Origin of the sequence: Catenulispora pinisilvae (assembly GCF_015356865.1) — a bacterium.
Taxonomy (GTDB): domain Bacteria; phylum Actinomycetota; class Actinomycetes; order Streptomycetales; family Catenulisporaceae; genus Catenulispora; species Catenulispora pinisilvae.
In genome coordinates, this window is sequence record NZ_JAAFZA010000013.1 from 1 (window position 1) to 90,848 (window position 90,848).

Here is a 90,848-nt window from a genome sequence, read left to right on the forward strand (position 1 = left end):
CGGTGGGGGTGGGGGAGGGCCAGAGCCAGGGCCAGAAGGCGGCTGAGACGGTCAGGCGGATGCGGTTGCCCTGGTCGAAGGCGTGGCCGGTGGCGAACAGGGGGATGGTGACCTGGTACGGCTGGCCGGGGTGGAGGGCTTCTGGCTCTTCGTGGCCGGTGCGGTGGGTCAGGTTCAGGGCGCCGGTGGTGACCAGGCGGGAGGCGCCGTCGGGGGTGACTTCGCAGAGGCGGACGGCTAGTTGGGCGCTGGGCTGGTCGGCGTCGACCAGGAGTTCGACGGTGGCCGGGCCGAGGATCTCCAGGCGTGCGGGGAGCGGGCAAGAGGTGAAGGTGTGTGAGCGGCCGTCGTCCGCGCCCTGGTCGCCGGGGCGTCCGGCCAGGTCGCCGAACTGCAGGACGTTGCCGGCCGCGGAGCCGATCGCCAGGGGTGAGCGCAGGACGGCTTCGTCGCCGGTGGCGGTCAGGGAGCCGGCGGTCGGTTCGTGCAGGTGCAGGTGGCGGCCGATCAAACGACAAGAGTGCCGGTCCTGTTTTTCCGCGTTCGGTGGGGGCCAGGTCGGTTCGACCACCCAGCGTCCCGGGCGTTCGTCCAGGTCTGATCCGAATGGCGCCGGGTCCGGCATCCAAGCCCGTAGTGCGGGCAGTTCTTCATCCTGGTCCGCGTTTTCGCGGAGGAATCGGTCAAACCATTTCAAACATTCGCCGATGAAATCCATCGCCGGTCCGGGGCTCGCCTGGTGCGGATATGTATGGGCCCAGGGGCCGATCAGACCCTTGACCGGAGTGCCCAGCGGGGTGAGTTCGTCGAGGAGGCGGAACACCGCTCCGCGGTAGGGATCGGCCCAGCCGCCGACCGCCAGCACCGCCGCCTTGATGCCCGAGGGATCCTCGATCACCGAGCCGTGCTTCCAGTAGTCATCACGCCTTTGATGGGCCAGCCACGTGCCGATATAGGACGGAGTCCGGTCCATCCGCCGGAACCATTCGGCGCGCCAGCCCGGGCCGACGACGTCCGGGTCCGGCGGTCGCGCGTTGTAGCAGAGCATTGTCGAGGCCCAGGGCAGGGCCTCGGAGGCGACCAGTGATCCGCCCAGGTGGTGGACGTCGTCCGCGTAGCGGTCGTCGGTGGAGCAGACGGTGATAATGCATTTCAGTTGGGGCGGGGTCAGGGCTGCGACTTGCAAGCCATTGAAGCCGCCCCAGGACTTGCCGATCATCGCCACGCTGCCGTCGCACCAGGGCTGCGCGGCCAGCCATTGCAGGATCTGGAGCGCGTCGTCCTGCTCGGTGGGGTGGTACTCGTCGAGCATGATGCCCTCGGAGTCGCCGCTGCCGCGGTTGTCGACCCGGATCGCCGCGTAGCCGGCCGCCGCGAAGGCCGCGTGCAGGGTCAGGTCGCGGGGCGCGGTGCCGTCGTTCTTCCGGTAGGGGATGTATTCCATTACCGCCGGCTGTGGCTCCTCGGTGTCCGCCGGCAACCAAATACGTGCCGACAGCCGTACGCCGTCGCGCATCGGAATCCACACATGACGCAGGACGCGGACCGGGTGGCTCATGTGTTCCAAAGTTCCACCCGGAAAGCGCACCGGCTTGCGAGCCTCACCCATTCGGTGCTCGCTTTCTGTGACATTCGGTGCATGACGGACACCGAGCAGGGCGAGCACGACGAGCAGGAGACCGGCGGCGCGCGCAAGCGGCCCTTCCCCAGCGCGATGACGGTGCTGGCGATCGTGACCGTCCTGGTGTGGATCGCGGCGTTCTTCATCCCCAGCGGGGAGTACCAGAAGAACGAGGCCGGAAATCCGGTCCAGGGCACCTACCACCGCATCTCCTCCCCCCTGTCCTTCGGCGGCCGGCTCAGCAACCTGGCGATGTCGCCGGTCAACGGTTTGTACGGGCTCCTGGACGCGAAGAGCGGTCAGGTCTCCACCGAGAACGACGGCTCGCTCTACGGCAGCGTCGGCGTGTTCTTCTTCGTGCTGGCCATCGGCGCCTTCATCACCGTCCTGTTCGCCACCGGGGCGCTGGACACCGGCATCGGCCGGCTGGCGCACCGGCTCCGGGACCGCGGGGCGCTGCTGATCATCGCGATCATGGCGGTGTTCGCGCTGCTCGGCTCGGTCGAGGGCTGGTCGGAGGAGACGCTCGGCTTCTACGGCCTGATCGTGCCGCTGTCCTTGGCCCTGGGCTACGACCGGATGGTGGCCGTGGCCGCGATCCTGCTCAGCTCCGGCGTCGGCGTGTTGTGCTCGACGGTGAACCCGTTCGCCATCGGGGTCGCCTCCGCGGCCGCCGGGATCTCCATCGGCGACGGCATCGTGCTGCGCGGCCTGATGCTGGTGGTGCTCACCGCGGTGACGATCGCCTTCGTGGTCCGCTACGCCTCGCGGGTGCGCGTCACCCCGGACCGTTCGGTGGTCGGCTTCCTGCCGGGTGACCACGATGTGGCGGCCGAATCGGCCGACGAGCCGGAGCCGTTGACCGGAACGCAGAAGGCCGCGCTGGCGGTGACCGGCCTGACCTTCGCGCTGATGATCTTCTCGGTGATCCCGTGGGCCTCGGTGATCACCGGCAAGTCGGACGCGGCCGCCTACTCCTGGCAGCTGGACTGGTCGTTCCCGCAGCTGGCCGCGATGTTCCTGCTGGGCGGCGTGGTGATCGGGGTGGTCGGGCGGATGAGCGAGGCCAAGCTGTCCGGGACCATCATCTCCGGGGCCGCCGACTTCATCTCGCCGGCACTGGTGGTGGCGCTGGCCCGGGGGATCACCGTGATCATGAACAACGCGAAGATCACCGACACCGTGCTGCACGCGCTGGAGGGCGCCGTGCACGGCACCACCTCGGCGGTGTTCTCGATCCTGGTGTTCGTCGTGAACCTGCCGCTGGCGTTTCTGATCCCGTCGACCTCCGGGCACGCCACCTTGGTGATGCCGATCATGGCGCCGCTGGCCGCGTTCGCCAACGTGCCGAAGTCGTTGGTGGTCACCGCCTGGTGCGTCTCCAACGGCTTCATGAACCTGTTCGTCCCGACCAGCGCGGTCATCATGGGCGGGCTGACGCTGGCCAAGGTCGGCTATGACAAGTACATCCGGTTCATCCTGCCGTACCTGGCTGTGATGTTCGTCTTGATCTGCGGCTTCCTGGCGGCCGGTGCGGCGATCGGTTAGCCGGGAAAGTTCTCACCCTAATGGGGTAATCCCCGTCCCTCGGGTAGCGTACGGTCCATGCTCGATCTCTTGCATGGCGCCGACGGGGTTGACCGCTTCGATCTGGCGGCGCTTCCCTGGTGGCGGATCTGCCGTGTCGACGCCGTAGCCCCGGGTCAGGGGCCGGTCCAGTCGTTCCTCGACGAGTTGTGCAAGGCGTTCGCCGACCAGGGCCACGAGGTGGGCCGGCCCATCTCGGTGGCCGGCGCCGGCAAGCGCGCCGAGCTCGACGTGCTGCTGGTTCACATACCCGTGCCGGCCGGTCCCGGCTCGCTGCTGGACCGGGTGGTCGAGCAGTACCCGCCGCTGATGGTGAGCCTGCGGCGCACCGGCGACGTGCGCGGCGGGGTGCGGAACCTGGTCGGGGTGTTCGAAGTCGACGAGCCGCTGGCCGCGGCCAAGCACCTGGAAGTGGTGCAGCTGGCCCGGGTGCTGATGGCCCGGGTCGGGGCGCCCAAGACGCTCTTCGTGTATCCGGATCCGGAGACCGGCGAGATCCTGGAAGCCACCCTGTGCACCATGGAGGGCGGCCACCCCTCCGTGACCACCGATGTCGTGCGCGACATCCGCGACCGGCTGGTCGCCGCGGCCTGTGCCACCGAGGTCAACGACCGGCTGGACCGGGTCCCGGACTCGGTGCCGACCGCCTCCTTCGAGGCCGCGGCGTCGCCGCGGGTGCTGGTCACCGCCGGGCGCCGGATGGGCCGGCTCGGCCTGCTCCCCCCGCCGCACCGGGTCTCCGACTACGTGTCGGTCACCATGGCCGCCGCCTACCAGCGCTACCTCGGCATCAAGGGGTTCAGCGAAGGCATGATGTTCGTCTTCGACCCCGACCTGCAGGCGCTGGTGGTCACCGCGTCCGGCAGCTTCGAGGTCGACAAGCGAGACCTGCGGCCTGAAGACGTCGTGGTCGTGGACCACCAGCTGGACGGCGGCCGGCTGCGGCTGCTCGAAGTGGGTGGCGCGGGGCAGAAGGGACCGTCGGTCGAGGCCTGGGAAGTGTGCTCGCTGATGGCCGCGGCCCCGAAGATCAAGGTGAGCAAGGACGCCGGCGGTATATGGCGCCCGGACCCGAACGGCACCGTCGAGGTGCCCTCGGTGCGCGGCGGACTGCACGCGCACGTCGGGGTCGACGAGGCGGACGAAACGCTGATCGAGAGCATCGCGCCGGACCGCGCCCTGTACCCCTACGGCTTCGGCTGCGGGACCGACCTGATGGTGGACGTCGCCGCCGCGACCGTGCGGCGCTCCCAGGCGATCAACGACGCCGCCGACTCCCGCTCCTACGTGCGCTGGCAGATGCTCTACCACGGCGAGATGGCGCTGGAGCTGTGGACGCCCGACGTCCCCGACGAGCCGCTGACCGGCCTGCTGGACCTGTTCGACCCGGCCGGCCGCGCGGCGATCGCCTTCCGTACCGACCACGTCGACCAGCCGGTGTGACGATGAAGCAGACGTATGCCAGAGCCCTGGTGACCGGGGCGTCGTCCGGGTTCGGCGAGCACTTCGCGCGGCAGCTGTCCGCCCGCGGCACGGCGCTGGTGCTGGTCGCGCGGCGCGGGGAGCGGCTGGCGAAGCTGGCCGCCGAACTGGGCACCGAGACCGAGGTCCTGCCCGCCGACCTGACCGACCCGGCCGGGCTGGCCGTGGTCGAGCAGCGCCTGCGGGACCCCGCGAAGCCGGTCGACCTGCTGGTGAACAACGCCGGGGTGGGGCTGACCGGCGAGTTCGCCAAGATGCCGGTCGAGGGCCAGGTCAACCACGTCGACCTGAACGTCACGGCCCTGCTGCGGCTCAGCCACGCCGCCTTGCCGCGGATGATCGAGGCCGGCCACGGCGGCATCCTCAACCTCTCCTCGCTGGCCGCCATCTCGCCGACGCCGCGGGCCGCGACCTACGGCGCCAGCAAGGCGTTCGTCCTGGCGTTCAGCGAGAACCTGCACCGGGAGACCCGCCGCCACGGCGTGCACGTCACGGCGCTGGTGGCCGGCCCCTCGCCGACGCCGCTCACCGACCACGGCTTCGAGAACCGGCTGCCGAAGCTGTTCTGGCAGTCGCCGGAGTCGATAGTCGCGCGCGGGCTGGCCGCGGTCGCGGCGGGCAAGCCGGTGCGGATCTCCAGCCGGGTGCTGGCGCTCGCGACGATCACCGGGTCCCGAATGCCCCGGTCGTTCCAGTACCTGCTGGGAGATCTGACGATCGGCTCCAAGTGACGCCGAACAACGCGTAGATCTGCGGCACCAGGTCGCCGCCGCTGAAGTTCTCCGGCGCCCCGCCCTGCGGGGTGACGGTGACCTCGTCGCAGCCGACCGGGTTCGCGTCCACCGTCGCCTCCCCCGGCAGCGTGATCCGGACCCGGGTGCCGTCGTCCATCGCGCAGTGCCGGGTTCCCGGGATCGGCGGTTGCAGGGCGTTGAGCAGGTCCACGACCTTGTGGACTACCGCCGGATCGGTGCTCGTCTTCAGGACGGCTTCGGCGGCGGGCAGCTGCTGACGCGGGTTCAGCTGGTTCGTGGTGACCACGGACACCGACGTCGCGCCGTAGCCGAGCAGCGTCGACTGGTCCCGCAACGGATTCCAGACGACCGAGGCGTCGAGCCGGATGACCGTTCGGCCGTCCGGACCGCTCTGCGGCGTCACGATCAGCGAACTCTGCGGGGTCGGGTAGGAGAAGGTCAGGAAGCTCGGTCCGACCGAACCGCTGCCCGATCCGGACCACGACGATCCGGTCGGGGGATGGGCCCATACCCACGCCAGTACCTGATCCGGTGATTCCGGGCTGTAGTACCAGGCGACGGCCGTGGCCTGGGTCGCCGCGGCGGACCGCAGCGGCGGGCCCTGCAAACCGGACGGCACCGGATCGGGCCGGGTGGAAGCCTTGGTCGTGCCCGGCGGCGTTTGGAACGTGGTGACGATCCGGGCCGCTTCGCGCTGGGCCGCCACTTCGTGCGGATCGTTCGCCGAGGACAACGCCGCCGGCGCCGCCGCCGAATCGCCGCCGGGCGCCGCCGAGCCGGCCGAGGAAGCTGATGAGGCCGAGGAGGCCTGAGCCCCGGCCGCCGCCCCGGCGGCGACGGCCACCGCCGCCAGTCCCATGCCGATCCAGCCTCGGGCCGGACGCCGTCGTGTCCCTGATTGGCCGGCCGGTCCGCCGGCGGATCCGCGTCTGTCCATGAAACTTCGACGGGGCGCGCAGCCGATTGGTTGCACGCCCCGTCGAGATCCTTTTGCCCGGTTATTGCTGCCCGCCCAGACCGCCGATGAAGCCGCCGGTGAGGCCGCCGTCCAGGCCGCCCGGCTGGCCGCCGGGGCCGCCGGTGGTCTGGCCGGGCGGACCCGTCGTCGGCGGCGGTGTGGGCTGGGTCGGCGGCGGGATGTCGCCGGGCAGCTCCGGCATCGAGAAGGCGGGCACCGTGGTGCCGGCCAGCGCGCCGTTCATCGCCTCGCCCCAGATCGGCGCGGCCAGACAGCCACCGCAGACCGCGGGGTAGTACTGGCCGTGGATCTTCACGTTCACCAGGCCCTTGTCCCCGGCCTTGGGCGAGACCTCGCCGACCCAGACCGCGGCCGCCAGGTTCGGGGTGTAGCCGTCGAACCAGGTCATCAGGCGGCTGTCGTTGGTGCCGGTCTTACCGGCCGCCGGACCCGAGAAGTAGTCGCGGATCTTCGAGGCGGTGCCCTTGTCCACCACGCCCTGGAGCATCCCGGACAGCTGGTCGGTCAGCGACGGGTCGATGGCCTGGCGGCAGTCGGGGGTGGCGACCGGGTACTGCTTGCCGGAGGTGTCGGTGATCGAGGCGACCGCGGTCGGCTGGCAGTACACGCCGTGCGCGGCGAAGGTCGCGTAGGCGTTGGCCATCGCGATCGGCGTCACCTGGTTGGTGCCCAGGGTGAACGAGCCGACCTGCTGGAGCCGCTTGCCGGTGCCGTCGTCGCTGTCGATGGTCAGGCCGGCGGCCGCGGCCAGCCGGGCCGGCTCGCAGATGCCGGTCTGCTCCTCGAGTTTGACGAAGTAGTTGTTGACCGAGTTCCACAACGCGCTGGTCATGGTCTGCGGACCCGCCTCCTGCTGGGTCTCGTCGGTCGGTTTCCAGGTCTTGTCCTGGGTGAAGCCCGCCGGGTTGTCGCAGACCGAGAACTTGCTCTGGGTCTCGTCGATTTGGTACGGAAGGTCCTGGACGTACTGCGGGGTCAGCCCCTTCTCCATCGCGGCCATCGCGACGAAGGACTTGAAAGTCGAGCCGGCCTGGTACCCGTTGCCGCCGCCGTGCGAGGGGTCGGCGGCCAGGTTCAGATAGGTCTCACCCTCGCCGGTACCCATGTTCCGGCTCTGCGCCATGGCCTTGATCTGGCCGGTGCCCGGCTGGATCATCGCGATCGCCGCGCCCGGCTGGTCGGTGGCCAGGACGTTGTCGTTGACGGCCTTCTGGGCGGCCGCCTCCATCTTCGGGTCCATGGTGGTCTTGATGGTCAGACCGCCGCGGTTGAAGAAGGCCGCGCGGTCGGCCTTGGTCTTTCCGTATATCGGGTCGTTCAGGATCTCCTGCTCGATGTACTCGCAGAAGAAGGCGGAACTGCCCGAGGCGTAGATGCACCCCGAGTGCTGCGGTTGCAGGTTCAGCCCCAGCGGCATCGCCTTGTAGGCCGCGGCCTGCTGCGGGGTGATGTAGTGGACCGTCGGGTCGGCCATCCGGTCCAGCACCGTGTCGCGCCGGTCGGTGGCGGCGATCGGGTGCTCGGCCGGGTCGTAGGCGACCGGGTTCTTCAGCATCCCGATCAGGGTCGCGGCCTGCGGCACGGTGAGCTGGCTGGCGTGCACCCCGAACCAGCGCTGGGCGGCGGTCTCGATGCCGGAGATGTTCTCGGCGAACGGCACCAGGTTCAGGTAGCGCTCCAGGATCTCGTCCTTGGAGAACTTCTGCTCCACGGCGATCGCGTACTTCAGCTCGCGGATCTTGCGGGCCAGCGAGTCGCCGGTGGCGTCGGCGTACTTGGCCTTGTCGTTGCCGGCTTCCAGCACCAGGACGTTCTTCACGTACTGCTGCGCGATCGAGGACCCGCCCTGGTTCGACCCGCCGAGGTCGGAGACGAAGGCCCGCATCGTGCCCTTGATGTCGATGCCGCCGTGCTGGAAGAACCGGGAGTCCTCGGTGGCCACCAGGGCCTGCCAGACGTTGGGGCTGATGGCGTTGAAGGGCACGATCACCCGGTTGCCGAAGTCGCCCCAGACGGTGGCGATCACCGAGCCGTCCGAGGCCAGGATCTGCGAGCGTTGCGGCAGGTCCGGGGTCTTCAGGTCGTCCGGGATGTCCTCGAAGTGGTCCGATGCGCTCTTGGCGGCCAGCCCCGCGGTGCCGACGAAGGGCAGTGCCATCCCGGCCACCAGCACGCCGGCCAGCGCACTGATCATCAACAGGCCGAACAGGGCGCGCAGGGGACCGCTGCCGCGGAAGGGCCGGGGCGGGTGCGAAGCCATGGGGGACAGACTACGACGTCAACCTCGGCCCAGGTGGGCCGGTAGCAGTCCCCGGGTGAACGCGTCCGGCGCCGGTGGGTGCGGCATCTGCGGCGATCTAGTCACAAAGGACCATAGGAATTGAGTACATCGGGGACTGTTGCGCTCTCGGGATCTTCCGTATTGTGCTGATTGGCTGCCGAGAATGACCCTTCCACCAGCGCGGACGTGTTTCGGGCCCGACCCCCCGGTCGGTCCGGGGGCGGCCGACGCCGGCCGGCACACCAGCAGCGTCCGGGTCCGCGGACGCCGACGGTGCGCGGTCGGTGGGGTTGGTAGGGGAAGGGCCGCTGTCGGCTCCGCCGTTGGGGGAGCTCGATCTTTGCGAGAGGACGGCACCGGCGATGAGCTGGGTAGAGGACTGGACCGTTGTGGCGGCGTGCCGCGGCATGGATCCGGATGAGCTGTTCGTGCAGGGAGCAGCTCAGAACCGGGCGAAGACCGTGTGCTCGGGGTGCCCGGTGCGCACCGAGTGCCTGGCCGACGCGCTGGACAACCGCGTCGAGTACGGCGTCTGGGGCGGGATGACCGAGCGGGAGCGGCGCGCGCTGCTCCGGCGGCGTCCCGAGGTGCGCTCCTGGCGGCAGTTTCTGGAGGCCGCCAAGGAGCACTACGAGCGCAGCGGAGCCGAGCGGAACGGAGGCGACCTCAGCACGACCGAGGTCGACCCACGGTTCGCCACCGCGGCCGCGCAGGCCGCGATCCCGCGGCAGCGCAGTGAGGCCGGTTCGTTCGGCCGGGCCTGAGCACAATCCGCGGGCGCACTGGCAGCGATGATCGTGCGGGCCCTGACGGGCCCGCTCACCTCCTGCCTATCCTCAACCCTCGGCGTTGAGGTATTCCAATTGGGCCCGCACCGACATCTCGGCCGCGAACCGCACCGCCGGGTCCACGTCGGCGTACACCCGGGCCACCACGTCGTCGGCGCTCCGGTCGCCAGCCGCCAGCGCCGCCCGCACCTGCTCCAGCCGCTGCCGGCGGTGCTCCAGGTAGAAATCGACGACGCCCAGCGCGTCGGCCGGCACCGGGCCGTGGCCCGGCAGCACGGTCTCGACCTCGTGCGCGGCCGCCAGATCGCGCAGCCGGCGTAGCGAGTCCAGGTAGTCCCCCAGCCGCCCGTCGGGATGGGCGACCACGGTCGTGCCCCGGCCCAAGATGGTGTCGCCGGTCAGCACCGCGCGGTCGTCGGGCAGGACGAAGCACAGGCTGTCGCCGCTGTGGCCCGGGGTGGCGACCACGTCCAGCCGCAGCCCGTCCATCGCCACCACATCACCTCCGACCAGCCCTTCGTCGCCCAGCCGGAACTGCCGGTCCAGTGCGCGCACCGGGGCGCCGGTCAGCTCGGCCAGTCGCGGTGCGCCCTCGGAGTGGTCGAAGTGGCCGTGGGTCAGCAGGATCAGCCCGATCCGCAGGTCCCGTTCCTCGGCCGTGGCCAGGACCAGCCGCAGGTGCTCCTCGTCGAGCGGTCCCGGGTCGACGACCACGGCGCGGCCGGCTCCGGGCTCGGCGAGCAGCCAGGTGTTGGTGCCGTCCAGGGTCATCGGGTTCGCGTTCGAGGCCAGGATCAGCGTCGCGCGCTCGGTCCCGGCTTCCGGGTGGACCCCCGGCTTCATCAGGTCGGTCATCCTCGCCCCGCCGTCACAGTTCCCATTCCAGATGCCAGTTGCCGTCGTCGTGTTTCCGGACCGTGGCCATGATCGGCTTCAGCGGCCGGTCGGCCGCACTGGCGACCGCCTCCTGCGCGGTGCCGAAGCCGTGCACCTCGCGCAGCGTGGTGACGGTCGGCGGCAGCATCAGGGCCCGGCCCGCGATGTGGTCGTCAATAGCCTGTCGGGGCTGCATCCAGATGGTTGATTCGGTCTCCCCCGACACGTCTCGGGTCCGTTGCCCGGCCGGCAGCGCCGCGACGAAGAACGCGGTGTCGTAGCGCCGGGGCTCGAACTCCGGGGTGATCCAGCGGGACCAGCCGCCGAGCAGGTCGGTGCGCAGCACCAGTGAGCGCTTGGCGAGGAACCCGGCCAGCGATGTTTCCCGTGAAACCAGGGCCCGCCGGTCGGCCTCCCAGCCCTCGTCCGTGGTGTCGGCGACGACGGAGTGCTCGTCGGCCCCGGCGAACAGCACTCCGGACTCCTCGAAGGTCTCCCGGACCGCCGCGCACAGCAGGGCCCTGGCCTCGGCCTCGTCGCTGCCGAACCGCCGGGCCCACTGGGCGGCCGACGGTCCGGCCCAGGCGATGTCGGCGTCCGCGTCGCGCGGATCCACCCGGCCGCCGGGGAAGGCGTAGAAGCCGCCGGCGAAGGACATCGACGCGGCCCGCTTGAGCAGGTAGACGTCCGGCGGGGTGTCCGCGCAGTCACGGAGCAGCACCACGGTCGCGGCGTGTTTCGGGGGGACCGGGCTGAACTCGCCGCGCTCGTAGGCGGCGATCTGCGCTTCCCAGCCCTCCGGCACTTTCGCGCTGAGCCGGCTGCCGGTCGGGGCTATGTAGTCCCCGCCTTGCTGCGACATGCGTTTCCCTTCCCTAGACGATTGATTCCTGGGGGTACCGGCGCGAAACGCAAAACTGCTTGTCAGCTGGCGGTCCTGCTAGCCGGAACCCCCAGGAATCAATCGTCTAGCCTGGTCCCCCGCCGGTTCGGTTCAGACCTCGACGGTCAATTCGACCTCGACCGGCGCGTCCAGCGGCAGCACCGCCACGCCGACCGCCGAGCGGGCGTGCCGGCCGGCCTCGCCGAACACCGCGCCGAGCAGCTCGGAGGCGCCGTTGACGACCCCGGGCTGACCGGTGAAGTCCGGCGCGCTGGCCACGAACCCGACCACCTTCACGACCCGCTTGACCTTGGCCAGGTCGCCGATCTCGGACTTCACCGCGGCCAGTGCGTTCAGCGCGCAGCGCTGCGCCAGGGCCTTGGCGTCCTCCGGGCTGACCTCGGCGCCGACCTTGCCGACCATCGGCAGCGCGCCCTCGACCATAGGCAGCTGACCGGAGGTGTAGACCAGGTTGCCGCTGCGCAGCACCGGGATGTAGGCCGCGACCGGGGCGGCCACCTCGGGCAGCTTCAGGCCGAGCTCGGTGAGCTTCTCTTCGGGGTGGGTCATGTCTTAGGACTCCGTCGTCTTCGGACGCTTCAGGTAGGCGACCAGCTGGTCCGGGTTCGGGCCCGGGACCACCTGCACCAGTTCCCAGCCGTCCTCTCCCCAGGTATCGAGGATCTGCTTGGTGGCGTGAACCAGCAGCGGCACTGTCGCGTATTCCCACTTGGTCATGGGGCAAGCCTAAGGGGCGCCGGAGTAGAGACCCGCTACTGGCTCATATCGGCGGGGAGCTGCTGGCCCGTGGCGTTCGTCATCAGGCAGGAGACCTGGTCGTCGGGGGTCCAGTCGCTGGGCAGGTTCTTGCCGTCCCACAGGTTCTGGCTGGGGATGAGCGCGTAATAGGTGTACTCGCTGTTCTTGGGGGCGGTCCACGACTGCGTCATCGCCCGGTCGGACCAGCACAGCTGCCGTGCCAGGCTGGTCAGCTCGGCCACCCCGGGATAGGGGACTTTGGGGCTGTCGGTCGAGCCCGAGACATAGTCGAACGTGGAGCTGATGAGGTCGGTCTGGAAGTAGAGCTCCAAGTCGTGCGACTTCGTGCAGTCGCCGTTCTGGTACGTCGGGGTGCCGGGCATGAACGGCGGGCCGCTCATGCAAGTGTTGGTGCTGGTGATCTGCAGGCTCGGGAAATCGGCGCCCGGCCCGCCGAGTGTGTACACCTTCACTGCGTCAGAGGGTTGAGCTTCGGCCTTCTGCGCCTGCTTCTTGCCCGAACTCGATCCCGTGCCGTACCCGGCGAAGCCCGCGACCGCCGCGGTGACCAGCACCGCCGCCGCGAACGTCCCGGCGATCCTGGCCCAGGACCGCTTCGCCGCAGGAGTCACGGCTATGCCCGCCGCCGCCCCGTTCTCCGGCGGCGGTCCGCCGATGCTCATCGTCGCCGTGGGTGTCCCGTCGGCCGGCATGACCATCGTGCCCTGCGGCATGGCCTTGGTGCTGTCCGCGGCCGCGGCGTCTAGCAGGGTCCGCACCTGCGGCGCGGTCAGCCGACCCGCCGGCGAGATGGCCAGCATCCCGGAGATCGCGGCGGCCAGCGGGCCCTGCACGTTCGTCAGGTAGGGCACCTCGTTCAGCACCGCGCCGAACGTCGCGGCCGTGGTGTCGCGCTCGAACGCGGGCTTGCCCTCGATCGCGAAGTACAGCACCGCGCCGAGCGACCACAGGTCCGAGGCCGCGCTGGCCTCCTGGCCGGACAGCCGCTCCGGGGCCAGGTAGGCCGGGGAGCCGATGACCGCGCCGGTCTTGGTGAGCGTCGGATCGTCCACGGCCTGGGCGATGCCGAAGTCGGTGAGCTTGGCCCGGCCGTTCTGGCCGACCATGATGTTCGACGGCTTCACGTCGCGGTGCACGATCCCGGCGCCGTGCGCGGCCTCCAGCGCGGAGAGCACCTGGCGGCCGATGTCGGCCACGGCGCGCGGGGACAGCGGGCCCGAGCGGCGGACCAGCTGGGCCAGGGTCGGCGCCTCGACCAGCTCCATGACGATGAACACGGAGCCGTTGTCGTGGACCACGTCGTAGACGGTCACCACGGACGGGTCGTTCAGCCGGCCGGCGGTGCGGGCCTCGCGCAGGATGCGCTGTTCGAATTCGGCCCGCTCAGAGGTGGTGACCCCGTCCGCGAGCCGCATCTCCTTCACCGCCACCGGCCGGGCGATGACCCGGTCCTCGGCCCGCCACACCACGCCCATGCCGCCCCGGCCGAGCTCCGTGCGCAGAACATAACGCTCTGCGATCACCCGCTCCGGTGGCGCCAGTTGCTCGGTGTCGACGTCGTCGCTCATCTGTGGGCCCCCCTCGGCCAAGTTCCCTGATAAGCATCAGCCATACAACGCCCGCCCACACTAGCGCCAGGGGTAGACCGTCCCAGGAGTGTGCGCCGCATGGTTAGGCTGGGGCCATGAGCCGACCCTGGCCGCCGGAGTGCCGCCTGCACATCGTCACCGGAAAAGGCGGTACCGGGAAGACCACGGCGGCCGCGGCGCTGGCCCTGGCGCTGGCCGAGGGCGGGGGCCGGGTGCTGCTGGTGGAGGTCGAGGGCCGGCAGGGGATCGCGCAGCTCTTCGACACCGCGCCGCTGCCGTACGAGGAGCGCAGTATCGCGATCGCGCCGGGCGGCGGCGAGGTGTTCGCCCTGGCCATCGATCCCGAGCAGGCGCTGCTCGAGTACCTGGACATGTTCTACAAACTGGGCCGGGCCGGGAAGGCGCTGAAGAGGTTCGGGGCCATCGACTTCGCGACCACCGTCGCCCCGGGCATGCGGGACGTGCTGCTCACCGGCAAGGCCTGCGAGGCGGTCCGGCGCACCGCGGCCGACCGGCCCGGGGCCGCCTTCGCCTACGACGCCGTGGTGATGGACGCCCCGCCGACCGGCCGGATCACCCGGTTCCTGAACGTGAACACCGAGGTCGCCGGGCTCGCCCGGGTCGGCCCGGTGAAGAACCAGGCCGAGGCGGTGATGCGGGTGCTGACCTCGCCGCAGACCGCGGTCCACCTGACCACCGTGCTGGAGGACATGCCGGTGCAGGAGACGCTGGACGGCGTCGAGGAGCTGCGGGCCGCCGGTCTGCCGGTGGGCGCGATCCTGGTCAACATGGTCCGCACCGCGCACCTGACCATCGGCAAGCGTGCGGCGGTCAGCACGGCGGCCGAGAAGCGGGTCGCGGCGCTGCTGCGGCCCTACGGCATCGATACCGACGAGACCCACGCGCTGGCGGTGCTGGGCCGCGAGCACGCCGAACGGCTCACCTTGGAAGAGGTCGAGCGGCGCGCGCTGGACGGGGCCGGGCAGCCGGTGGTCGAGCTGCCGCAGATCGGCGGCGGCATCGATCTCGGAGGACTCTACGAGCTGGCCGCGGCGCTGTCCGCGGCGGCGGCGATCGGGGAGGCGGCGTGAGCGGGACCCCGAAACGGCTGGACGTGGACGGCCTGCTGACCGATCCGGCGACCTCGATCATCGTGTGCTGCGGCTCCGGCGGCGTCGGCAAGACCACCGTCGCCGCGGCCCTGGCCCTGCGGGCCGCCGAACAGGGCCGCGACGTCGTGGTGCTGACCATCGACCCGGCCCGCCGGCTGGCGCAGTCGCTCGGCCTGACCGAGCTCGACAACAACCCGCGCGAGGTCGAGGGCGTCCAGGGCGCCGGGCGGCTGTTCGCGATGATGCTCGACATGCAGCGGACCTTCGACGAGATCGTCGAGAACCACGCTGATCCAGAGCGTATCGAGCAGATCCTCCAGAACCCCTTCTACCAGTCGCTGTCCGCGGGCTTCTCCGGCACGCAGGAGTACATGGCGATGGAGAAGCTGGGCCAGCTGCGCCGCACGGGCGAGGAGACCGGCAGCTGGGACCTGATCATCGTCGACACCCCGCCCAGCCGCTCCGCCCTGGACTTCCTGGACGCCCCCAACCGCCTGGGCAGCTTCCTGGACGGCAAGCTGATCAAGGTGCTGATGGCCCCGGCCAAGGCCGGCGGCGGCTTCGCCCTGAAGGTGTTGGCCTCGGGCTTCTCCATCGCCACCATGGCCTTGAACAAGTTGCTCGGCTCAGGGCTCCTGCACGACGTTCAGACCTTCGTCGGCGCCCTGGAATCGATGTTCGGCGGCTTCCGCCAGCGCGCCGAGGAGACCTACCAGCTCCTCCAAGCCGAGGGCACGGCCTTCCTGGTGGTCGCCGCCCCCGAACCGGACGCCCTGCGCGAGGCCGCCTACTTCACCGAGCGCCTGGCCGCCGAGAACATGCCGCTGGCCGGTCTGATCCTGAACCGGGTCCACCCGGTCACCGTTCCGGAGCTGTCGGCCGAGAAGGCCCTGGCCGCGGCCGAGGAACTGGACGCCGACTCCGCCGACCCGCGCCTGGCCGCCGGCCTGCTGCGGCTGCATGCCGAGCGGGTCCGGCTGGCCGCCCGCGAGCGGCGGCTGGCCGAGCGGTTCACGGCCTCGCAGCCGGGGGTCGCCGTGGCCGAGATTCCGGCTCAGTCCGGGGACATCCACGATCTGGACGGGCTGCGGCTGGCCGGGGATCTGCTGGCCGGCTGAGCCACCGGCTCAGGTTCCCTGAGCACCGGCTCAGGTTCCCTAAGCACCGGCTCAGGTCCGCCGATCCGGCGGTATTCGGCCCGGCCCACCCCACGGCGGCCGGGCCGGATTGGGCCAACCAACAAAACCAACGCGGGTCCTACCGTGATCGCTGGCTCAGCCGCTCCACATTCGTCAGCACCACGGCCCGTGCCTCAAGCCGCAGCCAGCCCCGGCCGGCGAAGTCGGCCAGGGCCTTGTTCACCGTCTCGCGGGAGGCGCCGACCAGCTGGGCCAGCTCCTCCTGGGTCATGTCGTGGGCGACGTGGATGCCGTCCTCGGCCGGGGTGCCGAAGCGCGCGGACAGGTCCAGCAGCGCCTTGGCCACGCGCCCGGGGACGTCTGAGAACACCAGATCGGACATCGAGTCGTTGGTGCGGCGCAGGCGCCGGGCGATCGCGCGCAGCAGGGCGCGGGCCACGTCGGGGCGGGTGGCCAGCCAGGGGGTCAGTTCGTCCGAGCTCAGGCCCAGCAGGGTGGAGTCCACCAGGGCGGTGGCGCCGGCGGAGCGGGGGCCGGGGTCGAACAGGGACAGTTCGCCGAACATCTCGCCCGGGCCCAGGACCGCGACCAGGTTCTCCCGCCCGTCGCCGCTGGTGCGGCCGAGCTTGATCTTCCCGCGCAGGACCACGTACAGCGAGTCCCCGGGGTCGCCCTCGTGGAACAGGAGCTCACCTCGGGCCAGCTCGATCTCGTTCATGGAGGCGCGCAGCGACGCCGCCGCGTCCACGTCGAGCGTGGCGAAGAGGGGCGTACGGCGCAGTACGTCGTCCACGGATATCTCCTCTTAAAAGGCAGTGCTGTTCCGAGACCAGTGTGACGCAGGGAGCGCCTGCGCAGCACGCCGGGTCCGGCTATTGTGCGATGTCCATTAGACCGTATGAGTAGTCATCTCCACGAAAGCGTCCGTACCAACGCGTCCAGGGCCCGCGGGTAGGCGGCCTCGGTGGGGGAGCCGAAACCGACCACGATGCCCTGCGGACGTGGGGCGGAGCTCGCAAAAGTGTTCGGCGTGTGCCACAGTCCGCCGAGTCCTTCGAGCTCGAGATCGAACTCCGCGGCGCGCCGCAGGACTTCCTCCTCACTCATCCCGGCCGGCTCAAGTCGGACCAGAGCGTGCAGCCCGGCCGCGATGCCGCCGAGCGCGAAGCCGGCCGCCGGCCGCCCGGCCCGGGTGTGCAGCCGCTCGGCCAGCAGGTCGCGGCGTCGGCGGTAGCGCAGGCGCGCGGCCCGGATGTGCCGGTCGTAGTCGTGGGAGGTGATGAACTCCGCGAGCGTCACCTGGCCCAGCGCCTCGGACTGGTGGTCGGCGTGCAGCTTGGCCTCGGTGACCGGGCCGATCAGGTGCTCCGGCAGCACCATCCAGGCCAGCCGGATCCCGGGGCCGAGGGTCTTCGAGGCCGTGCCCAGGTAGACGGTGCGCTCCGGCGCCATGCCCTGCACCGCGCCGACCGGCTGCCGGTCGTAGCGGAACTCGCCGTCGTAGTCGTCCTCGACGATCAGGCGCCGACCGTCGCGGGCCCACTCCACCAGGGCCTGGCGGCGCGCCGGGTGCAGGGTCGAGCCGATCGGGTACTGGTGGCTCGGGGTCACGATCGCCGCGCCGACGTCCCGGTACCGGCGCCCGGACAGCAGGTCGACGCGGGCGCCGTCGTCGTCGACCGGCAGCGGGAGCACCTGCGCGCCGTTCGAGCGCACCACGCCGTGGAACAGCGGAATGTACGGGTCCTCCATCGCCACCACGCCGCCGAGCACCTGCCCCAGCAGCGCCAGGCCCTGCACCGCGCCGGAGACGATGACGATGCGCTCGGGGTCGGCGAGCACGCCTCGGGCCCGGCCCAGGTACTCGGCCAGCGCCCGACGCAGCTCGACCCGGCCGCGCGGATCGCCGTAGCCGAAGACGTCGTTCGGGGCGGCGTTGAGCGCGCGTCGGCCGGCCCGCAGCCAGGCGGCGCGTGGGAAGTGCGACAGGTCGGGGGTGCCTGGCCGCAGTGACAGGGCGAAGGGCCTGGCCGGGGCGCCACCAGGCCGGCTCACCGATTCCCCGCCCGACCCGAGCGGTGTGGTCGACAGGGCCGGAGCAGTCGGATGCGCGGGGGTGGTCGCGGGCGCCGCGCGTGGCGAGCCACGTTCGACGGCTCCGGCTCCGGCTCCGGCCGCGGCCTGCGCCACCCGCGTCCCCGACCCCCGCACCGCGACCAGCTGTCCCTCGGCGACCAGCTGGTCATACGCCGCGGACACCGTCCCGCGGGCCAGCCCGAGCTCGACCGCCAGCGTCCGGGTCGAGGGCAGCCGGGTCCCGGCGGCCAGCCGGCCGTCCCGGATCGCCTCGCGCAGCGCATGCTCCAGACCGACCCGGCGGCCGGAGGCCGGGTCGACCGACAGGTGCAGATCGACGTCCAAAGTGGACCAGTATTCAGCCATCAGATTGGATCCTAACAACGGTCCACAACCCGCGTACCGTCATAGTCATGACAACGAACACAGCAGTCAACGAAGCAACGCAGCCCACCGAATACGTGAAGCCCGCCGTCCGTCTCGCCGTCGACGACCTCGCGCCGGGGATCGCGAAGGCGATGAACGGCCTGGAGCGGGCCGCCGGCGAGTCGGGCATCGAGAAGCCGCTGCGCGAGATGGTGAAGCTGCGGGCCTCGCAGATCAACGGCTGCGTCTACTGCGTCGACATGCACTCCCGCGACGCGGCCGCCGGCGGCGACACCTGGCGCCGGCTGAACCTGGTCGCGGTCTGGCGCGAGGCCCCCTACTTCACCGCCCGCGAGCGCGCGGCGCTGGCCCTGACCGAGGCCGTGACCCGGCTGGCCGACAGCGAGGTGTCCGACGCGGTGTGGAACGAGGCCGCGGCGCACTTCGAGGAGAAGGAACTGGCCGAGCTGGTCTGGCACATCGGGATCATCAACCTGTGGAACCGGCTCGGGGCCACCGCGCGGCCGTGGGAGCTGTCCGGCGGCGCGCAGGACTGAGCGTGGTGTGCAGCAACAGCCGGTGAGCCACGGGGCTCATCGGCTGTTCGCCGTCACCAGACCCGATTCGTAGGCCAGCACCACAGCCTGGGCCCGGTCCCGCAGCCCGGTCTTGGTGAGGATCCGCGAGACGTGGGTCTTCACCGTCTGCTCGGCCAGGACCAGATCGGCGGCGATCTCCTGGTTCGACAGGCCGCGGGCGATCAGCCGCAGGACGTCGAGCTCGCGCGGCGTCAGGGCCGAGACCGCGGCCGGGTTCCGCTGTTCGACGGGTCGGCGCGACGCGAAGTCGGCGATCAACCGCCGGGTCACCGACGGTGCCAGCAGCGCGTCGCCGGCCGCCACCACCCGCACCGCGTGGATCAGTTCCGCGGCCGGCGCGTCCTTGAGCAGGAAGCCGCTGGCCCCGGCCCGCAGCGCGGCGTAGACGTAGTCGTCCAGGTCGAACGTGGTCAGCATCAGCACCCGGGGCCGGTCCGGGCCGTCGGCCAGGATCCGCCGTACCGCCTCCAGCCCGTCCATGACCGGCATCCGCACGTCCATCAGCACCACGTCCGGCTCGTGCTCGGCCACCTCGGCGACCGCCTGGGCCCCGTCGGCGGCGTCGCCGACCACCTCGATGTCGGGCTGGGAGGCGAGCAGCGCGCCGAAGCCGGCCCGGACCATCGCCTGGTCGTCGGCGATCAGGACTCGTATGCTCACGCTTCGCTCTCCAGCGGCAGGGTGGCGGTGACGGCGAAGCCGCCGTTCGCGGTCGGTCCGGTCTCGAGCTCACCGTGCACCAGGACGACGCGTTCGCGCATCCCGGTGATGCCTTGGCCGTCGGTCTGGTCGGTCTGGTCGGCCTGATCGGTCTTCTGGGGAGTCGGCCGATCAGCCTTCTGATCGGCCTCGGAATCTTCCTCGGGAACTTCGTCGGTTTGGGTCTCGTCCGCGGCCTGCTGAGAGTCCCCCGCCGGCGGCCCGTTCCGCACCTCGATCCGCACCTCCTCATCGGTGCGCGCGATCCGGACCGAGACCTCGGCCCCGCCGGCGTGCCGCCGGGCGTTCGACAGCGACTCCTGCACCACCCGATACGCCGTGACCCCGATCAGCGGCGCGACGTCCTCCAGGCCGCCGGACACGTCCAGTCCGGCCCCGGCCTCCTCGACCAGCGCGGGGACGTCGGCCAACCGCGGCTGCGGCGCGGTCTCGGCCTGCGTGGCGCCGACCCGCAGCAGGCCGAGGATCTTCCGCATGTCGTTCAACGCCTCGCGGGAGACCGCGCTGATCGAGCGGAACTCCGCCTCGGTCTCAGCGCTCTGCCCCGTGATCCGGAACGGTGCGGTCTCGGCCTGCACCGCGATCAGCGACATGTGGTGCGCCACCACATCGTGCAGCTCGCGACCTATGCGGGCCCGCTCCTCCAGCAGCGTGCGGCGGGTGCGCTCGGTCTCGGTCAGCTCCTCCTGCACCGCCAGCGCCTGCCGGGCGTCGCGCCGGTCGCGCAGCAGTTCCAGGCCGCCGATCGCCAGGGCCGAGCCGGCCACGACGGCTCCGAGGCTGGGCCCCAGGCCGTAACCCGGGCGGACGGCTTCCAGGAACAGCGTCATCAGGAAGTACGCCCCGGCCAGCTCGATCGTCCGGCGCCGCCCGACCTCCAGGCCCGCGACCACCAGCGCGGCCAGCACGCACAGCTGGCTGGACGGCGACCACGGCCAGACGGACCAGGGCAGCGGCATCCCCACGACCGAGGCCAGGGCCGCCCCGGCGAGCGCACAGGCCGCGAGGGTGGCGGCGAACGCGGTGTGCGGCAACCGCCGGCACCACAGGATCGGCAGCGCGCGGATGATGGCGAACAGCCACGCGAACGCGTCCTCGGCGCCGGCCCGCCACACCGCGTGCGCCTGGTCGAAGCGCTGGTGCAGATCGGCGTGCCCGTAGACGACCAGGCCGGCGACCACGGCCGCCACCGTCAGCAGTTCCCTGCGGTTGAACCCGAGCCCGTCCGCGCCGCCGCGCGCGGTCCGCGGAGCCTCCGTCACGGAGGTCATTGTTCTCCTGTCCCCGGCCATGGGTGGAAGATCCGACGCTGACGACAGTAGGTTCACCACCGCCGTCGCACGTCACACCGGGGAGCCAAGCTCCGGGTAGTACCGGGGTAGGGGGTCGGCCTGGGGCCGGTCTCGCGATCGCGCTCGCGGGCGCTTTCGCGGTCAGTCCCGCTTGCCGACGTCCATCTTCGTCACGGCCAGGACCGCCACCAGCACCACGATGATCCCCAGCAGCACCAGGCTGACCGGCCCGGTCCCCCACGCCAGACCGCCGCGCTTGACCGACACGCCCATCCAGTCGGCGAACGAGGCGCCGAACGGCCGGGTCGCGACGTAGGCGAACCAGAACGCGACGATCCCGTTCAGCCCGAGCTTGTAGGCCACCGCGGGCACCGCGAACAGCACGGCGAACATCACCCCGGAGGAGAAGTATCCGAGCTTCAGGGTGGTGGCGGTCAGGTCGCCGACCGCGGTGCCGAGCGCGAACGTGGTGACGACGGTCAGCCAGTAGAACAGCTCGCGGCGCGGGGTGGTGATGCTGTGGATCGACAGCGTCCCCTCGATCCGGTACCAGAGAACGAAGATCGCGGCGAGCGCGACGGCGAAGAACGCCGTGGAGACCGCGTAGGGGACGCCGAAGGCGACGTGCAGCACGTCGGCGCACATCGTGCCGAACACGCTGACCATGACGACCGCGGCCCAGTAGATCCAGGCCGAGTAGCGCGGGGCCTTGAACTGCACCCAGATCACCCCGGCCAGCACCAGCCCGGACAGCGAGACCATGATCTTCGGGTCCCACTTCTGGTTCAGGAAGTCCGAGGTGGTCTCGCCCATCCCGGTGGTGAGGATCTTGGTGACCCAGAAGATCAGCGTGACCTCGGGGACCTTGCTCAGCGCGGCGGTCGGTGCCGAACCCCGGCGCGCTGATCCGTCCGCGCGCCGCCCGGTCAGTTCAGTCGTCATGGCCGTCGATCATCCCAGAAGCCGGCGGCCGGGACCCGGGTTGTCGGCAATCTGTTACACGATGTAGCAGAAATTCGCCGAGCCGCCCTTTCCCTGGGCCGGCTCGGCGAACGACGCCCTTGGAATCCGCCGCTTCACCGAGCGTGACCGGGGCCCTAACGCACGGCGTCGTGGAGTTCCTCGGCCGTCTCGGCCGTGGTCTGGCCGGCCATCGAGACCGACCGGGTCTCGCGCGCGAAGTACAGCGCCACGATGGTCAGCACCGAGGCCAGCCCCATGTACAGCGTGAGCCACCAGACTGTCTTGCCGCCGTTGTGCTCCAGGATCGCCACGGCGATCAGCGGCGCCGGGGCGCCGGCCGCGATCGAGGCCACCTGGTAGCCGATCGAGGCGCCGGAGTAGCGGACGCCGGTCGGGAACATCTCGGCGAAGAAGGCGGCCTGCGGGCCGTACATCAGGCCGTGGAAGGCCAGGGCGACCGTGATCGCCAGCACCGCCAGCGGATACGACTTCTGATCGACGAGCGCGAAGAAGATCGGGGTCCAGATCCCGATCCCGATCGCGCCGACCAGATACACCGGCCGCCGCCCGATCCGGTCGGACAGCGCGCCGAACACCGGGATCAGTACGGTCTCGATCGCCGCGCCGACCATCACCGCGTCCAGCCCGAACGACTTCGAGAGCTTCAAGTGCTCGGTGATCCAGGTGACCGAGAAGGTGGCGATCAGATAGAAGGAGATGTTCTCGGCCATGCGGGTGCCGAAGGCGATCAGGACCTCGCGCCACGAGGTGCGGAACACCTCCAGGACCGGCAGCTTCGGCGGCGCGCTGTCCTTCTTCGCCTGCGCGGCCCGGAACGCCTCGGTCTCGTTGAGGGACTTGCGCACCTACACGCCGACCACCAGCAGGACCGCCGACAGCCCGAAGGACACGCGCCAGCCCCAGTCCAGGAACGACTTGTCGCTCATGTTCTGCGACAGCAGGATCAGCACGCCGGTCCCGAGCACCAGCCCCAGCGGCGCGCCGGCCTGCGGCCAGGAGGCCCAGAAGCCGCGCCGGGTCTTGTCCCGCTCGGCGACGATCAGCACCGAGCCGCCCCACTCGCCGCCGAGCGCGAAGCCCTGGACCATGCGCAGCGTGGTGAGCAGGACCGGGGCCCAGGCCCCGATGGACGTGTAGCCGGGGACGAACGCCATGCCGGTGGTGGCGATCCCCATGATGACCAGGCTGACCATCAGCGTCTTCTTGCGGCCGACCCGGTCGCCGATGTGGCCGAACACCACACCGCCGACCGGCCGGGCGGCGAAGCCGAGGGCGTAGGTGAGGAAGGACAGCAGGGTCGCCGTCAGCGGATCGCTCTTGACGAAGAAGACCTTCGGGAAGACCACGGCCGCCGCGGTGCCGTAGAGGAAGAAGTCGTACCACTCGAGCGTGGTGCCGACCATCGAGGCGCCGACGACTCTCCAGACGGAGTCGCCGGCGCTTTCGGAGGCGGGGGGTGTGCTGGTGGGGGATTCCGTCATGCAGGGAACAATGGGCTCTTACTCCGCGCTGTGATATGGCTCACATCCCCACAGTCGCGCGCGGGGCGGTGTCGGCGGCCGACACCGGGTTAACCCTGGTGAGCAGCGGTTCCAGGACAAAGGCGAGTCCCGGCCCACCTGGCGGTTGGGCCGGGACTCGCGTTCCCGTGGATCGGTGCGGATCAGTACGGATAGGTCGGATCAGGGGCCTGTGCCTCAGGCCTGCGCGGCGACCAGCGAGCCGTCGCCGACGTTGTCGTCCTCGCCGTCGCCCGGGGTGACCGGCGTCTTGACGTCGCGCAGCACCACGAAGGACACGACGGCCGCGGCGACCACGCCGACCGCGCCGGCGATGTAGGCGATGGACGCCGCGTGGGTGAAGGCGTGCCGGGCCGCGTCGATAACCTGCGCGTTGCCGGTCGAGACGGCCTGGCCCAGCGACTTGCGCGCGGTGCCCTGGACGCTGGCCGGCATCCCGGCGGTGAACCGGCTGGCCACCACCGTGCCCATGATCGCCACGCCCAGCGCCGCGCCGGTCTGCTGCACCGTGTCGTTCAGGGCGGAGCTGACGCCGGCGTGTTCCGGCGGGACCGCCCCCATGATCGCGGTGATCGCCGCCGGCATCGCCAGTCCGGAGCCGGCGCCGAGCAGGAAGAGCCCGACGAACAGCTTGGTCAGACCGTCGTCGATGCCCAGGTTGGCCAGGATCCCGAAGGCCACCGCGCAGATCAGCAGGCCGACGACCATCAGCGGCCGGTTGCCGAACTTCATGCCCAGGCCGGCGCCCAGGGTGTTGAAGATCAGCGCCGCGACGGCCAGCGGGATGAAGCACAGCGAGGCTTTCAGCGCCGAGTAGCCGAGCACGAATTGCAGGTACTGCGTCATCACCAGCAGCAGGCCGCCGTTGCCGATCTGCACCAGGGTCAGCGAGAACGAGCCGCCGGAGAAGTTGCGCTGCTTGAACAGCTGGAGCGGCACCATCGGCTCGGCGATCCGGGTCTCCCAGACGCCGAAGGAGACCAGCGCGACCACCGCGATCGCCAGCGCGATCAGCGTGCTGGGCCGGGCGAAGCCCTTCGGGAGCTCGATGATCACCCAGACCGCGGAGGTCAGGCCGATGATCGAGAGCACCGTGCCGAGCGGGTCGGGCTTGCGCCACGGGCCCTTGCTCTCCGGCATCAGCACCACGGCCGAGATGATGGCCAGGGCCGCGATCGGGATGTTCAGCAGGAAGACCGAGCCCCACCAGAAGTGGCTGATCATCACGCCGCCCAGCACCGGCCCGCCGACCAGGCCGACCATCGCCACCACGGTCCACGCGGCCATCGCCTTGCGCCGCTCGGCCTCGTCGGTGAAGACGGTGATCAGGATGGACAGCGTGCTCGGCATCAGCAGCGCGCCGCCGATGCCCATCGCGACGCGGGCGGCGATCAGCTCGCCCGGATTGTTGGCCAGCGTCGCCACCGCCGAGGCGACGCCGAAGACGGCCAGTCCGATGATCAGGACCCTTCGCCGTCCGAACCGGTCGGAAAGGCTACCGGTGGTCAACAGCAGCCCGGCGAACACCAGGATGTAGGAGTCGAGCACCCACTGGATGTTCTGCGCGCTGGCGTGCAGCGACTCGGTCAGCGCCGGCACCGCGACGGTCAGGACCATGTTGTCGACCACCAGCACCAGCGTGGCCAGGCACAGCACGATCAGGATGAGCCAGCGCCGGCGACCCCCCACCGGGCCGGCCTCGGTACTGGTCCCCATCGCGGGCGCCTCCGTGTTCTCTGACATGTCCCCTCCTCCATGACGCGGACCGGTCTGTCCGGCCGCGCACGCCGTTCGCATCTGCGCACAGTGTGCGCGTCGATGAGAACACCGTACGCCTCTGCGCACGCTGTGCGCAACAGCGAACAGCGTGCGCACTTTTGGGCTATCGTTGATGACGTGAAGTGACACCCTTGCCGTCCTGAGACGAGGAACGCCCGTGAATATCGACAGCGATGACACCGACGACGCCGGCCCGGTTTCCCCCGCCCTGCCCCTGACCTCGGTCTGGACCCGGCCGCAGCGCCGCCAGAAGGAGCAGCTGAGCCGGGAGCGCATCATCGCCGAGACGATCGCGCTGCTGGACGAGGAGGGCATCGAGGCACTGAGCATGCGCGCCCTGGGCCAGCGGCTCGGCGCCGGCGCGACCTCGCTGTACCGGCATGTGGCGAGTAAGGACGAGCTGATCGAGCTGGTGGTCGACGAGGTCTACGGCGAACTGGAGGTGCCCGAGCTCACCGACCCGGCCGGCTGGCGCCTGGCGATGCACGTCACCGCGCACAGCCTGCGCCAGGCCGGGCTGCGGCACATGTGGGTGATGCAGGTGCTGGGCCAGGTGGGGCTCAACTACCTGGGCCCGAACGTCGTCTCGGTCACCCAGCGGGGCCTGGCCATCCTGACCACGGCCGGCTTCGACACCGAGGAGGCGGTCCGGGCGATGAGTTCGGTGTCGTCGTTCGTCGTCGGCATCACGTCCGCCGAGGCCGGGTGGCTGACGGCCCTGCGCCGGCAGGGGATGACCGAGCAGGAGTGGTACCAGAACATGGGTCCGCGGATGGCGGCGGACGCCGCCGATGCCGGGCTGGCGGAGATCTACCTCCAAGAGCTCGAGAAGGACCCGACCGAAGCGCGCCTGGCGAACTTCGTGTACGGGCTCGATCTCATGCTGGACAGCCTCCAGGTCCGGCTGGCCGCCAAGCTCGCCTCCGCCGATGAGAAGGCACAGGCCACCACCGCGTCTCAGTAGGGTTCCGGTATGTCAGAGGAACCATTGCAGTTGCCCCACAACCGCAACAACGCAGTGACCCGTGGCGTGTGGCGCGGCGAGGACGGTCTGATCCACAAGGTCCTGACCCATCGCCGCACCGACGCGCCGCCGCAGTGGGTCTCATCCGCCGACCCCCGGTTCTGGAACTACTGGCGCCGCGAAGCGGACGTCTACATGACCGGCCTGCCCGAACGGCTGGGCCTGGGCGCGCCGAAGCTCGCCGAGGCCCGCGAGCTGCCGGACGGCGACCTCGAGCTGCTGCTCGAGGACGTGGCCGGAACGCACGGCGAGGACCTGACGATGGAAGACATCGCGGCAGTCGCCCGGGCTCTGGGCGAAGCCCAGGGAGCGGAGCGACTGCCGTCGGAGCCGTGGTTCAGCCGGGGATTCCTGGCGGACTACAGCACCACCCGGCCCGCCGATTTCGCGCTGCTCGAAGACGACGAAGCGTGGTCGCTCCCGTTGATCGCCAAGCACTTCCCGCCGGAGCAGCGCGAAGCCCTGGTCCGGTTGCACCGGAACCGTGATCGGCTGCTCGCCCTGATGGCGCGCCTGCCGCGCACGGTCTGCCACCTGGACGTGTGGCCGAACAACGTGATCCGGCGTCCGGACGGCTCGGTGGTCTTGCTGGACTGGGCCTTCCTCGGCGACGGCGCGGTCGGCGAGGACGCCGGGAACCTGGTCCCGGACAGCTTCTTCGACTGGCCGCTGCGCCCGGGCTTCGCCGAGCACCTGCCGGAACTGGTGACCGGGGCCTACCTCGAAGGGCTGCGAGCGGCCGGGTGGAAGGGCGATCCGCGGCTGCCCGTGCTCGGCATCCGCGCTTCGGCGGTGAAGTACGACTGGATGATGCCGTGGTGTCTGCGGGCGGCCCGGGACGATCTCCATCGGGCTTATGGCACCGGGGAGGCCGTCGACCCCGATGCCCGCTATGAGGCCCGCGCCGCCGGTCTGGCGATCTGTGCGCGCTGGGCTGATGAGGCCGTTGAACTGGCCGACTCGCTGGGACTGTAAGCCTTTCAGGGCTTCAGGCTTTAGTCGGGCGCTAGCTCTTCGGGTCCGGCGCGATGATGCCGAACTCCTCGGCCAGTACCGTCCGCACCTCGGCGTCGTCGGCGAGTTCGCGCTTCACAGCGGTGCCGTCCGCCTCGGCGACGGTGAAGGTGCGGGCGTCCAGCTTCAGTTGCCGGTCCGGGAACGTCCGGCAGACGTAGACCCGGGAACTGAATGGCGAGCGCGGGCTGCTGGCGATGTAGTAGTTGATGACCTCGAAGTCCGGGGCGTAGAACGGCTCGACCGTGAACGAGTACTGGTCCTTCCACTCACCGTCCAGGAACGCCCGCAGGATCCGCTGCTCCAGTGGGCCCTCGCCATGGGTGATGCCCAACTGATGCCGGCGTGGCTGGTCGTCGATCTCGCGCTGGAACAGCCCTATCGGGTCGAGCAGTGCGCCCTCGCTGCCGAATCCGACGTCGGTGACGTAGCGGTTCGAGTCCTCGGGTGCCTCGACGAGCAGCAGCATGTGGGTGCGCGGCCGCAGGTCGCCGGGCTTGGCGCCGACCAGCACCCGGCCGGCCAGCAGTGTGATCTTGAAGCCGAGGGCGCGCAGGGCGGCGGCGTAGAGCGTGTTGTGCTCGTAGCAGTACCCGCCGCGGGTGGTGTCCAGGACCAGCTTGGCCATCAGATCGTCCAGGGCCAGGGACGGGACGACGCCGCGGGCCGGGTCCAGGTTCTCGAACGGGATCGCGTAGATGTGCGCGCGCTGGAGGGCGGCGAGCGTGTCGGCGTTCGGAGTGCGGTCGCCGGTGTAGCCGATGCGGGCGAGATAGGCGTCGAGGTCCACGACCCCACGCTACCCGCGCCGCCGCGGTTGGGCGGCGACGGCGCGGATCACGGCCACAGGTCGCGTTGCTACAGGCCCCGTTGCTACAGGCCCCGTTGTTACATACCGCGTTGCACGCGCATCAGGTACTCCTTGCGATCCAAAGGGTTCGCGTCCCAGCGGGCCCGCTCCGGCACCTCGCCCCCGCTGACCGGCGCGAAGTGGTCGAAGGCTGATTCCAATACGCCTTCACCACTGGTGAGCCCGGGGATCCGCTGACCGAGTGCGTGCACCCGCGCGGCCGGTACCAGTCCTTCCAATACAGCGGTCTCACCGGTCACCGTCGTCGACCCCGGCACCGCGCGGAACGTCGCCAGGACCGGGAGCACCGTTCTCAGCAAGGCGCTCGGTGCCTCCAGACGGAACCGGTGCATCGGTTCGCAGACCTCGGTTCCGGCCTTCGCGAGGGCTTCCATCAGGACCAGCGGCGTCAGCATGCGGAAGTCGCCGGCCGTGCTCGACATGGCTTTGGAGAAGGTGCCGTGACTGTGGCTCTGGCGCGGCCAGTAGCCGCTTCGGGTCAGCGTCACCGCCGCGTCCGGGATCTGCCAGCCGTGCAGTCCCGAGCCGAGCGTCGTGTGCACCGTCTCCTCGATCGCGGTGAGGAACGCCGGGATCAGCGAGCCGAGCTCGATCTCCAGCCCGAACGACACGCCCGAACCGATCGGCGCCGGGCCGATCCGCAGCCCGACCGTGGCCAGGAACGGGTTGTCGCCGAGCTTGATCACGTCCAGGCCCTCGCCGACGCCGAGTACCCGCTCGACGCAGATCGGCGTGGTCTCGTGGAAGTCCACCGCGACGCCGTACTCCTCGGCGAGCGTGGTCTGGATGACCTCCTTCTGGACCTCGCCGTAGAGCGACAGCGAGGTCTCGGACCGGGCCTTGTCGTAGCGCAGGCCGATCAGCGGATCCTGCTCGGCGAGCTGCGTCAGCGCGGCGAACATCGGGCCGCGCTCATTCTTGTCGCGAGCCGCGACCACGGTTTCCAGGGTCGGCGGTGCGAAGTAGGCCTCGGCCGTCTTCTCCGATCCGCTGCCGCCGCGCGCACCGAGCCGATCGCCGATCCGCACCTTGTCCAGACCCCGGACGACACCGATCTGCCCGGCGCTGACGACGTCGGTCGGCACCGGTGCGCCGTCCTCGGCGGACAACACCGAGATCCCGGTGACCCGGCCGCTGGGCAGTCGGTCGCGCGTCTTGAGCGCTCCGGTGAACATGCGCACATACGCGATCCGCTCGCCGGTTGCTCCCCGCTCGACCTTGAACACCCGGCCCGAGGCCTTTCCGGTGCCGCCTTCGGTGGAGCGCGGCAACAGGTATCCGAGCCCTGCCATCAGCTCCGGGATCCCGGAGCCGGTGATCGCGGAACCGAAGTAGACCGGAAACACGGTGCCCCGCCGACTGTCCTCGGCCAGCTTCCGCCACAGCTTCAGCCGCCGCAGCTCCGGCACGTCGGAGACGAACCGCGCCGCGCGCGTCCCGGCGTCGGCGACGCCGCCGAGCGGGAACGCGGCCGGCGCCAGCCTCGCCTCGATCTCGGCGAGCACCCGCGCCGGATCGGCCCCGGCCCGGTCCACCTTGTTGACGAACAACACCGTGGGCAGCCCGAGCCGCCGGATCGCCCGCATCAGGACCCTGGTCTGGGCCTGGACGCCCTCGACCGCGGACACCACCAGCACCACGCCGTCCAGCACCCCGAGGGTGCGTTCCACCTCGGCGATGAAGTCCGGGTGCCCTGGCGTGTCGACCAGGTTCACGCCCGTCCCGCCCAGCGGGAACGCCGTGACGGCGGCCTTGATGGTGATGCCCCGGCGGCGCTCCAGCTCCAGGCTGTCGGTCCGGGTGGTACCCCGGTCCACGCTGCCGATCTCGTCGATGACCCCGGCGGCGTGCAGCAGCCGCTCGGTCAGGGAGGTCTTACCGGCGTCGACGTGCGCCAGGATCCCCAAATTCAGATACCGCACCGGTGATTGCGTCCTTCGCGTCGGCAGACATGACCTGGGTGGGCACGAAAGCCGAGCGACGCATGCGCGGTTCCTCTTCTGTCGGGGATGCGGACGGCCCCAGTGCAACATCGCGGGGCCGCGTCCGCAACCGGTTTAAAGGTCACACGACGTTGCGATAGTGCGTGGTCACCCGATGCCGGTCGTCGACGACGTGGAACGCCAGCGCCGGCGGCTGGTCCAGGTGCACCGGCCGATCGCCTTCCCAGGGCAGCGGGATAGTGGACACCACCCCCGGCGCGACCAGCAGCGGCAGCCCGGCGAAGCGGGTGGCGGCCGCGGTGTGCGCGTGCCCGGCCAGGAAGGCGACGACGTTCGGCCGGTCGCCGACCACGCCGGCCAGCCGGTCCTCGCCGAACTGCCGGATCCGGTCGACGAACGGCGCGTTCAGCTCGACCGGCGGGTGGTGGAAGCCGATCAGGACCGGGACGTCGTCCGGGGTCGCGTCCAACTCCGCGGCCAGCCAGCGCAGCGTCGTGTCGGCCAGGTAGCCGTCGTCCTGGCGCGGGATCGAGGAGTCGCAGAGGGCGAGGACGAACCGCTCGGTCCGGTGCACCTGGTTGACCGGCTCGGTCGAGGGCGGGACGCCGAGCAGCGTGCGCCGGAACGCCTCCCGGTCGTCGTGGTTCCCGGGGCAGACCAGCAGCGGGTGCCGGGTCGCCGCGGCCTCGCGGGCACTGGCGTATTCGGCGTCCAGACCGTGATCGGCGATGTCCCCGGTGAGCACGACCAGGTCCAGGTCGGCGGGCAGGGCGTCGAGGTGGTCGAAGACCCGGCGGGTGCGCTCGGCGGCGCGGGGTTCGGAGTCGATGTGGATATCGCTGACGTGTGCGATGACGACTGGCATGGGTCGAGCGTAGACAGCCGGCGCTCTGGGCGGCGTTCGCCAGAGCGCCGACTGCTGTCAGCGGACCACCGTCGGCCGGCTGCTGTCAGCCGACGGTGGTCCGGGTGTGCCGCACGCACCACCAGGCGACGGCCAGGGCGATCACGAACAGCCCGAGGTTCATGCCGTTCTCGATGAGGTGGAAGGTGCCCATCCGGCCGGCCGGTTGGAACTTGACCAGATTGCCGACGATGCCGTGCTGGTGCAGGCAGGCGTTCATGTCGTCCGCGGACCCGCACCAGGTGTCCATCACCTGCATCGGTGAGTGTGTACCGCCGTGGGCGTCCACGAAGGGGACGCTTCCCGAGTTGATGCCCATGTCGTTCGATAACGTGAACACCGGCGGGCCCGAGCGGTCCCGTTTGGCGAGCTGGTATGGCTTCATCACCGTCACCGCGGTCATGAACCGCGGCCGCAGCTGCACCATCCCCACCATGCGCACGATCCACAGCCCGCCGACCACCGCGATCGCCGCGAGCACGCGCCGGGTCGCGGCGCCGGCCGCGATGCCCACCGCGAGCCAGGCCAGTCCCAACGTGAGCGGCAGCCAGCCGCCGGCCTGGAACTGCGTGCCCTCGAAAAGGCTCTCTGAGGTGTAGGCGTGGTACTGGTATGCCAGGTGTTCCGACTCGGCGGCCAGGACCGTGCCCATCGCCGCGATCAGCATGACCATCACGGTGGTCTTGCCGGCCAGCCACTTGCCCCGGCTCACGTCCTGCGACCAGGCCAGCGGCAGCGTGCGCTGTTCGAACTCGCGGGCCAGCAACGGGACGCCCCAGAACACCGCGACCAGCACCGGCAGGAAGACAAGCGAGTTCATCAGGTAGGTGGCGTGCGAGGGGACGGCCTCGGTGTTCTTGCGCTGACACTGCTCCGCTGTCTCGGTCAGGCACTTCGCGGCCATCGACCCGAGATCGGACGCGGTGATCGCCATCAGGACGAAGAAGATCACGGTGATCGCGGCACTGATCACGATCGGCCAGCGGTGCTGGCGCCAGGTCAGCCAGATCAGGCCCTTCACAGCTCCTCCCCGAGACTGCGATTCGGCTTCAGATAGGCGAGTACCAGATCCTCCAAGGTCACCGGCAGCGCCTGCCACGGTTCCGCCACCGGGGTGTCCGCGCCGAGCAGAGTGCGGATCACGAACGTCGACTGCCGCTCGGTGTACTGCGTCTGCACCACCTCGCCATCGATCGGCGGGGTGTCGGCGCGCGGGCCGGTCAGCCGCGTGTGCTGGGCCAGCAGTTCCTCGACATCCCCGTCGAGCCTGCTGTGCCCCTGGCTGAGCAGCAGCAGGTGGTCGCCGACATCGGCCAGCTCGGCCACCACGTGGGTGGACAGCACCACGGTCATGTCGCTCTCGGCCACCTCGGCGAGCAGTTCGCCGATGACGTCGCGGCGGGCGACCGGGTCCAAGTCGGCCAGCGGCTCGTCGAGCAGCAGGACCGAGGGCCGGGCGCCGAGCGCCACGGCCATCGCGACCTGTGTCTGCTGGCCGCCGGAGAGCTTGCCGCAGGGCCGGTCCAGCGGGATGTCGAAACGGCTCAGCCAGGTCAGGGCCCGTTGTTGGTCCCAGGTCCGGTTCAGGTGCCGGCCGAAGGCCAGCATCTCGGCCACCCTGAACGAGCGGTAGAGCGGCTTCTCCTGGGACAGCAGGACCACGCGGCCGTTGACGTGGATCTCGCCCTGGCTGGCCGGCAGGATCCCGGCGGCGATCGACATCAGCGTCGACTTGCCCGCGCCGTTCGCGCCGACCAGCGCGATGACCTTGTTGGCGGGCAGGGAGACGCTGAAGTCCTTCAGCGCCCACAGTTTTCGATATTGCTTCCCGAGACTTCGGGTCTCTATGGCGACCTCGGTCATGGCCGCGCTCCGCTTTCGGAGCTCTGCGGGCCGGCTGCGCCCGCGGACTGGGCCGCCCGCGCCGCGCGCTGCTCAGCCGTCAGCTCCCCCGGCGGCTCCGCGAGCACCGAGTTCATCAGGGCCCGTAGGTCGTCGTCCTCCAGGCCGGCGGTCCGGGCGTCGCCGACCCAGGTGGTCAGGCGGCCGCGCAGTTCGCCCATCACCGCCGGGCCGACGGTGCCGCCGAGCGTGCCGGAGACGTAGGTGCCGGCGCCCTGCCGGGCCTCGACCAGACCGGAGAGCTCCAGCTCCCGGTAGGCCTTGAGCACGGTCGCGGCGTTGACGGCGCAGGAGGTCACGACCTCCCGGACCGTGGGCAGCTTGTCGCCGGGATGCAGCAGTCCGAGCCGTAGGGCTTCGCGGACCTGCTGCACCAGTTGTGCGTAGGCCGGGACGCTGCCGGCCCGGTCGACATGAAAATAGATCATGGAAAGGCTCCCGTCGCGGTAGCGGACGGGAGTAATTGTTGCGGTTAACTAGAACACTAGTCAACCATCACGATGGCCGGGGCGTCTGATCAGGCCAGCGTCGCGACGTCGATGACGAACCGGTAGCGCACGTCCGAGGCCAGCACCCGCTCGTAGGCCTCGTTGATCTGCTCCGCCGCGATCACCTCGACCTCGGCGCCGATCCCGTGCTCGCCGCAGAAGTCGAGCATCTGCTGGGTCTCGGCGATCCCGCCGATCAGCGAGCCGGTCAGGATCCGCTGACGGTTCAGCAGCCGCAGGTGCATGCCGCTCTCCTCCGGGGCGGCACCGACGTTGACCATCACGCCGCCGACGGTGAGCATCGAGAGGTAGGAGTCCATCGGCAGCGGCGCGCTGACCGTGCTCAGGATCAGGTCGAAGGCGCCCGCCAGCTCCTGGAACGTCGCCGGGTCGCCGGTCGCGCGGTAGTCGACGGCGCCGAGCGCGAGGCCGGCTTCCTTCTTCGACAGGGTCTGGGACAGGACGGTCACCTCGGCGCCGAGCGCGTGGGCGATCTTCACGGCGATGTGGCCGAGCCCGCCGAGGCCGACCACCGCGACCTTCTTGCCCGGACCCACGCCCCAGCGGCGCAGCGGGGCGTAGGTGGTGATTCCGGCGCACAGCAGCGGCGCGGCGGTGTCCAGCGGGAGTGCGTCCGGGACGTGCAGCACGAAGCGGTCGGTCACCACGATCTGCGTGGCGTAGCCGCCCTGGGTGACGGTGCCGTCGACGTCGGTGTCGCCGTAGGTCCAGATCGCCTTGACCGAGCAGTACTGCTCCTGGCCGCGCAGGCAGGCGTCGCACTTCCCGCACGAGCCGACCAGACAGCCGACGCCGACCCGGTCGCCGGCCGCGAACCGCGTCACCTCGGCGCCGACCGCCGCCACCACGCCGGTGATCTCGTGGCCCGGCGCGAGCGGGTAGGGGCACGGGCCCCAGTCGCCGCGGACCTCGTGGATGTCCGAGTGGCAGATGCCGGTGTACTTGATGTCGATCAGCACGTCGCGCGGCCCGACCTCGCGGCGCTCGATGATGATCGGCTGGAGCGGGGCGGTCGCGGAGACGGCGGCGAAGGCGTTGACTGGGGGCACGCGATCATCAAACAGCCAGATCGGCGGCGTGCGCCATTCGTGCCGTGTGTGACCGGTCGGCTACGGCCGCGTGGCTGGTGGGAGGCGGTTTCGGTGACCGGGCGGCGACAAGCCCCTGATGCGGTCGGCCAGCCGCTAGCATCGCGGTGTCGGGAGTCGGAGGTGCGGTTGTGCGTGGGGTCGTGATCGGGGCCGTGATCGCCGTCGCGGCGGCTGTTCTGGCGGCCGCCGGGTGTTCCAGCGGGGGCGGATCGACGCTGGATGCGGCAGCGGGAGACGGCTCGCCCGCGACGACTTCCGCGAAGACTTCCGCGTCTCCTTCTACGTCTCCTTCCCTGTCTCCTTCTTCGGGTTCGCATCCGGATTCCGCGACGTCGGATCCTGCCAAGCCTTCCGCCGCCGCACCCGCCGGTTCGGTCACCCCGCCCCCGCTCGGCGTGAAGTGGGACTACCAGATCGGCGGCGCCTATCCCCCGCCGGCCGGTGTCCGCATCGTCTCCCGCGACAGCTCGGCTTCGCCGGCGTCCGGGCTCTACAACATCTGCTACCTCAACGCGTTCCAGGCCCAGCCCGACGCCACCGACTGGTGGCAGAGCAACCATCCGGACCTGTTGCTGAAGACCTCCTCCGGCGCGCCGGTGATCGACCAGAACTGGAACGAGCAGCTGCTCGACGTCTCCACCGACGCCAAGCGCACGGCGATCGCGCAGATCGTCGGCGGCTGGATGGCCGGCTGCGCGGCGAAGGGGTACCAGGGCGTCGAGCCGGACAACCTGGACTCCTACTCCCGCTCCCAAGGCCTGCTCACCGCCGACGACGATGCCGCGCTGGCCACCCAGCTGGCGCGGCTGGCCCATGCCAAGGGCCTGGCGATCGCGCAGAAGAACACCGCGGAGTTCCTGCCGCGCGCGCACCAGATCGGCTTCGACTTCGCGGTCACCGAGCAGTGCGGGAAGTACGGCGAATGCGGCGGCTACGCGAGCACGTTCGCCGACCACGTCGTGGACGTCGAGTACGACGACGCCGGATTCGCCAAGGCCTGCCAGGGCTACGCCGGGAAGATCGCGATCGTGCTCCGCGATCTGGACGTGAGCCCGGCCGGCAGCTCGTCCTACGCGTACAAGACCTGCTGATCCGCCGCCTTCCCGGCGCCGCGGCTCACCACTGGCCGGGCTGGTAGCCCCCGGCCGGGACCCGGGTGATGACGTTCATCCGGTTGTAGGCGTTGATGAGGGCGATCGTCGACACCAGCCCGGCCAGCTGCTCCTCGTCGTAGTGCTTGGCGGCGTTCGCCCACACCTCGTCGGCGACCCCGCCCGCCGCGTCGGCGATACGGGTGCCCTCCTCGGCCAGCTCCAGCGCCGCGCGCTCGGCGTCGGTGAACGCCGTGGCGTCGCGCCAGGCTGCGACCAGGTTCAGCCGCTCGGGCTGCTCGCCGGCGTGGACGGCGTCCTTGTAGTGCATGTCGGTGCACATGCCGCAGCCGTTGATCTGGCTGACCCGCAGCAGGACCAGCTGGACCGTGGCGGAGGGCACGCCCGAACCCTCGGCCGCCCGGCCCGCGGAGTTGATGTGCTTGCTGAACTTCTGGCCGGTGGCGGTGCCGTAGTAGTTGAACCGGGCTTCCATGACTGTGCTCCTTTGGTCTTGTGCGCTGTGCGCTTTCGCTACGTAGACCATCGGAACGGGGGCGATGTGACAGCGGGCTGGACGGTCCGGGTGTGACCTGCGTCACCTACCGTTCGCGGTCAGAGCTCGGCGCCGACGCGGTAGGCCTCCAGTCGCTGGACCAGCGCTTCGGGGTGGGCGAGGGGGAGCAGGTGGCCGCCCTCCATCTCGTCCGGCGCGAAGCCCAGCCGTTCCTGGACGGTCCGGCGCTGGAAGTCCAGGGGGAAGAAGCGGTCGTCCCGGCCCACCAGGTAGCGGATCGGCACGCCGCTCGGCAGGGCCGGCATCGGCGGCGGGCCGAACGGCCGGTCGCTCTGGCCGACTTCGCCGCGCTCCCAGGCCTCGTCCACGATCTTCTCGGGGACGTCGTGGAAGAAGACCACCTTCAGATCGGCGTCGGCCGGCAGTCCGAGGCGCGCGTCGCTCTCCTGCCTGGCCTGCGAATAGCCGGTGGCCTCCCACCATTGGCCGGGCGTCTCGCCTTCCTTCGGGGCCATCGCCGAGAGGAAGACCAGGAGCTTCACCGGGACCCGGTGGGTGAGGGTGGCTCCGGTGAAACTGCCCATGGACTGCGCGACCACGATGAGATCGTCGGCGTTCGCGCGGTCGCCGAGCGCCGCGACGACCGCGTCCGTGTACTGCGGGATCCCCGCCTCGGGGTCGGAGGCCGGCAGGTCCGGGGTGACGACGTCGTGGCCCGCGGCGCGCAGCAGCGGGACCACGCGGTGCCAGAGCCAGGAGTCCGAGGATGCTCCGTGGATCAAGATGTAGGTTGCCATGGGCTCAACGCTAGCCGCGGACTCCGACAAATCCGGCGGTGTGGATCGGTTCATTGTTTGGCGGTCTCGGCGGTCTCGGCGGTCTCAGCGGTCTCGGCCGTCCCGGCCGGCTCGACGCGATCGGCCACGCCAGCCAATAGCGGATCCTCACCCTTCGCGTACCCGAAGCCGTCCGGTCGCATCGTCGCCGGGTCCAGGCCGCGGGCGGCGCCGATCCCCATCGGCGGCATGTCCCCGTACAGGCACTGATACGCCCCCGCGCGAACGGACAGCATCTCGTGCCAGATCCCGATCGCTCCGTTGGAACGCATATAGCGGCTCATGAAGCGGTCCTGTGCCGGGCGGTGCGTGCGGTCCTCGTCATGCGAGAACGCGCGGATGTCTCCGGCGCGCCGCCAGTACTGCACGACTGTCACCTGGCCGAACCACGGACCCCACAGGATGCGGTAGCCGAGGAGTCCGCTGTCGGGGTCCTTACTCAGTTCCTTGAGCATGCGCGGCATGGCGCGGAAGACCGGGACCCAGTGGTGGACCGCCCACCCCTTGTTGATCCGGGCGCCGATCAGCAGGACCGCGATCGGCTCGCTGTTGTCGGCCATGAACCGGCCGCGCATCCGCTTGCGCTGGCTCGGCGCGCCGGGCACGGTCCGGCTCCAGTGCAAGGGCATCGGGTTCTGCATCGGCATCGTGGGACCCCCATCATGACGTGCGCCGGGTGGTGCGGTGGTGAAGGATAGTTGAACTATCCTTGGCGGTCAGGGTAGAACGCGGCGCGACGACTGTCGAGACCGGAATGGAGGGACCGTGCATCTGGCGGAGCTGAGCCGACGCAGCGGCGTGTCGGTCCCGAGCATCAAGTTCTACTTGCGCGAGGGCCTGGTCCCCCCGGGCACGCCGGTCTCCGCACGCAGGGCCGAGTACGGCGAGGAGCACGTGCGGCGTCTCCGTCTCGTCCGGGCGATGCTGACGATCGGGAAGATGTCGGTGGCCCAGGCGCGCGACGTCCTGGCCGTCGCCGACGACCCGGCGTTCACCCGCCACGAGCGCCTGGGCACCGCGCAGTACATGTTGCCCCCGCACGCGGAAGCACCAGCGCAGGATTCTGAGGAACGCGCTGTGTGGGATGAAATCCGCAGCCTGATCCTCGACGAGCTACGAAGGCTCGGCTGGCACTTCCAGGACACGGCCCCCGCGCTCGACATGCTCACGCAGTCCGTGGCGACCCTCGTAGGCCTCGGCTACGACGCCCCGGTAGAGGACTTCCGCCGGTACGCGGCGGCGATCCGCCCCATGGCGGAAGCGGAATACGCGACGATCGCTCAGTTCGAACTGATCGAAGAGGCGCTGGAGGCAACGGTCGCCTACACGGTCCTGGTCGAGCCGATACTTCTGGCCCTACGCCGCCTGGCACATGAGGACGTCTCATCGCGCCTGCGCTATGGATACGGCGACGAACCGGCGCTCTAGGGGTGTTCGGGGTTCGGATTTTTGGGCTGGGGTTTGCGGGGCGGGTTGCGGTCGGCGTGTGGGTTTCAAGGCTTTTTACGGCCTTCGGTAGAAGTTGTGCCGGTTCGGGGTTCGGGGCGGTGGGTGTGTTTGTCGGCTGCCGGTTTTCGTGTTCACGACCCCGCCGCATCTCAGGCCTCTTCATCTCCAGCAGGTCTGAACCAGGGGCTAGATCAAGATCAAGAACCCAAGCAAGATCAACAGCAAGAGCACAAGCAAGATCAAGGTCAAGAACTGTGATGAAGAGCCCGGCGCCTCCGGCGGGGGCTCTCGGCTCCCTCGGGGAACTGGCGCGGTTCCATAGGGTGGCCGGGTCAGGGCCCTGCGCCTGCGGTTTGTGAGGTGGTGCGGTCCGTTCCCCACGGTCGCGTCGTCAGCCCCAAGGGGTACAGCACCGGTGTCCGGGAGTAAAGTCCGCGCGCTTGCGGTCGAGCCTGCAAGCTGCGGTTTTGATAGCGCGAACTTGACTCCCGGCCACCGGCACTGTAGGCAAAGCCCTGCCGACGCGACCGAGGGGAACGAACCGAAAACCGACCGGAGAAGTACAAAACTGGTGGTTCGGTACCGGCGGCCCGGCGAGTTCGGCTGCCGGTCCAGGTGCTGACAACGCGGCAGTCCCGAGGGTGCGCGGTCTGAGTTGGCGGGCGCCGGATCGGCCCGGTTCTTGAAGCCTGCTGCGGGCACAGTTGGTCCCGACCGCACCCGGGCATGTTCTCGACCAGCTGCCCACCGGCCCGTCGCCAGAGCCTCACCGGCAGTGGCATCTTTAAGCCTCGTCCACGGGCCCTTCGGTTGCTTTTCTTCCGGTTGGTTTTCGGTTCGTTCCCCTCGGTCGCGTCGGCAGGGCTTTGCCTACAGTGCCGGTTCTCGGGAGTCAAGTTCGCGCTGTACGCGACCGCCACCTCCACGCCTGACCGCAGCGCGCGGACTTTACTCCCGGGGTTCGGCGCTGTACCCCTTGGGGCTGACGACGCGACCGAGGGGAACGAACCGTAGCCACCTCACAAACCGCCGCCGCAGGGCCCTAGCCGGACCACCCTATGGAGCAGCGCCAGTTCCCCGAGGGAGCCGAGAGCCCCCGCCGGAGGCGCCGGCTCTTCACCAGGGCTCTTGACCTTGCCGTTGACTTTGATCTTGCTGTTGACCTTGCTATTGATCTGGCTCTTGCTGGCTCTTGATCTGGCTCTTGTTTCGACTTGCCGGAGTTGAAGAGGCCTGAGGCGGGGCGGGGTCGTGAACGCGTAAACCGGCAGCCGACAAACACACCCGCCGACCCGAACCCCGAACCGGCACAACCATAACCGAAGGCCGTAAAAAGCTTTGAAACCCACACACCAACCGCAACCCGGCTCGCGAACTTCCCGCGTCGAGAACTCGCCCGCGCCGAGCGCTCCACGCCCCAGAAGCCCAAGCCCAAAAGCCGTCAGCCGTCAGCCGTCAGCCGTCAGCCGACAGCCGACGGCCCACAGCCCAAAAGCTGGTAGAGCGTTCTCGCGGCGCCCCTAGTTGCCCAACGCTTCCCGCACCCCAGGCACGACCTCCTCCGCCCACAACGCGGAGGAACGCTCGACCGGCAGGTCGCCGACAGGGAAGTAGGTGAAGCCGCCCGCTCCGTGCTCCGAGACGGCACCGCTCAGCTCCTCCACCCACTGCGATACCGAACCGCCGAGCCAGCGGCCGTCCTGGTCGCGGGTCGTCGCCAGCGGCGTGGGGGTGATGCGTCCGGGCAGGTTGTAGATCGTGGCGATGTCGCGGGGGTCGCGGCTTACGGCCAGGGCGGCCTCGTCCACGATCGGGCGCGACTCGCGGTAGCGGGAGCTGAGCCAGTCGGCGGCGTGGCCGGGGATCCAGCCGTCGGCGTGGCGGCCGGTGACGGCCAACGACTTCGCGCCGACCGAGCCGGTCCAGATCGGCGGCTCGTTGACCGGTGCCGGTTCGATGCGGTCCAGGTGGTAGAACTCGCCCTTGAAGGTGACCGGGGGCCCGCCGCCGGCCAGCGACCTGATCACGGTGAACGCCTCCTCGAAGGCGCGTACCGCTTCGCCCCCGGTCAGCCGCGGAAAGCCCAGGCGCGTGATGTCGTCCCACGATCCGCCGGCGCCCAGTCCCGTCACCACGCGGCCGCCGCTCAGCACGGCCAACGAGGTGACTGCTCGGGCCAGCATCGGTGCGGGGCGGGTCGGCAGGTTGCTGACATTCACCAGCCCGCTGATGCTCCGGGTGCGCCCCAGGGCGACTCCGACCAGCGAGTAGGCGTCGAGCATCTGGCCCACATAGGGGTGGTCGGACACGGAGAAGTGGCCCAGGGCGGCGCGGTCGGCCGCCTCGACGATCTCCATCGTCTGCTCGACGTCCCGCACCGCGTTCGACACGCCGATCCCGTACTGAACCGCGTTTCCGGCCATGACTGTCTCCGTCCCCAGTAGTTCGTGTAACGAACATACTGGTTCGTGGTGCGTACTTCAAGCGCGCGAAAATGGACGCGCCACGCCGTTCGGGGGGTACGGCGTGGCACGTCCAGTCGGCACGCGGCGGGCGCTGCCCGCGTGAATGCCTGAGAGAACAGGCGCCTGACGAGCTGAATCCGTTACACCTCTATGATCACCTGCCATGATCCTCGGCCCGAAGGTCCTCGAAGCCGCGTTGGCCCGGTTCGAGGCGGAGTACATCGACCCGGAGAAGGCGGCGCGCGCCGCGGCCGAGGTCCGGCGCGCCGCCGACGCCGGTGAGTACGCGCGGCTCGACGGCGCCGCCGCTTGTGAGGCCATCACCAAAGTGTTCTTCGATGCTTGCCGGGACAAGCACCTGCGGCTCATCTGGAGCCAGGAGCCCGAGCCGCTGGAGCACGAGGACGAGGAGGCCGGCGCGGCCATGTTCGCCGCGCTGTGCCGCGAGCACAACAACGGCGTGCGCAAGGTCGAGGTGCTGGACGGCGGCATCGGCTACCTCGACCTCACCTTGATCCCGACGGCCGAGATCGGCGGCGCGACCATCGCCGCCGCGATGCGGCTCGTGGCCGGTACCAAGGCGCTCATCGTGGACCTGCGCGGCACCATCGGCGGGTCCACCGACGGTGTGCAGCTGTGGTGCAGCTACCTGATAGCCGACGCCGACACCCTGCTCACCACCTCGCACTCCCGGGTGAAGGGCACGCGCCAGTACTGGTCGCTGGGCCACCTCGATGCCCCGCGCTACCTCGACCGGCCCGTCTATGTGCTGACCGGCGCCCGCACCTTCTCCGGTGGCGAGGACCTGGCCTACACCCTCCAGGGCCTGAAGCGCGCCACGCTGATCGGGGCCACCACCCGTGGCGGTGCCCACCCCACCGATTGGTACCAGCTCACCGAGCATGTGACGGTGACCGTCCCCAACTGCCGGTCGGAGAGCCCGTTCACCGGGACGGACTGGGAGGGCGTCGGTGTCGTGCCCGAGATCGCGGTGGCGGAAGACGAAGCACTCGCCGCGGCGATCGAGCGGGCGCGGTTGTCGATCCGTGCTGATGCCGATCGTCCCTAACTAGTGAGAGGGTCGAAATCCGGCCCGCCACGAAGGGAACACCGATGGCGAAGTACATGCTCCTCATCTACGGCGACGAGCAGCGCTGGGAGACCATGTCCGCGGCGGAGTCGGCGGAGATCGACGCCGGCCACGTCGCCTTCCAGAAGCGCGCCGGCTCCCGGATCCTGGCCTCGGGCCAGCTGGAACCGTCGTCGACGGCCACCACGCTGCGCGGCACCGGCACTGGCACCGGTGACGAACCGGCGGTGACCGACGGCCCGTTCCTGGAGACCAAGGAAGTCCTCGGCGGTTTCTACCTGCTGGAGGCCACCGATCTGGACGAAGTCGTGGCGCTGAGCCGGGAGTTGGCCGAAGTCCGGCACGCCCACTCCGGGGTGGAGATCAAGCCGCTGGTCCACCACGGCTGACTTGGATGGCCGCGATCGGGTCGGACCGGTGACCGAATCCGAGAAGCCCACCGCCCACGGCAGCGCCGACGCCGGCACCTCTGATGCCGACGTCGGCGCTGCCGTCGCGGCCGCCCACCGCGCGCACTGGGCCGCCGTCCTGGCCGCGACCGTCCGCGTGACCCGCGACCTCGACATCGCCGAGGAGTGCGTCCAGGACGCCTACACCCAAGCGCTGCGCGCCTGGCCGTCGGCGGGCATCCCGGAGCACCCCGGCGCGTGGCTCCGGACCGTGGCCGGGAATCGGGCCCGCGACCTGCTGCGCCGGGAGTCGGTGTGGCGGCGGGCGATGCCGCTGCTGGTCGAGGACGCCACCGTCCCGGGCCCGCAGGACGCGGCCGAACCCCCGGCCGTCGCCGACGACACCCTGCGCCTGATCTTCACCTGCTGCCATCCCGCGCTGTCCCGCGAAGCCCGGGTGGCCCTGACCCTGCGCCTGGTCTGCGGCCTGTCGACGGCCGAGGTCGCCCGGGCGTTCCTGGTCCAGGAGAGCACCATGGCCGCGCGCATCACCCGGGCCAAGAAGAAGATCGCCACGGCGCGCATCCCCTACCGGGTGCCGACCGCCGCCGACCTGCCCGAGCGGGTCTCGACGGTCTGTGACGTCGTCCACCTGGTCTTCACCACCGGCAGCAACGCCCCGGTCGGTGCGGCGCTGATCCGCGAAGACCTGGTCGCCTCCGCGATCGGGCTGGCCCGCACCCTGCACCGGCTGCTGCCGGTCGCCGAACCCGCCGGCCTGCTGGCCTTGCTGCTCCTGATCGACGCCCGCCGCTCCACTCGTACCGCCGACGACGGGCAGCCGATCCTGCTGGCGGACCAGGACCGTTCCCGCTGGGACCGGCCGCTGATCGCCGAGGGCGCCGACCTGCTGACCGAGGCGCTGCGCGGCGGTCCGCCGACCCGCTACGCGGTCCAGGCCGCGATCGCCGCCGTCCACGCGGAGGCCCCCGATTTCCAGGCCACCGACTGGTCCGAGATCGTCGCCCTCTACGACGTCCTGCTGCGTCTGTGGCCCTCGCCGGTCGTCGAGCTCAATCGGGCGGTGGCCATCGGCATGCGGGACGGAGCGCGGGCGGGCCTCGTCGCGCTCGACGAGCTGGCTGCCGAGCCCGCTCTGGCGACGTACCGCTATCTCAGTGCGGCGCGCGCCGACTTCCTCAGGAGGCTGAAACAGTGGCCGCAAGCCATTACGGCGTATGAGGAAGCTCTACTGCTCACCGACAACGAGCCCGAGCGGGCCTTCCTCGCCGCGCGCCTGGCCGAGGTCCGGCGCGCGGCGCGTTCGTAAGGCGTGAGACCTACGGCCTTCGCTACTCCAGAGCGGCGAAAATGCCCGGCTCGTAAGAACCACCCAGCATGTTCGGGATCAGCGACATCCGGTTGGTCGCGTTCATCATGGCGATCAGGCAGATCAGTGTGCCGAGCTGGTCGTCGTCGAACTGCGCGCGGGCCGCGTCCCAGGTGGCGTCGGACACCACTTCGCCGGGGGCGGTGATCCGGGTTCCCTCCTCGGCCAGGGCCAGGGCGGCGCGCTCGGTCTCGGTGAACACCGTGCTGTGCCGCCAGGTCGCGACCAGGTTCAGGCGCAGCGGCGTCTCGCCGGCCGCCGCGGCCTCCTTGGTGTGGATGTCCACGCACCAGCCGCAGCCGTTGATCTGGCTGATCCGGAGCGAGACCAGGTCCTGGAGCGGCTTGGGCAGCGGCGACTTCTCCATCACCTGGGAGGTGGCGTAGAAGCGTTTGGCCAGCTTGGCGGCGGTCGGGCTGTCGAAAAGGTTGAATCGGGTTTCCATGGACACCAGACGCCCGCCGGTCCGGGCCCGTGACGATCAGCGGGTGTGACGTGCATCACTGAAGGGGGCGCGTCACAAAAGCGCGGTCCGCGATGTCTGGTGTGAAAGCACTCGTGAGCGAACAGGTAGGTGCCATCCATGGTTGAACGAACGACGGGCCAGTCCGCGACCGAGATCTTCGTCGCCCACCGGAACCTGCTGTTCACGGTCGCCTACGAAATGCTCGGTTCGGCGGCCGACGCCGAGGACGTGTTGCAGGAGACCTGGCTGCGCTGGACCACGGTGGACCTGGACACGGTCCGGGAACCTCGGGCCTACCTGGTGCGGATCACCACCCGCCAGGCCCTGACCCAGCTGCGCAAGCTGGGGCGGCGCAAGGAGTCCTACGTCGGGCCGTGGCTGCCCGAGCCGCTGCTGACCACGCCGGACGTGGCCGAGGACGTGGAACTGGCGGACAGCGTCTCGATGGCGATGCTGCTGGTGATGGAGACGTTGACGCCCGCTGAGCGCGCGGTGTTCGTGCTGCGCGAGGTGTTCAGCCTGGAGTACGAGGAGATCGCCGAGGCGGTGGACAAGACCCCGGCCGCGGTCCGGCAGATCGCGCACCGGGCCCGCAACCATGTCGGGGCGCGCCGGCCGCGCGGCATCACCTCGCAGGCCGAGGCCCGCGGCGCCACTGAGGCGTTCCAGAAGGCGGTGACGACCGGCGACCTGCAGGGCCTGTTCGATCTGCTCGCCCCGGACGTGGTCTTCATCGGCGACGGCGGCGGGGTCGTGCAGGCCACGCCGCAGCCGCTCCACGGCGCCGACGTGGTGTCCCGGTTCCTGGCCGAGGGCCTGTCCCACCTGCCGGGCTTCGTGGCGATGGAGACAGCCTCCGTCAACGGCGGGCTGGCGGTGATCATGCGGGCCGGCGACACGGTCGACACGATCGTGACCATGCAGACCGAGAACGGGTTGATCACCGGGATCTACGTGATCCGCAATCCGGAGAAGCTGTCGTGGGTCCAGGAGGAGATCGCGATGGCGCGCTGACCGCCGCGGCCTGACGCCTGGCAGACTGCGCCGCATGGGACCTCACGACCGCGGCGCCGCCCCGGATCCGGGCCTGGCGGCGACCTCGGATCTGAACACCCTGCTGCTCCAGGGCGAGAACATGATCGAGCAACTGGGCGCGGCGCACGCCAAGGCCTGGGGTCTGGGCTCGGCCGGCCGGTGGGACCTGGACCAGCAGACCGGGATCATCACGTGGAGGTTCCCGGACAAGACCGCGACCGCTCCGGCGCAGATCCTCGGCAGCTTCAACGCGGAGGCCGAATCGTGGCTGTGGGCCTGGGCGAACGACAGCATCCTGCCGGGGATGAGCCGGGACGCGCGGGCGGTGCGGGAGTGGGGCGAGGCGTACGGCCACCGGGCGCTGACCGAGCCCAAGGTGCACGGTGACGCCAGCACCGCCGGCGCACTGGTCGCGGTGGCGGTGCGGATCACGCGGGCGACCGGCTACTACCGGGGCGGCGACGGCGGCGCCATCCCGATCATCACCTTCGGCCCGGTGACGCTGACCGCGCACGACGGCACTACCCGGACGGTGACCGTCGAGGTCGGCTGACGGCTTGGTCGATCCAGTCGGCCACGGCCTGTTCGGCCAGCCGGGCCCGCTCCGCCGCCGGGGCCTTCTTGATCAGAGTACTGACACGCTGGGCCTGCTCGGTGGTCGGCAGCGAGCCGATCAGCAGCAGCGGCAGAACCAGTCGGCGGGCCAGGAGTTCGCCCTCTGATGTGACCCGCGGGCGCCGCACGACCGAGACGTTGACCCGGACGGCGTGCTCGTTGCCCGGCTGGGCACCAGGCCGGTCCGTTTCGATGGCGGCGTAACGGAATCCGTGCGCGAGATCGCAGGCCGAACACCCGACCGGCCCGCGGCTCAGCCGCTCACCGCACTCGTCACAGGTCAGTCGGTCGTATGCGGCGTCGACGATCCGCCAGTCGTGCCGGTCGGGTTCGGCGACGACCAGCTCGGCCAGCGTTCTCTCCGGGACTTCGTCGGGGTGCCAGCTTTGGAGGAACGCGGACCACTCGTCCTCGATGATGCCGTCCACCAAGGCGCTACAGGCGTCACACACCGACGCGCCGCTGTACTCGTAGCCGCCGCACTCCGCACAGCGCAGCAGGGGTGCGCTGACTGCGGGTCTGGTCATGGACCGCAGCATATTCGCTGGCCACGCCGGATCCGCCGGCATTACGATCGCGCAGTCATCCGGGATCCGCCCACTGGCGATTCCGGCCGCTGCGTCGAGGACGGGCCGTTGTACACCAGCTGAGACGTTCATCGCGTCGATAGGCACGCCACCCCCTGATGGGTCCTCGACCGCACAGCGCTTCCACGCTACCGGTTCAGTTCCGCGTGCCCTTCGGCAGGTCATCGACCTGCGACCGCCCGTTGCCGGGCACCCGTGGGTCGAGCCGGCGCCGCACCCCTTTTCCGGGGTGCCGTGCCGACGTCTCAACGAGATCTCACAGCAGATCGGCCTTCCTGGTGCACGAAAACACCTTCCTCGTGCGCGCCGCCACGCGCTGGCGCGTCCGCCCGACCGACTTCCCGACCATCCGGCGCCGCTGCCGGGCCTGCCCCTCGATGGAGTTCCGGACCCAAGGACGGTTCCGGGTCAACGCGAACCACAAGCTGCTCGACATCTGGCTGCTGGCGCTGTGCGCGCAGTGCGGCGAGACGACAAAGCTGACGGTGCTGGAGCGGGCACACGTCCGCACCATCGATCCGGCGATGCTCAGCGGCTTCCACGAGAACGATCCCGCGCTCGCGGCGCGGCTGCTCACCGATCCGCTGGTGGCCCGCCGCAACGACATGGCGCTGGACTGGACCGACGCGTGGACGCTGGAGATGGATCCCGTGGAGCTGCCGAAGGCCGACATCCTCGATGTCGGCGTGCACTTCACGCACCGCATCCCGCTCCGGGTGACGACGCTCATCGCGACCGGGTTGGAACTGTCGGGATCCGAGGTCGCCAGGCTGATCGCGGCGGGCGGGATCTCCTCCGGGGACAAGCTGACCGGCCGCCGGTCCGGCGACTTCGGTTTCGTGGTCCGCTGGTAGCTGGTGAGCGCGAGGGTCGTGGCTCGATCGGAGATCCCGATCGGGCCACGACCTGTCACAGGGCCCTGATCGGCCCTAGTCCACCAGCTCCAGCACGGTCCCGGCGCCGACGGTCCGGCCGCCCTCGCGGATGGCGAACCCGAGGCCGGGCTCCATCGCGACGCCGTGGCCGAGCTCGACGGTCATCGTGACCCGGTCGCCGGGCAGCGCGATGCCGCCGGTCCCCAGGTCCACCGAGCCGACCACGTCCGTGGTGCGGAAGTGGAACTGCGGCCGGTAGCCGGCGCCGAAGCCGGTGTGCCGGCCGCCCTCGGCGGAGGACAGCACATACACCTCGGCGCGGAACCGGCGGTGCGGCTGGATGCTCTGCGGGGCGGCCAGGACCTGACCGCGCCGGATCTGCTCCCGGCGCACCCCGCGCAGCAACAGCGCCGCGTTGTCCCCGGCCTGCGCGGCCTCCATCGTCCGGCCGAAGGTCTCGATGCCGGTGACCACGGCGGTGAACGCCTCGCCGTACCCGGACACCTCCACCTGCGAGCCCAGGGTCAGGCTGCCGCGCTCGACCGCGCCGGTGACGACCGTGCCGCGACCGGTGATGGTCAGCACGTTCTCCACCGGCATCAGGAACGGGGACTCCAGGTCGCGGACCGGGTCCGGGACCGTGGTGTCCACCGCGGCCAGCAGGTCGAGGATCCGCCGCGTCCACAGCGGGTCGCCCTCCAGCGCGCGCAGCCCGGAGACCCGGACCACGGCCGCCTCCTGGCCGGGGAAGCCCTGTGCGGTCAGCAGGTCCCTGATCTCCAGCTCCACCAGGTCCAGCAGCTCCCCGTCGTCGACCAGGTCGGCCTTGTTCAGCGCGACGACCACGTGCGGGACCCCGACCTGCCGGGCCAGCAGGATGTGCTCCCGGGTCTGCGGCATCGCTCCGTCCTGCGCCGAGACGACCAGGATCGCGCCGTCGACCTGGGCCGCACCGGTGATCATGTTCTTGATGTAGTCGGCGTGGCCGGGCATGTCGACGTGCGCATAGTGCCGCAGGTCGGTCTCGTACTCGACGTGCGCGATGTTGATGGTGATGCCGCGACTGATCTCCTCCGGAGCCCGGTCGATCCGGTCGAAGGCGACGTAGCGGTTGGCACTGCCGGCGCCGGTGGAGCGCTCGGCCAGGACCTTGGTGATCGCCGCGGTCAGGGTGGTCTTGCCGTGGTCGACGTGGCCCATCGTGCCGATGTTCAGATGCGGCTTGGTGCGCGTGAACTGCTGCTTGGACATGCTCAGATCCCTGAAGCTGACGCGGGCGCGCGGCATCGGCGCGGTCCCGCTGAGGGGTCGGCTGATCGACGGCCCGGACGCGCGTCAGCCGCGACGCGCGGGCCGGAGAACCGGTAGGGGAGCCACCCTCCCCGTTCGGTTCCCGCCGGAGGCGGGGAGGGTCAGCTTCGGACGCCGGCGAATGCGGCGGCGATTGCGGCTGCGGCCGCGGTTGCGGCTGCGCAGGCCGCTGCGAAGGCCGCGACGACGGCAGCCGGCACCGGCAGGGCGAGGCCTGCGGTGCTCGGCGCGAAGGTCGTCGGGGACATGCGTTCATGATGGACGCGGATGCGACGGTTGTATAAGGGTTTTCCGCCTCAGACGAGCGCGGCGACCAGCGTCGCGAAGGCGGCGACGAGGACGGCGACCCGGATGTAGTGGAAGCGGTTCCACCGGTTCAGCTGCTCCTTCCAGTCCGCGGGCCGGGTCTCGGGGGTCCACGTCTTGTTCCGGTTGTTGATCGGGACCAGCAGCAGCATCGACATGATGACGCTGACCAGCAGCAGCGCGGCGGCGGTGACGACCAGGCCGGTGCCGTGGTGGTGCCATCTCGCGGCCGCCCAGACCACCATGAGCACGAGCGAGCCGATGTACCAGAACGGCATCAGGGCGCCGAGCATCCGGCCTCCGTGGGCGTGGCCGATCTGGCCGTTGTCGCCGGGGAGCGCGTCGAGGATCCGGCTGAGGATGAAGGCGACGGCGAACTCCACCCCCACCATCACGCCGAAGGCCACCGTGGTGAATATCTGGAGTGCGTGGAACATGGGAGCCTCCCGCTTTTCTAGCGTTGCTAGCTGATGAGGCAACGCTAGTACTGCTGACGCTCGATTGTCTAGCGGTGCTAGGATCGAGTCATGTCGGTCCAGGAACGCAAGCAGCGCGAACGAGCGGAGCGTGAACGCCTCATCGTGGCGACGGCCCGCGAACTCGCCGAGAAGCAGGGCTGGGACGCGGTCACCACCCGCCGCCTCGCCGAGCGCATCGAGTACAGCCAGCCCGTCCTCTACAGCCACTTCCGCGGCAAGCGCGAGATCATCGGCGCGGTCGCCCTCGACGGCGCCACCGAGATGGCCGAGGCGGTGCGGGCCGCGACCTCCGCCGCGGACGGACCGCGGGCCCGGGTCAGCGCCCTGGCCCGCGCCTACCTCGACTTCGCCGAACGCAATCCGGCGGTCTACGAGGCCTTGTTCGACCTCGACGGCGGCCTGGCCTTCGCGCGCGAGGACACCCCGGCACCGCTCAAGGACGCCTTCGCCGCGCTGCTGGAAACCCTCGGCGAGGTCGCCGGGGACGGCGTCGAGCCGGGACTGTTCACCGAGGTGTTCTGGGCGGCCCTGCACGGCTTGGCCACCCTGACCCGGGCCCAACGGCTGCTGCCGGAGCTGGCCGAGCGCAGAGTGGAGCTACTGGTGGACCGGCTCGCCGTGGTCTGACACGGTATCGGCGGCGGTATCGGCGTCGGTGTCGGCGCGAATCCGTCCGCCGCCCCGCCCCGAGGTCGGCCCCAGCCTTAACAGGTTGAGCCGGTTCACGTCGGCGCCGACGGGTGATGACCGCGAGTTCACACGCGCCTCTTAGGTTCATCGGCTTACAGTGGGGTCCATGACCCGAGCCGCGGCGGATGTCTCCGACGGGAAGACAGCGAAGCCGGAGACCCACACGGCGCTGGTGCGCCGCGCCCGCAGGATCTACCGCGAGCTCGGCGAGGTCTACCCCTACGCCAAGGCCGAGCTGGACGCCGAGAACCCGTTCCAGCTGTTGGTCGCGGTCATCTTGTCGGCCCAGTCCACGGACGTGGGCGTCAACAAGGTGACCCCGGCGCTGTTCCGGAAGTACCCGACCCCGGCCGACCTGGCCGAGGCGGATCCGGAGGAGCTGGAGACGATGATCAAGACCACCGGCTTCTTCCACAACAAGGCCAAGTCCCTGCTGGGCATGTCCAAGGCCCTGGTGGAGGACTTCGACGGCCGGGTCCCGCGCAAGCTGGAGCAGATGGTCACCCTGCCCGGCGTCGGCCGCAAGACCGCCAACGTCGTGCTCGGCAACGCGATCGATCCGGAGACGGGCAAGCCGTTCGGCGTCCCGGGCATCACGGTCGACACGCACTTCGGGCGCCTGGTGCGCCGGTTCGGCTGGACCGACCTGGAGGACCCGGTCAAGGTCGAGCACGCCATCGGGGAGCTGTTCCCGCGCAAGGACTGGACGGTCCTGTCGCACCGCCTGATCTACCACGGCCGGCGGGTCTGCCACGCCAAGAAGCCGGCGTGCGGGGCCTGCCCGATCGCCAACCTGTGCCCCAGCCGCGGGATCGGGGAGCAGGACCCGGTGAAGGCGGCCGCTTTGCTCAAGTACAAACCGGGGGAAGGCGGTCTGCCGCTGTGAGCGTTGCCCATGACATGGGAATCCAGATAGCCGATTCGTTGCCCGAGTGGTTGCTCCCGCTGGCCCGGGCCGCCGAAAGCGGGACCGGGCTGGGCCCGCGCTTCAAGCGGCCCGCGGACTTGGCCGGGGAGCCCCGGCGCTCCGCGGTGCTGATCCTGTTCGGCGAGGACCCGGTGCACGGACCCGACGTGTTGTTCGTCGAGCGTTCCAAGACCCTGCGGAACCATCCCGGGCAGCCGGCCTTCCCCGGCGGCGCGGTCGATCCCGGCGAGGGGCCGGTGGCCACCGCGCTGCGCGAGGCCAACGAGGAGACCGATCTGGATCCGGCCGGGGTGCAGGTCTTCGGGATCCTGCCGGACCAGTACGTCTTCCCTTCGGACTTCCTGGTGACCCCGGTGTTGGGCTGGTGGCGTACCCCCAGCCCGGTCCGGGTACGGGACGCGCGGGAGGTCGCCTCGGTGTGCCGGATCGCGGTGCGGGACCTGGTCGACCCGGCCAACCGGATGCTGGTCGGCAGCCCTTCGGGGAACTCCAGCCCGGCCTTCGACGCCGGGCCCTTGCTGATCTGGGGCTTCACCGCCGCGCTCCTGGACGGGGTGCTGCGGGCCGGCGGCTGGGAGCGGCCGTGGGATAGGGAGCGGTTCGAACCGCTGCCGCAGGAGGTGCTGGCGCTGGCGTTCCGCGACCGCGGCGCGCCGGGGGGAGAAGATAAGTAGATGGACATCCTCGACATCCTGCTGCTGCTCGTCGTGGCGGCGTTCGCGGTCTCCGGGTATCGGCAGGGTTTCGTCGTGGGAGTGGTCTCCTTCGCCGGCTTCATCGGCGGCCTGACGCTGGGCTTCGTGCTGGTCCCGACCTTCCTGGACCGCTCCTCCAGCAGTCTGCTGGCCTCGGTGATCGCGCTGTGCGCGGTGCTGGCGCTGGCGGTGGTCGGGCAGGTGCTCGGCTCGATGCTGGGCGCCAAGCTGCGCGAGGCCATCACCTGGCAGCCCGCGCAGCTGGTGGACGCGGTCAGCGGCTCGGTGGTGTCGGTGATCGCGGTGCTGATGGTGGCCTGGTTCCTGGGGCTGGCGCTGTTCACGTCCTCGGTGCCGACCATCAGCGACCAGGTGCGCTCCTCCAGCATCCTCAAGGGCATGACACAGGTGCTGCCGCAGGGCGCCAACCAGTGGTTCAACGGGTTCTCCAACATCCTGAACCGCAACGGCTTCCCGCAGGTGTTCGCGCCCTTCCAGGCCGAGGACCCGGCGAACGTCCCGGCCCCGGACCAGGCGCTGCTGCACAGCCCGGTGGTCGGCGCCGACCGGGCCTCGATCGTGAAGATCCGCGGCCAGGCGCCGTCCTGCGGCAAGGACATCGAGGGCTCCGGGTTCGTCTACGCCCCGGGCAAGGTGATGACCAACGCGCACGTGGTCGGCGGCACCCGCTCGCTGGTGGTGCGGCAGTCCGACAACCGGCAGTACGCGGCGACCGTGGTGCTGTTCGACCCCAAGCGGGACATCGCCGTGCTGGACGTGCCCGGCCTGAAGGCGCCGCAGCTGAACTTCGATGTGTCCGGCAAGGCCAACGACGACGCGCTGGTGGTCGGCTACCCGGAGGACGGCCCGTTCACCGTCGACGCCGCGCGCATCCGCGAGCAGATCACGGCCACCGGCGCCGACATCTACTCCAACGGCAACGTCCGGCGCCAGGTGTTCTCGCTCTACGCACAGGTGCAGCAGGGCAACTCCGGCGGCCCGCTGCTGTCCAGCGACGGCCGGGTGCTCGGCGTGGTCTTCGCCAAGTCGCTGGAGGACAAGAACACCGGCTACGCGCTGACCGCCTCGGAGGTCTCCTCCGACGCCTCGGCCGGCGCCGCCACCGACACTCCGGTCAACACCCAGGCCTGCGCGATCTGAGCCCTCGCCGCCGTTCGGGCGGACGAGGGCACTTCGGCCCGCGGCTGCCCGGGCGGACAAGTCGATCTCAGACTTCTGCCGCCCCGAGGTCCGTCGCGCCTTCCTGATACGTTCATCGCCAGAACCGGAACAGACAACCAGGGGGCGGATCGGGCATGCTCGGGCACTCACACGCGACCAGCGGCGGACTGGCCTGGGCGGCGGCCGCCTCGGCGCTGCCGATGAGCGTCCTGGCCTATCCGGCGATGCACGGCTCGACCGCCCACATCCAGCCCAAGGACCTGCTCTTCGGGACCTTCATCACGGCCGGGGCGGCGCTGCTGCCGGACATCGACCACCCGAACGGCACCATCGCGCACTCGGTCGGGCCGATCACCCACAACCTGTGCAAGGGTGTTTCGAAGATCAGCGGCGGGCACCGGCACGCCACGCACTCGCTGGCGTTCGTCGCCGCCGTCACCTACGGCACCTGGGCCGGTGAGAAGTACCTCGGCCGCTACTTCACCCTCGGCCTGGTGTTCTTCATGCTGGTGCTGGCCGTGCGCGCGCTGAACCTGTGCCCGTCGGGGGAGAAGCTGGAGGCCTACGGGCCCTGCATCCTGCTGGCCGGCGGCGGCACGGTCCTGATGGACCGCTGGATAGTCAGCGCGCCGAGCTGGCTGCCGTTTGCCATAGGACTGGGAGCCCTGACCCACCTGGCCGGCGACTGCCTCACCGACCACGGCTGCCGGCTGTTCTGGCCGTTCACGCTGCGGACCGGGATACCGCTGATCCAGCGCACCGGGAACAAGATGGAGACCTGGTTCCTGGCGCCGGTGATGGCGGTCGGTTGCGCGGTGCTGCTCTACATAAAGACGGCTTCGAAGCCTTAGCCAGCCGGCGATCCAGTACCGGCTATCGATTGCTGGCTGTCGCCATCGGCTGTCAGCTCTTCAGCCAGTCGAGCAGTTCATTCGTGAAACGCATCGGCGCCTCCTCGTGCGGGAAGTGGCCGATGCCCTCCAGCAGCCGCCAGCGGTAGGCGGCGGTGACGTAGCGCCCCGAGCCGCGGGCGACGTGCGGTAGCAGGGCGTTGTCGAGTTCGCCCTGCATGTGCAGCACCGGAACCCGCACCTCGGTGCGCATTCGCTGCGCGAACCGCATCCCGTCCGGGCGGACCAGGGACCTGATGAGCCAGCGGTAGTACTCCAGCGAGGAGTGCGCGGCGCCGGGCACGAGCATCGCGTCGCGGTAGCGCTGCGCCACGTCCAGCTCCGGCCACCCGGTCGCGCCCCACTCCGCGAGCAGCTGCTCGACCAGCATCGCCGCGTCGCGGGTCAGGGCCTTCTCCGGGGCCCACGGCCGCTGCGCGGACCACATGAAGCGGGCCGCGGAGATCTGCTTGGGGTCGCTCAGCAGGCTCTGGCGCAGCCGGCGCGGATGGGCCGAACCGGTGACCGCCAGGCGGTTCACCGCGGCCGGCCGGAAGACCGCCGCGGTCCAGCCGATGAAGGCGCCCCATTCGTGGCCGACGAGCGTGGCGTTGGACTGGCCCAGCGCCCGGATCACCCCGGTGACGTCCATGGTCAGGGTCAGCGGGTCGTAGCCGCGCGGGGTCTTGTCGCTGCCGCCGTAGCCGCGCAGGTCCATCGCCACGGCGCGGTAGCCGGCCTCGGCGACCGCCGGGAGCTGGTGCCGCCAGGACCACCAGAATTCCGGGAAGCCGTGCAGGAACAGCACCAGCGGCCCCTCGCCCATCTCGGCGACGTGGAAGCGGGCGCCGTTCGCGGAGATGTCGCGGTGCGTCCACGGCCCGGCCAGGCGGATCGGATCGGAATCCTGCATGGGTTCAGCCTCCCACGCGGTGCGGGTTCTAAGTTGCCTCGTCCGCCGGTGCGTACGGGTGGCCGGAGGGCAGGGCCGGCCGGCCCGGTCGGTGGGCCTGGTCGGTGGGCCGGGCGGAAATCGGCTCGCTCAGACGGGGCGGCGATGTTGCCATGGAGTATGAGCTCCAATGCTGCGGCCTACCCGGTTCGTCCCATCACCAAGGGCGAGACCGAGGACTTCCACGCGCAACTCAACTTCGCCTTCCACGAGGAACCGCCGGAGGAAATGCAGGACCTGTGGCTGCGCCTGGTGTCCCGGGAGCGGACGGTCGCCGCGTTCGACGGCGACGAACTGGTCGGCACCGGGGGCGACATCCCCTTCGAGCTGACGGTGCCCGGCGGGGTCACGGTGCCGACGGCCGGCGTCACGATGATCACCGTGAAGGCCACCCACCGCCGGCGCGGCATCCTGACCGCGCTGCTGCGGCACCAGATGACCGGCTGGCACGAGCGCGGCGACGCGGCGGTCGCGACCCTGTTCGCCTCCGAGCCCGCGATCTACGGCCGTTTCGGCTACGGGCTGGGCACGCATGCGCTCGCGCTCACCATCCCGCGGGGCGGCGAAGGGCTGTCGGCGGTGCCCGGCAGCGACGGGTTCCAGATGCGGATGCTGGACCCGCGCAAGGCGTACGACCGCTGCCAGGCGGTGTTCGACGCGGTCCGGCTGGGCCGTCCGGGCATGGTCTCCCGCATCGGCAAGGGCTGGGGCGACGTGGCGACGCTCGACAACGAGTTCACCCGGGACGACGCCGGCCCGCTGCGCTGCGTGGTCGCCGAGGACGCCGCGGGCCAGGTGGCCGGCTACGCCCGGTACCAGGTCGAGGCCGACTTCGACAATCCGGCGCGGCCTGACGGCAAGGTGCGGGTCCGGGAGGTCCACGGCCGCGACCTCGCCTCCTACATCGCCGTGTGGCGCTTCCTGACCGACATCGACCTGACCCTCGAAATCCACGCCGAGGTGCCGACCGACGACCCGCTGATGTTCCTGCTCGCCGATCCCCGGCAGTCGGTGCCGCGGGTCGAGGACGTGTTGTATGTGCGGCTCGTGGACGTGGACCGGGCACTCGCCGGGCGGCGCTACGCGGCGCCGGTGGATGTGGTGTTCGAGCTCGCGGACCCGTTCTGTCCGTGGAACACCGGCCGATGGCGGTTGAGCGGCGACGCCGGCGGCGCGGTGTGCACGCGGACCACGGAACCGGCCGATCTGGTGCTCGGGCCGCGCGAACTCGGCACGGCCTACCTCGGTGGCCTCTCGCTCAGCGCGCTGGGCCGGGCCGGGCGGGTCGAGGAGCTGCGGCCGGGCGCGCTGGCGGCGGCGTCGCGGGCGTTTGTGAGCGAGGTCGCGCCGTTCGCGCCCTTCGAATTCTGATCGGTATGTTGGCCGCTATGAGCGACATTACCGAGAAGGATTACAACGGCGTACTCCTGCGGCGGCACCCGGCATCGGGCAACGGCGTGGTCGCGGAGATCGTGCTGAACCGGGTCGGGGCGATGAACGCGATCTCCACCGGGATGGCCGCGGCGATCCGGGACGTCGCGCCGGAGCTGGCCGAGGACCCGACGGTCCGCGCGGTGGTGGTGTCCTCGGCGCCGCCCGCGGTCGAGGGGAAGAACCACGCGTTCTGCGTCGGTGTGGACCTGAAGGAACGCAACGAGATGAGCGATGCCGAACTGGTCGCCACCCGCCCGGCGTTCCGCCGCACCTGGGGCGCCTTCGGCTCGCTCCCGATGCCGGTCATCGCCGCGGTCTCCGGCTACGCCCTGGGCGGCGGCTGCGAGCTGGCCCTGGGCTGCGACCTCATCGTGGCCGACGACGGCGCGGTGTTCGGCCTGCCCGAGGTCTCGGTCGGCGTGATCCCCGGCGGCGGCGGCACCCAGACCCTGGTCCGCCGGGTCGGCATGAACCGCGCCGCCGACCTGATCTTCACCGCCCGCCGGATCGACGCCGACGAGGCCGACCGCTTCGGCATGGTCGACCGGCGGGTCCCGGGCACGTCGACGGCGCGCGCGGCGGCCCTGGAGCTGGCGCAGCAGATCGCGAAGAACTCGCCGATCGGCGTGCGCAACGCCAAGCACGCCCTGAAGACCGGTGCCGACCTGCCGCTGGCCGCCGGGTTGGACGTGGAGGACGGCGCGTGGCGGGCCACGGCGTTCTCGGCGGACCGGGCCGAGGGCGTGCGGGCGTTCGTGGAGAAGCGCTCTGCGGTCTGGCCATAGCGAACGGTGCGGGTGTTCGGCGGAGTTATCCAGATCACGGGTCTCGCGGTGGCTCAGGGTTAGTCGCGGGGCCCGGCGCTTGCTAGCGTCTTGGACGACGGCGTTGTCCGCCGTCCACAACGTGTGCAGCGAAGCCGGTGAGAGTCCGGCGCTGTCCCGCAACTGTGAGCTCCCCGGCGGGGAGCAAGCCAGGTCGCCTCACGCGCTGTGCCAAGGTTCGGCCCTCGCGGTTCGGGGCGGTCCGGCTGTGCGTAACCACGGTCACCCGGGCCGACGCGCGCCGTGCGGGCCGCGGATCAGCCGGAGGAGCTGACCTCGTGCATTCTCGTCCGCACCCCACCCTGACCCGGCGGATCGCCGTCGGTGTCGTCGCGGTCTCGGCGCTGGCGGCCGCCGGCTGTTCGTCCTCGAAGTCGACGCCCGCCGGGTCCGGGTCCTCGACCACCCCGGCCACGTCCAGCAGTGCCAGCGCGGCGGCCTTCCCGACCACCGTCACCGCCAAGAACGGTCCGGTGAAGCTGGCGGCCGCGCCCAAGAAGATCGTCTCGCTGTCGCCTTCGGCCACCGAGGACCTGTTCCAGATCGGCGCCGGCTCCCAGGTGATCGCCGTCGACGACCAGTCGGACTACCCGGCCGACGCGCCGAAGACGACGCTGTCCGGCTACAAGCCGAACGCCGAGGCGATCGCCAAGTACAACCCGGACCTGGTCGTGGTCGCCGACGACAGCTCGCAGATCGTGGAGCAGCTGGGCAAGCTGAACGTGCCGGTCCTGTGGTTCGACGCCGCGAACAACCTCGACGACGCCTACAACCAGATCACCGAACTCGGCACCGCCACCGGCCACGCGGCCCAGGCCGCGACCGAGGTCGGCACCATGAAGCAGCAGATCGACGCGGCGATCGCCGGCACCAAGAAGCCGGCCAGCCCGCTCAAGTACTACTACGAGGTCGGCACCCCGGGGAACTACAGCGCCACCTCCAAGACCTTCATCGGCTCGATCTTCGCCCAGTTCGGCCTCACCAACATCGCCGACCCGGCGGACAAGACCGGCGGCGGCTACCCCCAGCTCTCCGACGAGTACCTGGTCACCTCGGCCCCGGACCTGATCTTCCTGGCCGACACCAAGTGCTGCCAGCAGAGCGCGGCCACCGTCGCCGCCCGCCCCGGCTGGTCGGCGATCCCCGCGGTCAAGAACGCGGCCAAGGGCACCGTGGTCGGCCTCGACGACGACATCGCCTCCCGCTGGGGGCCGCGCCTGGTGCAGCTGGTGCAGCAGATCTCGAAGGCCGTGAACCAGGCCCAGGGCTGAGCCACGACGATGGGGCGCGGAGCGGAACGTGGCACCGGCCCGGGCGCGGGCGGCGATGTCACGCGCCCGGGCGCCGGTCCGTTGGCGGTGGCGGGTGCGAGTGCGGGCGGACCTGCCGAGGTGAATGGCTCGGCGCCGATGCCCGAAACCGGTTCGGCGAGTACCACCGAGGTCGATGCCTCGGCACCGGGGCCGGTGCCCGACTCGGCTGCGGCCGGCGAGCTGGGCGGCGATCTGTCTGCGAATCCTGATCGTTCAGCGATCGATGACCCGGCCACCACCAGTGCCGCCTCCCCTCGCCGGCTAACCCGTCGCCCGGCCCGCCCCACCATCGCGCTCCTGGCCGCGACCGCGGTCCTCCTGCTCGCGGTGCTCGTCTCCAGCCTCGGCGGCGCCGCGGGTCTGCCCGTGCTCGGTACCACCGAGGCGTTGCTCGACAAGCTCCCCTTCGTCGACATCCACACCGGGCTCGGGCCGGTGCAGCTGAGTGTGCTCAATGAGATCCGGCTGCCGCGCGTGGTGTTGGCGACGCTGGTCGGTGCGCTGCTCGCGCAGGCCGGGGCCGCGTATCAGGGAGTGTTCCGCAATCCGTTGTCCGACTCCGGGACGATCGGCGCTTCGGCCGGTGCCGGTATGGCCGCGACGCTCGTCATCGTCTACGGCGGCGGGCCGGAGCACACCGTGGCGGGCATCGGCGCGGTGCCGCTGGCTGCCTTCGTCGGGGCGCTCGGCGGGGTGCTGGCCAGCTACGTGCTCGGCACGCTCGTGGGGCGCGGTGGCACCGCCTCGCTGATCCTCGCCGGCGTCGCGGTCAGTTCGTTCGTGGGGGCGGTGCAGACCTTCGTCATGCAGCGCAGCACCGCGGATGTGCGGCAGGTGTACTCGTGGCTGTTCGGGAGCTTCGCCGCGTCCGACTGGTCCCTGGTGCGGCTGGCCCTGCCCTACGCCGTCATCAGCGTCCTGATCGTCAGTGTGCACGCCCGGCACCTGGACGTCCTGGCTCTCGGTGACGACGAGGCGGCCACGCTCGGCCTGCACCCGGTGCGCACCCGCCTGATCGTCCTGGCGGCGGCCTCGCTGGCCACCGCCACAGCCGTCGCGGTGAGCGGCATCATCGGCTTCGTCGGCCTGGTGGTGCCGCACGTCGTGCGGCGCGTCGCGGGCCCGGGCCACCGGCTGCTGCTGCCGATGAGCCTGCTGGTGGGCGGTGCGTTCCTGGTGCTGGCCGACCTGCTGGCCCGCACCGCGCTGGCCCCGGCCGAGCTGCCGATCGGCGTGGTCACCTCGTTCGTCGGCGCGCCGTTCTTCCTGGTCATCCTGCGCGCGACCCGGGAGCGCGACCGGTGAGCGCGGTCAAGGCCGCCGGGGCGTGGGTGAGGCTGGACCGCAAGCCGATCCTGCGCGGCGTGGACCTGACCGTGGCCGCCGGCTCGTGGCACGCGGTCCTCGGTCCGAACGGCGCGGGGAAGTCCACGCTGCTCAAGGCGGTCGTCGGCATCCTGCCCTACCAAGGCGAGATCCAGGTCGGCGGCGAGGCGGTCGCGAAGCTGGCCGCGAAGGCCCGGGCCCGGTTGATCGCCTACGTCCCGCAGCAGCCGCAGCTCCCCGCCGACATGACCGTCGCCGAGTACGTCCTGCTCGGCCGCACCCCGCACCTGGGGTACCTCGGCGTCGAGTCCCGCACCGACCGCGCGGTCGCGGACGGCGCGCTGGAGCGCCTGGACCTCGCCGGGTTCGCCGGCCGCCGGCTCGGCGCGATGTCCGGCGGCGAACGCCAGCGCGTGGTCCTGGCCCGGGCCCTGGCCCAGCAGGCAGGCGTGCTGTTGCTGGACGAGCCGACCACCGCGCTGGACCTGGGACACCAGCAACAGGTCCTGGATCTGGTCGACGAACTCCGTTCCACCGAGGGCCTGACCGTCATCAGTACCCTGCACGACCTCAGCCTCGCCGCGCAGTATGCCGACGACCTCACCTTGCTGGTCGACGGCGCGGTCGTCGCCCGCGGCACGGCCCGCGAAGTCCTTACCGAGCAACGGATCGCCGAGCACTACGGAGCCCGCGTGCGGGTCTTCGACGACGGCGCCGGGCGCCCCGTCATCCACCTGGTCCGCGATGGCCGACTGGTCCGCGAAAGCCGATCTGGCTAAGGCGAATAAGCAACCTGAGGAACGTCATAGCAGTTCGTGTCCATATCGGGCACCCGGGTCACCCAGCCGCCCTGCCCGCCGTTCGCAGAGTCCTGCCACTGCGCGACGTCGAAGCACGCGTGCGTCGTTCCGGTCGGTGCCTTCACATCGAACTGCGCCGGCGTGATGATCCCGTGCGCGTCATAAGGCTTCCCGGAGTTCATGAACTTCTCGACGCACACCCGCGTCACATCCGCCCCGCACGAAGCCACCGCGTCGGTGAGCCACTGCGCCGAAGCCCAGCCGTCGATCTCCCACTCCGACAGCTTCCCCTGCCGATCCGGGAAGTACTTCGCCATCGCGTCCCGGAACGCCTTCACCGCCGGGTTCGACGTGTCCTCGTAGTTGGCGTCGGAGGAGTTCGCGTACAACAGATTCCGGCACTTCGGCGCGTCCTTGTAGGTCGTGGCGACCGTGGCGTCCCAACTCTGCACGGTCGTGAACTTCGCCTTGATCGGCACCCCGGCGTCCTCGATCGCCTTGCACAGCCGGGCGTTCCCGTCGGTGTCGATGGTGTCGAAGACGACGTCCACGCCCTTGTTCTTCATGTCCAGCGCCGCGGAATCGAAGTCGGCCAACGCAATGTCCAGCTGCTCCGGGACGACCGTGAAGCCCTCCTTGCGCAACGCCTCGGCTTCGTAGGAGGCGTACCGCGCCGAGTCGGCCTGGTTGTACGACACGAGCCCGGCGACGTGCGCGCCCAACACGGTCTTCGCATAGTGCTCGGCCTCAGTGGACGAATACAGCTTCCCCTGCCAGCCGATGCTCTTGCCGTCGCGCGGATAGTCGCTGCCGTATATCGAGTACAGGTGTGGGTACTGGTCGTACGCGTTGCTGATGGGCTCGCCGCCGATGTCCGGCACGTCCTTGGCCGAGACGTAGGACGCGCCGTCGTACTGGAAGATCGAGTTCCCGGCGAACGCGAACACCTTGTCCTGGTCGATCAGCGTGTGCGCGCAGGACACGTCGGTCCCGCCGACACCTTGGTCGTCGCATGTGACGAAGCTGATCTGCCGGCCGTTGATCCCGCCGGCGGCGTTCAGCGCCTTGAAGAACGCCTGCGCGCCGTACATCGGGCCGGAGAAGGTGTCCGGGCCGAGCAGCGAGTCCACCGAATCGATCATCCCGATCTTGATCGAGGCCGGGGTGACGCCGATATCGCTGGCCGGGTTCGCCGAGGCGGCAGCGGTCGAGCCTGCGCCCGGGGCCGCGGGGTTCTGGGAGGTGAAGGCCGAATCCGGCAACCGGGTGCCGCACGCCGCGGATCCGAGCAGCGTCAGACCCGCTCCGAGCACGAAGATCCGCCGCATCGGCCCTCCCGCGAGGTGGTACCGGCATGGAACCGCGTGTGTCAGGACCCGATATCCCTACCGGACCCGGGAAGAGCCTAGCCCGCCTCAGGGATCCACGCTCGTGGTCCCGGCACTGGTCCCGCTGCTGTCCACGCCGCCGCTCCCGGTCGTCACCGAGACCGCCGGCGGGGGCTGGCCGCCGCCGCCAGGGAGCACCACGGTGCCGCTGGAGTGCGCGACCGCCGCGATCCCGGCGACCATGCCGAAGCCCGCGACGCACAACGCCCCGGCCGCCAGGCCGGTGCGCACCCGCTGGCGGTGCCGGATGCGATCGCCGAGGACCTCCACGGTCGCGATCACGTCGTCCAGGTCCGGCAGCCCGGGTTCCCCGGCGGCGAAGGCGGTCCCGATCAGACCGCGCATCGCGTCCTCGCCCGCGGACGCGTCCACCGCGTTCATCCGTGTCCTCCCTTCGCCGACTCCGTGCCCATCGCTCAGACCGCCTGGTGTACAGACGAGTCGAGAAGTCCTTTGAGTTTCGCCAACGCCCGCGCGGTGTCCGACTTCACAGTGTTGGCCTTCATCCCGAGTGCCTCGGCTGTCGCCTCCACACTCAAATCGTCCCAGAACCGCAGCGCCACGACCGCCCTCTGTCGTGGCGAGAGCTGCTTGAGCGCCGCCATCAGCGCCAGCCGGGTCTCGATCTCCGGTTCCTCGACGCCGGAGTCGGGCACCTCGGCGATGGCGACCTCGTGGTTGCGGCGCTTGCGCGACTCGTCGATATACGTGCGCACCAGGACCTGGCGCGCGTAGGAGTCGACGGCCTCCACCGCGCGTACCCGAGACCAGGCCACGAACAGCTTGGCGAGGGTCTGTTGGGTCAGATCCTGCGCCTGGTGCCAGTCCCCGCACAGCAGATAGGCGGTTCGCCGCAGGGCGCCCTGGCGGGCGCTGACGAACTCCCGGAAATCGTCTGTTCCCGACCGCATCCTTAATCAGTGGCCTTCACAAGTGTCGGCAGCGTACTGGGACTGCTAAGTGCCTGGACTGCTCAGGTGGTGCTGGGCCGTGCCGGTGGCGCTGATCAGACAGAAGAGAACGCTAGGCGGCGGGCCGTCAGTTGCCCACGAGCGAGGCGGTCAGCAGGCCGAGCACCGCCGTGGCGGCGTCGGCCGCCGGGCCGGTGTCCGGACCGGTTTCCAAGTCGTAATACCCGGCGTCGTCCTTGGCATACCCGCGAGTGTAGGTGAGCACGACGTACCGGCCGCGGCGCTGTGCCACGACGGCGATCGTCGTCCCGCTGCCGGTGTCCGTGTAGACGAAGACGCCCTGCGAGTTGTCCCAGGACGGCGCGACCTCGCCGATGCCGCCGCCGACGACGGGCTTCTTGTCCGCGGGCCCGCCACAGTTGGCCGCGCTCGGGTCGATCGTCCCCATGGCGCCCACGGCGGTCTGGGCGGCGTCCGCGCTCTGATAGGCGATCGCCGTGCTGACCACCCAGTGCGCGGGGTTGCCGTCGCCGGCCGGGGTGGAGTTCGACCCCGACGGACTCGACGTCGAGGACGAGCCCTTGTGGCTGGAGCTGTGGCCGGACGTGGGGGCCGAAGGCGTCGGCGGCGCCGTCGGCGTCCCGGCCGCGCCGCCGGAGAGCTGGTCGGCCCGGAAGTAGGTGGTGACCGGCTGGAGCGTGGTCTGCTTGGTGTCGATGATGTTCTTCGTGCAGGCCCACGCCTGCTTGAGCAGAATCTTGGACGGGTCGGCGTCGGTCCACGTGGACCAGCTGCTGTCGGTGGCGAACGAGCTGTCCAGCTCCTGCGGGGTGAGCTGTAGCGAGTTCAGGACCTGGACGTCGTTCTCGTTGGCATTGGCGTTGGCGTCCGCCTGGGACTGCGACGCCGCCGCGTTCGCCGCCGCGGATCCGCTCCCCGAGGAGGAACCGGAGCACGCTGTCATCGAGACCGCGGCTAGCACCGAGGCCGCGCCCGCGGCGGCGCAGCGCGAAAACCGCCGAGATATCCGCATGTCGCGGTGCCTCCCCAGACGAGTACTGATGTTCCAACTGATGTTCCAGCTGCTCAAGTTCTCGGCACTCTACACTGCGGACTTTCACGTTGAAGAGGCGTTCCAGGGCAGGTCTACAACACTGTGACCTCAAGGTCACCGGCGGCATACGCGCGGCGCACTTCTTTCTTGTCGAACTTGCCCACCGAGGTCTTCGGGACCGTCTCGAGAAAGGTCCAACGCTCGGGAAGCTGCCATTTCGGGATCAGTCCCGACAGATACTCGCGGAGTTCGCCCGGCGTGGCCTCAGCGCCCTCGCGCAGCACCACCGCGGCCAGCGGGCGTTCCTGCCAGCGCGGGTCCGGGACGCCGACCACGGTCGCCTCGGCGACGGCCGGGTGCGCCATCAGGTGGTTCTCCAGCTCCACCGAGGAGATCCACTCGCCGCCTGACTTGATGACGTCCTTCTCCCGGTCGGTCAGCGTCAGGTAGCCGTCCGGGGTGATGGTGCCGACGTCGCCGGTGCGCAGCCAGCCGTCGTGGAACCGCTCGGGGTCCTCGTCCAGGTAGTAGGCGCCGGTGATCCAGGGCCCGCGGACCTCCAGCTCGCCGACCGCCTCGCCGTCGTTGGGCACGATGGCGCCGTCCGGGCCGGCCAGCCGGGCCTGCACCCCGGCCGGGAAGCGGCCCTGGGTCACGCGGTAGGACCAGGCCCGCTCGCCCTCGGCGCCGGCCGGCGGCTGCGAGACGCTGCCCAGCGGCGAGGTCTCGGTCATCCCCCAGGCGTGGATGATGCGCATGTCGTAGCGCTCTTCGAAGGCGCTCATCAGGGCCGGCGGCACCGCCGAGCCGCCGACCACCGCGCGCTTGAGCGTCGGGATCTTCTCGCCGGTGGCGTCCAGGTGGTTCAGCAGGTCGCTCCAGATCGTCGGCACCGCGCCGGCGAAGTCCGCCCCGGACTCGTGGATCGCCCGCACCAGCGCCGGGGCCTGCATGAACCGGTCCGGCATGACCAGGCTCGCGCCGCTCATCAGCGCCGCGTAGGGGATGCCCCAGGCCATCGCGTGGAACATCGGGACGATGGTCAGGACCCGGTTGGCCTCGTTCAGCTGGAACGACTGCGGCATCGTGACCTGCATCGAGTGCAGGTAGATCGAGCGGTGGCTGTAGACGACGCCCTTGGGGTTGCCGGTGGTGCCGGAGGTGTAGCACATCGCGGCGGCGTCGGTCTCGGCGAAGTCCGGCCAGTCATAGCTCGTGGGTTTCCCGGCCAGGAGTTCCTCGTAGTGGTGGATCTGCTTGCCGGCCGGCGCCAGCGGCGCGGTGTCGCCGGCGCCGACGACCACCACGTGCTCGACCGTCTCGAACCCCGGCAGCACCCGGGCCAGCAGCGGGATCAGACTGCCGTCGACCAGCACCACCTTGTCCTCGGCGTGGTTGGCGATGTACGTGATCTGATCCGGGTACAAGCGGATGTTCAGCGTGTGGAGCACGGCGCCCATGGACGGGACGGCGAAGTACGCCTCCAGGTGCTCCTGGTTGTTCCACATGAACGTGGCCACCCGCTGGTCGCCGCGGATCCCCAGATCGTCGTGCAGCGCGTGCGCGAGCTGCGCGGACCGGGCGCCGACCTCGGCGAACGTGCCGGTGCGCAGCCCGTCGGCGGTGACGGTGTGCACCTTGGAGGCGGAGTAGGCGGTCGAGGCGAACCGCAGGAGCGTCGGGATGCCTAGCGGGGTCTCCTGCATGGTCGAGCGCATCGCTGGCTTCCAGAGGGATTGAGGTTACCGGGCGGTACCCCCGTCAGTCTGCATCGACCTTGGCGGATTTCGGAAGAGGTCCTCCGGCAGGCGGGCGAAGCGGGGCCGGGATGGCGACCCGGGCGTCGCGCAACGCCCCGTCTGTTCGGAGCTTGGCAAGGGCGCGTGAAGATGTTGACTTCACGGTGCCGACTGAGATCCCCATTACCTCGGCCGTCTCGGCTTCCGAGAGATCCTCGTAATAGCGCAGCACCACCACCGCGCGCTGGCGGCGCGGAAGCTGGGCGAGCGAGTTCCAGACCGTGGAGCGCAGTTCGATCTCCGCCGGGCCGGTGTCCTCCCAGACCTGCTCGGGGAGCTGGTCGGTGGGGTATTCCTCGACCCGGCGCTTGCGCCACCAGGAGGTCTGGGTGTTCACCAGCACTCGGCGGACGTATCCGTCGAGCGCGCCTTTGTCCTGGATGCGGTTCCATGACAGGTACGTCTTGGCCAGCGCGGTCTGCAACAGATCCTCGGCGTCGGCGCGGTTCCCGGTCAGGAGGTAGGCGATCCGCAGCAACGCTCCGGAGCGTTCCGTGACATAGCGAGAGAACTCCTGGTCTCTGTCCGCCGTCACGCCCCAACGTTATGCCGAGGAGACGCCGGGATGACAATCGAGGGTTGTCCCGACCGGTGTGGATCTGGAAGTTGTGGGCAGCGCACAGAAATCACGGCTTGTTCTTAGTAGATGCCCTACCGCTGGGCTCCAGTATTGAGTACCGTTTGCGCAACGATCCCACCACATCAGTGGACATTGATCACGTACAGCACAGCGGACACAGCGGCATCAAGGGCCGCCTCATTTCCGAGCTTTTCGAGCCGAGGCGGGCGATACAGGGTGAATAAGAGCAGGGTTCCGGATTCGCACTCCGGAGAACGGTCAGGCAGCCGATGAGCGTCGCGTACGGCGAGCAGCAGAGGAACAGCTCGGCTCTTGGCGCGGCCGGGACCGGCGGACATCGCGAGCTGGAGCGCCAGTACCACGTCGTACTGCAGGACACCCTGGGCGTCCCGGCGCTGGGCTTCCGCGAGGGCACCTGGTTCCGCCTGACCGTGACCGGTCCGCAGCCGCTGCAACTGCGCGGTGCGATCCGGACCTGCCCGCACGCCGCCGGGTCGATCGTGCAGATCGCCTGCTGGTGGATGCGGGAGAACCCGATGCAGCCGCGGTCCCTGGACCTGGCCACCGAGCTGGCGCTGACGGTCGGCGAACTGGTGCGGGTGTGCCCGGCCGACGGGCTCGGTACCACCTCGATGGATCTGCTGCCGATGGCGATGGCCGCGGTGGCGCAGAGCGGTCCGCCGGTGCCCTCGGCGCCGGCGCTGCCGAGCGGGTCGAGCGGGTACTCGGCGGCCGGTTCGGGATTCGGATCGACGCCGGCGCTGGGATCGTCGGCGTCCTCGTCGGCATCGAGCGACGCCTTCGGCGCCAGCCCGGCGTTCGGCTCGCAGAGCGCGCTCAGCAGCTCCGGGTCGTACAGCACCGGCAGCGAGAACCTGTACGGCAGCGGATCGAGCGCGGCGTCCGGCTACGGGGCGAGGAGCGGGTACGGCCAGACGACCGGCGGCTACGGCTCGACCAGTGCCTACGAGTCCGCGAACGGATCGAGCGCCACGTCCACCGGCGGCTACAGCACGCCCAGCACCTACGGCTCGTCGTCGACTGACGCCTACGGCTCCTCGACCAGCGCGTACAGCTCTGGCACGAACAGCTACGGCACGAACGGTTACGGCTCTTCCACGAGTTCTGCGACCGGCTACGACACCGCTTCGAGTTCGGCGGGCGGCTACGGCTCCGGAACGTACGCCACGGTTCCGGATCCGCTGAACCAGTCTTCTTACGCGACGTCCGCAGACCCGCTGGCTCAGAGTTCGTACACGTCCTCGGATCCGCTGGGTCAGACCTCGTATTCGGAACCCAACCCCTACGCGAACTCTCCGGACCCGCTGGGACAGGGCTCTTACTCGACCGGCTCCTACGCGGCCGGCACCTCCTACGACGCCGGCACCTCCTACGCCGCCGGCAGCTCCTACGACGCGGCTCAGACCTCGTATCTGCCCGCCGCCACCGGCGTGAGTCCGGCCGACAGCGGTTGGTTCGAATCCGCGGACGGGACCGGGACCGGGGGGTTCCCCGTGGTGCCGCCCGCCCCGGTCATGGGCCGGCCGGTGCCGAGTGCGCCGCGGCCCGTGCCGCCGGCTCCGGTCTCGGGTCAGAAGCCTTACTCGGGTGCCGGATCCGGCTCGGGTTCGGGACGCGGCTACAACGGCGGCGCGACACAGCAGGCCGCGTTGCCGCCGGCCAACCGCGGCCGCGAGGGCAATCCCCGGGAGAAGCCGGGCGGCGCCGACTGGGAGCCGCGGGCCGCGGCCCCGCGTCGGCCCGTCGCCGGTACCTCGCACCAGCCGCGCCCGCAGCAGCAGGCGGCCGCTCCGCGTCCGGTTCCGGGCACCGGCGCCGGCGGTGGCCAACAGCAGCAGCCGCGTCCGCGTCCCCAGCAGCCCCGCGACGGCTACGGCCGCCCCGCCGAGCCGCAGGATCCGGGCCGTTCCAGCGACCGCAACGGCGTTCCGCCGCGCCGCCCCGCCCCCAACGCGCAGCCGCGGGGGACGATGGGGCGTCGGCCGGCGAGCCGGCCCGGTCGGCCCTCGGACCGGTAGGAACGATCACCGGTAGGAACGATCATCTGACGTCGAGCGGGCCGCCGAACCGAACGGCAGCCCGTCGGCGGCGGTCCGGCATCGGCCAGAGGCTGGTCCAGCGCCGGTCCGGCGACGCGTCCGGCCCCGCGTCCGGCGTCAGCCCAACGCCGCGACCGGCGCGTCCAGCACGTTCAGGTCGACGTTCAGCCGCTTCCCGCCATAGGTCTCGTTGTGGCCGCCCTGGTACTGCTTGATCCGGCGCGGCCCGGGCCAGTACTTGTCGTTGAGGGTCGGGTCGCCGAACAACCGCGGCACCTTGTCCCAGTGCGCGTACCACGCCACGTCCGCGCGATAGGCCGCCCCGCTGTCGTACACCAGCGCCATGTCCGCGATCGCCCCCTGGGAACTGCTGTAGATCCCTGAGACGAACCCGCGGGCGTGCAACTGGTCGGTCCACGCGCTCAGGAACGCCTGGACGTCCTGGGTGCAGCCGGTGTCGTTGCGCGGGTAGTACTCCATGTCGAAGTAGATCGGGCTGCCCGGGGCGATGCCGAAGTGGGCCGCGCGGTTCGCCGCGTCGTTCGCCGCCTCCTGCCCCTGGGTCCAGCGCCGGCTGCGGGCGATCAGCGCCGGGTGCCCGCCGCCGGGGTCCTTCCAGCACGGCGCCTGGAGGCCGACGTAGATCGGGAAGAACTTCCAGCCCTGCTTCGCCACCGTCTGGAGCCAGCCCGGAGTGAGGTTGCCGTCCGGGCAGGCGCGGTCGATGCCGCCGATGTAGATGCCGACCGCGTGGTACGGCGAGGCGCCGGCCCAGGCCTTCATGGCGTCGGTGGACGGGGCCGCGCAGGTGTCGAAACCCAGCCCGTCGTACATCGCGGCGGCCTTGATCGCCCGGTCGGGGACGCGGGAGCGGGTCCGGGGCGCGGTCTCGGGCTGTTCGTCGGCGTAGTCGGCGGAGCTCTTATAACTCCGGGTCCGGGTCACCTTGCCGTCCGAGGCGATCCGCACGGTGTCCGTGCGGCCGACGGCGCCGGCCGGGCAGGTCTGGTCCGGCCCCGGGTCGCCGAGGTACACCGCGTTCCGGTCATACCTGATACAGGTATGCGGATCGGCCGCCAGATCGTGGACCGGCCAACTCACCGGGACCTCGACCGTGCTCCCCGCGAAGCTCACCGTCTTGAGCCCGGACAGCGGACCGACCGCGGCGTAGGCCGCGTCACCGCAGCTCAGGGTCAGGACGGCGGTCAGGACGGTGAGGCGGAACAGGCGCATGACGGACCGCATACCCGCCGTTGTGCCAGTGATCACTCAAAGGAACTCCGGCGGCCCAATCGTCGGATCAGCTGACCGGCCGCTGGCGGAATACCCCTAGGGGGTACAGTGTTGCCGACGATGAGAGACTGAAGTCCGTCTGCGAAGCGGAGGCAGCGATGGCGGAGACCACCTTGGAGGTGCCGGCCGAGTCCGGTCCCCTCAGCGATGTCGAGTTGGCCATCGGCGGCATGACCTGCGCGTCCTGCGCCGCACGGATCGAACGCAAGCTGAACAAGCTGGACGGCGTCAGCGCGACCGTGAACTACGCGACCGAGAAGGCCAAGGTCAGCTTCCCGGCCGACTATCAGCCCGCGGACCTGGTCGCCGTGGTCGAGGCGGCCGGCTACACCGCCGCGCTGCCCGAGCCGCCGGCGTCGCCCGTGGCTGAAGACGGCGAGCCGGCGCCTCTTAAGACGGTGCAGACCGCCGCCGAGTTGGAGGACGAGCGCCGGGCCGTCGTACTGCGCCAGCGCCTGACCACCGCGGTCGTGTTGTCCGTGCCGGTGGTGCTGATGGCGATGATCCCGGCCTTCCAGTTCCGGAACTGGCAGTGGGCCTCGCTGACGCTGTCCGCCCCGGTGGTCACCTACGCCGCCTGGCCGTTCCACAAGGCCGCCTGGATCAATCTGCGGCACCGCGCGGCGACCATGGACACCCTGGTGTCGGTCGGCGTCTCGGCGGCGTTCCTCTGGTCGCTATGGGCTCTGTTCTTCGGCGACGCCGGGATGCCGGGGATGAAGCACGGCTTCGACTTCGCCATCTCCCGCACCGACGGCTCCGGGTCGATCTACCTGGAGGCGGCCTCGGGCGTGACCGCGTTCATCCTGGCCGGGCGGTACTTCGAGCACAAGGCGAAGCGGCGCTCCGGCGCGGCTCTGCGGGCCCTGATGACGCTCGGCGCGAAGGACGTCGCGGTGCTGCGCGACGGCGTCGAGGTGCGGATCCCGATCGGCGGCCTGGCCGTCGGCGACCGGTTCGTGGTGCGGCCCGCTGAGAAGGTGGCCACCGACGGGGTGGTCCAGGAGGGCCGCTCGGCGGTCGACGCCTCGATGCTCACCGGCGAGTCGGTCCCGGTGGACGTCGCCCCCGGCGACGCCGTCACCGGCGCGACCGTGAACACCGCGGGCCGGTTGGTGGTGCGGGCCACCCGGGTCGGCGCCGACACCCAGCTGTCCCGGATGGCGAAGCTGGTCCAGGAGGCGCAGAACGGCAAGGCCGCGGCCCAGCGGCTGGCGGACAAGATCTCCGCGGTCTTCGTCCCGACGGTCATCCTGTTGTCCCTGGCCACCCTGGCCTTCTGGTTGCTGCTCGGTTCCGGCGGCGTCGCGACCGCCTTCGCCGCCGCGGTCAGCGTCCTGATCATCGCCTGCCCCTGTGCCCTGGGCCTGGCCACCCCGACCGCGCTGATGGTCGGCACCGGCCGCGGTGCGCAGCTCGGTGTCCTGATCAAGGGCCCGGAGGTGCTGGAGAACACCCGCAAGGTGGACACCATCGTGCTGGACAAGACCGGCACCGTCACCACCGGCGCCATGGCGCTGGTCGGCGTGGCGGTCGCCGAGGGCGAGTCCGAGTCCGAGGCGCTGCGGCTGGCCGGGGCGCTGGAGCACGCCAGCGAGCACCCGATCGCCAAGGCGGTCGCGGCCGCCGCGGCCGAGCGGACCGGCGCGCTGCCCGAGGTCGAGGGCTTCGAGAACGTCGAGGGCCTGGGTGTGCAGGGCGTGGTGGACGGGCACGCGGTGGTCGTCGGCCGGGAGAAGCTGCTCGCCGAGTGGGCCCAGCACCTGTCCCCGGAACTGGCCGCGGCCAAGGCCGAGGCCGAGGCGGCGGGCCGCACCGCGATCGCGGTCGGCTGGGACGGCCGGGCCCGCGCGGTGCTGTCGGTGGCCGACGCGGTGAAGCCGACCAGCGCCGAGGCCGTCCGCGAACTGCGGGCCCTGGGCCTGACCCCGGTCCTGCTCACCGGCGACAACGAGACCGTGGCCCGCGCGGTGGCCGCCGAGGTCGGCATCGACGAGGTGCTGGCCGAGGTCCTGCCGGTCGGCAAGGTCGAGGCCGTCAAGCGGCTCCAGGCCGCCGGCCGGGTGGTGGCCATGGTCGGCGACGGCGTCAACGACGCGGCCGCCCTGGCCCAGGCCGACCTGGGCCTGGCCCTGGGCACCGGCACCGACGCCGCGATCGAGGCCGGCGACCTGACCCTGGTCGGCGGCGACCTGCGCACCGCGGCCACCGCGATCCGCCTGTCCCGCCGCACCCTGCGCACCATCAAGGGCAACCTGCTCTGGGCCTTCGGCTACAACGTCGCGGCCCTGCCCCTGGCCGCCGCCGGCCTGCTGAACCCGATGATCGCCGGCGCCGCGATGGCCTTCTCATCGGTCTTCGTGGTGAGCAACAGCCTGCGCCTGCGGCGGTTCCACTAGCGATTCACCGGCGGCTCGGCCGGAGCCGGACAGGCCGAAGCCCCGCAGACCCCCCTGGTGTCTGCGGGGCTTCGCTGTGTGCGGTGTGGATCAGGCCTTCGGGTTGTACTTGGTGTTCATCCCGGCGAGCTGGCCGCCGATCAGCGTGGCGTAGTTGTCCTGAGCGAACTGGTCGACCGCCTTGGTCCCGCCGAAGATGTAGGCGTTGGTGGCGTACGGGGCCCAGCCGGCCAGCCACTGCTGCTCCACCGGGGAGATCCCGCTCACCGGGTCCACCAGCAGCAGCGGGCCACCGTTCTGGCCCATGAAGGCACCGCCGGACAGGGCGTCCGGCCAGGTCAGACCGGTGGCGAAGCCGACCGAGGAGGGGCCGACGCCGTTGATCCGTCCCCAGCCGTTGAAGAACGTCTTCGCGACCAGGTACGAGGTGTCATACCGGGTCGCGCCGACCAGGGCGGTGTGCTGGATGCCGACGCTGGTGAGTGCGGCGTCCGCCTGCCCGCCGACGCCGTAGACCGGCGGGGTGCCGTAGGTGGTGTCGTGGGCCTTGACCTGCGCCAGGTAGGCCGCCGTGGAAGCCGGCATCTTCTTGTCGTCGGTCAGCACCACGACGCCGTTCATGGGGCTGTTGTACCCGCCGGACTCCGCCACGGCTCCGGCCGAGAGCGCGTCGGGGGCGTTGTCGCCGGTGGCGACCAGGACCCGGTTCGGCTGGTTCCAGCCGGTCTCGGCGATGGACCGGCCGACCTGCTCGGCGATGGCCACCGAGGTCGCGTAACGGTCGGCTCCGGCGATCCGCTTGACGGTGTACCCCATGCTCTTCACCGCGTTGTACACCGCCGGGGACAGTGCTTGCTCGCCGCCCAGCACGTACACGGTCTTATTGCTGCTTGCCGGGCCGAGCACTCGGGAGATCTCAGCCTTCACCGAGCTGTCCAAGTGGGCGGTGGGGGTGAGCAGCAGTGGCCCCAGCTCGCTGACGGCCAGGGTGCTGCCGCCGAGCGCGTCGGCGAACTGGTCGTCGCGGCTGAGCACGACCGACTGGGCCGCTGCGCCCTTCCACTGGGCCTGCGAGGCGGCGACCGCGGTGCCGATCCGGTCGGCGCCGGCCAGGCGGGTGACCGTGTCCTTGTTCAGCGGCTGGTAGTTCGGCAGGCCGGGCTTGCTCGACTCCTGGCGCTGCCCGCTGCCGTCGGGGGCGATGGACTCCACGTCGTCCGGGACGCCGTTGGTGGCGGTGCGTCCCTCGAACGCGATCCGGGTGCCGTCCGGGGAGAAGGCCGGGAAGAGGTGGTCGCGGGCCTCGCTGGTGATCTGCTTCGGGGTGCCGGCCGGGGTCTGGCTGTCCTGGCCGTTCCACGCGACGGTCCAGATCTGCTCGTGGCCGGCGGAGTCCTTGCGGTCGAAGGCGATGGTCTTGCCGTCGGGCGAGATGGTCGGCGAGGTGCCGTCCGTGGCGGCCAGGATCGGCCCGCCGCTGCCGCGGCCGAAGGAGTCCTGGACCCAGATCTCGTCCTGGTTGGTGGTGGCGTTGTGGTGCTGGAAGACCAGGCTCTGCCCGTTGGAGTCGGGCGCTGTCTCGGTGCCCTTGGGCATCTTCGAGACCAGGGCGCTCAGCGGATCGGTCTCCTTCACCGGGTCGCCGGCCGGGGTGTAGGTCGGGATCGCCGTCAGCTTCGAGACGCCGTTCACCGTCTCGGAGAACACGATGGCCGCGCCGTTGTCGAAGAACGTCGGGTGCGAGCGCGCCACCCCGGGCTTGGCCGGGTCGACGACCAGCGGCGCACCGCCGGGCGTGTTGTGCGTGATGATCGCGCCGCTGCCGTCGGCGTAGACGTACCGGCTGCCGTCGGGCGCGAAGGACCCCATGTCCAGGGTCAGCGGCGAGTTCGCCGGCCCCTGGTAGGTCGCGTGGGCCGCGGCGCCGAACCCGACGACGCTGGCGACGGAGCTGGCGAGGACGGCTGTGGCCGCCAAGGACTTCCTGAACGACGAGCTACGCATGTGCTTCTCCCCTGGGCACGCGGGTTCTTCAGAACCCTGTCACCCCGTACGACGCGGCGCCGGTGGAACGGTTGAGCGGCGTTACCGACTCGTTACAATCCGCTGAGCATCGGCTGGTCTGGCGCTGCGGTCCGGCGGCAACCGACCACCACCGCGGACGCGTCCTCACCGGTAATGCCGTCCGTCGCGGCGTGCTCGGGTAGCCTGGCCCCGCAGTCCACGTCCATAACCGGAGAACCCATGCGTCTATCCCTGGTCGTCCCGTGCTTCAACGAAGAAGCGGTTTTGGCGAGGCTCCACGAGGTTGTCCGTGCTGAGACTGCGGGGATAGCGGACGAGGTGGAGCTGGTCTTCGTCGACGACGGCTCCTCCGACGGCACGCTGGAGCTGCTGAAGAAGATCGCGGCGCAGGACCCCGGGGCCAAGTACGTCTCGCTGAGCCGCAACTTCGGCAAGGAGCCGGCGATGCTGGCCGGCCTGAAGCGGGCCAGCGGCGACGCGGTGATCATCATCGACGCCGACCTGCAACACCCGCCGGAGCTGCTGGGCCGGATGGTCGACCTGCACAAGCAGGGCTACGACCAGGTCATCGCGCAGCGGGGCCGGGAGGGCGACAAGAAGCTCAAGAGCCTGGTCGCCAAGACCTACTACAAGCTGATCAACAAGATGGTCGACGTCGAGCTGGTGAACGGCGTCGGCGACTTCCGGCTGTTGTCCCGGCGCGCGGTCGACGCCCTGCTGGAGATGCCGGAGTACAACCGCTTCTCCAAGGGCCTGTACGCCTGGATCGGCTTCGACTCGGTCACCTTCAATTACCGCAACGTGGTGCGCGAGGCCGGGGAGACCAAGTGGTCCTTCCGGCAGCTGCTGGACTACGGCGTGGACTCGCTGCTGTCGTTCAACAACAAGCCGCTGCGCCTGGCGATCTACCTCGGCTTCCTGTTCTTCAGCATCTCCTTCGCCTACATGGTGTGGATCATCGTGAGGGCGATCTTCTACACCACCACCCCCGGTTACGTCACCACGATCGCGGCCATCGTCGGCATCGGCGGCCTACAGATGTTCACTGTGGGCGTGATCGGCGAGTACGTCGGGCGCATCTACTACGAGTCCAAGAAACGGCCGCACTACCTGGTCAAGGAAACCGAGTCCGGCCCGCTGCGGCACCAGAGTGACTTCTTGGCCATCTCCGGGGACCACCGTTCGGCGCCGACGCCGGTGCGGACCCCGGCGGCCGCGGCCGGGACCCCGGAGCAGCCGCCGCTGGACCAGAGCGACCCGGTCAACGGCGTCCCCGGGGCGCGTGAGCTGAACGGAATCCAGTGACCACGACCGACTCCGGAACGATCGGCGCTCGTCCGCGCCTGTCCGCGCGCAGTCTGCTCCCGCGGCCCGCCGCGATCCGGCGCAATCTGTACCTGGTTCTGGCCTTCGTGATCCCGTCGGTGCTCTACGCGGGGATACTCGCCTCCCGCGGGATCTACCCGTTCGACCCGCACGGCACCTACACGGTGTTCATGAGCGACCTGAACAACCAGTACGCGCAGTTCTACTCGTACTTCGACCAGGCGCTCACCGGGCACGGCTCGCTGCTGTTCACCTGGCGCGCCGACGGCGGCATGAACTTCTGGCCGATCGTCGCTTATTACCTGACCAGCCCGTTCGGCCTGCTGACGCTGTTCGCCTCGGACCACCGGCTGCCGATGATGATCGCCTTCGCCACGGTGCTGAAGCTCGGCGCCGCCGGGCTCGCGATGGCGCTGTTCCTGCGCAAGTTCCGCGGCGAAGCGGGGCAGGGGCGTGACTCGGCGGTGAACAAGGCCGTGATCGTGGCGCTGTCCACGGCCTACGCGCTGGGCGCCTGGTCGCTGATCTACGCCTTCAACGTCATGTGGCTCGACGCGCTGTACCTGCTGCCGTTGGCGCTGCTCGGCGTGGAGCGGCTGCTGGCCAAGGGCCGCGTCACCTTGCTGGCCGTCGCCGTCGGGCTGAACCTGATCATCGACTTCTACACCGGCGCGATGATCGTCGTGTTCGTCTGCATGTACGCGCTGGCCCGCTACGTGGGTGTGCGCGAGCGCTTCGAGCGCGCCGACTTCCTGCGCACCGCCGGGAAGTTCGTCATGGCCGGGGTGATCGGCGGCCTGCTGGCTGCCGCGTTCATCCTGCCGACGTATCTCGGCGGCCTGAAGCAGAAGACCACGTTGCACGCCGCCTCCTCGGGCGCGGCCCCGCCGAAGCCGTTGCTGTCGGTGCTGGTGCGGTTCCTCGGCGGGTCCGCGGATACCGGGCAGCTGACTCCGAACGTGGGAGCCGCGACCCTGATCGTGGTGCTGGTGCCGCTGTTCTTCCTGCTGAAGGGCATCAAGCGGTCCGAGCGGATCGCGTTCGGCGCCATCCTGGCCTTCCTGGTCCTGGCGATGGAGGTCAAGCCGCTCTACCTCCTGATGCACGGCGGCCAAATGCCGAACGCCTTCCCTTGGCGGTTCACGTTCCTGATCACCGCGCTGCTGGCCTTCATGGCCTTCCGGGCCTGGGTCGGCGTCGACTCGGTGAAGCAGATCAAGTGGCTCGGCGCCAGCGCCGTGTTCTGGCTCGTGATCCTGTACTGGGGACGCCAGAGTTACCCGTGGATCATCCGGCCGCGGGTGGCACAGTTCGACGCGCTGATCCTGGTCGCCGGCACCGCGGTGCTCGCCTTCGCGCTGTACCTGCGGGTGCGGCCGGCCGACGAGCCGCTGTCCAAGCGCCTGGCCTGGATGCCCAAGCGGCTGGCCACCCCGAAGGCCGCCGCCGTGGTCGCCGTGGCGGTGCTGGCCGTGGACGCCTCCGGCTCGGCCGAACTGATCGGTCAGAAGTCGATCGGCAAGCTGGGCCCCAGCAACAGCTCGGCGACCTGGTCCAACTGGTACAGCTCGCCCACGACCTCCTACGGGACCGCGCTGTCCTCGCTCCAGCCGAGCAACGACCAGTTCTTCCGGGCCGAGGGCTACGACCAGAACCTGCGCAGCACCAACGACAGCCTGCGCTACGGCAACTTCGGCTTCACCCACTTCTCCTCGCTGTCCTCCGGCAAGCTGCACGAGACGATGCAGGACCTGGGCTTCGCGCACCACGAGGCCGACGTCTGGTCCGCGCACACCGGCGCCACGCTGTTCACCGACGCGCTGCTGGGCTACCAGTACCTGGTCGGCACCACGCGGGAGACGACCGACGGCACCATCGACCGCCTCGACTCGACGTTGCAGAAGACCTACGACAACACCGCCCCGGCCAAGCCGGGCAAGACGGTGACGCCGGACGTCACCACGGTCTACAAGATCAACAGCACGCTGCCGGTCGGCTTCCGGCTCACCGGCCCGGACCTGACGGACTTCACCGCGCCGCTGCCGCAGAACTCACCCTTCGCCGCGCAGGAACAGGCGTTCGGCATGCCGGGCGCGTTCCAGTCGATGTGCGGCAGCCCGACCATCACCGCCAGCCCGGGGGTGACGGTCACGCCCGGCGGCGACGGCACGGTCTCGGTCAAGATCCCGGCCAAGGCCCGCGCCGACAAGCAGCTCTACAGCGACAAGATCGTGTGGCACTGCCAGGCCTCGGGCCCGCGCCAGGTCTACCTGTACGCGCCGAACGCCATGCCGACCGGCCTGTCCTACGCCCGGCTCGACAGCTCGGACCGGCCGGCCCCGCTGAACGTCTCGGACCCCTCGAAGGACAAGACGAACATCGCCTACCCCGGCGGCTTCGACAACGGCTTCCAGGATCTCGGCAGCGTCCAGTCCGGCAGCTTCACGGTCACGATGCTCAGCGATGCCCTGACGCAGGGGAACACCTACAAGGTGCCCGCCAACCCGATCCGCGGCCTGGATCCGACGGCGGTGGACGCGAAGCTGGCGCAGCTGCGCAGCGGCGGCGTGACCGACGTGCACTGGAACAGCACCGGCATTTCGGCCACCACCACCGGCGACAGCGCGGCGACCGTCTTCCTGTCGGTCCCGACCATCCCGGGCTGGTCGGTCACGGTCGACGGCAAGTCGGTGAAGACCACCAAACTGCTCGGCTCCTTCACCGGCGTCCCGGTCCCGGCCGGCACCCACCGGATCTCGATGTCGTTCTCCCCGCCGGGGCTCTACGCGGGTATCGGCGGCAGCACCGTGGGCCTGCTGGCGCTGGGCGGCGTCTGGTGGTTCCAGCGGCGTCGCGCGGCCCATCAGAGCGCTGCCACGCCCGCTGCGGGCCGGGGCGCCGGTGAGTCGGTTCCCCAGGATGTGCTGTCGTGACCAACCTCATCAGGACCCTGGCGAAGAACACGTTCGTCCGTTACGCCTTCAGCGGCGGCTCGGCGCTGGTGACCGAGGAGGTCGTGCTGTACCTGACGCACGGCTTGGCGAAGTTCCCGCTGTGGCTGGCCACCGGGTTGGCGTACCTCATCGCGTTCGGTGTCAACTTCTCCATCAACCGGATGCTGACGTTCGCCGAGCACGGCGCGCGCGACGGCGCGATGCGCAAGCAGACCGTGCGCTTCGCGCTGCTGGTCTCGGTGAACCTGGGCGTCACGCAGGTGCTGATGTACTCGCTGACCGGGGCCGGGGTGAACTACCTGATCGCCAAGCCGCTGTCGACGGTGGTCATCACGCTCTACAACTTCTGGCTCTACAAGCACTGGGTGTTCAAGCCGGAGGGCCAGAGGGCTCAGCCCGGGCTGGCCGAGCCCGGCGAGGTCGCCGGGACCCGGCCCGCGCCGGAGGCCGGCGTCAGCGCTTGAGTCGCGTCAGGGCTTGAGCTGCTTCAGGGCTTGAGTCGCGTCAGCGCGTGAGCTGCGTCAAGGCTTGACCACCCGGTAGCCCAGGTGCACGACCCCGTTGCCGGGACGAACCGATGTCTGCTCCAGCTCGTACGGCGCCCCCTTCAGGTTGTCGAAGAACCGCGTGCCCGCGCCGAGCATCGCGGCCACCAGGTCCACGGTCAGCTCGTCCAGCAGGCCCTCGTTCAGCGCCTGCCGGGTCAGGTCGGCGCTGCCGATGACCACGGTCCGCCCGCCGCCCAGCTCGCGGCCCCTGGCGATCGCGGCGGCGATCCCGCCCTCGGTGACGAAGTGGACCGAGCGGCCCGCGTACTCCCAGTCCGGCGGGACGCTGTGGGTCAGCACCACGACCGGCACGCCGAGCGGGTGGGTGCCGTGCCAGCCCTCGGCCGCCTCGAAGGACCGACGGCCGTAGACGATGGCGCCGATCGAGTCCTTGGCGCCCTGCAGGTCCTGCGCTTCGTCGGCGTCGGTCTTGTACTCCCAGTCGTGGTCGCCGTCGGTCCCGGTGACCACCTCACCCCGGCTGTACCAGCGGAACAGCGTGTCGACGCCGTCGGTGGGGTGGTTGACGAAACCGTCGAGGGACATGGACATGTTGGCGGTGACCGTGCTCATCGGTGACTCCTCTTTGGACGCTTCGGACTGTCTTCAGGAAAGCGTCGAGCGGGCCGCGTCGCATTCGACACGGCCCGCTCGTTTTCCCTGAACTATCTCTGCGCGGCCCTCAGACCTGCGGTTTTGCCAGGCCGAGGGTCAGTGGATGCTCACCAGGTCCCACTGCCCCGGATAGCTGAAGCTGTTGCCCAGCGCCGTCGCCGCGGCCGGCGAGATCGCCGAGGTGCCGCCGACCAGGGTCGCGGTGGTGATCGGGTTGCTCTTGCCGCCGAGGTAGTAGCCGGTCGGACCGGGCAGCACCTTCGGGTCGGTCAGCAGGAGCGGCACGCCGCGGTGCGCGGCCATCGCGCCGCCGGAGAGCGCGTCCGGCCAGTTGGCGCCGGAGGCGACGACCACCGAGGTCGGCAGGTACGAGAACCGGCCGGCGACCGCCGCCGCGGTGCCGTAGCGGTCCGCGCCGAACAGCGGGATGAAGTCCTGCCCGTTCTGCCAGGACGGGAACGCGGTGTGCACCGCGGTCACGGCCTTGCCGCCGATGCCGTACATCTTGGTGGCGTTCGGGTCCAGGCCGTCCAGGTAGCTCCGGGTGGCCTGCGGAAGGTTCGCCCCGTTGCTCAGGACCACCACGGCGCCGTCGTGCGAGATGTCACCGGGCTGCGGGGCCGGGGCACCGGGGGTGATGGTCTGCGCGCTGATGCCGAGCGCCCCGGCTGCCGCCCCGGCCGCCAGCGCGTCGGGGAAGTCGGTGCCGGTGGCCACCAGGACGCTGGAGGGCGGACCGTTGGGCGAGATGGCGTGCGCGATGCTCACGGCGGTGGCGAACCGGTCGTAGCCGGCGATCCGGCGCGGCACGAATCCGTTGGCGGCGATGGCGTTCTGCACGGCCGGGGACAGCGCCTGCGTTCCGCCGAGCAGATACACCGTCGAGCCCGGCGTCAGGATCCTGTGGAGCTCCTTCATCGTGCTCGGGTTCATCGCCTTGGTCCCGGTCAGCAGCAGCGGGCCGTCGGCCTGGGCGGCCAGCGCCGAGCCGCCGAGCGCGTCGGCGAAGGTGTCGTCCCGGCTCAGGACCGCGGCCTCGGCCTGGTCCCGTCCGGGGGTGGCACAGCCGTGGCAGTCGAAGGTGCGCACGCTGGCCAGCACCGCGGTGATGTCCCGGTCGAACCCGGCCAGCCGCTCGACCGTGCCCCGGCTGGCCTGGCCGACGTCGAACCAGTCGGTGTCGATGTTCAGGGTGACGCCGCCGTAGCTCTCGTCGTGGCCGCCCTGCGTCTGGTGCACCCGCTGGTGGTTCGCCCACTGGGACGGCTTCACGTTGGGGTCCTCGGTGGTGTTGGTGTTGTCCCAGGCCGCGATGTCGATCACGTCCGGCGAACTGGCGCCGTAGGCCGCGGACTGGTCCTTGATGCCGGTGCTGGAGCTGGAGTACCACCCCGCGCGGAAACCGTTGCGGTGCAGTTCCTGCGTCCAGCCCTGCGAGTAGGCGATGACCAGCTGGGAGTAGCTGGAGTCGTAGTTCTCCATGTCGTCATAGAGCACCGAAGCCGGCGGGAAACCCAGGCCCCGCGCCAGATTCGCGGCGTCGTCGGCCTCGGCCGAGCCGAGCGCGAAGGCGCTGCCCGTGTTGAGCGTGGTGAAGTCGCTCTGGTAGTTGCCGCTGGCGTCCTTGTACTGCGCCTGGCTTCCCACATACAGCGGCAGGAAGCGCCAGCCGTTCGCGGCCTGGCGGCCCACCCACTGCTTGGTCAGGTTCGCCGTGTTCTGCGGCTTGCACCCCGGCGCGTATCGCAGACCCCCGAGATAGATGCCCACCGCGCGATAGGGCGACTGCAACCAGGCGTCCATCGAGGCGTTGTCAGGAGCCCAGCAGGGATCGAAGCCGGCGCCGGAGTAGACGGTGCTGGGCACCGCCTGCGGCACCGGCGGACTCGCCGTCGCGGTGAGCAGCCAGGTGGCCAGTCCCGCCATGGCCAATGCGGTCGCACAGACCGCTGCCGTGACCCGCTTGGGCCATCGATGGAACAACGCAGACACCTGACTTACACCCCACCCTTGGTTGTGCGAAGCAAACGGCGCGGGCTCGAACGAGCCCGCGCCGCCGCCATCGGCTTATTGCGGCCGCCGGAGGCCTCAGACCGCCGGGTTCGACGGATAGTCCACCCCGCCGGCTCCGGCGATCAGGCCGCCCACCGCCTTATCGACGCTTCCAGGCACCGCGGCCGTTCCACCGAAGATGCCGACCGTCGTGAATTGGCCGTTGTTCTGCTTCAGCCACTGGGCGACCTCGGGGGTGGCCCCGGTCTTCGGGTTCACCAGTAGCAGCGGGCCGTCCAGCTCGCCCATCTCGGCGCCGCCGGACAGGGCGTCGGCCCAGTTCATGCCGGTCGCCAGCCCGGCGGCATCGGCCCCGCCGAAGAAGTACCGCGCGACGAAGTACGAGGTCTCATACCGGTCCACGCCGGACAGCCCGAGGAAGGAGCCGGCCTGGTACCCGGCCGGGATCCAGTGCGAACCCAGCGCCGTGGTGGCCTGCCCGCCGATGCTGTCCAGCTCGATGAAGTTCGCCGGCTTGGAGTGGTCCGCGTTCAGGTTGGTGCGGGCCAGCAGCGGCGCCAGGTAGTCGGTCGTCGCCTTCGGCATCACCTTGTCGTCGGTGAGCAGCACGACCGCGTTCTTGCCCTGGTGCGCGTTGATCGCACCGGCCGCCGCGCCCGCGGACAGCGGGTCGGCGTAGCCCTCGCCGGTGGCCACCAGCACGTAGTCGGGGGCGGCACCCCCGGTGATGGTGTTCGCGATGCCGACGGCGGTCGAGAACCGGTCGTCGCCGCCGACCCGCTGCACCTTGTAGTGCAGGGCGGCCAGAGCGTTCGCCACGGCCGGGGAGAGCGCCTTGACGCCGCCGAGCACGTAGACGGTCTTCGAGCCGTCGCCGGGGCCCAGCACCCGCTGGATCTCGGCCTGGACCGCACCGTTCAGGCCGGCGGTCTGGGTCAGCAGCAGCGGGCCGCCGACCTTGGCCGCCAGCGCCGAACCGCCCAGGGCGTCGGCGAACTGGTCGGAGCGGGACAGCACGACCGCGTTCGCGTGCGGGCCCGCGGCGCCGGGGGCCGCCCACGCCGACTGGGAGGCCTTGATCGCGGTGCCCAGCCGGTCGGTGCCGGCCAGCCGGATCACGTGGTCCTTGACGTTCGGCTGGAACGCCGGCTCGCCGGCGCTCTTGGCACCGGCGACGATCGGGGTGAAGGTCGTGGTCGCGGCCGCGCTGGCCGGGACGGACATCGTGTCCCAGGTGCCGGGGGAGCCGTACTGGAACACCAGGCTGCCGCCGTCCGGCGTCCAGACCGGGTTCTGGAGGGAGATCAAGGCACCGGTCCGTGCGGTTACCTGGTGCGGGGCGGCCAGTGCGCCGCCGGTGTTGGCGCTGGGCACCGTGAAGAGGTTCGTAGCCGGCTGGGTGGTGGTTTGTGGTGGGGCCCAGATATTGACGTAAGCGACTGTGGCGCCGTTGGGGGACAGAGACGGATTGGTGCCGTTGGCGACGGTGTACGGCACGGAGCCCGGCTTGGACAGGTCCATGACCCGGATCTGGCTTCCCGTGGACGTGTCCTGCTCGAAGACCAGGGTCGAGCCGACCGCGTCGGGGTGCGTCAGGTCCGCGTTCGGGACCTGCAGGAGTATCCGGACGCTCGGCGACCCGTTGCCGTCGGTCTGGAGGCCGTCACCATACGCCGACATCAGCATGGCGTAGCCGCCGTTGGCGCCCTTGGACGACTCCGACCAGACCACCTGCGACCCGCCGTCGATCCACGCCGGGTGGCTGCGGGTGGTGCCGTTGGGCGCCGCCGGGGCGATCATCTGCGCGGCCCCGCCGGGGACGCCGGCCATGACCGCGCCGTCGGTCGGGTCGATCCAGGCCGCCCGGGCCCCGGTCGGCGACCAGGCCAGGTCGTTGGCCTTCGGGGCGCCGCTGACCGCGTACTTGGTCCCGCCGACGTTGGCGGTGCCGCCGGCCGTCCCGCCCCAGTTGCCGGACAAGGTCAGGTTCGCGATCCCGTTCGGGCTCGCCGTCGTGGCGTGCGCCGCCGGGGCGAACATCGAAGCCGCGGCGGCCACCGAGGTGGCTATCGTCGCGGTCAGCGCCAGCGGCCGGCGCGCGGAAGAGTCAGACATGGGTGGCTCCTTGGCCTGTCGTCAGCGCGGCCTGCACCCGCCTACCGGGCACCTCCCCTGAGCCCGCAGACCAGGCATGTCCCCGGCTACGGCATGCCGCAGCGATGACGGTAGGCCATGTGAGCGAATGCGTGCTCTTATCCCCCGACGATACGTAGACAGAAATCATCATTGCGCCCCGGACAGATTCGCCGATTTGCGGCCAACTGGTGGTTCAGGTTCTGATGGGACGCATGACGCATCCTGGGACAGCCGTGACCGAGCCGCTCTCCGGCCTCACGTCAGCCCAGGTCGCGCAGCGGGTAGCGGCCGGCGAGGTGAACGACGTCCCGGCCCGGACCTCCCGTTCGATGTCCGAGATCGTGCGTTCGAACGTGCTCACGCCGTTCAACGCCATCATCGGCGCGCTGTTCGTGATCGAGCTGACGGTCGGGCCGATCCAGGACGCGCTGTTCGGTTTCGTCATCGTCGCCAACTCCGCGATCGGCATCCTGCAGGAGTGGCGGGCCAAGCAGACCCTGGACTCGCTGGCCGTGGTCGGCCAGGCCCGGCCCCGGGTCCTGCGCGACGGCGCCGAGCAGGAGATCGAGGCCGCGCGGATCGTGCTGGGCGACGTGATCGTGCTCGGCCCCGGCGACCGGGTGGTGGTGGACGGCAAGGTGGTGCGCGCCGACGCCCTGGAGGTGGACGAGTCGCTGCTCACCGGCGAGTCCGACTCGGTGCTCAAGCACGGCGCCGACGCGGTGATGTCCGGCTCGTTCGTGGTGGCCGGCAGCGGGGCCTTCGAGGCCACCAAGGTCGGGCACGAGGCCTACGCCGCCAAGCTGGCCGAGGAGGCGCAGAAGTTCACCCTGGTCAACTCCGAGCTGCGCTCCGGCATCAACAACATCCTGAAGTACATGACCTGGCTGATGGTCCCGGCCGGGATCTTGCAGGTGGTGACCCAGCTGCACCGGGCCGGCGGGGTCAAGTCCGGGATCAGCCGCAGCATCGCCGGCCTGGTGCCGATGGTCCCGGAGGGCCTGGTGCTGCTGACCTCGGTGGCGTTCGCGGTCGGGGTGATCCGGCTGGGCCAGAAGAACTGCCTGGTGCAGGAGCTGCCGGCGATCGAGGGCCTGGCCCGGGTGGACACCGTGTGCCTGGACAAGACCGGGACGCTGACCGAGGGCGGTATGGCCTTCGACGAGATCCAGGAACTGCCGGGCGCGGCCGGGGCCGGGGCGGACGTGCCGACGGTGCTGGCCGCCCTGGGAGCGGCCGAGGAACGGCCGAACGCCACGATGCAGGCGGTGATCGAGCGGTTCCCGGGCCCGGCCGCCGGCTGGACCCCGGCCCAGATCGCGCCGTTCTCCTCGGCCCGCAAGTGGTCCGGGGTCACGTTCGCCGACGGCCGGGGCACCTGGCTGCTCGGCGCGCCGGACGTCCTGGGCCGTGGCACGCCGGCCGCGGACGAGGCGGAGAAGCTGGGCGCCACCGGCCTGCGGGTCCTGATGCTGGCCCGGGCCGACGGCCCGGTGGACGCCGTGGCCGACGGCTCGATCGCCCCGGTCGCGCTGATCACCTTGCGCCAGCGCATCCGCTCCGACGCCCGCGCCACGCTGGACTACTTCGAGAAGCAGAACGTCACGCTGAAGGTGATCTCCGGCGACAACGCGGTGTCGGTCGGCGCGGTCGCGGCCTCGCTGAAGCTGCCCGGCGCCGCCGATCCGATGGACGCCCGCACCTTGCCCGAGGGCGAGGCCCACGCCGACGCCTTCGCCGACGACGTCGCCGCGCACTCGGTGTTCGGCCGGGTCACCCCGCAGCAGAAGCGGGAGATGGTGACGGCGCTGCAATCGCGCGGCCACACGGTCGCGATGACCGGCGACGGCGTGAACGACGTCCTGGCCCTGAAGGACGCCGACATCGGCGTCGCGATGGGCTCCGGCGCCGGGGCCACCAAGGCGGTCGCCCAGATCGTGCTGCTGGACGACCGGTTCGCCACCTTGCCGGAGGTGGTCGCCGAGGGCCGCCGGGTGATCGGCAACATCGAGCGGGTCGCGAACCTGTTCCTGGTGAAGTCGGTCTACTCCTTCGTGCTGGTGATCCTGGTCGGCGTCTTCCAGCTCGAATACCCCTTCCTGCCCCGGCACACCACCCTGATCGCCGCCCTGACCATCGGCATCCCGGCCTTCTTCCTGGCTCTGGCGCCCAACTACGAGCGGGCCAGGCCCGGCTTCGTGCGCCGGGTGCTGCGCTTCGCGATCCCGGCCGGCCTGGTCGCCGGAGTCGAGGTCTTCGTCGCGTACTGGGTGGCACGCGGGGAGTCGGACACGCTGGGGGAGGCTCAGACCACTGCGATGGTGTCGCTGTTCGCGTGCAGCCTGTACATCGTGCAGTTGGTGGCGCGGCCGATCGTGTGGTGGAAGATCGTGCTCATCGCCTCGATGGCCTTGTTGTTCGTGCTCTGCGTCGCGGTCCCCTATGGCCGGCACTTCTTCGACCTGCACTTCGGCCCCTGGTACCAGTGGACGACCGGGTTGGTGATCGCGGCGGTGGCCTGCGTCGCGCTGGAGGTGCTGTGGCGGTATCTGAGTGCGCACAGCACCGCCGCGAGGGCGGCACGGGCGGCCGAGGCGGAGTAGCCGCACCGTTTCTCCACAGCACCACAAGCGATTCCGGCCGGCCCGGATCAGCGTAGGACGCCACCGGGACCGGCACTGTCGATACCGCCGGGCGGCGTCCCGGGAAGGACCGGCGGAAGCGTCAGCTACATCCGGCGGCCGTCATCGCGGCCGGGCTGACGCCCGGTGCGATCCCGGCGAGCTTGCACAGCGTGGTGTCGGAGACCTGCCAGTTGCCGGAAGAGGCGTCGTAGACCGCGTCGCCACCGGCGTGCGGCAGCGCCGGCTGGCCGTTGAGCAGGATCGCGAAGTCGACGGTGGCGTGCGTGGGGCTGTCGAAGGTCACGGTGTTGACCTGGATCGACGACTTCTCGCCGCCGGCCGCCGCGGCCAGCGCGGTGAGCAGCGCCTGGACCTTCGCCGCGTTCTGGACCATGGAGGCCTTGGTCGCGGTGCTGATGGTGTTGTCGAAGAACTTGTTGTACGCGTCCTTGACCTGCTGGGTCGCGGCCGCGGGGTCGCTGGGCTGGCCGCCGGCCGGCGCACTGCTGGAACTGCTGCTGGCGGCCGAGGTAGAGGTGGAGCTGCTCGGAGCGCTGGAACCGCTCGAACTGCCGGTGGACGTGCTGCTGCCGCTCGCCGACGGCGAGGATTTGCTGGACGAACAGCCGGCGGCGAGTAGTGCCGCGACGGCGAGGGTGGTGCCGGTTCGGATGAGCCTTGTGCGTCGAGATGTCACGGAGGATCACGCTCCTGAAGAGTATTCCCGGCCTCTTCCACCTGACATACCATCATCTCCAGTAAGGGTCCACAGACACACGAGCCTCATTCGTCGCCGCCGGGAGGTGTGGTGAAGATGTCCCGCCTCGACGATCTTGACCGGCGGAGCCGGGCGGCCCTCGGTGCGGCCCTGGGGTTCGTCGGGGTGTTGTTGCTGGTCGTGGGCTGGTATCTGATCTCCGGCGAGGCGATCGCGGGGAAGCAGCTGCCGTATCTGGCCTCTGCTTCGATACCCGGCGCGGTGCTGGTGGTGTGCGGCTTCGTCTTGGCGGTATCCGGCACTACGGACCCTGATACGGCGCGCAGGATAGCCGAACTGCACGCGTTGCTGACCGAGGCCGTGGACGAGGGCCCGGCCGCGACCGAGCCGACCGCGCCCGATCCGGTGGGGACCGATCCGGTGGAGCCCGAGCCGACCGGGTCCGAGGAGTAGGCGCGCGATGTTCTACGCCGGTCTCGCGATCAACGGACTGGCGATCGGGTGTGTGGCGGCGCTGGCCGCGGTCGGGTTGCTCGCCACCTACCGGGTGACCGGCGTGTTCAACATCGCCTTCGGATCCAACGCGGTGTTCTGCGCCTACGTCATGTGGCAGTGCGTGCGGGTGTGGCACCTGCCGCTGGCCGTGGCGGCCGTGCTGGTGCTGGGGATCGTGGCGCCGGGGGTCGGTCTGGTGCTGGAACGGCTCGTGTATCGGCCGTTGCGGCGCAGCGGCGCGTCCGGGTTGCTGGTGGCTACGCTCGGGGTTCTGGTCCTCCAACTCGGCCTGGTCTTCCTGTTGTGGGGCGGGCGTTCCTACGTCGACGCGCCGTCGTTGCTGCCCGCCGGATCGGTACGGCTGCCGGGGTCGTTGACCCTCCCCTACGCCACCATCGTCGAACTCTGCGTCGTCGCGCTGATCGCGGTGCTGCTGACGTTCCTGTTGCGGGCCACGCGGGTCGGGCTGATGGTGCGGGCCGTGGTCGACGACCGGGATCTGGCCTCCGCGCTGGTCCCCGCCGACCGGCTCGCCGCCGGGGGCTGGGCGTTCGGCTCGTTCCTGGCCGGGGTCGCGGGCGTGCTCTGGGCGCCGATCTACCACCTGGACCCGTACAGCCTGACGCTGACCGTGCTGGAGACGATGGGCGTCGCGGTGCTGGCCCGGCTGACGTCCCTGCCGATCGCGGTGGTGGCGGCGCTGGCGATCGGGATCGCGCAGACCGAGCTGACCGCGGTGCATCCCGCAGCTCGGTGGCAGGGTTTGGTGGACGCGTTCCACACGAACCTGTTCGTGTTGGTGCTGTTCGCGGCGCTGATGGTGTTGCCCCGCTTGGGGATTCGGGATTCCGGTTCGGGCGGCGGGGGACTGCATCGCGAAGGCGCGCGCCGCACGTCCCGGGTCGATCACATCAGCAGGCTGCCACTTGGCGCGCTGTCCTTGGTGCTGGCGCTGCCGCTGTTCTTCGACCCGGCGGATCTGCGGGCCTCGCTGGCCGTCCCGGCGCTGGCCGTGGTCTTCGTGTCGTTGGTGGTCGCCACCGGGTACGCGGGCCAGATCTCGTTGGGACAGGCCGGATACGCCGGGCTCGGGGCGCTGTTCATGGTGAAGCTGGCCGGGGCCGGGGCGCCGTGGCTGCTGGCGCTGTTCCTCGGCCCGCTGTTGGTGGTGCCGCTCGGTTGGCTCACCGGCGCTGTGTTTCTCAATAAAGGCGTCGCCACCCACCGACGCGGGCTCTACCTCGCGTTGGCGACGTTCGCCACGGCCGCCGTGGTCGCGCGCTTCGTGTTCGCGCAGCCGGTGTTCGTCGGCGGCCTGGTGGTCTCGCGCCCGCGCGGCTTCACCGACGACCACTGGTTCTACGCCCTCGAACTCGCCTGCCTGCTCCTCGCGCTGCTGCTGGTCCGCTCCCTGCACACCGGGCCGATGGGGCGCGCGTTGGTGGCGATGCGCGACTCGGAGACGGCGGCCGTGTCCGCCGGCATCGACGTGCGGCTGATGAAGGTGTTCGTGTTCGCCTGCGCGGCGGGCCTGGCCGGGCTCGGCGGCGCATTGACGACGTCGGCGGCGCAGGCGTTCAACCCGACCGACTTCGACCCGGTGCAGGGCCTGGTGTGGTTCGCGGCGGTCGCGGTGTGGGGCGTGGACTCGGCGCTGGGCGCGGTGGTCGGGGCCGCCGCGCTGGTGGCGGTGGACGTCGGGACGGTGTCGGGGGTGTCGAGCCTGCTGATCGGGATCGGCGCGGTGTTGCTGGGGCGGTTCCCCGGCGGGATCGGCGCGGCGGTGCGGCGGGCGGGGGACTGGGCGGTGCGGCCGGTCGAGCGGCCGCTGACCAGGCGGCTGAGCCCGGCCGGGCGCGCGGTGGCGCGTGCGGCGGCCGCGCGGGTACGGGAACGGCCGGTGTCATGAGCGGCGGGCGTGGGTTCAGGGGGATACAGATCAGAGGACTGCGACGCCGGTTCGGCGGCGTGACGGCGGTCGACGACGTGGATCTGGACGTGCCGGCCGGCGCGGTCACGGCGCTGATCGGGCCGAACGGCGCGGGGAAGACGACGTTGTTCCACTGCGTCACGGGCCTGGACGCGGCCGATGCCGGGACGGTGACGCTGGCTCCACATCCTGACCGGCCGACCGTCCTTCTCAGTGGTCTGCCACCGCACGCCCGGGCCCGCGCCGGCGTCGCCTGGACGTTCCAGCGCATCGAACTGTTCGCCGGCCTCACCGTCGCCGAGAACATCCGCGTCGGCGCCGAGAACCGTCGCGGCCGTCCGCTCCTGTCGGGCCTGCTGGGCCTGCCCGACCCGCGCCGCGCCGCCGTCCGCGCCACCACAGTCGCCGTCCTCGAACGCCTCGGCCTCACCCCGCTCGCCGACGTCTCCGCCGGCTCGCTCCCCACCGGCACCATGCGCCTGGTCGAACTCGGCCGCGCGCTGGCCGCCGAGCCCGCCGCACTGCTGCTGGACGAGCCTGCCTCCGGCCTGGACGACCACCAGATCGCGCGCCTCGCCGAGGTCCTGCGCGCCCTCACCGCCGACGGTCTGGCGATTCTCCTTGTGGAGCACGACATTCGCTTCGTCACCGCCGTCGCCGATCGTGCGTACCTGATGGTCGCGGGCCGGGTGCTGCTGTCCGGCACCCCCGATGAGGTGTTCGCGTCCGAGCTGGCCCGCGAGCTCTACGTCGGTGGGTCGTGATGGCGTGATGGGCGGCGGATCCTGATGCTCACCCTCGACGCACTGCGCGTCCGCTACGGCCCGCTGGAGGCGCTGCACGGCGTCAGCCTCACCTTCGCGCAGGGCGAGGTGACGGCTGTCCTGGGTCGCAACGGCGCCGGCAAGTCGACGCTCCTGCGCGCGGTCGCCGGCTACCTGCGTACGTCCTCCGGCCGGATCCACTGGCAGGGCTCCGACATCACTCGCGCCCCGGTCCGCCGCCGCGCCGACGCCGGCGTGATGCTGATCCCCGACGAGGGCGGCGTCTTCCGCACACTGACCGTCCGCGAGAACCTGGACCTGTTCGCCGCGGGCCGCGAGCTCACGCCCGCCTTCGACGCCTTCCCCGATCTCAGGACCCTGTCGCGTCGCCGCGTCGCGCTGCTGTCCGGCGGCGAACAACAGATGCTGGCCCTGTCCCGCGCCCTGCTCGCGCCCTGGCGACTGCTCCTTGTCGATGAGCTCTCGCACGGCCTCGCCCCGGTCCTGGCCACCCGCCTCTACGACGTCCTGGCTGCTCTCGCCACCGCACACCCCGACCGCGCGGTCGTCCTCGCCGAACCCGACCCCCGCGAAGCCCTCGCCCTGGCCGACCGCGTCCACGTCCTGCGCCGCGGCGAACTGGCGGCCACGGGTTCCCCCACCGACTTCGACCCGGCTACCTTGTGACCATGTTGCGTCCTGCAAGCTGTCCCAGACCGGCGGGTGTGAGTCCCGCCTGGGTAAGCACCGGAGCGCCCAGTAGCAGGCCCTGGTTCGTCGGAGAGATCTGGCGGGCTGAGCGGGGTGTCGAAAGC

83 protein-coding genes and 1 riboswitch are annotated in these 90,848 nt (G+C 70.5%); of the genes, 37 read left to right on the top strand and 46 right to left on the bottom strand.

The window, feature by feature from the left end; translation table 11 throughout:
- A partial coding sequence (locus IZR01_RS06090; protein ID WP_228558961.1) for a CocE/NonD family hydrolase occupies window positions 1-1,558 on the bottom strand: 1,558 nt, incomplete at its 3' end.
- An 81-nt stretch (window positions 1,559-1,639) separates the two neighbouring features.
- On the opposite strand from IZR01_RS06090, the gene IZR01_RS06095 reads away from it, so the two are divergent.
- From IZR01_RS06095 to IZR01_RS06105, 3 genes are read left to right on the top strand one after another with little or no spacing between them, the layout of a single operon-like run.
- Window positions 1,640-3,169: a YfcC family protein gene (locus tag IZR01_RS06095; protein ID WP_194899460.1), complete on the top strand. Its 1,530-nt coding sequence runs from the start codon at window positions 1,640-1,642 to the stop codon at window positions 3,167-3,169.
- A 57-nt stretch (window positions 3,170-3,226) separates the two neighbouring features.
- Window positions 3,227-4,651: a hypothetical protein gene (locus IZR01_RS06100; RefSeq protein WP_194899461.1), complete on the top strand. Its 1,425-nt coding sequence runs from the start codon at window positions 3,227-3,229 to the stop codon at window positions 4,649-4,651.
- 2 nt (window positions 4,652-4,653) lie between these two features.
- Window positions 4,654-5,421, top strand: a complete 768-nt coding sequence (locus tag IZR01_RS06105; protein ID WP_194923220.1) for an SDR family NAD(P)-dependent oxidoreductase — start codon at window positions 4,654-4,656, stop codon at window positions 5,419-5,421.
- Here the strand turns inward: IZR01_RS06105 and IZR01_RS06110 are convergent.
- On the bottom strand, window positions 5,354-6,304 hold the full coding sequence (locus IZR01_RS06110) for a hypothetical protein (protein ID WP_194923221.1): 951 nt from the start codon (window positions 6,302-6,304) through the stop codon (window positions 5,354-5,356). The genes IZR01_RS06105 and IZR01_RS06110 overlap by 68 nt on opposite strands.
- Before the next feature lie 139 nt (window positions 6,305-6,443).
- Window positions 6,444-8,684, bottom strand: a complete 2,241-nt coding sequence (locus tag IZR01_RS06115) for a transglycosylase domain-containing protein (protein ID WP_194923222.1) — start codon at window positions 8,682-8,684, stop codon at window positions 6,444-6,446.
- Window positions 8,685-9,067: 383 nt separating this feature from the next.
- On the opposite strand from IZR01_RS06115, the gene IZR01_RS53000 reads away from it, so the two are divergent.
- Window positions 9,068-9,469 carry a WhiB family transcriptional regulator gene (locus IZR01_RS53000; protein ID WP_194894756.1) on the top strand — a complete coding sequence of 134 codons (402 nt, stop codon included), beginning with the start codon at window positions 9,068-9,070 and terminating at the stop codon, window positions 9,467-9,469.
- A gap of 72 nt (window positions 9,470-9,541) precedes the next feature.
- On the opposite strand, the gene IZR01_RS06125 is transcribed toward IZR01_RS53000, so the two are convergent.
- From IZR01_RS06125 to IZR01_RS06145, 5 genes are all read right to left on the bottom strand, one after another.
- Entirely contained in the window at window positions 9,542-10,348 is an 807-nt protein-coding gene (locus IZR01_RS06125) for an MBL fold metallo-hydrolase (protein WP_228558962.1), read from the bottom strand.
- Window positions 10,349-10,361: 13 nt separating this feature from the next.
- Window positions 10,362-11,231: an NUDIX hydrolase gene (locus tag IZR01_RS06130; protein ID WP_194923223.1), complete on the bottom strand. Its 870-nt coding sequence runs from the start codon at window positions 11,229-11,231 to the stop codon at window positions 10,362-10,364.
- Window positions 11,232-11,363: 132 nt separating this feature from the next.
- Entirely contained in the window at window positions 11,364-11,822 is a 459-nt protein-coding gene (locus tag IZR01_RS06135) for a RidA family protein (protein WP_194894759.1), read from the bottom strand.
- Between the two features lie 3 nt (window positions 11,823-11,825).
- Window positions 11,826-11,990: a Sp36 family protein gene (gene sp36 / locus IZR01_RS06140; RefSeq protein WP_194894760.1), complete on the bottom strand. Its 165-nt coding sequence runs from the start codon at window positions 11,988-11,990 to the stop codon at window positions 11,826-11,828.
- A 35-nt stretch (window positions 11,991-12,025) separates the two neighbouring features.
- Window positions 12,026-13,600 (bottom strand): serine/threonine-protein kinase, encoded by a 1,575-nt coding sequence (locus IZR01_RS06145; protein WP_228554693.1) that lies wholly within the window; start codon window positions 13,598-13,600, stop codon window positions 12,026-12,028.
- A 116-nt stretch (window positions 13,601-13,716) separates the two neighbouring features.
- Between IZR01_RS06145 and bagA the strand changes: the two genes are divergently transcribed.
- On the top strand, window positions 13,717-14,712 hold the full coding sequence (gene bagA, locus IZR01_RS06150) for an ATPase BagA (protein WP_194923224.1): 996 nt from the start codon (window positions 13,717-13,719) through the stop codon (window positions 14,710-14,712).
- Window positions 14,709-15,851: an ArsA family ATPase gene (gene bagB / locus IZR01_RS06155; RefSeq protein WP_194894762.1), complete on the top strand. Its 1,143-nt coding sequence runs from the start codon at window positions 14,709-14,711 to the stop codon at window positions 15,849-15,851. The genes bagA and bagB overlap by 4 nt, the downstream gene beginning before the upstream one ends.
- Before the next feature lie 139 nt (window positions 15,852-15,990).
- On the opposite strand, the gene IZR01_RS06160 is transcribed toward bagB, so the two are convergent.
- Together IZR01_RS06160 and pdxR are read right to left on the bottom strand one after the other, a co-directional pair.
- Window positions 15,991-16,665, bottom strand: coding sequence for a Crp/Fnr family transcriptional regulator (locus IZR01_RS06160; protein WP_194894763.1), 675 nt, complete (start codon window positions 16,663-16,665; stop codon window positions 15,991-15,993).
- Window positions 16,666-16,778: 113 nt separating this feature from the next.
- Window positions 16,779-18,314, bottom strand: a complete 1,536-nt coding sequence (gene pdxR, locus IZR01_RS06165; protein ID WP_194923225.1) for a MocR-like pyridoxine biosynthesis transcription factor PdxR — start codon at window positions 18,312-18,314, stop codon at window positions 16,779-16,781.
- A gap of 47 nt (window positions 18,315-18,361) precedes the next feature.
- Here pdxR and IZR01_RS06170 point away from each other — a divergent pair, with 47 nt between their 5' ends.
- A complete protein-coding gene (locus IZR01_RS06170) occupies window positions 18,362-18,871 on the top strand; it encodes a carboxymuconolactone decarboxylase family protein (protein WP_194894765.1) in 510 nt (169 codons plus the stop codon).
- 36 nt (window positions 18,872-18,907) lie between these two features.
- On the opposite strand, the gene IZR01_RS06175 is transcribed toward IZR01_RS06170, so the two are convergent.
- The 6 genes from IZR01_RS06175 to IZR01_RS06195 all read right to left on the bottom strand — a co-directional run bounded on the left by IZR01_RS06175 (window position 18,908) and on the right by IZR01_RS06195 (window position 25,145).
- A complete protein-coding gene (locus tag IZR01_RS06175; protein ID WP_194923226.1) occupies window positions 18,908-19,573 on the bottom strand; it encodes a response regulator in 666 nt (221 codons plus the stop codon).
- On the bottom strand, window positions 19,570-20,904 hold the full coding sequence (locus tag IZR01_RS06180) for a sensor histidine kinase (protein ID WP_194923227.1): 1,335 nt from the start codon (window positions 20,902-20,904) through the stop codon (window positions 19,570-19,572). The genes IZR01_RS06175 and IZR01_RS06180 overlap by 4 nt, the downstream gene beginning before the upstream one ends.
- Window positions 20,905-21,066: 162 nt before the next feature.
- Window positions 21,067-21,867: a COG4705 family protein gene (locus IZR01_RS06185; RefSeq protein ID WP_194894768.1), complete on the bottom strand. Its 801-nt coding sequence runs from the start codon at window positions 21,865-21,867 to the stop codon at window positions 21,067-21,069.
- Window positions 21,868-22,022: 155 nt separating this feature from the next.
- Window positions 22,023-22,754: an MFS transporter gene (locus IZR01_RS50050; protein ID WP_323746926.1), complete on the bottom strand. Its 732-nt coding sequence runs from the start codon at window positions 22,752-22,754 to the stop codon at window positions 22,023-22,025.
- Entirely contained in the window at window positions 22,755-23,390 is a 636-nt protein-coding gene (locus tag IZR01_RS50055) for an MFS transporter (RefSeq protein ID WP_228558963.1), read from the bottom strand.
- Window positions 23,391-23,606: 216 nt separating this feature from the next.
- Entirely contained in the window at window positions 23,607-25,145 is a 1,539-nt protein-coding gene (locus IZR01_RS06195; protein ID WP_194894783.1) for an MFS transporter, read from the bottom strand.
- 220 nt (window positions 25,146-25,365) lie between these two features.
- On the opposite strand from IZR01_RS06195, the gene IZR01_RS06200 reads away from it, so the two are divergent.
- Together IZR01_RS06200 and IZR01_RS06205 are read left to right on the top strand one after the other, a co-directional pair.
- A complete protein-coding gene (locus IZR01_RS06200; protein ID WP_194923228.1) occupies window positions 25,366-26,172 on the top strand; it encodes a TetR/AcrR family transcriptional regulator in 807 nt (268 codons plus the stop codon).
- 9 nt (window positions 26,173-26,181) lie between these two features.
- Window positions 26,182-27,207 carry an aminoglycoside phosphotransferase/kinase family protein gene (locus IZR01_RS06205; RefSeq protein WP_194923229.1) on the top strand — a complete coding sequence of 342 codons (1,026 nt, stop codon included), beginning with the start codon at window positions 26,182-26,184 and terminating at the stop codon, window positions 27,205-27,207.
- Window positions 27,208-27,238: 31 nt separating this feature from the next.
- Here the strand turns inward: IZR01_RS06205 and IZR01_RS06210 are convergent, their stop codons facing one another.
- From IZR01_RS06210 to IZR01_RS06240, 7 genes are all read right to left on the bottom strand, one after another.
- Window positions 27,239-28,036 (bottom strand): arylamine N-acetyltransferase family protein, encoded by a 798-nt coding sequence (locus IZR01_RS06210; RefSeq protein ID WP_194923230.1) that lies wholly within the window; start codon window positions 28,034-28,036, stop codon window positions 27,239-27,241.
- Between the two features lie 98 nt (window positions 28,037-28,134).
- A complete protein-coding gene (locus tag IZR01_RS06215) occupies window positions 28,135-30,039 on the bottom strand; it encodes a GTP-binding protein (protein WP_194923231.1) in 1,905 nt (634 codons plus the stop codon).
- A 142-nt stretch (window positions 30,040-30,181) separates the two neighbouring features.
- Complete coding sequence (locus IZR01_RS06220; protein WP_194894774.1) at window positions 30,182-30,925, bottom strand: metallophosphoesterase; 744 nt, start codon at window positions 30,923-30,925, stop codon at window positions 30,182-30,184.
- A gap of 85 nt (window positions 30,926-31,010) precedes the next feature.
- Window positions 31,011-31,985: an ABC transporter permease gene (locus IZR01_RS06225; RefSeq protein WP_194923232.1), complete on the bottom strand. Its 975-nt coding sequence runs from the start codon at window positions 31,983-31,985 to the stop codon at window positions 31,011-31,013.
- A complete protein-coding gene (locus tag IZR01_RS06230) occupies window positions 31,982-32,827 on the bottom strand; it encodes an ABC transporter ATP-binding protein (RefSeq protein ID WP_194923233.1) in 846 nt (281 codons plus the stop codon). The genes IZR01_RS06225 and IZR01_RS06230 overlap by 4 nt, the downstream gene beginning before the upstream one ends.
- Window positions 32,824-33,294, bottom strand: coding sequence for a GntR family transcriptional regulator (locus tag IZR01_RS06235; protein WP_228558964.1), 471 nt, complete (start codon window positions 33,292-33,294; stop codon window positions 32,824-32,826). Before IZR01_RS06235 ends, IZR01_RS06230 begins: the two co-directional genes overlap by 4 nt.
- An 89-nt stretch (window positions 33,295-33,383) precedes the next feature.
- Window positions 33,384-34,424, bottom strand: a complete 1,041-nt coding sequence (locus IZR01_RS06240) for an NAD(P)-dependent alcohol dehydrogenase (RefSeq protein WP_194923234.1) — start codon at window positions 34,422-34,424, stop codon at window positions 33,384-33,386.
- A gap of 170 nt (window positions 34,425-34,594) precedes the next feature.
- Here IZR01_RS06240 and IZR01_RS06245 point away from each other — a divergent pair, with 170 nt between their 5' ends.
- Entirely contained in the window at window positions 34,595-35,557 is a 963-nt protein-coding gene (locus IZR01_RS06245; protein WP_323746927.1) for an endo alpha-1,4 polygalactosaminidase, read from the top strand.
- 25 nt (window positions 35,558-35,582) lie between these two features.
- Here the strand turns inward: IZR01_RS06245 and IZR01_RS06250 are convergent, their stop codons facing one another.
- From IZR01_RS06250 to IZR01_RS06260, 3 genes are all read right to left on the bottom strand, one after another.
- Entirely contained in the window at window positions 35,583-36,053 is a 471-nt protein-coding gene (locus tag IZR01_RS06250) for a carboxymuconolactone decarboxylase family protein (RefSeq protein WP_194923235.1), read from the bottom strand.
- Window positions 36,054-36,172: 119 nt separating this feature from the next.
- The gene (locus IZR01_RS06255) at window positions 36,173-36,871 is read right to left on the bottom strand and encodes an alpha/beta fold hydrolase (RefSeq protein ID WP_194923236.1); all 699 of its coding nucleotides are present in this window, start codon (window positions 36,869-36,871) and stop codon (window positions 36,173-36,175) included.
- 50 nt (window positions 36,872-36,921) lie between these two features.
- Complete coding sequence (locus IZR01_RS06260) at window positions 36,922-37,557, bottom strand: DUF4188 domain-containing protein (protein WP_228558965.1); 636 nt, start codon at window positions 37,555-37,557, stop codon at window positions 36,922-36,924.
- A 118-nt stretch (window positions 37,558-37,675) separates the two neighbouring features.
- Between IZR01_RS06260 and IZR01_RS06265 the strand changes: the two genes are divergently transcribed.
- Window positions 37,676-38,338, top strand: coding sequence for a MerR family transcriptional regulator (locus IZR01_RS06265; protein ID WP_194894781.1), 663 nt, complete (start codon window positions 37,676-37,678; stop codon window positions 38,336-38,338).
- Window positions 38,339-39,879: 1,541 nt separating this feature from the next.
- On the opposite strand, the gene IZR01_RS06270 is transcribed toward IZR01_RS06265, so the two are convergent.
- Entirely contained in the window at window positions 39,880-40,782 is a 903-nt protein-coding gene (locus IZR01_RS06270) for an LLM class flavin-dependent oxidoreductase (RefSeq protein ID WP_194923237.1), read from the bottom strand.
- Between the two features lie 205 nt (window positions 40,783-40,987).
- Between IZR01_RS06270 and IZR01_RS06275 the strand changes: the two genes are divergently transcribed.
- Genes IZR01_RS06275 through IZR01_RS06285 form a run of 3 tightly spaced genes read left to right on the top strand, consistent with a single transcriptional unit; the run spans window position 40,988 to window position 43,633 of the window.
- Window positions 40,988-41,893, top strand: a complete 906-nt coding sequence (locus IZR01_RS06275) for a S41 family peptidase (RefSeq protein ID WP_194923238.1) — start codon at window positions 40,988-40,990, stop codon at window positions 41,891-41,893.
- A gap of 44 nt (window positions 41,894-41,937) precedes the next feature.
- The gene (locus IZR01_RS06280; protein ID WP_194923239.1) at window positions 41,938-42,303 is read left to right on the top strand and encodes a YciI family protein; all 366 of its coding nucleotides are present in this window, start codon (window positions 41,938-41,940) and stop codon (window positions 42,301-42,303) included.
- Window positions 42,304-42,331: 28 nt separating this feature from the next.
- Window positions 42,332-43,633 carry an RNA polymerase sigma factor gene (locus IZR01_RS06285; RefSeq protein ID WP_194923240.1) on the top strand — a complete coding sequence of 434 codons (1,302 nt, stop codon included), beginning with the start codon at window positions 42,332-42,334 and terminating at the stop codon, window positions 43,631-43,633.
- A 22-nt stretch (window positions 43,634-43,655) separates the two neighbouring features.
- Here the strand turns inward: IZR01_RS06285 and IZR01_RS06290 are convergent, their stop codons facing one another.
- Window positions 43,656-44,138 (bottom strand): carboxymuconolactone decarboxylase family protein, encoded by a 483-nt coding sequence (locus IZR01_RS06290; RefSeq protein ID WP_194923241.1) that lies wholly within the window; start codon window positions 44,136-44,138, stop codon window positions 43,656-43,658.
- Between the two features lie 138 nt (window positions 44,139-44,276).
- On the opposite strand from IZR01_RS06290, the gene IZR01_RS06295 reads away from it, so the two are divergent.
- Complete coding sequence (locus tag IZR01_RS06295; RefSeq protein ID WP_194923242.1) at window positions 44,277-45,173, top strand: RNA polymerase sigma-70 factor; 897 nt, start codon at window positions 44,277-44,279, stop codon at window positions 45,171-45,173.
- Between the two features lie 34 nt (window positions 45,174-45,207).
- Window positions 45,208-45,747 carry a DUF6882 domain-containing protein gene (locus IZR01_RS06300; protein ID WP_228554214.1) on the top strand — a complete coding sequence of 180 codons (540 nt, stop codon included), beginning with the start codon at window positions 45,208-45,210 and terminating at the stop codon, window positions 45,745-45,747.
- Here IZR01_RS06300 and IZR01_RS06305 read toward each other — a convergent pair.
- A complete protein-coding gene (locus tag IZR01_RS06305; RefSeq protein ID WP_228558967.1) occupies window positions 45,716-46,336 on the bottom strand; it encodes a hypothetical protein in 621 nt (206 codons plus the stop codon). The two genes, IZR01_RS06300 and IZR01_RS06305, sit on opposite strands and share 32 nt — an antisense overlap.
- A gap of 338 nt (window positions 46,337-46,674) precedes the next feature.
- Between IZR01_RS06305 and IZR01_RS06310 the strand changes: the two genes are divergently transcribed.
- The gene (locus tag IZR01_RS06310) at window positions 46,675-47,250 is read left to right on the top strand and encodes a DUF1062 domain-containing protein (RefSeq protein WP_323746207.1); all 576 of its coding nucleotides are present in this window, start codon (window positions 46,675-46,677) and stop codon (window positions 47,248-47,250) included.
- Between the two features lie 75 nt (window positions 47,251-47,325).
- On the opposite strand, the gene tuf is transcribed toward IZR01_RS06310, so the two are convergent.
- The 3 genes from tuf to IZR01_RS06325 form a co-directional block, all read right to left on the bottom strand.
- Window positions 47,326-48,522 carry an elongation factor Tu gene (tuf, locus tag IZR01_RS06315; protein WP_194892970.1) on the bottom strand — a complete coding sequence of 399 codons (1,197 nt, stop codon included), beginning with the start codon at window positions 48,520-48,522 and terminating at the stop codon, window positions 47,326-47,328.
- Between the two features lie 161 nt (window positions 48,523-48,683).
- Window positions 48,684-48,830 (bottom strand): hypothetical protein, encoded by a 147-nt coding sequence (locus tag IZR01_RS06320; RefSeq protein WP_194892969.1) that lies wholly within the window; start codon window positions 48,828-48,830, stop codon window positions 48,684-48,686.
- Window positions 48,831-48,878: 48 nt separating this feature from the next.
- Window positions 48,879-49,325 (bottom strand): anthrone oxygenase family protein, encoded by a 447-nt coding sequence (locus IZR01_RS06325; RefSeq protein ID WP_194892968.1) that lies wholly within the window; start codon window positions 49,323-49,325, stop codon window positions 48,879-48,881.
- Window positions 49,326-49,415: 90 nt separating this feature from the next.
- On the opposite strand from IZR01_RS06325, the gene IZR01_RS06330 reads away from it, so the two are divergent.
- From IZR01_RS06330 to IZR01_RS06350, 5 genes are all read left to right on the top strand, one after another.
- On the top strand, window positions 49,416-49,994 hold the full coding sequence (locus IZR01_RS06330; RefSeq protein ID WP_194892967.1) for a TetR/AcrR family transcriptional regulator: 579 nt from the start codon (window positions 49,416-49,418) through the stop codon (window positions 49,992-49,994).
- Window positions 49,995-50,163: 169 nt separating this feature from the next.
- On the top strand, window positions 50,164-50,943 hold the full coding sequence (gene nth / locus IZR01_RS06335; RefSeq protein ID WP_194892966.1) for an endonuclease III: 780 nt from the start codon (window positions 50,164-50,166) through the stop codon (window positions 50,941-50,943).
- Window positions 50,944-50,957: 14 nt separating this feature from the next.
- Window positions 50,958-51,659: an NUDIX hydrolase gene (locus tag IZR01_RS06340; protein WP_194892965.1), complete on the top strand. Its 702-nt coding sequence runs from the start codon at window positions 50,958-50,960 to the stop codon at window positions 51,657-51,659.
- Window positions 51,660-52,841, top strand: a complete 1,182-nt coding sequence (locus IZR01_RS06345) for a MarP family serine protease (protein ID WP_194923243.1) — start codon at window positions 51,660-51,662, stop codon at window positions 52,839-52,841. It begins immediately after the preceding gene.
- A 155-nt stretch (window positions 52,842-52,996) separates the two neighbouring features.
- Window positions 52,997-53,713: a metal-dependent hydrolase gene (locus IZR01_RS06350; RefSeq protein WP_194892963.1), complete on the top strand. Its 717-nt coding sequence runs from the start codon at window positions 52,997-52,999 to the stop codon at window positions 53,711-53,713.
- 52 nt (window positions 53,714-53,765) lie between these two features.
- On the opposite strand, the gene IZR01_RS06355 is transcribed toward IZR01_RS06350, so the two are convergent.
- Window positions 53,766-54,665 (bottom strand): alpha/beta fold hydrolase, encoded by a 900-nt coding sequence (locus tag IZR01_RS06355; protein ID WP_194923244.1) that lies wholly within the window; start codon window positions 54,663-54,665, stop codon window positions 53,766-53,768.
- Window positions 54,666-54,824: 159 nt separating this feature from the next.
- Between IZR01_RS06355 and IZR01_RS06360 the strand changes: the two genes are divergently transcribed.
- The 5 genes from IZR01_RS06360 (at window position 54,825) to IZR01_RS06380 (ending at window position 60,380) form a co-directional block, all read left to right on the top strand.
- Entirely contained in the window at window positions 54,825-56,075 is a 1,251-nt protein-coding gene (locus tag IZR01_RS06360) for a GNAT family N-acetyltransferase (RefSeq protein ID WP_194923245.1), read from the top strand.
- Window positions 56,076-56,092: 17 nt separating this feature from the next.
- On the top strand, window positions 56,093-56,923 hold the full coding sequence (locus tag IZR01_RS06365) for an enoyl-CoA hydratase/isomerase family protein (protein WP_194923246.1): 831 nt from the start codon (window positions 56,093-56,095) through the stop codon (window positions 56,921-56,923).
- A gap of 133 nt (window positions 56,924-57,056) precedes the next feature.
- Window positions 57,057-57,116: riboswitch (cobalamin riboswitch) on the top strand.
- 124 nt (window positions 57,117-57,240) lie between these two features.
- On the top strand, window positions 57,241-58,233 hold the full coding sequence (locus tag IZR01_RS06370) for an ABC transporter substrate-binding protein (protein ID WP_194923247.1): 993 nt from the start codon (window positions 57,241-57,243) through the stop codon (window positions 58,231-58,233).
- A 138-nt stretch (window positions 58,234-58,371) separates the two neighbouring features.
- Entirely contained in the window at window positions 58,372-59,580 is a 1,209-nt protein-coding gene (locus IZR01_RS06375; RefSeq protein ID WP_194923248.1) for a FecCD family ABC transporter permease, read from the top strand.
- Window positions 59,577-60,380, top strand: a complete 804-nt coding sequence (locus IZR01_RS06380) for an ABC transporter ATP-binding protein (protein ID WP_194923249.1) — start codon at window positions 59,577-59,579, stop codon at window positions 60,378-60,380. The genes IZR01_RS06375 and IZR01_RS06380 overlap by 4 nt, the downstream gene beginning before the upstream one ends.
- Here the strand turns inward: IZR01_RS06380 and IZR01_RS06385 are convergent.
- From IZR01_RS06385 to IZR01_RS06410, 6 genes are all read right to left on the bottom strand, one after another.
- The gene (locus tag IZR01_RS06385) at window positions 60,377-61,729 is read right to left on the bottom strand and encodes an ABC transporter substrate-binding protein (protein WP_194923250.1); all 1,353 of its coding nucleotides are present in this window, start codon (window positions 61,727-61,729) and stop codon (window positions 60,377-60,379) included. The genes IZR01_RS06380 and IZR01_RS06385 overlap by 4 nt on opposite strands.
- Window positions 61,730-61,816: 87 nt before the next feature.
- On the bottom strand, window positions 61,817-62,170 hold the full coding sequence (locus tag IZR01_RS06390) for a hypothetical protein (RefSeq protein ID WP_194892956.1): 354 nt from the start codon (window positions 62,168-62,170) through the stop codon (window positions 61,817-61,819).
- A 35-nt stretch (window positions 62,171-62,205) separates the two neighbouring features.
- Entirely contained in the window at window positions 62,206-62,700 is a 495-nt protein-coding gene (locus IZR01_RS06395; RefSeq protein ID WP_194892955.1) for a SigE family RNA polymerase sigma factor, read from the bottom strand.
- Between the two features lie 127 nt (window positions 62,701-62,827).
- The gene (locus IZR01_RS06400) at window positions 62,828-63,733 is read right to left on the bottom strand and encodes a hypothetical protein (RefSeq protein WP_194892954.1); all 906 of its coding nucleotides are present in this window, start codon (window positions 63,731-63,733) and stop codon (window positions 62,828-62,830) included.
- Window positions 63,734-63,846: 113 nt separating this feature from the next.
- Window positions 63,847-65,472: a long-chain fatty acid--CoA ligase gene (locus IZR01_RS06405; RefSeq protein WP_194892953.1), complete on the bottom strand. Its 1,626-nt coding sequence runs from the start codon at window positions 65,470-65,472 to the stop codon at window positions 63,847-63,849.
- A gap of 43 nt (window positions 65,473-65,515) precedes the next feature.
- Window positions 65,516-66,088, bottom strand: coding sequence for a SigE family RNA polymerase sigma factor (locus tag IZR01_RS06410; protein ID WP_194892952.1), 573 nt, complete (start codon window positions 66,086-66,088; stop codon window positions 65,516-65,518).
- 314 nt (window positions 66,089-66,402) lie between these two features.
- Between IZR01_RS06410 and IZR01_RS06415 the strand changes: the two genes are divergently transcribed.
- On the top strand, window positions 66,403-68,172 hold the full coding sequence (locus IZR01_RS06415) for a hypothetical protein (RefSeq protein WP_194923251.1): 1,770 nt from the start codon (window positions 66,403-66,405) through the stop codon (window positions 68,170-68,172).
- Between the two features lie 138 nt (window positions 68,173-68,310).
- Here IZR01_RS06415 and IZR01_RS52130 read toward each other — a convergent pair whose 3' ends face one another.
- Complete coding sequence (locus IZR01_RS52130; protein ID WP_194892950.1) at window positions 68,311-69,426, bottom strand: DUF1906 domain-containing protein; 1,116 nt, start codon at window positions 69,424-69,426, stop codon at window positions 68,311-68,313.
- Window positions 69,427-69,584: 158 nt separating this feature from the next.
- Between IZR01_RS52130 and IZR01_RS06425 the strand changes: the two genes are divergently transcribed.
- The gene (locus IZR01_RS06425) at window positions 69,585-71,885 is read left to right on the top strand and encodes a heavy metal translocating P-type ATPase (protein WP_194923252.1); all 2,301 of its coding nucleotides are present in this window, start codon (window positions 69,585-69,587) and stop codon (window positions 71,883-71,885) included.
- Window positions 71,886-71,975: 90 nt separating this feature from the next.
- Here IZR01_RS06425 and IZR01_RS06430 read toward each other — a convergent pair whose 3' ends face one another.
- Window positions 71,976-73,889, bottom strand: coding sequence for a cell wall-binding repeat-containing protein (locus tag IZR01_RS06430; RefSeq protein ID WP_194923253.1), 1,914 nt, complete (start codon window positions 73,887-73,889; stop codon window positions 71,976-71,978).
- Window positions 73,890-73,981: 92 nt separating this feature from the next.
- The gene (locus IZR01_RS06435; protein ID WP_194892947.1) at window positions 73,982-74,131 is read right to left on the bottom strand and encodes a hypothetical protein; all 150 of its coding nucleotides are present in this window, start codon (window positions 74,129-74,131) and stop codon (window positions 73,982-73,984) included.
- Here IZR01_RS06435 and IZR01_RS06440 point away from each other — a divergent pair.
- Genes IZR01_RS06440 through IZR01_RS06450 form a run of 3 tightly spaced genes read left to right on the top strand, consistent with a single transcriptional unit; the run spans window position 74,130 to window position 78,654 of the window.
- On the top strand, window positions 74,130-75,215 hold the full coding sequence (locus IZR01_RS06440) for a glycosyltransferase family 2 protein (protein WP_194892946.1): 1,086 nt from the start codon (window positions 74,130-74,132) through the stop codon (window positions 75,213-75,215). The two genes, IZR01_RS06435 and IZR01_RS06440, sit on opposite strands and share 2 nt — an antisense overlap.
- The gene (locus IZR01_RS06445) at window positions 75,212-78,169 is read left to right on the top strand and encodes a YfhO family protein (RefSeq protein ID WP_194923254.1); all 2,958 of its coding nucleotides are present in this window, start codon (window positions 75,212-75,214) and stop codon (window positions 78,167-78,169) included. Before IZR01_RS06440 ends, IZR01_RS06445 begins: the two co-directional genes overlap by 4 nt.
- Window positions 78,166-78,654 (top strand): GtrA family protein, encoded by a 489-nt coding sequence (locus IZR01_RS06450; RefSeq protein ID WP_194923255.1) that lies wholly within the window; start codon window positions 78,166-78,168, stop codon window positions 78,652-78,654. The genes IZR01_RS06445 and IZR01_RS06450 overlap by 4 nt, the downstream gene beginning before the upstream one ends.
- Before the next feature lie 57 nt (window positions 78,655-78,711).
- Here IZR01_RS06450 and IZR01_RS06455 read toward each other — a convergent pair whose 3' ends face one another.
- The 3 genes from IZR01_RS06455 to IZR01_RS06465 form a co-directional block, all read right to left on the bottom strand.
- A complete protein-coding gene (locus tag IZR01_RS06455) occupies window positions 78,712-79,311 on the bottom strand; it encodes a dihydrofolate reductase family protein (protein ID WP_194892943.1) in 600 nt (199 codons plus the stop codon).
- A 138-nt stretch (window positions 79,312-79,449) separates the two neighbouring features.
- Window positions 79,450-81,279, bottom strand: a complete 1,830-nt coding sequence (locus tag IZR01_RS06460) for a glycoside hydrolase domain-containing protein (protein ID WP_194923256.1) — start codon at window positions 81,277-81,279, stop codon at window positions 79,450-79,452.
- Window positions 81,280-81,441: 162 nt separating this feature from the next.
- A complete protein-coding gene (locus IZR01_RS06465; RefSeq protein ID WP_194923257.1) occupies window positions 81,442-83,481 on the bottom strand; it encodes a cell wall-binding repeat-containing protein in 2,040 nt (679 codons plus the stop codon).
- Window positions 83,482-83,714: 233 nt separating this feature from the next.
- On the opposite strand from IZR01_RS06465, the gene IZR01_RS06470 reads away from it, so the two are divergent.
- Window positions 83,715-86,105, top strand: a complete 2,391-nt coding sequence (locus IZR01_RS06470) for an HAD-IC family P-type ATPase (RefSeq protein ID WP_194892940.1) — start codon at window positions 83,715-83,717, stop codon at window positions 86,103-86,105.
- A 121-nt stretch (window positions 86,106-86,226) separates the two neighbouring features.
- Here the strand turns inward: IZR01_RS06470 and IZR01_RS06475 are convergent, their stop codons facing one another.
- Window positions 86,227-86,823 carry an MTB12 C-terminal domain-containing protein gene (locus tag IZR01_RS06475; RefSeq protein ID WP_194892939.1) on the bottom strand — a complete coding sequence of 199 codons (597 nt, stop codon included), beginning with the start codon at window positions 86,821-86,823 and terminating at the stop codon, window positions 86,227-86,229.
- Between the two features lie 117 nt (window positions 86,824-86,940).
- On the opposite strand from IZR01_RS06475, the gene IZR01_RS06480 reads away from it, so the two are divergent.
- Genes IZR01_RS06480 through IZR01_RS06495 form a run of 4 tightly spaced genes read left to right on the top strand, consistent with a single transcriptional unit; the run spans window position 86,941 to window position 90,720 of the window.
- Entirely contained in the window at window positions 86,941-87,297 is a 357-nt protein-coding gene (locus tag IZR01_RS06480) for a hypothetical protein (RefSeq protein WP_194892938.1), read from the top strand.
- A gap of 7 nt (window positions 87,298-87,304) precedes the next feature.
- Window positions 87,305-89,248, top strand: a complete 1,944-nt coding sequence (locus IZR01_RS06485) for an ABC transporter permease subunit (protein WP_194923258.1) — start codon at window positions 87,305-87,307, stop codon at window positions 89,246-89,248.
- A 59-nt stretch (window positions 89,249-89,307) separates the two neighbouring features.
- Complete coding sequence (locus IZR01_RS06490; protein ID WP_323746928.1) at window positions 89,308-90,033, top strand: ABC transporter ATP-binding protein; 726 nt, start codon at window positions 89,308-89,310, stop codon at window positions 90,031-90,033.
- A gap of 24 nt (window positions 90,034-90,057) precedes the next feature.
- Window positions 90,058-90,720, top strand: a complete 663-nt coding sequence (locus IZR01_RS06495; RefSeq protein ID WP_194923260.1) for an ABC transporter ATP-binding protein — start codon at window positions 90,058-90,060, stop codon at window positions 90,718-90,720.
- Window positions 90,721-90,848: the final 128 nt, after the last annotated feature.

Bases quoted from the DNA above. Each gene is read 5' to 3' on its own strand.
- IZR01_RS06095 (WP_194899460.1), top strand. From the start codon at position 1,640: ATGACGGACACCGAGCAGGGCGAGCACGACGAGCAGGAGACCGGCGGC.
- IZR01_RS06100 (WP_194899461.1), top strand. From the start codon at position 3,227: ATGCTCGATCTCTTGCATGGCGCCGACGGGGTTGACCGCTTCGATCTG.
- IZR01_RS06105 (WP_194923220.1), top strand. From the start codon at position 4,654: ATGAAGCAGACGTATGCCAGAGCCCTGGTGACCGGGGCGTCGTCCGGG.
- IZR01_RS06110 (WP_194923221.1), bottom strand. From the start codon at position 6,304: ATGGGACTGGCGGCGGTGGCCGTCGCCGCCGGGGCGGCGGCCGGGGCT.
- IZR01_RS06115 (WP_194923222.1), bottom strand. From the start codon at position 8,684: ATGGCTTCGCACCCGCCCCGGCCCTTCCGCGGCAGCGGTCCCCTGCGC.
- IZR01_RS53000 (WP_194894756.1), top strand. From the start codon at position 9,068: ATGAGCTGGGTAGAGGACTGGACCGTTGTGGCGGCGTGCCGCGGCATG.
- IZR01_RS06125 (WP_228558962.1), bottom strand. From the start codon at position 10,348: ATGACCGACCTGATGAAGCCGGGGGTCCACCCGGAAGCCGGGACCGAG.
- IZR01_RS06130 (WP_194923223.1), bottom strand. From the start codon at position 11,231: ATGTCGCAGCAAGGCGGGGACTACATAGCCCCGACCGGCAGCCGGCTC.
- IZR01_RS06135 (WP_194894759.1), bottom strand. From the start codon at position 11,822: ATGACCCACCCCGAAGAGAAGCTCACCGAGCTCGGCCTGAAGCTGCCC.
- sp36 (WP_194894760.1), bottom strand. From the start codon at position 11,990: ATGACCAAGTGGGAATACGCGACAGTGCCGCTGCTGGTTCACGCCACC.
- IZR01_RS06145 (WP_228554693.1), bottom strand. From the start codon at position 13,600: ATGAGCGACGACGTCGACACCGAGCAACTGGCGCCACCGGAGCGGGTG.
- bagA (WP_194923224.1), top strand. From the start codon at position 13,717: ATGAGCCGACCCTGGCCGCCGGAGTGCCGCCTGCACATCGTCACCGGA.
- pdxR (WP_194923225.1), bottom strand. From the start codon at position 18,314: ATGGCTGAATACTGGTCCACTTTGGACGTCGATCTGCACCTGTCGGTC.
- IZR01_RS06170 (WP_194894765.1), top strand. From the start codon at position 18,362: ATGACAACGAACACAGCAGTCAACGAAGCAACGCAGCCCACCGAATAC.
- IZR01_RS06180 (WP_194923227.1), bottom strand. From the start codon at position 20,904: ATGACCTCCGTGACGGAGGCTCCGCGGACCGCGCGCGGCGGCGCGGAC.
- IZR01_RS06185 (WP_194894768.1), bottom strand. From the start codon at position 21,867: ATGACGACTGAACTGACCGGGCGGCGCGCGGACGGATCAGCGCGCCGG.
- IZR01_RS50055 (WP_228558963.1), bottom strand. From the start codon at position 23,390: ATGACGGAATCCCCCACCAGCACACCCCCCGCCTCCGAAAGCGCCGGC.
- IZR01_RS06195 (WP_194894783.1), bottom strand. From the start codon at position 25,145: ATGGGGACCAGTACCGAGGCCGGCCCGGTGGGGGGTCGCCGGCGCTGG.
- IZR01_RS06205 (WP_194923229.1), top strand. From the start codon at position 26,182: ATGTCAGAGGAACCATTGCAGTTGCCCCACAACCGCAACAACGCAGTG.
- IZR01_RS06220 (WP_194894774.1), bottom strand. From the start codon at position 30,925: ATGCCAGTCGTCATCGCACACGTCAGCGATATCCACATCGACTCCGAA.
- IZR01_RS06230 (WP_194923233.1), bottom strand. From the start codon at position 32,827: ATGACCGAGGTCGCCATAGAGACCCGAAGTCTCGGGAAGCAATATCGA.
- IZR01_RS06235 (WP_228558964.1), bottom strand. From the start codon at position 33,294: ATGATCTATTTTCATGTCGACCGGGCCGGCAGCGTCCCGGCCTACGCA.
- IZR01_RS06250 (WP_194923235.1), bottom strand. From the start codon at position 36,053: ATGGAAGCCCGGTTCAACTACTACGGCACCGCCACCGGCCAGAAGTTC.
- IZR01_RS06255 (WP_194923236.1), bottom strand. From the start codon at position 36,871: ATGGCAACCTACATCTTGATCCACGGAGCATCCTCGGACTCCTGGCTC.
- IZR01_RS06260 (WP_228558965.1), bottom strand. From the start codon at position 37,557: ATGCCGATGCAGAACCCGATGCCCTTGCACTGGAGCCGGACCGTGCCC.
- IZR01_RS06270 (WP_194923237.1), bottom strand. From the start codon at position 40,782: ATGGCCGGAAACGCGGTTCAGTACGGGATCGGCGTGTCGAACGCGGTG.
- IZR01_RS06275 (WP_194923238.1), top strand. From the start codon at position 40,988: ATGATCCTCGGCCCGAAGGTCCTCGAAGCCGCGTTGGCCCGGTTCGAG.
- IZR01_RS06280 (WP_194923239.1), top strand. From the start codon at position 41,938: ATGGCGAAGTACATGCTCCTCATCTACGGCGACGAGCAGCGCTGGGAG.
- IZR01_RS06290 (WP_194923241.1), bottom strand. From the start codon at position 44,138: ATGGAAACCCGATTCAACCTTTTCGACAGCCCGACCGCCGCCAAGCTG.
- IZR01_RS06295 (WP_194923242.1), top strand. From the start codon at position 44,277: ATGGTTGAACGAACGACGGGCCAGTCCGCGACCGAGATCTTCGTCGCC.
- IZR01_RS06300 (WP_228554214.1), top strand. From the start codon at position 45,208: ATGGGACCTCACGACCGCGGCGCCGCCCCGGATCCGGGCCTGGCGGCG.
- IZR01_RS06305 (WP_228558967.1), bottom strand. From the start codon at position 46,336: ATGACCAGACCCGCAGTCAGCGCACCCCTGCTGCGCTGTGCGGAGTGC.
- tuf (WP_194892970.1), bottom strand. From the start codon at position 48,522: ATGTCCAAGCAGCAGTTCACGCGCACCAAGCCGCATCTGAACATCGGC.
- IZR01_RS06320 (WP_194892969.1), bottom strand. From the start codon at position 48,830: ATGTCCCCGACGACCTTCGCGCCGAGCACCGCAGGCCTCGCCCTGCCG.
- IZR01_RS06325 (WP_194892968.1), bottom strand. From the start codon at position 49,325: ATGTTCCACGCACTCCAGATATTCACCACGGTGGCCTTCGGCGTGATG.
- IZR01_RS06330 (WP_194892967.1), top strand. From the start codon at position 49,416: ATGTCGGTCCAGGAACGCAAGCAGCGCGAACGAGCGGAGCGTGAACGC.
- nth (WP_194892966.1), top strand. From the start codon at position 50,164: ATGACCCGAGCCGCGGCGGATGTCTCCGACGGGAAGACAGCGAAGCCG.
- IZR01_RS06340 (WP_194892965.1), top strand. From the start codon at position 50,958: ATGGGAATCCAGATAGCCGATTCGTTGCCCGAGTGGTTGCTCCCGCTG.
- IZR01_RS06345 (WP_194923243.1), top strand. From the start codon at position 51,660: ATGGACATCCTCGACATCCTGCTGCTGCTCGTCGTGGCGGCGTTCGCG.
- IZR01_RS06350 (WP_194892963.1), top strand. From the start codon at position 52,997: ATGCTCGGGCACTCACACGCGACCAGCGGCGGACTGGCCTGGGCGGCG.
- IZR01_RS06355 (WP_194923244.1), bottom strand. From the start codon at position 54,665: ATGCAGGATTCCGATCCGATCCGCCTGGCCGGGCCGTGGACGCACCGC.
- IZR01_RS06360 (WP_194923245.1), top strand. From the start codon at position 54,825: ATGAGCTCCAATGCTGCGGCCTACCCGGTTCGTCCCATCACCAAGGGC.
- IZR01_RS06365 (WP_194923246.1), top strand. From the start codon at position 56,093: ATGAGCGACATTACCGAGAAGGATTACAACGGCGTACTCCTGCGGCGG.
- IZR01_RS06375 (WP_194923248.1), top strand. From the start codon at position 58,372: ATGCCCGAAACCGGTTCGGCGAGTACCACCGAGGTCGATGCCTCGGCA.
- IZR01_RS06385 (WP_194923250.1), bottom strand. From the start codon at position 61,729: ATGCGGCGGATCTTCGTGCTCGGAGCGGGTCTGACGCTGCTCGGATCC.
- IZR01_RS06390 (WP_194892956.1), bottom strand. From the start codon at position 62,170: ATGAACGCGGTGGACGCGTCCGCGGGCGAGGACGCGATGCGCGGTCTG.
- IZR01_RS06395 (WP_194892955.1), bottom strand. From the start codon at position 62,700: ATGCGGTCGGGAACAGACGATTTCCGGGAGTTCGTCAGCGCCCGCCAG.
- IZR01_RS06400 (WP_194892954.1), bottom strand. From the start codon at position 63,733: ATGCGGATATCTCGGCGGTTTTCGCGCTGCGCCGCCGCGGGCGCGGCC.
- IZR01_RS06405 (WP_194892953.1), bottom strand. From the start codon at position 65,472: ATGCGCTCGACCATGCAGGAGACCCCGCTAGGCATCCCGACGCTCCTG.
- IZR01_RS06415 (WP_194923251.1), top strand. From the start codon at position 66,403: ATGAGCGTCGCGTACGGCGAGCAGCAGAGGAACAGCTCGGCTCTTGGC.
- IZR01_RS52130 (WP_194892950.1), bottom strand. From the start codon at position 69,426: ATGCGCCTGTTCCGCCTCACCGTCCTGACCGCCGTCCTGACCCTGAGC.
- IZR01_RS06425 (WP_194923252.1), top strand. From the start codon at position 69,585: ATGGCGGAGACCACCTTGGAGGTGCCGGCCGAGTCCGGTCCCCTCAGC.
- IZR01_RS06430 (WP_194923253.1), bottom strand. From the start codon at position 73,889: ATGCGTAGCTCGTCGTTCAGGAAGTCCTTGGCGGCCACAGCCGTCCTC.
- IZR01_RS06440 (WP_194892946.1), top strand. From the start codon at position 74,130: ATGCGTCTATCCCTGGTCGTCCCGTGCTTCAACGAAGAAGCGGTTTTG.
- IZR01_RS06435 (WP_194892947.1), bottom strand. From the start codon at position 74,131: ATGGGTTCTCCGGTTATGGACGTGGACTGCGGGGCCAGGCTACCCGAG.
- IZR01_RS06455 (WP_194892943.1), bottom strand. From the start codon at position 79,311: ATGAGCACGGTCACCGCCAACATGTCCATGTCCCTCGACGGTTTCGTC.
- IZR01_RS06460 (WP_194923256.1), bottom strand. From the start codon at position 81,279: ATGGCGGGACTGGCCACCTGGCTGCTCACCGCGACGGCGAGTCCGCCG.
- IZR01_RS06465 (WP_194923257.1), bottom strand. From the start codon at position 83,481: ATGTCTGACTCTTCCGCGCGCCGGCCGCTGGCGCTGACCGCGACGATA.
- IZR01_RS06470 (WP_194892940.1), top strand. From the start codon at position 83,715: ATGACGCATCCTGGGACAGCCGTGACCGAGCCGCTCTCCGGCCTCACG.
- IZR01_RS06480 (WP_194892938.1), top strand. From the start codon at position 86,941: ATGTCCCGCCTCGACGATCTTGACCGGCGGAGCCGGGCGGCCCTCGGT.
- IZR01_RS06485 (WP_194923258.1), top strand. From the start codon at position 87,305: ATGTTCTACGCCGGTCTCGCGATCAACGGACTGGCGATCGGGTGTGTG.
- IZR01_RS06495 (WP_194923260.1), top strand. From the start codon at position 90,058: ATGCTCACCCTCGACGCACTGCGCGTCCGCTACGGCCCGCTGGAGGCG.